Source organism: Pseudarthrobacter sp. NBSH8, from assembly GCF_014217545.1.
GTDB lineage: Bacteria > Actinomycetota > Actinomycetes > Actinomycetales > Micrococcaceae > Arthrobacter.
Map to the genome: position 1 here is coordinate 2,403,624 of NZ_CP043178.1, position 111,459 is coordinate 2,515,082.

Sequence of the window (111,459 nt, forward strand, 5' to 3'; positions counted from 1 at the left end):
GTAGCGGCTGGTCGGAAGGTTACCGGCAGTCGATCCGAAGTTGTAAGTCATTGTTGTTGCTCCTGATCTAAAGGTTCTATTGCCGGGTTACTTCTCGGATGCCGACTCGCCGGAGGGCCCGTTGGCGGTTCCGCCGCCGCCGGCCACGGTGCCGGCGTGGGCAGCGATCTTGTCGAAGAAGCCGTATTCGAGGGCTTCTGAGGCGGTGAACCATTTGTCGCGGTCGTTGTCCTTGAGGATGGTTTCCACCGACTGTCCGGTCTGATCCGCGGTCAGCTCAGCCATGACCTTCTTCATGTGCAGGATGAGCTCGGCCTGGATCTTGATGTCCGACGCCGTGCCGCCGATACCGCCGGAGGGCTGGTGCATCAGGACGCGGGCGTTGGGGGTGGCGTAGCGCTTGCCCTTGGTGCCGGAGGAGAGCAGGAACTGGCCCATGGAGGCTGCCAGTCCGGTGGCGACGGTGACGACGTCGTTCGGGATGAACTGCATGGTGTCATAGATGGCCATGCCCGCGGTCACGGAGCCACCGGGAGAGTTGATGTAGAGGTAGATGTCCTTTTCCGGGTTCTCGGCGGACAGGAGCAGCAACTGCGAGCAGATGGCGTTGGCGTTGTCGTCACGCACCTCGGAGCCCAGCCAGATGATGCGCTCTTTCAGGAGGCGGTTGTAGATGTAGTTGTCCTGGCCGGCCGGATCTACAGTCGCCATCCGGGGGGCCTCTGCGTGCTGTGACATATGTACTTACCTCTCGCTGGTGACGGTGACATCACTGAACTTCACTACTTGGACACTAACCGGTTTGGTGGCCGATTTGTTCGCCGGAATCGCGCTGTTCGCTGACGGCGCACGATCCCTGCAACTGCCCGTAAACCACGGCAGCCCCCGGACCAGTAGGTCCGGGGGCTGCCTTCAGTCGCACTGCCAGGGGCGTGCTAGAACTTCACTGCTGCCGGGTCGTCACTCGGGGTGGCGTCGGTCTCGGCGTTGGTGTCTTCAGTGGCCTCAGCCTCAACGGCGGGAGCCTCGTCTTCGCCGCCGGGGCGGACGAAGTCACTGAGGTCAACAGACTTGCCGTCGGTGTCGGTTACGGCGGCCTGGCCCAGGACTACGGCCAGTGCCTTCCGGCGACGGACCTCTGAAACCATCATGGGAACCTGGCCGCTCTGATCGATGATCTGGGCGAACTGGTTCGGGTCCATGCCGTACTGGCTGGCGGCGCTGACGATGTAGTCGATCAGCTCAGCCTGGCTGACGTTGACTTCTTCCTTTTCGGCAATGGCGTCGAGGATGACTTCGTTCTGGAAGGCGCGGGCGGTGTTGGCCTTGACCTCTTCGCGGTGCTCCTCGGTGTCGTGCTCGCCTTCACCGTGGCCGTTGCCCTCCTTGAAGTGGGCGTCGACCTGCTCTTCGACCACGGAGTCCGGAACCGGAACCTGGACGAGTTCAACGAGCTTGTCCAAGACCTTGTCGCGGGCCTCTACGCCCTGCTCAACAACCTTGGACTCGGCAGCCTGCTTGGCCAGGTCCTCGCGGAGTTCAGCCAGGGTGTCGAACTCGGAGGCCAGCTGGGCGAAGTCGTCGTTGGCTTCCGGAAGCTCGCGCTCCTTGACGGCCTTGACAACAACCTTCACCTGGGCGGACTCGCCGGCGTGGTCACCGCCCACAAGGGTGGTTTCGAAGATGGCGTCTTCGTCAACGCTGAGTCCGGTGACGGCCTCGTCCAGGCCCTCGAGCATGGTTTCGGCGCCCACCTGGTAAGACAGACCGGACGCGGAATCAACGTCCGCACCGTCAATGGTGGCGGTGATATCGATGGTCAGGAAGTCACCATCGGCGGCCGGGCGGTCCACGGACTTCAGCGTGCCGAAGCGGCCGCGCAGTTCATCCAGGGCCTTGTCAACGTCTTCGTCGGAGGATTCCGCTGCGGCTACCTCGACCTTGATACCGGCGTAGTCCGGGAGTTCGATCTCCGGGCGGATATCAACCTCGGCGTGGAACTTCAGTTCCCCGTCCGTGGAGCTGGGGTCCGGAACCTCGGTGATTTCCACCTCGGGACGGCTCAGGGGGCGGATGCCTGATTCCTGGACAGCAGCCTGGTACCAGCCGTTGAGGCCTTCGTTGATGGCCGTCTCCAGCACGTAGCCGCGGCCAACGCGCTGATCGATCAGCTTGGACGGGACCTTGCCCTTACGGAAGCCAGGGACCTGGATCTGCGAAGCAACAGTCTTGTATGCCTCGTCGATGCTGGGCTTCAATTCCTCAAAAGGGACCTCAACATTGAGCTTGACCCGCGTGGGGGTGAGGTTCTCGACAGCGCTCTTCACGGTCTAAGTACTCCTGGGTTTGTGGGATGGGTTTCTGCAAACGCAGTTTTCTGCCCGGGCCGTTTGCACGGCCCGAGCCGCAGAGTCGGGGTGACAGGATTTGAACCTGCGACTTCCTGCTCCCAAAGCAGGTGCTCTAGCCAAGCTGAGCTACACCCCGTAAGTGCACAGGCAAGTCTACGTTCATCCGGGCGTTCTTTGCACATTTGACACGTGGGGCATGAATTAGGTTTAGTTGTATCCGGCTTCAACAGCCAGCCCGAAGAAACGCAGTGCAGCCTGATGCAACAGCTGAGGTGTATTTTTCCGGGGACGTAGCTTAGTGGTAAAGCCTCAGTCTTCCAAACTGATGATGCGGGTTCGATTCCCGTCGTCCCCTCCGCATAGAGCAGGGCCCCTCAGTGAGGGCCCTGCTCTTTTGTGTGGGTGCCCTATGAGTCAGCTGACTATGTTGGCTATTGCTGGCAGCCGGGGCACCAGTACAGCTTGCGGCCCACCATTTCGGTGATGGCCACCGGCACGGCACAGACCCGGCAGGGCCGCCCCTCCCGCTTGTACACAAAGTGGGCGTCGCCGCCCGCGGGCGGGCCCGCCTCTGGCTCCCGGTGATCTGGTTCCCAATACACCGGCGGCGTGGTGATGATCCGCCCGTCGCGGACGCCGTCGGCCATTATTGCGGCCGTGTCGTCCCACAACAGACCGGCGGCGCTGGTGGAAAGGGCAGTGCCTGGCAGCCAGGGATCCAGGCGTTGCCGGAACAGCACTTCGGCCCTGTAGACATTCCCGACGCCGGCAATCACCTTCTGGTCCATTAGCAGCGCTGCGATGGGCGTCTTGCGGGACAAAATACCCGTCACAAATCGGGCCCTGTCCGCGGGACGGCCGTGCAGCGGATCCGGCCCCAGCCGTGCCAGGACGGCGCGCGCTTCGGCCTCGGTGATGGCCGCGCAGGTGGTGGCCCCGCGCAGGTCTGCCCAGCCATGGCGGCTGGCCAGCCGGACGCGCACGGCGCCGCGGGGCTCGGGCGGACCTGCGTACTCAACTGTCCCGGCGTCGTCGGAAATTTCGGGTTCGCCGAAAACCTCGCGCTCCCCGATCTTCCGCGGCGCGCCGATGCTGGAGGCCCCGCTGAACGTGGCGTCGCCGCCGAAGTCCCAGGCACCATAGAGTCCCAGGTGGACGTGCAGCACCACGGCGTGGTCAAAGTGCAGGAAGAGGTGCTTGCCGTGGGCGTGCGAAGCCGTGAGGACCTGGCCATCCAGCAGCGCTGCGCCGGCGGCGAACCTGCCCTGCGGGCTGCTGACGGACAGTGACTCCCCGGTAAAGACGTCCCCGAACTGTTGCGCCAGCCGGCGGACTGAATGCCCTTCGGGCACTACTCGATGACCTCGCCGGTGGTTTCGTAAGCCGCAATCTTGGCGATGCGGCGGACATGCCGTTCGTCGTTGCTGAACGGCTCAGCCAGGAAAGCCTCGATCAGTTCGGTTGCTTCTTCGACAGTGTGCTGGCGGCCGCCCACGGCCACCACGTTGGCGTCGTTGTGTTCACGCGCCAGGGTGGCGGTGGAGTGGTTCCAGGCGAGGGCCGCGCGAACCCCTTTGACCTTGTTGGCCGCAATCTGTTCGCCGTTCCCCGAGCCGCCCAGGACGATGCCGAGGGCGTGGATTCCTGCCTGCCCGTCAGCGACGACGGCGAGCGCTGCGTTGATGCAGAAGGACGGGTAATCGTCCAAGGCGTCATATTCCTTAGGGCCGTGGTCCACCACGTCGTAGCCCTTGGCCGTGAGGTGGCTGACCAGGTGGGCGCTGAGTTCCATGCCTGCGTGGTCGGTGGCGATGTGTACCCGCGGGAAGGCAGGGGAAGAAGTCACAGCAGTATCCGTTCGTTTCGGCGCCGGGAACCAGCAGCGCTGGTTCAGGCCAGGGTCAGATCATCAGGGACAAGGTTACTCGGACTCAGACTCCGGGGCACGCTCGACGGACGGACCCCCGTGCGCCCTGGCAGCCACCCGGGTAAGGACATCTGCCAGCCGGGCCGCGGATGCCGGGCTGCCGCCGCTGACCGCAAGGTTACGCCCGTCGGTTTGATGAACGACGACGGCGGGGCCGCTGCTGACCAGCATCGCGGCGGTGCCGCCGTGGTTGCGGTAGCCCCACCCGCCGTAGTCGGCGGCGCGGACGTCCGCGGCACTCGCGGTGGAAATCGCGGCTGCCGGCACATCCATGACCGGCAGCACGCCGGCCACCAGGACACGCAGGCCACGGCGGTCGGCCTTGACACGGGCACAGAGGAAAGCCGCCGCCACCACGGCGAGGCCAGCCACCAGGGCCCCGAGCCAAGGCAGCGCCACGGCGATCAGCGCGGCCGGGAACAGGCTTGCCACAGCGATCATCACAAACACGGAACTGCGGGCGTGCACCCACATCCGGAAGGTGTCTCCGGCGAGCTCCGGGTCAAGCTCGCGGGCGAGGGCCAGCTCCAGGGCCCGGTCGTCGTCAAGCGACCACTGCCGGTCAGCCTTGAACACGAAACCCATCATGACGCCCAGCGACAACGCCGCTCCGCTGCCCAATGCGAGGACCGTGAGATCCACCCGGGACTCCCGGGCGTCGGCGAGGCCGGCCTGTCCCACCAGCCCGGCCGCCAGGACACTGGTGATGAACATGCTCAGGAACAGTCCGGTCCCCATCATGATCCGACGCATAACAGCCGGCCGGGACAGCGGTGCCGCCTGGAACAGAACCAGCCAGCCTAAGGCGATGATGAGCACCGCGCCGCCGCCCGCATAGGCGCCGAACGGGGCAAAGGAGGCGCCGCCGTCGGCCGTCCAGCTGATCGCCACGGGGTCCGGAAGATCGGGCCGCAGCAAAAAGGCGCAGAACACAAAAGCCGCCGCCAAGACCACGGGAAAGCCCACTGCAAAGCGCAATGCCTTGGTATCCACCGAATCCCGGAACTTTCCCATGCATTAACGCTACCCCCGCCGGAGGCCGTGACAGAATGACTTCACTGTGCCGGTGCAGGCCACCGCCCGCCGGCAACCGCAACCCCTTCTGGAGGCCCCACTTGCCAGGTATGAACCTGACCCGCGCCGAAGCCCGCGAGCGTGCCGAACTCATCACCGTTGACTCCTACGATGTCATCCTGGACCTGACCAGGGGCGAGAAGGTCTTCGGGACCACCACCACGGTGAGGTTCACGGCAGTGCCGGGTTCCGCCACATTTATCGATGCCGTCACCCACGCCGTGCACAGCATTACGCTCAACGGGCGAGCCCTCGACCCTGCGGCACTGTCCGACGGCGTCCGGATCCAGCTCCCGGAACTGGATGGCTCCAACGAGCTCACGGTGGTGGCAGACGCGCCGTATATGAACACCGGCGAAGGCCTGCACCGCTTTGTCGATCCAGTGGACCAGGAGGCGTACCTGTACACGCAGTTCGAGGTTCCCGATTCGCGCCGCATGTTCGCGGTGTTTGAGCAGCCCGACCTCAAGGGGACCTTCAGGTTCACGGTCACGGCGCCCTCGCACTGGGATGTCATCTCCAATTCCCCCACCCCTGCCCCCGTGGAGGCCACGCCAGGGGCGGACGGCGGCGCCCGCTCGGTCTGGGCGTTCACCGCCACACCGCGGCTGTCTTCCTATGTCACCGCCCTGATCGCCGGCCCGTACCAGGCTGTCCGGTCCGAGGTCACCAGTTCCGACGGCCGCGTGATCCCGCTGGGTGTTTTTGCCCGGAAATCCCTGATGCAGTACCTCGACGCGGACAACATCTTTGACCTGACCCGCCAAGGCTTCGAATTCTTCGAGGCGCAATTCGGCTTCCCGTACCCGTTCGAGAAGTACGATCAGCTGTTCGTGCCGGAGTTCAACGCAGGCGCCATGGAGAATGCCGGCGCGGTGACCATCCTCGAAGGCTACGTTTTCCGGAGCAAGGTGACCGGGGCGCAGATCGAGCGCCGGGCCATCACCGTGCTGCACGAACTCGCGCACATGTGGTTCGGGGACCTGGTGACCATGCGCTGGTGGAACGACCTCTGGCTCAACGAATCCTTCGCCGAATACATGTCCCACCTCGCCGCCGTGGAAAACACGTCATTTACAAGCGCCTGGACCACGTTCGCCTCGGTGGAGAAGTCCTGGGCCTACCGCCAGGACCAGCTGCCCACGACGCACCCGATCTTCGCCGACATCAGCGACCTTCAGGACGTGGAGGTCAACTTCGATGGCATCACCTACGCCAAGGGCGCCTCAGTCCTGCGCCAGTTGGTGGCGTGGGTGGGGCCGGAGCAGTTCATGGCCGGGGTCCGGGAGTACTTCGCCAAGCACGCGTGGCAGAACACCGAGCTCAGCGACCTCATGGTGGAGCTGGAAAAGGCCAGCGGCCGCGACCTGGACCAGTGGGGCCGCCTCTGGCTGGAGACTGCCGGCGTCAATACGCTCAAGCCGGAGCTCGCTGTGGACGGCTCCGGGACCCTGACGTCCTTCACCATCGTGCAGTCAGCCGTCGATGACTGGCCCACCATCCGTCCGCACCGGCTTGCCGTCGGGTTCTACAACCTGAACAGCGCGGGCAAACTGGAGCGCGTGCACCGCGAGGAGCTCGACGTCGACGGCGAGCGCACCGAGGTGCCGGCGCTGGCGGGCCTGGCGCAACCTGACCTGATCCTGGTCAACGACGACGATCTCGCCTACGCGAAGGTCCGGCTGGACGAGAAGTCCCTCGCCACGGCAACGGCGCACCTGAAAGACTTCAGCGAGAGCCTGCCGCGCACCCTGGTGTGGAACGCGGCCTGGGACGCTGCCCGCGATGGCGAGTCCCCCGCGCGCCGGTACGTGGAGCTGATCCTGGCCAACGTGGCCGCGGAATCGGATTCCTCGGTGATCCTGGTCCAGCTGCGCCAGCTGGCCACCACGCTGAACTTCTATGTGGCCGAGGAACACCGCGAGGCCACCGCGGTCGCCGCCGTGGACACCCTGTGGGACCTTGCCAGCGCAGCACTTGGCGGGTCTGACGCCCAGCTGCAGTTTGTGAAGTCGATTGCCCTGCTGGCCCGCAGCTCAGGCCAGCTGGACACCGTGGCCGGGCTGCTGGACGGCACCGCGACCCTGGAGGGGCTGACCGTGGACCAGGACCTCCGCTGGGAGCTGCTGACGTCGCTGGTGGCCGGTGGCCGGCTGGGCCAGGCAGAGATCGCCGCCGAACTGGAACGCGACAACACCGCGAGTGGACAGAACGCCGCGGCCCTGGCCACGGCGGCCATCCCCACCGCCGAAGCCAAGGCCGCCGCCTGGGACTCGATAGTGGTCACGGGAGAACTCTCCAATGCGCTCCAGGGTTCAGCGGTTAATGGCTTTATGCGCGTGCTGGACCGTTCGCTGCTGGAACCGTACGCGGAAAAGTACTTCGAGGCTGTTCCCTCGATCGTGGCAAACCGCACACACGCACTCGCCCAGCAGATCGTCGTCGGGCTTTACCCTGCGCTGCTGACTACGCAGACAACGGTGGACCGGACGGATGCTTTCCTGGCAGGCTTTCAGGCCGACAGCGCCGCACTGCGGCGCATGATGCTGGAAAACCGCGACGGCGTGGCCCGGGCTCTGCGGGCACGCTCGGCCGACGTGCTGCCGGGCGAGCTGTAGGCCTGCCCCATGGGCCTGGGCGAGCACCACTATTCCCTGACGGTGCAGTGGACCGGCAACCTGGGAGTCGGCACGTCGTCGTACCGTGGCTACTCACGGGACCACGACGTCCGGATCCCCGGGCTGCCGGTCCTGCCCGGCTCGGCCGATCCTACGTTCCATGGCGACCGTGACCGCTACAACCCGGAGCAGCTGCTCCTTGCGGCGCTGGCACAGTGCCACATGCTGTCCTTCCTGCACGTGGCGGTGAAGCACGGTGTGGTGGTGACCCACTATCAGGACGACGCCACCGGTGTGATGCGCCTGAACCGCGACGGCAGCGGACAGTTTGAGTCCGTCACGCTGAACCCGCGGGTCACCGTAGTGGACGCGGCCCATGTGGATCTGGCCGAACAGCTGCACCGCGAAGCCAACGCGGTCTGTTTCATCGCCCGGAGCGTCAACTTCCCCGTCCATCATTCACCCATGACTGTGGTGGCCTGACAGGAGTTCACCGGCCGCGCCGAGTGAACGGGCCGCGTTGACCCACCGGACACCGTTTGGCGGTTCCGTCGCGGATTCGCCGGCCAGGCACGTAACTGCGTGACCTGCGGAAACGGCCTGCCGGGCGATTTCAGTCGAGCGAAAGGCGGTTCCACCCAGAATGAGGATGCGTCCGGGGCCGCGCTACGGCGCTAGGGTTGAAAGGGAATAGAGCCTATGCCGCGGGCGAACCCGTGCATCGGCCGACGTCATCCCCCGGCCATCGCCGGTGACCCCAGGAGTTTTGCCGTTATGTTCAGCACGATGTCGATTACACCCCCACCCCTCACCGCGCAGCCCAACGGCGTCAGCATCACGGGCATCGCGATCAGCCTTGGCGTCGGAATCGCCGTGTGGCTGGTGGCGACGTTCGTGATTTCGCGGATCAGCAAGCGCGTGGCCGCGGGCAGCAATTTCTTCAAAAAACCGCATTTCAAGTGGGTTGCCCCCGCACTGCGGGCACTGGACCATGAACGCCGGGTGCAGCGGGCGGAGACCATTGGTTCCCTGCTCAACAGCATCGTGGGCGTGCTGGTGGCCGTGATCACCATCATGTATGTGCTCCAGAACCTGGACATCAACATCACACCACTGTTGACCAGCGTCGGGATCCTGGGTATCGCCATCGGGTTTGGCGCACAACAGCTGATCCGTGACTTCCTCTCGGGGATCTTCATCACCATCGAAGACCAATTCGGGATCGGCGACGTCATCGAAACCAGCGAAGTGGTGGGAGTGGTCGAATCCATGGGGCTACGCATCACCCGGGTCCGCGCGGAGGACGGCGCCATCTGGTACCTCCGCAATGGCGAGATCCTTAGAGTCGGCAACCGTTCGCAGGGCAAATACGTGCCGGTGCCGGACCTGCCGGTCGCCGGGCAGGAGACTGCCCTGAGCGCGCCCGCCACCGAGGCGGAAAAAACAAAGCAACAGGCCGGAGCATAGAGACATGACCATACCCGCCGAGCCGCAGAAGCCCCGACAGCTCATGCAGAACGACCCCTTCAGCCAACCCGGCTACACGGAGAACTTCTACGATGCCGTGGGCGGACACACCACGTTCGTCAAGCTGGTCGATGTATTTTACGACGGCGTCGCCACGGACCCGCTGTTGCGCCCGATGTACCCGGAGGAGGACCTTGAGCCGGCCAAGCGGCGGTTCCTGATGTTCCTGGAGCAGTACTGGGGCGGCCCCACCACGTACGGCGAAGAACGCGGACACCCGCGCCTGAGGATGCGCCACATGCCGTTCCGGGTCACCCCCGAGGCCAAGGACCGCTGGCTGTTCCACATGCGGACGGCCGTGGACGCCCTGGAACTGCCGCCCTTGTACGAGGGAACGCTCTGGGACTACATGGACCGTGCCGCGTTGTCCATGGTGAACAGCCCCTCGGACGCCTGACGCCCACGGCCCTCCTGCGGGGCTGGAGCCTTAACGCGTACGACGACGGCTGGCGGGGTACTAAAGACCGCTGCCGGTCCGAGCCAGGACGTGGCCGCGCGGACCACTGAGGCGGAACCAGCGGCCCGCCCGGTACAGCTTCTGGTCCGCATCTGCGAGGAATCCCAAGGTGAGGGCCGCGAATGCGGCTCCTGCCGGGAGGCCGGAGTCATCAAGGGCCCGGCCCCACACAGCGGCGCGCGCGTTGTTGACGATCAGTGCCCCCGGCTGGGCGGGCATGATGCCCGCCACTTCGGTGATGCCGGCCTCAGCCGCGCGCCGGAGTTCGGCATCCGACAACACACCCACCAGCTCCCAGCCGGTGCGCGGAGCGCCGACCCCCGTCCACGATTCGGTGATCGTGGACGGCGGAATCGGCAGTTCGACGTCGTCCTCTCCTGCCCTGGCAAGCCGGTCCAGGACGGCTGAGAGCGGCACCGTCACGTCAATCGCTGAGGGTTCCGCTAGCGCCATGGTGCGCAGGCCCAGGATGGTGGGGGTGGATTCGCCCAGCAGGCGGGGCCGCAGAACGCACACGTAGGCTGCCAGAACGGAACCAGCAGCCTGAAGCCGGATGGCGCCGTCGTCCACGGCCTTGGCACGGGTGGTGAAGGTGCGCAGATCCGCGAGATCACGCGGGTCGGCGAACCGGAAGGACTTCGTTAGTAGGTCAGACACACTAAGAACACTACCGGCTGAAGCTTGGTTGAGCAGCGGCAGGGGCGGCGTCTAGAGTCAATTCATGACTGAAGCCGAAACCGGACTGCTGGCGCCACCCAGCGGCGACCCCACCGAAACGCTCATCCAACTCCTTGACCTTGGTGAGCTTGAAGGCGCCCGGACCGATGAGGACATCTTCCTTGGCCCATCGCAGCAGCAACCCCGGCAGCGCGTGTTCGGCGGCCAGGTGCTGGCCCAGTCGCTGGTCGCTTCCATGAGGACGGTGGACCCGGAACGGTTTGTCCATTCCATGCACGGCTATTTCCTCCGGCCCGGGGACGCCAACAAGCCCATCACGTTTGGTGTCCAGCGACTGCGTGACGGCCGGTCCTTTTCGGCCAGGCGTGTCCATGCCTATCAGGAAGGTGTGCCCATCCTATCGATGATCGCCTCCTTCCAGGATCTGGACGGAGGGCTCGACCACGAATCCAAGATGCCCGCCAACATCCCCGATCCTGAGTCGCTGCCGAGCACGGCCGATCTGCTGGGTAAGTTCGACCACCCGATCGCCCAGCACTGGGCCTATGAGCGGCCCTTTGATATCAGACACGTTGACCCGCCGCTGTACGTCTCGGCCAAGGGCAAGAAGGAGGCCAGGAACGCTGTCTGGATGAAGACGTTCGGGCCCATGCCCGATGATTCAAACCTGCACCGGGCTGCCCTGGCCTACGCCAGCGACTACACGCTGCTGGAATCCATCCTGCGCCGCCACGGGCTGAGCTGGATCACGCCCGGTATGAGTGTCGCCAGCCTGGACCATGCCATGTGGTGGCATCGCCCCGCCCGGGTGGACGAATGGCTGCTCTACGTCCAGGAATCGCCCAGCGCCCAGGGAGCCCGCGGCCTCGCCACGGGCAAGATCTTCAACCGGGCCGGGCAGCACGTTGCCTCGGTGGCACAGGAGGGCATGGTCCGGGTGCCCACGGACCTGAAGAACAAAGTAGTTGGCGCCCTACAATCCAAAGTCCTGGAGCACCAGATCCGCAAGGCCGGGCGAGGCTGAGGCCGGGGCTGGGCTGGCTGAGCGGGCTGACTGAGGAGGGCTGGCTGGCTTTCGGCAGGCCGACGTCTGGCGGGCAGCAGGAAGGCCGGCACCCTTGATGGGGTGCCGGCCTTCCTTTGAGATCAGTCGCGGGTGAGGCGGCGGTGCGTAACGCGGTGCGGCTTGGCCGCATCAGGTCCGAGCCGCTCTACCTTGTTCTCCTCGTAGGATTCGAAGTTTCCCTCGAACCAGTACCACTTGGCGGGGTTTTCCTCGTCACCTTCGTAGGCCAGGATGTGCGTGGCCACCCGGTCCAGGAACCAGCGGTCGTGCGATACCACTACGGCGCAGCCGGGGAACTCCAGCAGCGCGTTTTCAAGGCTGCTGAGGGTCTCGACGTCGAGGTCGTTAGTGGGTTCGTCAAGGAGCAGCAGGTTACCGCCCTGCTTGAGGGTCAGGGCCAGGTTGAGGCGGTTGCGCTCACCACCGGAGAGCACCCCGGCCTTCTTCTGCTGGTCCGGGCCTTTGAAGCCGAAAGCGGCAACGTAGGCGCGGGACGGCATTTCGACCTGACCCACCTGGATGTAATCCAGTCCGTCGGAAACAACTTCCCACAGGGTCTTATTCGGGTCGATGCCGCCGCGGCTCTGGTCCGCGTAGGAGATCTTGACCGAATCGCCGATCTTGAGCTCGCCGCCGTCGAGCGGCTCCAGGCCAATGATGGTTTTGAACAGCGTGGACTTGCCCACACCGTTGGGGCCGATGACGCCGACGATGCCGTTGCGCGGAAGCGTGAAGGACAGACCGTCGATCAGGGTGCGGTCGTCGAAGCCCTTCTGCAGGTTCCTGGCTTCCAGGACCAGCCCGCCCAGGCGCGGGCCCGGCGGAATCTGGATCTCTTCGAAGTCAAGCTTGCGGGTACGGTCAGCCTCGGCTGCCATTTCCTCGTAGCGGGCCAGACGGGCCTTGGACTTGGTCTGGCGGCCCTTGGCGTTGGAGCGAACCCATTCAAGTTCCTCGGTGAGGCGCTTAGCCTGCTTGGCGTCCTTCTTGCCCTGGACTTCCAGGCGGGCACGCTTCTTCTCCAGGTACGTGGAGTAGTTGCCTTCGTAGGGGTACAGGTGGCCGCGGTCAATCTCTGCGATCCATTCCGCGACGTGGTCGAGGAAATAGCGGTCGTGGGTGACGGCCAGGACTGCGCCGGCGTAGCTGGAGAGGTGCTGTTCCAGCCACAGCACGCTCTCAGCGTCCAGGTGGTTGGTGGGCTCGTCCAGGAGCAGGAGGTCGGGCTTCTGCAGCAGGAGCTTACAGAGGGCCACGCGGCGGCGCTCACCGCCGGAGAGCAGTGTCACGTCCGCGTCCGCGGGCGGGCAGCGGAGGGCGTCCATGGCCTGCTCAAGCTGGGAGTCGAGATCCCAAGCCTCCGCGGCGTCAATGGCCTCCTGCAACTGACCCATTTCTTCGAGCAGCACGTCGAAGTCAGCGTCGGGGCTGGCCATTTCCTCGGAGATCTCGTTGAAGCGCTGGATCTTGCCGTAGATCTCGCCAACACCTTCCTGGACGTTGCCCAGGACAGTCTTTTCCTCGTTCAGTGGCGGTTCCTGCAACAGGATCCCCACGGTGTAGCCGGGGCTGAGCCTGGCCTCACCGTTGGAGGGGATGTCCAGTCCGGCCATGATCTTCAGGATGGTGGACTTACCGGCACCGTTCGGGCCAACAACACCGATTTTGGCGCCCGGGAAGAACGACATGCTTACGTTGTCAAGAATGAGTTTTTCGCCAACTGCCTTGCGGGCGTTGGTCATTGTGTAGATAAATTCCGCCATGGATCCAAATCTAGTGGGTTGGCAGGCTTAACTCACATTCGAGGCGTCAGGCAGCCGTACCCACGAAGCACTTGCCGCTGGCCAGGACCGGCAGAACGATGACGGTGACGCTGCCGTCACGGACCTGACCCACCACGCATTTGGTGCCCTGTAGCACTGCGGCTTCAATGGCGTCCGCTTCCAGCCCGGTGGGCGTCCGGCTGGCCGACACTTCAAGGGACGCGAAAGCAATCCCGGCGCCGGTGAGGGCATCGGTCATTTGGGCTGTGGCTGGCTTTGGTGTCCCCGCCGCCAGCCTCTCCAGCGCATCCGTTACTGTCTGTTTCATGACCGCGATGGCCGGATCCTCCGCCGGGGACGTGGCGGCCTGCCGGGTTCCGGTGGTGGCCGGGTCCGAAGGGGTGGTGACTTCGCTGGGAGCAGCAATGCCCTGACCGGCCCCCGTTGGACCGGACCCTGCTGGGGAGCCGCCAGTGCAGGCTGCGAGCGCGAGAATCATCAGGAGGCTTCCGGCGAGCGCCACGGGCGCCCGTCCGGCACGTGGCGCACGCCGCAGGGAACGGGTGATCCGGCTGGTGATTGGGGTTGCCTGCCGGTTGTCCGTCGCGCGATTCATGCCGCCATTCTGTCACGCGGCCAAGCATGGGACGGAACCTTCGAGGCGCGGGCGGACTGCCGGAACCGGATCCGCCCGTGTCCCGTGCAGTATCCAACGCCAGCACTTTCAGACGACGGCTCCGGCGAGCTCGCCTGTTTCAGCGTCCACCGGAATGTGGTTGCCGTCTGCGTCCTCGTGGAAGACTCCCAAGGCCGCCGCGTCGTCGTCCGCGTGCTCCCCTTCCTCCGGGTCTCCTCCGTCGTCCTCAGGATCAGCGGGGCCGATGGCGCCGCCCTCCGCTGCGGTCTCCTGGCCTGCCGCGCCGTTGTCTGAGACGAGCTGCACTCCGGTGTCGCTGGTACGGATGTAGTTGGCCGAACCACGCTTGAGGTCGTGCCCCACGGAATCGGCATCTATTTCGGCCGAATGGTAGACCCGGCCGTCTTTCTCCCAGCTGCGCAGCTTGAGCCGGCCAACGACGATGACGCACTGTCCCTTTTTGATGCTGCAGGCCATGTTCCCGGCGAGCTGACGGTATCCTTGGACGTTGAACCAGTTGGTGTGGCTGTCCACCCAGGTACTGGTGGCGCGATCAAAACGCCGCGCGGTTGAACCGAGGCGGAACGAGGCTGTGCCCACCCCGCCCGGAGTTGTGGAGGTCTTGACATCCGTGGCAACGAAGCCCCGGAACGTTTGGTAGTCAGTCATCATGTTGTCCTGTCTCGAAAGGTGGTGCCTTACCGGCAGAACCAGCTTCGCGCGGACTGCACCGGGCCGCGAGGGACAACTTCGCGTATGTGCACAACCCTTCCCGAAACTTCCTTGTTGAGGACAAGTACCGGCAGCGCGCCGAGGTGAAGCGGCCGCACCGTGGGGCCATGTAAACTTTTGATGCGCCGGATCTCTGGTCATGGCGCCACGTGCCCCAGTAGCTCAGGGGATAGAGCAGCGGCCTTCTAATCCGCCGGTCGGGGGTTCGATTCCCTCCTGGGGCACAAAAGATGAGTTGGCATGTCCTGACGGATGCGCCGGTCAGCAAAAAACACCCCGGTCAGCAGACCGGGGTGTTTTTCATTATGTGGCTGGCGTCAAATTGCCGTTACTCAGGCGTAGGGCAGGACAAGTTCCGCGTAGCGCTCCTTGACCGTGGAAAGGACGATATTGCCATCCGTGTCCCAGATCTCCTGATTGAAGATTTCAACTTCGATGTCGCCGGTGTACCCGGCATCGCGGACCCAGGTGCCGATGGTGGCGAAGTCAATAACGCCGTCGCCCATGTATCCGCGCGACAGCAGCGGATCCGCGGCGATGGGCATGTTGAAGTCGCACACCTGGTAGGAGGCGATGCGTCCTTCCCCGCCGGCGCGTTCAATCTGGGCTTTCAGTTCCGGATCCCACCAGACGTGGAAGGTGTCGACGGCGACGCCAACATCCTTCGCGTCGAACGGGGCCGCGAGGTCCAAAGCCTGTCCCAGGGTGGAGATCAGGGCACGGTCAGCGGCGTACATCGGGTGCAGGGGTTCGAGCACCAGCCGGATCCCGTTTTCGGCGGCGAACGGAACAAGGTCGGCGAGGCGGTCGACGACCCGCTGGCGGGCAGCCACCAGGTCCTTCTCCCCCGGCGCCAGTCCGCCGACAACCAGGAAGAGTTCCCGGGTGTCCAGCGCCGCGGCTTCGAGGATCGCCGCGCGGTTGTCCGCCAGCGCGGCGGCCTGGCCTTTGGCGTCGGCCGCTGTCAGGAAACCGCCGCGGCAGAGCGAGGAGACGCGGAGGCCGGCGTCCTTGATCAGCTTGGCGGCCTTGTCCAGCCCTGCCTCTTCAACGCGGTCACGCCATGGGCCGATCGACGGGATGCCGGCGTTCACGCAGCCGTCGACGACCTGTGCTAGAGTCCACTTCTTGGTGGTGACGCTGTTGATCGCAAGGCGCGAAAAATCGCTCATACTCCCACTCCGTTGATGCGCAGGTAGTCGGACATCCGGAACGCGGCGAGCGCCGGATCCTTCAGCAACCCAGCTTTGTCGGCCAGTTCAAAGGTCTTGGCCAGGTGGCAGACGGAGCGGCCCGAGTGCAGGCCGCCCACCATCTGGAAGCCGGGCTGCTTGCCGTTAAGCCAGGACATAAAGGCGATCCCGGTCTTGTAGTAGAACGTCGGGGCGCTGAAGATGTGATTGCCGAGCTCCCGCGTGGAATCGAGGATGGCTCGCGCTTCCGCAGCCTTGCCGGCGTCGTAGTTCTGCAGCGCAACCGAAGCCGCCGGGTAGATCGCTGCAAAGATGCCCAGCAGCGCATCCGAGTGGTGGCTGCCGTCGCCGTCGATCAGTTCCGGGTAGTTGAAGTCGTCGCCGGTGTAGAGGCGGACGCCTTCCGGAAGGGCTGACCGCAGGGCAATCTCGTGCGAAGCGTCCAGCAGCGAGACCTTCACGCCATCCACCTTGTCCGCGTGCTCGCGGACAAGGGACAGGAACGTCTCGGTCGCGGCAGCGACGTCGGCCGAACCCCAGTATCCTGCCAGCGCGGGATCGAACATGGTCCCGAGCCAGTGCAGGATGACGGGCTGGTCCACTTCCTGCAGCAACGTGGAGTAAACGTGCAAGTAGTCATCCGGACCGGCAGCCACTCGGGCCAGCGCCCGGGAAGCCATCAGAATGATCTTGGGTCCGGCTTCACTGACGACGGCGATCTGCTCGCGGTATGCATCCAGGACGGCGGCAAGTCCGGCCTCGCCTGTGGGCAGGGTGGCGATATCCAGCTGGTCCGTTCCGGCGCCGCAGGAGACGAGGTCGCGGACAGTTTTGCCGGCGGTGGCGGCATTTCCGGCGGAGACCACCGAAGCCGCCTCCACACCCGTGCGTTTGATGAGCTGCTGGGTTGCGGCCCAGTCAAGTCCCATTCCGCGCTGGGCAGTGTCCATGGCGTCCGCAACGCCCAGGCCATAGGACCAGAGTTCATGCCGGTATGCCATGGTGGCGTCCCAGTCGAGGCTGGCAGGGGCGCCGGGGGTGTTGTCCGCCAGGACGTCGGGAATGACGTGGGCTGCGGCGTACGCGCGACGTGACGTGAGCGGCGCGGTGGGGCGGGCCCACGACACGCCGCCCTGCAGGCGGTACTCGCGGGTGCCGCCGTCGTGCGTGGGAAGGATCAGGGAAGTCATTGGAGCGTGATCTCCGGGATGTCGATGGTGCGGCGTTCGTCGTTGGACTGCAGGCCAAGCTCGGCGAGCTGGACGCCGCGGGCGGCGGACAGCAGGCCGAAGCGGTGCTCGCGGCCGGCCACAACATCGCGCAGGAACTCTTCCCACTGCAGCTTGAAGCCGTTGTCCAGCTCGGCGTTGGCAGGGACTTCCTGCCACTGGCTGCGGAAGGACTCGGTGACAGGCAGGTCCGGGTTCCAGACTGGCTTGGGGGTGTGGGCACGCTGCTGGGCAACGCACTTGTTGAGGCCGGCAACGGCCGAACCGTGCGTGCCGTCGATCTGGAATTCCACGAGTTCGTCGCGGTAGACGCGGACGGCCCAGGAGGAGTTGATCTGCCCGATGACCGGCTCACCGCCCGGAGTTTCGAGTTCAAAGATGCCGTAGGAAGCGTCGTCGGCGGTGGCCTTGTACTCCTTGCCTGCCTCGTCCCAGCGGGCCGGAATGTGGGTGGCGGTCTTGGCGCTGACGCTCTTGACCTTGCCGATGATGCCTTCGAGGACGTAGTTCCAGTGGCAGAACATGTCCGTGGTCATGCCGCCGCCGTCTTCCTTGCGGTAGTTCCAGGACGGCCGCTGGGCTGCCTGCACGTCGCCTTCGAAGACCCAGTAGCCGAATTCGCCGCGGATGGACAGGATGCGGCCGAAGAAGCCTTCGTCCACGAGGCGGCGGAGCTTGACCAGGCCCGGGAGATACAGCTTGTCGTGCACAACACCGGCAGTGACGCCGGCTTCCTTGCCGATGCGGGCCAGTTCGATGGCTTCTTCCAGGGATTCCGCCGTGGGCTTTTCGGTGAAGATGTGTTTGCCGGCCAGCATGGCCTTCTTCAGGGTGGCGGCACGCAGGCTCGTCATCGAGGCATCGAAGATGATATCCACCGAGGGATCGTTGATCACGGAATCCAGGTCCGTGGTCCACTCGGCCACCTTGTGCAGCTCGGCCAGCTCGCGGATCTTGGCTTCATTGCGGCCTACCAGGATCGGCTCCACCTGGACCTTGGTGCCGTCCTCCAGCGTGAATCCCCCGGCGTCGCGGATGGGGAGGATGGAACGCAGCAGGTGCTGGCGGTAACCCATCCGGCCCGTAATACCGTTCATGGCGATACGGATCGTCTTTGTTTCGAAGCCCATGTGTCCTCCACTGTGAGTGAGCAGTGTTACTCAAGATGTCTCGGGAAAGCGCATTCCCACTGCATCCATCATGCACCGGTCACCGCGTCTTGGCAAGCGCTTTCCCTGACTATCTCCAAACTGCCATACTGAAGTCGGCGCCTATAGCGCTGACAGTCCGTACGAACAGGAGAAGCTGTGGCTGCTAGTACCCTCACCGAGGTGGCCCGCTTGGCGGGCGTTTCGCCTGCCACGGCCTCCCGCGTGCTGAACGGCTCCGCCCGGATACCCGGCAAGGATATTGCCGACCGCGTGCGCCAGGCCGCCGAATCCCTCGGCTACATTCCCAATGCGCAGGCCCAGGGGCTGGCGAAGTCCAGCTCCGGACTGATCGGGCTGATCGTGCACGACATCGCCGATCCCTACTTTGCCGCCATAGCCCGCGGCGTCCAGGAAGCCGCGAGGGAACAGCACAAGATGGTGCTGCTGGCCACCACCGAAGGCGCACCGGAAAGCGAGAAGGAAGCCGTGGGTGCCTTCGCGGCCCGCCGCGCCGATTCCATCGTGATCGCAGGATCGCGGACTTCCCGCGTCGAGGACCGGGACGGCAACGCGGAACTGGCCGCGGAACTGGACCGTTACTGCCGCAATGGCGGCCATGTGGGCGTGATCGGCCACGGGATTGTGGGCGCCACGGCAGCAGACGGCTACCACGTGGTGAGTGTGCCCAATGAGGAGTTGGCCGCGCAGCTCGCCACCGAACTGGCGGCGTCGCGGGAAGACTTCGTCATCATCGGGGGCCCGGAAGGGCTGTTGACGTCCGACGACCGGATCCGAGGGTTCCAGCGTGGCCTTGCCGTCGCAGGCCTGCCAGCCGCGGACGTCATCCGCACGGACTTCAACCGTGCCGGCGGTTTCGATGCCGGCCTGGCCCTGGCTGCCCGGATCACAGCATCCCGGTCCGGGGGCAATGCACCAGGGCTCTGCATCTTTGCCGTCAACGATGTTATGGCTATCGGGACCGCCGCTGCGCTGCGTTCCCGGGGACTGCGGATCCCGCTGGACGCCGCCGTCGCCGGTTTCGACGATATTGAGACCCTGCGAGATTTCCGCCCTGCCCTCTCCACAGTGCACCTTCCCCTGGAGGAAATTGGCCGGCAGGCCGCCAGCAGCGCCGCGGGAATGGGCGACGGCGAGGCCGGATCTTCGCCGATAACCGGCCAGGTCACTCTGCGGCGCAGCACCGAAGTGGTCCAACCCAGCAGCGCAGAGTCAGTGGCCTGAGGATGCCCCCGGTCTCAATGACTGCCGTGCCTGCCCGCGGCAGCGCAGGTCCGCGTCCAGCGGTTCTGGTCCTTCCCGGTGGCGGGTATGCAGGACAGGCCGACCACGAGTCAGAGCCGGTTGCCGAGTGGCTCTCCGCGCTGGGGATCCATACCTACGTGCTGCGCTACAGGGTTGCCCCGCACCGCCATCCGGCGCCGCTGGAGGACGGCAAGGAGGCCCTTCTGGCGATCCGCGAAGGCGCCCTTGGACTGGCGGTGGACAGGACGCGGGTGGGCGTCCTGGGCTTCTCGGCCGGCGGCCACCTTGCGGCAACGCTGTCCACGGCGGTCTCCACCGGAAACGCCTCGCTGGACGTCGGGGCTGCCGTTCCGGACCTTTCGGTTCTGTGCTATCCGGTCGTATCCTTCACGGAAGCGGTCCATCAGGGGTCAGTGGACAACTTAGCGGGCGGGTCGCCGTCGGACGATCTGCTCCGGGCACTGTCTCCAGATCTCCAGGTCTCGGCCACCACCCCGCCGGCGTTTGTGTGGCACACCGCCGATGATGCGGCGGTACCCGTCCGCCACAGCCTCTCTTACGCCGGGGCGTTGATCCGCGCCGGCGTGCCGGCGGAACTCCACGTTTTTCCGCAGGGCCGCCATGGCCTCGGGCTGGCCCGGGAGCTGCCGGGACCGGATCAATGGACATCGCTGTGTGCGGCCTGGCTGGACAGGATGGGATGGACCGCTGCCGGCTGAACTGTCTGCCTAAGCCATCGGCAGTCACGGAAGCGTGAGGATCACCGGGCCATCAGCAGTGATGGCCACCGTGTGCTCGCTGTGTGCAGCCCGGCGGCCATTTGCTGACCGCAGCGTCCATTCGTCGTCGTCGTGGTAGTAGTCGTCCTTGCGGCCCAGGATCAGCATGGGCTCGATGGCGATGACCAGCCCCTCGGTGAGCTTGATCCCCCGCCCCGGCCTGCCGTCGTTGGGCACAGGCGGTTCGGCGTGCATGGTGCGGCCGATGCCATGGCCGCCGTGATCAGCCAGCAGACCGTAGCCCGCCCGCCGCGCGGCGCCGCCGATCGCGTAGGCAAGATCGCCCATTTTGTTGCCGATCCGGGCGGCCTCAATCCCGCGCGCCAGGGCGGCGTCCGTGGCATCGATGAGGGCCTGGTCCACGGGGTCGGGTGTTCCCACGATGAAGCTGATGGCCGCATCGCCGCACCAGCCCTGCAGGAATGCCCCGCAATCCACGCTGAGCAAATCACCGTCCCGGAGTGTGTACCCGCCGGGGATCCCGTGAACCACGGCGTCATTCACGCTGGTACAGATCACTCCGGGAAACGGGACTGAGGCCCAGCGCGGGTGGTAGTTCAGGAAGGCCGGCGTGGCTCCCGCCGTGGCTATGGTGTCTGCGGCCAGGGTATCGAGCTCGCGCAGGGTGACACCCACTCCGGCTGCCTCACGGACGGCCGCGAGAGTGTTTGCCACCACGCGTCCGGCGTCGCGCATCAGGGCAATCTGCTCGGGAGTCTTGATCATGGACATGCAGGGAACCTCCGACGTCGGGTGGCACGGCCCAAGGGAACGTGCATATGTCTGGTCCCACTCTAAAGCCGTCCCACAGCGGATGGACCGGCCGGCATGTCACTGGCGCCTCGCTACAGTTGCACCATGGACGGATCATCGCCGCATGAGGAAACGCTGGGCAAGGATCCTTCGGACATGGAGGCTCGGGCCACGGAGACTCCGAACCGCGCGTTGCTGGACACCGTACGTGCGGCGCTGCGGGAGCTGACCGACCCGGAGCGGGCCGCCGGAGCGCAGGCTTACACGGTCACTGCGCGTCAGGGTCCCGGAGGTCAGGCGCCTGGTGAAGGCCACTGCCGCCGCCCATCCCTTTACCTCGGCGGGCGAGCTGAGGGCAACGGTGCTGGAGCTGTGGCGCGGCTCCACGGTGCGCGAGGAGCGCTATGCGGCCATTGACCTGACCGGCCTGCGGTTGGTGGCTCGTGACCAGCTGATGCTCCCTGTCTACGAGGAGATCATCCGCACCGGTAAGTGGTGGGACTTCGTGGACGGGGTATCGGATCGTATCGGCGGGCTTCTTCAGGCACACCGGCCAATGATGACCGAATTGCTGCTGGCCTGGAGCACCGACCAGGACTTCTGGATCAGGCGGTCGGCCATCACCTCGCAGTTGTGGGTATGCAATTTCGTCATGATAAAGGGAACCCAATTGAGTCCGCTGTCCCGGCAGGAAGCAATGCGGCACCTGGAAGAGGGCACGACGCCGGGAGTCACCGGCTCCGGATAACGGTGCCTGCGGAGACTAAATGACGGGGCGTTCGGTCACCGGCTCGGCCGACTTCCGGAAAAGCCGTTTGGTGTCCGGATCCATGAAGATCAGGTACATGGCAAAGAGCAGGCCCGTTATCGCGGCCGCGAAGCGGGCCAGGACGAGGGCCAGTCCCAGATCCTCCGTCTGGAGGTAGGGAAATACCTCCAGCTGGTCGGAAATGGCGTAGATCATGAAGAACGACACGATGAAGTACAAGGCCTTGACCTGCCAGTCATTGCGGATGCCTGTCACCGCAAACAGCGGGATGAGCCACACCACGTACCAGGCCTGGATCATCGGGGCCAGCACCACAATGGCCGCAAAGCCCAAAGTGAGGCGGCGGATCAGGCGGTTATGCTCACCCTTGAAGATCTGGAAGGCGACGACGCCTACGGCAAGTAATTTGCCGGCGTCGAACACCCAGTCTGCGAGCGTCCACCCGTCGAGGCCGAAGGCATTCGAAACCGAAGCGACCATGAGCCCCACCAACCCCACCGGCGCGTACCAGATAAAGAGGCTGCCTGGGGCCGACAGCCCGTTGATCCAGCCGAAACCGAACCCATTGACCAGGCTCAGGCCATACAGAATGGCAAGGCTCAGCCCTCCTGTCAGTCCCCAGAACATGAATTTCCGCGGCCAGCCGGCGTTCTTGCCTGCCCAGATCAGGCCGATGAACGGCAGGAAAACGATGGTGATGGGCTTGACGGCGATGGAAAGGGTGACCAGGACTATACCCAGCACCACGCGCCTGGTGGCCGCGTAATACAGTCCGGCGAGGGCCAACCCGATCATGAGGGCATCGTTGTGGACGCTGGCGATGAAGTTGGTGAGGAACAGCGGGTTGGCGGCGGTGAGCCACACTGCGCGGTGTGGGTTGACGCCGTGAAGCTCGGCCAGCTTGGGCACATAGATAACGCAGAGGACCACGCCGAACAGCGCAACGAGCCTGAAAAGCATCACGCTGGCCTCGGGCTGGACGTTGGTGGACCAGACCACAAACTGCTCAATCCACAGAAACAGCTGGCCGTACGGCACGGGAGCTTCAGTCCACTGTTTGTCGGCGCCAAGCTGGAAATAGTTGGACAGCGCCGAGATGCCGTTTTCGTAGGGGTTGAATCCCTCCACCATCAGCCTGCCCTGACCAATGTAGGCATACACGTCGCGGCTGAAAAGCGGGACGGTGAACATCAACGGCAGGCCCCATGCTGCGATGGCCTGCAGCGTTGCCTTTCGCGCGGCCGGCCCCCACACGCGGATCCGTTGGCCGAGCCTTAACCAGGAGCGGACCAGGAGCATGCCGCCCACCGCGACCAGCACGATGGCCAGGGCAACACCGATGGCCTCCGTGCGCATCCAGATAAAGATCGGTACCCGGCGGAGTTCGGAAACGGGAGCCAGCCAGCCGACGCCGAGGGATCCGAGCACCATCAGGACCGAGCCGACAAGACCGGCAAGAATGGGGGACCTTGCGTTATCCACTTCTGCCTCTGCAGGCTCCAGGATCACGCTGGCGGCCATCTCCCCCGTTGCAGGCACAGGCGCCGTCATCTCAGGATCGTCCAATCTCTTTACACTCGGCGCTCCAACCCCGCGGGGCGGCAGTGGCAGCCCGGGTCGCGCAGGCACATCACAGCGGCAAAATCCTCGCCCCCATGTACCCGAAATCCTAGCATCGGACGGTTGCGCCGGAGCTAAACGGTAGGCTGGTCCGGTGCCTATATCTAACGAACGCATCGTCTGGATCGACTGCGAAATGACCGGCCTGGACATCAAGAACGACGCTTTGATCGAGGTGGCGGCGCTGGTGACGGACTCAGAGCTCAACATTCTCGGGGACGGTGTGGACGTGGTGATCAAGCCCGAGGACGCTGCCCTCGCCCAGATGAACGACTTCGTCAGGGATATGCACACCCGGTCCGGGCTGCTCAAGGAACTGCCGCACGGCAAGACCATGGCCGAGGCCGAAGCCGCCGTGATGGAGTACATCGAAAAGTGGGTGCCGGACCCGCGCAAGGCACCGCTGGGCGGCAACTCCGTGGGGACAGACCGCGTCTTCCTCTCCCGCGACATGCCGGCCGTTGTGGAGCACCTCCACTACCGCGTGATCGATGTGAGCACCATCAAGGAACTCTCCCGCCGCTGGTTCGCCCGGGCTTACTTCCAGTCCCCCGCCAAGAGGGGCGGGCACCGCGCCCTGGGGGACATCCAGGATTCCATCGACGAGCTCCGCTACTACCGCGAGTCGGTTTTTGTTCCGGCTCCCGGACCTGACAGCGCCACTGCCCGCAAAGTCGCCCAGCGCATCACTGCCACGCCTGGCACAGGTACCCCAGAAGAGTAATCTGCACCACATTTGGTGGAATTTTTCGCAAAAACCCTAAAAGTGGCACAAGCAGCCTTCGCCAGCAGGTAAGCTATTTGAGTTGCCTTTCCAGAGCACCGGATGTCCGGGAATCTGTGGGCACATGGTGGGCTTAGCTCAGTTGGCAGAGCGCCTGGTTGTGGTCCAGGAGGTCGCGGGTTCAACCCCCGTAGCTCACCCTCATAGGGCGGCAGTAAATGCTGTTCAGTTGGAGGCCGTACCGGATATCCGGTACGGCCTCCATTTTTTTGCATAAACGCCGGCGTCACGCCGCACGCACGAAGGGCCGCCTGAGATGACAGTTCTGCCAATCACCGTCTGGGGAGAACCGGTGCTGCACCGCCGCGCCGCTGAGGTGGAGGTGTTCGACGACGGGCTGCGCACCCTGATCGCGGACATGCTTGAAACCAACGATGCTGCCAACGGCGTCGGCCTGGCCGCGCCGCAGGTTGGAGTTGGCAAGAGAATTTTCGTTTACAAGTACGCCAATGACGACGGCGCCCCGCCCATCGGAGTCCTGGTTAACCCGGTGCTGACCCTGTCCAAGATCTCTGGCGCACTGCCGGACCCCGAAGAAGAGGAAGAGGGCTGCCTCTCCTTCCCCGGCGGCGCCTACCCGCTCAAGCGTGCAGAGTGGGCGAGGGTGGAAGGCTTTGACGGCTACGGGCAGCCCGTTGAGTTCGAAGCGACGGGATGGTTCGCCCGGGTGATCCAGCACGAGTACGACCACCTGGACGGAAAGCTTTACGTCAACCGGCTGATGGACCGCTATGCACGGAAGGCCATGAAACTGGCCAGGAAGAGCGGCTGGGGCGTGCCCGGGCTGACCTGGATGCCCGGCGTGGATCCGGACCCGTTCGGCCACTGAGCCGACGCATTAACGGGCGCTGATGGTTGGCTGGTCCGGGCAGGAGTCCAGGACGCGCTTCATCGCGTCCTTCTCCGGCTGCGTGACCCACAGTTCATAGGACGCCTTCACCGAGATCTGGCGGGCAACATAGTGGCAGCGGAAGTTCTTGTTCTTCGGCAGCCAGGTAGCAGCGTCGCTTGCGCTCTTCTGCTGGTTGGCGGGACCGTCCGCGGCGATGAGGTTCAGCGGATCGTTGGCCAGGCTCTGGCGCTGCTGCGAATTCAGCCCCTGTGCGCCTTTCTGCCACGCGTCTCCGAGCGCCACAACGTGGTCGATCTGGATTTCCTTGCTGCTTTCCGCACCGCGCCGGAACTCCACGGCTTTCCCCGTGTACGGCTCCTGGATGGCACCCGACGCTACCCTGCATTTGGACCCCTCCGTGAAGCCCACGGCGGTCAGGTCCCTGCGAAGGATGTCGTTGCGGGTGTCGCAGCCGTTCCGGTCCACGTCCAGCCAGGCCTGCCCGAAGGCCTCCCGCTGGTAGTTGTCCTTGGGAGCCCTGCCCTTGACGGGCAGCCCCTCAAGGGCGTCCAGGGCACTCCCCTGCGGCACAGTGTGGACCGGCACCACGGGCTTCATCCAGGTCCCGTCGAAAACGGGCGCCTCACTGGGCCCTGCGATGGCTGGTTCCGCCGCTGCGAACTGGCCCGCAGTGAAAAACCATCCCGCGGAGCCGGCTGCAGCCAGGGTCAGCACGGCCAGCAGGACCCAGGCCTGCCTCGAGCGGCGGCGGGCGCTGCGGTAGGCACGCCAGCTGACGGTCATGGGTAATCAGCTCTTCCGGAAATGTAACGCACCAAAAGAGCCTAGGTCACCCCACCGACACCCAAGCGGTTATCCACAACGGGGAGGACAAGTGGACCGGGCATCCCGCCCACTGCTGAGGCCGGCTATTGCTCCCGGGCTACACGGCGCAGGTCTTCTTCGGCAACCTGGAGGAGCCCTTCGAGCTGCCGCACCCGGTCGTCACCGACATCGCCGGAAGCCCGGGACCCGCGCGCCTGGTCCAGGAGCCGGATCGCTTCTTTGTGGTTGGCCTTGGCGACGTCGAGGGCGTGTTCAAGGGTGGTCTCGTGGAGAGTTTCGTTATCCATGCCACCAGTGTGATCCCGATTCCCGGCTGATTCCAGCAAATCAGCCGGGAATGTCGGGCGGCCAGCCCGGCAAACGGCCTAGACAGCGATTGCTGCCAACGCCGCAGCGGCTTCCTTGGCGGGGAACGCCGGCGGGTTGACTCCGGCCATCTCTTCCATAACCCGGACTACCTGGCAGCTGTAACCGAATTCATTGTCGTACCAGACGTAAAGAATCAGGTTCTTGCCGTTGGAGATGGTGGCGAGGCCGTCCACGATGCCGGCACGGCGTGAGCCAACAAAGTCCGTGGAAACAACCTCGGGCGAATCGATGTAGTCAATCTGCTTGCGGAGGTCCGAATGCAGGGACATCTGGCGCAGATAGTCGTTCACCTCATCCTTGGTGGTTCCGCTCTCCAGGCTGAGGTTCAGAATGGCCAGCGAAACGTCCGGCGTGGGGACGCGGATTGAGCTGCCGGTGAGCTTTCCCAGCAGCTCGGGCAGCGCCTTCGCCACAGCAGTGGCCGCTCCGGTTTCGGTGATAACCATGTTCAGCGCGGCGGAGCGGCCGCGGCGGTCGCCCTTGTGGAAGTTGTCGATCAGGTTCTGGTCGTTGGTGAAGGAGTGGACGGTTTCAACGTGCCCGTGGATCACGCCGAACTTGTCGTTGATGGCCTTCAGGACCGGGGTGATGGCGTTCGTGGTGCAGGACGCTGCGGACACGATCTGGTCCGTGTCCTCGATGCTGCGGTGGTTAATACCGTGCACGATGTTCTTCAGGTCGCCCTTGCCCGGCGCCGTCAGGAGAACCCGCGCAACACCCTTGCTCTGCAGGTGCTGGGACAGGCCTTCGGCGTCACGCCAGCGGCCAGTGTTGTCCACCACCAGGGCGTTGTGGATGCCGTAGGCGGTGTAGTCGATCGTGGCAGGATTGTCCGAGTAGATGACCTGGACCTGTACACCGTTCGCCGTAATGGTGTTGGCAGCCTCATCCACCCGGATGGTTCCCTCGAAGGAACCGTGGACCGAGTCGCGGCGCAGGAGGCTGGCGCGCTTGGTGAGGTCCTTGTCCGAGCCGCGGCGCACCACGATGGCGCGCAGGCGCAGGCCGTGGCCGCCACCGGCCTTTTCGATCAGGAGGCGCGCCAGCAGGCGGCCGATCCGGCCAAAACCGTACAGCACAACGTCGGTGCTGGTGCGGTCATCGCGACCGCGCCTGCCAACGACCTCGGCAAGTTCGGCGCGGAGGAACTCTTCCAGGGTGGCGCCGTCGCCTTCTGCCTTGAACTTCTCCGCCAGTCGGGCGACGTCGATGGCCGCCGCACCCAGCTCCAGCTGAGCCAGGATGTTCAGCAGCGGTGCGGTCTCTTCGAGCAGGAGCTCGGTGTTGCTCATGCGGCGGGCGAACCGGTGCGCCTTGAGGATGTTCATGGTGGATTTGTTGATCAGGCTCCGGCCATGAATGCTGGTCACCACGTTGTTTTCGCGGTACAGCCGGCCAATCACCGGAATCATGGCCTCGGCGAGAGCCTCCCGGCCCATCCACGTATCAAGACAAGAATCTGACGTCTGGCTCACAGAACTACCTTCCTCGGTTCAGCCGCATACGTCGTCGTACGCGGTTGGCGGCCACCTGATGATGTCCAGGGGCTCTGGCACCGGCAGGATGCGGTCCATCCCGGGTGCCGTGGAGAAGCGCAAAGAAAAGCCACCGGCTGCGAACGCAGACCCGGCGGCAGAACTCCTACGTTCGCTCTCCATTCTAGGCTGGAGCAGACCCGCGGACCGCCGCCACCAGCGTGAAATCACTCACATACGGGGCGGGTCCGTGCCCGGCGGGAGGTGTTGGATGGGTTGACCGATACGCCGGGTTCTGTGCTCCCGTACCGTTACCAGCGCGGGAGTAGCGGCCATCCATCTACGGACGCCGTTGCCGACGCCCTCCAGCGGCCTACCCGGACACTCGGGCGGGCAGCCCTCAAACGTGTCCTGTCTGGCCTTGCTCCGGGTGGGGTTTACCTAGCCTTCCCGGTCACCCGGGAAGCTGGTGGTCTCTTACACCACCGTTTCACCCTTACCTGCTGAGCTTCCGTTGCCGGAAGACGCAGGCGGTCTGTTCTCTGTGGCACTGGCCTGCGGGTTACCCCGAGTGGGCGTTACCCACCACCCTGCCCTGCGGAGCCCGGACGTTCCTCGAGCCACTTGCGTGACGCGCGGCCGCCTGGTCAACCCATCCGCAGCCCAGTCTACCGCCGGCAGGAGGCCACGCCGTCGCCGGTAAGATCGTACGGTGCTGATTCTGCTTCCCCCCTCCGAAGGCAAGACCCCCGCAGTCCGCGGATCCGCCGTCGACTGGCCGTCACTGAGCTTTCCCGAACTCAACACCTATCGGGCCAAAGTCCTGGAGGCGCTGGGGACGGTCAGCGCACATGAGGATGCCCTCGCGCTGCTGGGCGTCGGCGCATCGCTGCAGGACGACGTCGAACGCAACACCCGGCTCCACGCCGAACCGGCCGCCCCGGCACACCAGATCTATTCCGGCGTTCTGTACGACGCCCTCGGCTACAAAACCCTGACGCCGGCGCAGCGGCGGAAGGCCGATGTATCCGTGCTGGTGATCTCGGCGCTATGGGGCGCCATCCGCTTCGCGGACAGTGTGCCCGCCTACCGGCTGTCGATGGGAACGGCACTGCCCGACGTCGGCCGCCTCGCCTCGTTCTGGAAGCCTCAGATTTCGGCGGCCCTCGCGGAGTCGGCGTCCGGGCATCTGCTCGTGGACTGCCGCTCCAGCACCTATGCCGCCGCCTGGACACCGCCGCCGGCTCAGACGGTGGCCGTCAATGTTTTTACTGAGGTCAATGGCGTGCGCAAGGTGGTCAGCCACTTCGCCAAGCACACCCGCGGCGAGCTGGCGCGGCACCTGCTGGCCCGGCGCGGCAATGCCCCGCTGACTCCGGGGCAGCTACTGAAGGCCACGCGCGAAAAATGGGACGCCGAGCTGGTGGATGGTTCAGTGCGGAAACCGCATGCCCTGAACATCATCCTGCCCAACCCGGTAGCACAAACAGTCGCTCTGAGCGTTCACAACGGCAGTTAGAGCGCCCCATATGGGCTGTTAGTTAGCTGGGGCGGGAGTGTTCCACTCAGCGGAGCGCACCAGGATGGCACCCGAATCCGGGCAGAACACAATGTCGTCTTCGGAGGCGGCCTTGATCTCGGCGAGGTCCCCGGGACTCAGCTTCATTCCGGAGGCCTCAGAGGTGCCGTGGAACAACCGGGCGGCGCCCACGCCCCGCTTTGCCAGCGTCTTTTCGTAGATAGCCAGCATCCCGGCATCGAGTCCTTCAGCGAACGCGGCGCGCTTGCCGCGGACAATGGTCGCTTCAGCAGCCACTTCGGCCAGGGCTTCATCGAGTTCGGCGCGGATGCCGCCGAAGGAGCCCTGGACGTTATCCACGATGAGCTGCTGGGCAGCCTGACGCTCGCGCAGCGAATCCAGGCGTTCCAGGACTTCCAGCTCCACGTCTTCAAGGTCGGAGCGGCGCTTGTTGAGGGACGCGATGTCCTTCTGCAGGGCCACCAGGTCCTTTGACAGCCCCGTCCCGCTGTTGAGCCGCGCTTCGTCGCGTTCGATGCGGGAGGCGACCTGCTCGACGTCGGCCTCGGCGCGCTTCAGCTCGGCTTCGGCGTCGTGGACGGCCATCTTGGCAGCGCCGAGTTCGCCGTTGGCGACGGACAGGGCCGATTGCAGGTCCTCGATCCGGGGATCGGTTTCCAGGGCGCGGCGGCGGTTGGACAGGGACCTGAGCTTTGCGTCCAGCCCCTGCAGTTCGAGCAACTTCAACTGTTCCGCCGGTGCTGCCTTGGCCACTATTTACCTCCGCTAAATCCAATCCGGCCGAAGCCGGGCACCGTATCGGCGCTTTATAGACTCTAGCGCCTGGCGTGCTCCCCTGCCTCGCTAGCTCGCCTGGGGCCCCTCGCCCGCACGGCTTAGCCCGGAGTCAGAATGAAGTCCCACGGATCGCTGTTGGTGGTGCTTACCTGGATCTCGACGTCGTGGCCCTGATCGGCTAGCACATTGCCCAGCGCCGACGCCGCAGCAGGCAGCCACAGCCATTCGCTGGCAAAGTGCGAAACGTCAATCAGGTAGGGCCGGCCGTTCACTGCCGCTTCACGGGCTTCGGACGCCGGATGATGGCGGAGGTCGGCGGTGACATAGACGTCGGCGTTGTTGGCCCGCACCTCATTGAACAGCGAATCCCCCGCGCCCCCGCACACCGCAATGCGCCGCACCAGCCCGTCCTTGTCCCCGGACACACGGACTCCGCCGGCCACCGACGGCAGGATGCCGAACACCCGGGCAGCGAAATCGCCCAGGCTCATCACGTCCGCCAGATCACCCACACGTCCGATGCCTTCCTCGGGCAGTCCGTTCGCGGCCACCGTCAGCGGGACAACGCCCTCAAGTCCCAGCGCATCGGCCAGGACGTCGGAAACGCCCCCGACGGCGGAATCACCGTTGGTATGGACGGTCAACAGTGCGGTTCCGGACTCGATAAGGCGGTGGATAGCCTGCCCTTTGGCAGTGGTGGCCGCCACGGACGTGACGCCTTTGAGGAGCAACGGGTGATGGGTAATCAGGAGCTCGGCACCCCATTCCACGGCTTCCTCGATCACCGTAAGCGTCGGATCAACGGCGAACATCACCCTTGTCACGGGCGCTGACGGGTGCCCGGCCACCAGCCCCACTTCGTCCCAGTTTTCGGCCAGCGACTCGGGCCAGAGTTCCTCAACCGCCAGCAGCACCTGCCCCAGCGTGGGAGCAGCCGGACCAGCCGCTGCAGCGTCCGCCCCGGTAAGGGTGCCGTCGTCGTGCTTGTCCGCATCTCTGACGCCGATGTCTGCAGGTTCCATAGTCTCAGTTTTACCCCATCGGTCCGTTTGCCCCGCATATTTCAAACTCTCGTAGGGTGGTCAGGGAATCATCTGGCGCGCTCAACCATTGAAGAGGTCATGAAAACTTTTGTTCTTGGCGGGGGCTGCTTCTGGTGCCTCGACGCCGTCTACCAAATAACCAAAGGGGTCACGTCGGTGATTTCCGGGTACACGGGCGGCCATGACCCTCAGCCGGACTACTACTCCGTCTGTGGCGGAACCACTGGCCACGCTGAAGTCGTGGCGGTCACTTTCGACGAATCCGTCATCCCGGCTGAGGTCATCCTGGACATGTTCTTCGCGCTGCACGATCCCACCACGCTCAATCGCCAGGGGTACGACGTGGGCACGCAGTACCGGTCGTCAATGTTCTATGAGACCACCGAAGAGAAGATCCTGTTCGAGGAGGCGATCGACCGGAACCAGGCTCTCTGGTCCCATCCGATCGTTACGGAGGTCAGCCGGCTCCCCCGCTTCCATGTCGCGGAGGACTTTCACCAGGACTACTACGCCAAGTATCCCGAGCAGGGATACTGCCAGGTGATCATCAATCCCAAGCTCGCCAAGGCCAGGAAATATTACTCTGCGTGGCTTAATGCTTAGCAGCGCCCGCTCAGCCATCGTTAGGCTGACCTCAGCATTCACACTTGAGAGATAGGCATATCTACATGGCACGGATCTATGACGATGTAACGCAGTTGGTCGGCGGCACTCCGCTGGTCCGCCTGAACCGGTTAACCGAGGGCCTGGGCGCGACTGTGGCGGTCAAGCTTGAGTTCTACAACCCGGCCAACAGCGTCAAGGACCGCATCGGAGTGGCCATCGTTGACGCCGCCGAGAAGTCGGGCGCCCTCAAGCCCGGCGGCACCATCGTTGAAGGCACCTCCGGCAACACCGGCATCGCCCTTGCCATGGTGGGTGCGGCCCGCGGTTACAAGGTCATCCTGACCATGCCCGAGACCATGTCCACGGAACGCCGCGTTATGCTGCGGGCGTTCGGCGCCGAGATTGTCCTGACCCCGGGTTCCGAGGGCATGCGCGGCGCCGTGGAAAAGGCCCAGGAAATCGTGGCCAACACGGAAAACTCCATCTGGGCCCAGCAGTTCGCCAACGAGGCCAACCCTGAGATCCACCGCACCACCACCGCCGAGGAAATCTGGTCCGACACCGACGGCAAGGTGGACATCTTCGTCGCCGGCATCGGCACCGGCGGAACCGTCACCGGCGTCGGCCAGGTTCTGAAGGAGCGCAATCCTGAGGTCCAGATTGTCGCCATCGAACCGAAGGACTCCGCCATCCTGAACGGCGGCGCTCCCGGGCCGCACAAGATCCAGGGCATCGGCGCGAACTTCATCCCGGAAATCCTGGACACCAACGTCTACGACGAAGTCCTGGATGCCACCTTGGAGGACTCCGTCCGGGTCGCCCGTGAACTCGGCGTCAAAGAAGGCATCCTCGGCGGCATCTCCTCCGGTGCCATCGTCTGGGGGGCCCTGGAACTGGCCAAGCGTCCGGAGAATGCCGGCAAGCTGATCGTCGCGGTTGTCTGCGACTTCGGTGAGCGTTACATCTCCACCGTGCTCTATGACGACATCCGCGGCTGATCAGCCCGTTGTCGCCCCGTTTCCTGTAGAAAGAACTTTGTGGGCTTTTTCGCAAGACTGAAGGAAGATCTCGACGCCGCCCGGTCACACGACCCGGCGGCTCGAGGTTCTTTTGAGAACTTTTTCGCCTATTCCGGGCTGCATGCCATCTGGATCCACCGGCTGACGCACCATATGTGGCAAACCCCGGGACTGCGGTTCCCGGCGCGGCTGGTGTCGCAGCTGGGCCGCTTCCTGACCGGAATCGAGATCCATCCCGGCGCCACGATCGGCCGGCGTTTCTTCATCGACCACGGCATGGGTGTGGTCATCGGCGAAACCGCGGAAATCGGCGAAGACGTGATGATTTATCACGGCGTCACGCTGGGCGGCCGCTCGCTGGCCAAGGTCAAGCGCCATCCCACCATCGAGGACCGGGTCACCATCGGCGCCGGAGCCAAGGTCCTGGGACCCATCACCATCGGCCGGGACAGCGCCGTGGGCGCCAACGCCGTGGTGGTCAAGGACGCGCCACCGGAATCGATTGTGACCGGCGTGCCGGCCAAGTGGCGCCACCGTGATGCCCAGCGCGAAACCAAGCCCGCCGTGGATCCGGCCGAGTACGACATCGAATACCGGATCTGATCCGTCACTGCAGCCCTACCCGGCGACACGCTTCAGGACTGCCGTGACCACTGCATCATAGAGCCGGTCCGGCAGGACGCGCCGAAGGCCAAGAATGGCCGCCGCTCCCCTGCCCACCGGGTACCGGGTGCGGGGACGGGCGGCCGTGGCCGCGTGCAGGACAGCGGCCGCAATCACCGCCGGCTGCGTTGACGTTTCAGGCCTGTCCGTGGACGCCAGGACGTGCGCCATGTGCCGTGCCTGTGCGGCATACGGCCCCTCGCCGCTGCTGGCCAGCAGCCCGTCAGCGGAAATCCGGCCCCACTCACTGAGCGTACTTGCCGGTTCGATGATGGCTACCTCGACGCCGTGCGGTTTGAGTTCCAGCCGCAGTGCATCGCTCATGCCCTCAACGGCGAATTTCGTGGCATGGTACCAGGCGCCGAGGGGTTCGTAGAATTTTCCGCCGATGGACGAAATGTTGATGATTCTGCCCCGTCCCGCACTCCGCATGGCCGGCAGGACCAGCTGCGTCATCCTGGCGAGGCCAAAGACGTTCACCTCAAATTGGCGCCGGCCCTCGGCCAGGTCCACCTGTTCCAGCGCCCCGTAAGACCCGTATCCGGCGTTGTTGACCAGGACATCAATCCGCCCGCGCTCTTCCAGGACACGGCCGACGGCGGCACGCATCGAATCGTCGTCCGTCACGTCCAGCGCCAGGACCTGGACGCCCAGCACCTTCAGCGGCTCCATCCTGTCCACCCGGCGGGCGCCGGCATAGACGATGAAACCGTGGCTGCTGAGCTTCTTCGCCGCCTCGAAGCCGATACCCGTGGATGCTCCCGTAACTAATGCGACTGGCTTGGGCATTCTGACTCCTTGGATGGACGGACACCACAACTGCCGGAAACGCCAACGGCCGGCAGCTCCCAGAATATCCGGGAACTGCCGGCCGCAGGGTTTGCAGCTTGATGCAATCAGAGCGTGGTGACTAGTGCGTGTCCACTGCTTCGATTTCGGACTTGTCCTCGCCCCACAGGGTGTGGAACGTGCCCTCGGCGTCGACTCGGCCGTAGGTGTGCGCGCCGAAAAGGTCGCGCTGGCCCTGGATCACTGCGGCCGGCAGGCGCTTGCGGCGCAGTCCGTCGTAGTAGGCCAGTGACGAGGAGAAGACCGGCACGGGGATGCCGAGCTGGACGGCGGTGGAGACCACACGGCGCCATGCCGGCAGGACATCGGCGATGGCCTTGGTGAACGCCGGGGCGAACAGCAGATTGGCCGGCTTGTCTTCTGCGGCGTAGGCCTTGGTGATCTCCTTGAGCAGTTCTGCACGGATGATGCAGCCGCCGCGCCACAGCGAAGCGATCTCGTCCAGCTTGAGGTCCCAGCCGTATTCCTTGGCTGCTGAGGTCAGCATGTCCAGGCCCTGGGCGTAGGAAACCAGCTTGGACGCGTAGAGCGCCTGGCGGACGTCCTCAACAAAGGTGTCCGGAACGTCGACGGCGATTTCCTCGCCGGCGAGGAGTTCCTGGGCGATCTTGCGCTGCTCGGTCTGCGATGACAGGGCACGGGCGAAGACCGACTCGGCGATGCCCGACGTCGGGGACCCCAGCTCCAGCGCGGAGATGACCGTCCAGCGTCCGGTGCCCTTCTGGCCGGCGGCATCCACCACAACGTCCACAAACGGCTTGCCGGTTCGGGTGTCAACGTGGCCCAGGACCTCGGCGGAGATTTCGATCAGGAAGGAGGCGAGTTCGCCCCTGTTCCATTCTTCGAAGATCTTGGCCTGGTCGGCGGGCTCGATGCCGGCGCCGGAGCGGAGGAGGTCGAAGGCTTCGCCGATGACCTGCATGTCGGCGTATTCGATGCCGTTGTGGACCATCTTGACGAAGTGGCCGGCGCCGTCGGTGCCGATCCACGCGCAGCAGGGCTTGCCATCCACGTGCGCGGCGATCTTTTCGAGCAGCGGACCGAGGGCGTCGTAGGACTCCTTGGAACCACCGGGCATGATGGACGGGCCGTTCAGGGCTCCTTCCTCACCGCCGGAGACGCCGATGCCGACGAAGTGCAGGTCCTTCTTCGCCAGCGCGGCTTCGCGGCGGCGGGTGTCCTCGTAGTGGGAGTTTCCGGCGTCGATGATGATGTCGCCAGCTTCCAGGAGAGGTTCAAGCTGCTCGATGACCGAGTCAACCGGCTTGCCGGCCTTGACCATGATCAGGACGCGGCGGGGCTTCTCCAGGGAGTCAACAAGCTCCTGCAACGTTTCGGTGCGGACGAAGTCGCCGTCCGTGCCGTGCTTTGCAAGTAAAGCGTCAGTCTTTTCGACCGACCTGTTGTGCAGGGCAACGGTGAAGCCGTTGCGGGCCAGGTTGCGGGCCAGGTTGGCGCCCATCACCGCAAGGCCGGTGACACCGATGTGTGCAGACATCAAAACTCCAATTTCGTTGTGCAATGGATGTGCAGATGGCTCCGCGTTCGCTGCGAAGCACGCTGTCACGAACCGATGGATCCTAATAAAGCATATATATTCAATCGGCTTGAGGGAAGCGGTGCCCACTTTGTGGAACGTGGCCAGTCAATCCCAGTTTAGGCTTGAGTCCATGTCGACCAGCCTGCACCACCGTGCCATTGAGAACCTTGGCACCCGGATCATCACGGGCGAGCTGCCTACCGGACACGTCATGCTGGCCGAGCACCTTGAGGAAGAGCTGAAGGTTTCGCGGTCCGTGGTCCGCGAGGCCGTGCGGGTTCTGCAGTCCCTGGGCCTCGTGGAAACCACCAAGCGGGTAGGTATCCGCGTGCTGCCGCCGAGCCGCTGGAACCCCTTCGACTCCCAGGTCATCCGCTGGCGGCTGTCCAGCGACGCCCGCGGCGCCCAGCTGCGGTCACTGATCGAACTGCGTTCCGCCGTCGAGCCCGCCGCGGCCGAGCTGGCAGCGAACAATGCCCCGGCGCAGCTGCGGCGGGAACTGGTGGACATCGCCCACGCGCTGCGCGACGCCGGCCACTCCGGGGACGCGCAGAAGTTCCTGGAGCTGGATATCGCTTTTCATTCGGTCCTGCTTTCCGGCTCGGGCAACGAAATGTTTGCCAACCTGATGGGGCAGGTGGCAGAGACCCTGACGGGACGCACGGTCCACGGACTGATGCCGGACCACCCCCACGAGGGGGCGCTCCAGTGGCACGTCGATCTGGCCGAAGCGGTCGCCGCCGGGGACGCCGCCACGGCCCGGGACGCGTCCGAACAGATCATGCGCCGCACCACCTCCCGGCTGTCCGGAACCTGGACGGACCAGCCCCGGGTGTTTATCCCGGTCCGCCGGAACTGACCTCACCCGGAACCGGCCCCGAGACCAGCACTTCCTATATCGCGTTATTCGGGTTGGAAGTTGAGGAGGACTTTTCCTGATGCGGCGGAGTTCCTGGCGGTTTCGAAGGCTTCGAGTCCGTGGTTGAGGGGGTATTCGTGGGTGATGACGGAGTTGATGTGGAGGGTGCCGTCGGCGAGGGCGGTGATGACGTCGTCGATCTCGTTGGTGAAGCGGAAGGATCCGCGCAGGTCCAGTTCCCGGGTGATGGCCAGGGAAATCAGCACCGGCTGGGGTCCGGTGGGCAGCAGCCCGACCATGACCACGGTCCCGCCGCGCCCCGCGCCCTGGATGGCTGAGGCCAGGCCGTGGTGGCTGCCCGAGGACTCAATCACCACATCGGCCTGCACCGCGGCGATCGCGTCCGTGTCCCCGGCCTGCAGGGTCTGATCCGCGCCGACCACGGCGGCGATCTCCAACGGTTTGGTATGGACGTCGACGGCGGTGATCCGTCCCGCGCCGGCACGTTTCAGGACCGCGACGGCCAGCGTCCCGATCGGGCCGCACCCGATCACCAGCACACTCTTGCCCGCGACGTCCCCGGCCCTCGCGACGGCGTGCCAGGCCACGGCGGCCGGCTCGATCAGGGCCGCGGTCCGCAGGTCCACGCCCGCCGGGAGCGCCCGCAGCATCCGGGACGGCAGGTTCACATACCGGGCGAACGCACCGTCGGTGTGCGGAAACCGCGCCGCACTGCCCAAATACGTACACCCCGGGGACAAGTTGGGCCGGCCCGCCGGCCACCGCACATCCCCCGCACCGGGTCCCGGGGTGGCCGGGTGGACCGCGACCGCGGTCCCCACACCCGGGCCGGTCCCGTCCGCCGCGGCCGCTACCACGGTCCCGGAAATCTCATGCCCGAGCACCATCGGCGCCTTCAGGACCGACTCCCCCGCCGCGCCATGGAGCCAGTAATGCAGGTCCGACCCGCAGATCCCGCCATACGCAACCTCCACCACGGCCTCGCCCGGGCCAGGCACACCCAACGGGACCTCCTCGACCCGCAGGTCCCCGGCTGCGTACGCCACCACCGCCGGACCCGACACCGGCAGCACTGTTGCTTCGGTCCCCTGAGCCACTATTCCTGTGCCCATCAGACCACCACCGTCATTCCGCCGTCGATGAAGATCGTCTGCCCGTTCACAAAGTCCGACCCGTCCGAGGCCAGCCACACCGCAGGGCCCGCCAGGTCCTGGACCGTGCCCCACCGATGCGCCGGGGTCCGGCCCAGGATCCAGGCATTGAACTGCTCATCGTTTACCAGGTTCTGCGTCATCTCGGTATGGATGTAACCCGGGGCGATCCCGTTGATCTGCAGCCCCGAGCCCGCCCACTCCGCCGTCATCGCCCGGGTCAGGTTCCGCAACCCGCCCTTCGCCGCCACATACGGGGCGATCGTGGGCCGGGCCAGGTCCGTCTGCACCGAACAGATATTGATGATCTTGCCCCTCCCGCGCGGGATCATGTGCCGCGCGGCCTCACGCCCCACCAGGAACGCGCTCGTCAGATCCGTCCTGATCACCCGCTCCCAATCCGCGACATCAAGCTCCAGCATCGGCACCCGATGCTGGACCCCGGCATTATTCACCAGGATCTGCAACGGCCCCACATGCTCCTCCACCCACAAAATACCCCGCGCAGCCTCGGCATCACTCGTAACATCAAACGCGACACTATGCACCCGCCCCGGGGCAAAATCCGCGGCCATCACCACCTCCGCCGCCTTCAACCGCTCCGCATTAATCCCGTTCAGCACCACCGTCGCCCCGGCCCCAGCCAACGCCCGCGCCAACGCATTACCAATCCCCCGACTCGAACCCGTCACCAAGGCAACCCGCCCCGTCAAATCAAAAAGAGTACTCATGGTGCAGCTGTCCCTTTCGTTGCGGTCTCCGCAGGTTCCGCGATATTGGTGTTGTCGCTCAGATTCGAAATGGCCTGGCGGACCACGGCAAGGTCCTGATCGCCAAGGCCCTGGCGCTTGAGTTCGGCGTAAAGTTCGACGCCGGCAGTCGCCATCGGCACGGCAGCGCCGGACGCCCGGGCTGATTCGAGCACAAAGGACAGGTCCTTATGCATGAACTTCGCCGGACCTGTGGGTGTGTAGTCCTTCCGAACCAAACGCGGTCCCACGTTCTCCAGTACGCGGCTGCCCGCAAGGCCACCGGACAGGACGTCGAAAAGCGCTGCCGGATCCATCCCGGAGCGCTCGGCGAGCTCGGCCGCTTCGGCTAGTGCCGCCGTCGTGGTTCCTACAATGAGCTGGTTGCAAGCCTTGGCGAGCGACCCTGCGCCCAGCGGGCCCATGCGCCTGACGGTGGTTCCCATCGCGTTGAAGAAGGGCTCGAGCTGCCGGAACTCGTCCGCGTCACAGCCGGCCATGATCGCCAGTGTCCCGTCGGTCGCGCCCTTGGTGCCGCCACTGACCGGGGCGTCCACCACGGTGGCGCGTCCCTGGCTTGCCTCGCGTACGCGGCGCCCGAAGGCCTGGACCTTTGCCGGTGAGACTGAGCTTGTGACCACCACGGCAGTGCGGGGCTGCGGCGGATTTTCGTCCCAGCTCGTCAGCAGCCCCGCCGATGCCTCTTCGATGAAGGAAAGGTCCGGGAGCATAAAGGCGATGATTGGCAGGTCCCGCAGGGATGCTACGTCCGGCGCGGAGCAGCCACCCTGCGCCACAAACTCCTGCAGGGGTCCCTCGGACCGGTTCCAGGCGGTAACCGCCCAGCCGGCCCGGACCAGATTGGTCGCCATCGGCAGGCCCATCAGCCCCAGGCCTACAAAGCCCGCTGTTCTGTCTTCCATAAATAGGCCTCGACTCACATCGTTGTGTGGTTAATTAAGGGAAATCTGTCCAATATCCTAGCCGCTATTCAGTATGATGAACACTATGACGACTCTAAACACCGTCGCGATCGCCGTCCCGCTCGAAGCAGAGCTGGTGGAGCGCATCCGCGCCGTAGACCCCTCCGTAACCGTCCTCTATGAGCCGGAGCTGCTTCCGCCCGAGCGTTTTCCGGCCGACCACTCCGGGGATCCGGACTTCGAACGCACGCCTGCGCAGGAGGAGCAGTACTGGGCCATGCTCAACAAGGCGCAGGTTCTGTACGGCTTGCCCAACGAAAGCCCTGCGGGCCTGGCCCGCATCGCGCTCGAGAATCCTCGGCTCCAGTGGGTCCATGCCATGGCCGCCGGCGCCGGCGGTGCCGTTAAGGCCTCCGGGCTGGACCAGGAAACCCTCCTCAAATTCAAGGTGACAACCTCAGCCGGCGTCCACGCCCTGCCGCTGGCAGAATTTGCTGCCCTGGGGATCCTCAACGGCTTCAAGCGCAGCGCCGAGCTGGCCCAGGACCAGGCCGCCAAGGTGTGGCCCGAGCTTCGGACCCCTACCCGCCTGGTCAGCGGTTCCACACTGGTAGTGACCGGCCTGGGCGAAATCGGGCTGGAGACAGCCCGGATCGCACGCGCCCTGGGCATGACGGTCAGCGGCACCAAACGAAACGTTGAGCCGATCGAAGGAATCGAGCAGGTCGCCGGCAACAACGGTCTCCCCGGGCTGCTCGCCACGGCAGACGCCGTCGTCAACACCCTGCCCGGCACGCCGTACACGGAAAAGCTGTTCAACCGTGAGGTGTTTGCCGCCATGAAGCCGGGAACGGTGTTTGTGAACGTGGGCCGCGGCACCGTGGTGGACGAGGACGCCCTGTTGGAGGCCCTGGACAACGGCCAGGTCTCCTACGCCTGCCTCGATGTCTTCGCCGTGGAACCGCTCCCCCGGGACAGCCCGCTCTGGAACCACCCCAAAGTTATGGTGTCGCCGCATACCTCGGCGCTCAGCGCCGCGGAGAACCGGCTGATCGCGGACCGCTTCTGCAGCAACCTGCGAACGTTCCTCAATGGCGGCGACCTGCCTCACCTCGTAGACCCGGTCCACTTCTACTGAGGGACAGCCGCCGGCCTGAACCACAGAGCCCCTTGCCGTGGATCCTGGAAAAGGGAATCCACGGCAGGGGCTCTTTTGTGTCGGCGGTTATCTGGGCAACCAGCAGGGGAACAACCAGCCGGCCGGCACCGGGAAGGCGCACCCGGAGTGCGCGTTAAAGCAGGAAGGCGGCCTCCCCATGCATGGGAGGCCGCCTTTTGCGTCAGTGGAGTGCCTAGCCGGCATCCTCCACCAGGAGCAGGTCCCGGCCGTTGGTTTCGGGGGCGAAGAAGGTGGTGCCGAAGGAGATCAGCGCCAGGACCAGGGAGTAGATCGCGGGAACGAGCCAGGAGTGGCCGGTCGCAGCCAGCAGCGCTACACCGATCATGGGCGCGAATCCGCCTGCCAGGACGGCAGAGAGTTCACGGCTCAGCGCTACACCCGTGAAGCGGTGCTGGGAGCCGAAGAGTTCCGGGAGCATGGCACACTGAGGGCCCAGCATTGACTGCACGCCGAGAGAAATGCCCAGCACCATGACCACCCAGACGAGGGTGACATTGCCGAGCGTGACCAGGTAGAAGGCCGGCAGGGCGATGACGGCCTGGAAGAGGGCGCCGCAGCGGTACACCGGTACGCGGCCGAAGCGGTCGGACAGGGCGCCGAACGTGACCACCATGACCGCTGCGAATCCGGCGGCGATGAGGAGGCCGGTGGGGCCGATGAACTTGTCGCCGGCGAAGACTCCGGCGGGCAGGCTGATGAAGGACACCAGGAGGGCGGAGTAGATGGAGGAGTTTCCGTTTTCTCCCATGCGCAGGCCGATGCCGATGAGCACGTTCTTCTTTGAGTGCTTCCAGATCTGCACCACAGGGTTCTTTACCACGGCCTTGTGCTTTTCCAGTTCCTGGAAGACCGGCGTTTCCTTAAGCCGGAGCCGAATAAAGACCGCGATGGCGATCAGGATGACGCTGGCCAGGAACGGAACGCGCCACAGCCAGCCCTGCAGCACCTCTTTGTCAGCCAGTGCCATCAATGCGAAGGTGCCTGCGCCGAGCAGGGTGCCCAGCTGGATGCCGACGAATGGCAGTGCGGCAAAGAAACCACGACGCCGGCGCGGGGCCACTTCTGAAATCAGGGTGGTGGCGCCTGCCTGCTCGGCACCGGCACCCAGGCCCTGGAGGATTCGAAGGGCCACCAGGAGCACCGCGCCGACCATGCCGGCCTGTTCAAAGGTGGGCAGGAGCCCGATGGCGAAACTGGCCATGCCCATCAGGCCGATGGTCAGGACCAGGACCATCTTCCGGCCGAACCGGTCGCCGATGTAGCCGAAGACGACGCCGCCGAACGGCCGGGCGGCGAAGCCCACACCGTAGGTGGCGAACGAGGCGATCACGGCGCCGCTTTCCCCCAGCGGTGAGAAGAAGAGCGGTCCAAAGATCAATGCCGAGGCAAGGCCGTAGATGTAGAAGTCGTAGTACTCCAGTGCGGAGCCTACAGAACTGGCAAGAGTTGCCCTTCGCAGCTGGTCCGGATCGACGGCGGCGCCGTCCATGTCAGTCTGCGGTGATTTAGTACGAGTTGTCACAAGAACTCCCTCAAAAACACTCCAGGCCCCCGTTGGCCTGGTGGGATAGCGAGGACACCCCATGGCGTCGATCACTATATTGAACAGAGTACAGCAAGCTGAACACAGAGCAAGTGGTTGACAGTTTTTGTTCACAACCGGCGCTATGAACGTTAAGTAGCCCCGTCAGGGCAGAGTACTTAGCCCATGGGGTTGCCCAGCGACCGCGCCAGCTCGTTCAGTTCCTTGATCATCCGGGCACCCTGCTCCGCGGAATATGTGGCTTTAAGGGCCGTGACTGACAATCCAAGGCTCGGGCCGTGGGCGCCGCGCGTAGGCACCGATACAGCCAGGCAGACTACTCCCGTAGTAGATTCCTCGTCCTCGAACGCGTAGCCCTGTTCCCGGATGGTGGTCAGCTGGGCCTTCAGTTCCGCTCCGGTGCGGAGGGACTTCGGGGTCAGGACCGGAAGTTCGGCGTCATCGGAAAACATGGCGTCGACGTCATGGTCGTGAAGGCGGGCAATCAGGGCCTTGCCAACGGCACATAGGGACACCGGCATCTTGTCGCCGATGTTGGACGTCAGGCGGACCGCCGGATGGCCCTCGTAGCGGGCCAGATAGATGACGTTGGTTCCGTCCAGCATGGCGATGCGTACCGTCTCCCCGGAAAGGGTCGGCGCCTGTTCGCAGAACCGGTAGAACTCCTGCACTTCGTCAAGCCGGCTCAGATATGCCGCGCCGAGTTCCACGAGCTTGCGGCCCAGCGTGAATTCGGCGCCCTGGCGGCTGATCAGCCTGGCTTCTTCCAACGCCAGCAACAGGTTTGAGGTGGACGACTTGGGGATTCCCAGCTCGCGGGCCAGGTCGCTCAGCGTCAGCCTTCCGGTAGCAGAGGCTGCCAACGCGTCCATGACGGCGGCGGCACGAGTGACCGCCGGCGCGGGCGACGTGCTCCCCAAACCCTCGGAGGAGCGGGGGGTGCGGGAATCGGCCATGATTCTCCTTCGATCGGCACGCCAGGGCGCGTCGCATAGATACGTTCATTCTGCTGAACAGTAACCATCATAATGGCTTGGCGGCGCTTCAGGGCCCGGACAAAAGGCTACGTCCGCCGCGCCAGGAACCACGTTTCGCGTGGCATTTGTTTGTTTCAGGAAGTTCACGGTATATTCATTCCAGACCCTCCACCGCGGCATCCCCCAATAGTCGCGGTGGAGGGTTTTCCAATGCCCAAATGTTCTCTCGGCATCTGCCGCCGGATTCAGGCGACGTCCACCACGGCTTCCCTGAGCCTCCAGCCGCCACCGAGTCCGTCGCGCTCCAGCACCATGGTGGTCAGCGCGGAATGCGGATTGTGACCCAGCCGCACTTGGACCTGCAACACCTCAACATCCACACGGCCCAGCCCCTTGGGCATACGGCGCTGCGCCTCCCACCAGCTCACACGCTCAAACCATCTCACTGCATCGGCGCCGACGGCCCATTCCCTGCCGTTGCTGACTACCGCCGTCGGGCTGCCGTCCTGGGCCGTCTTCACCACCACGTATTCCATAGCACGAACAGTAGGGACAGCCACCGACAATTAAAGCGCCCTGGCCGAACTGAGCCAGCAGGGCACGGACTGTTAACCTCTTGGCCGCCTGCGGAGCCCAGTACGGAAGACGGTGCAGGGCAACAAAAACCCCGCCGTTCCCAGCCAATCTGGCCAGGAACAACGGGGTTTGATGGTGGGTCCTACCGGGATCGAACCGATGACATCCACGGTGTAAACGTGGCGCTCTACCAGCTGAGCTAAAGACCCGAACGGCCGGTTTTTCTCGCCTCAGCGCGTCAACCAACGAACATAAACTCTACCTGACGGGCGGGAAGAAAAGCCAATCGACGCCTTCGTCCCCGTCATGGGTCAAGATCGGGGAGTTCGGCGGCGAGCCAGGTCAGCGCCTCGCTGACGCCTGCGTGGAGCTTGATGGTGGCGTATTGATCGCCCCGTGTATCGCCCCTGTTGATGATCACTACCGGCTTGCCGTCCTTCGCCGCGTGGCGGACGAACCGCAGTCCGCTCATCACGGTCAGCGATGATCCGGCAACAAGTAATGCCCCTGCGGCGTCCACCATCGCGTACGCGGCTTCCGCGCGGTCCTTGGGCACGTTCTCGCCGAAGTAGACAAAGTCAGGCTTGAGCATTCCGCCACAGGCGGGGCAGGCAGCGACCACAAAACTGCTGATCAGCGCCGAGTCCTCAACTGTGGCGTCGGCGTCGGGCGCCATTTCCGCCAGGCCGGACGTGGTGGCGCGTGCCAGGAAGCCGGGATTCAGTTCTTCGAGGACCCCCGCCAGCAGGTGGCGCGTGTATGTGTGCTGGCAAGCCAGACAAACCACCCGGTCATAACGTCCGTGGAGGTCAATGACATTCCGGCTGCCGGCATCTTCATGGAGCCGGTCCACGTTCTGCGTGATCAATCCGGTGAGCAGGCCCCGCCGCTCCAGTTCTGCGGCCGCACGATGCCCGGGGTTTGGATCCGCGTGCCACAACCTGGACCAGCCGATGTGGTTCCGTGCCCAGTAGCGCTGGCGGTTGGCGCCCTCGCGTACAAATTCCTGGTATGTCATGGGCGAACGTGGTACGGCGTTCGGCCCCCGGTAATCCGGAATGCCCGAATCGGTGCTCAGCCCGGCGCCCGTGAGCAGCGCCAGCCGTTTGCGGGACAACAGCTCCCGGACGCGCTCCAGTCCTTGAAGATCCGCACTGGCCAGCGCAGCAGGGTCAGCGGCCGGCAGGCTGGCGAAGCCCGTCAGGCCGATGCCGTGCCGCTGCTGGTCCATGCGGCGTCAGCTCTGTTCCAGGCCTGCCAGAGCATCCTGGTAGTCTGCGAGCTCGCGGGCCTGGCCGCGCGGATTCACCACAACGTAGCGGATTGTTCCGGCTGCATCGATGATGAACGTCCCGCGCCCCGCCATGCCGCTCTCCGGGTCGAAGACACCATAGGCGGAGGCGACGGCGCCGTGCGGCCAGAAGTCGGCCAGAAGATCAAAGCCGTAGCTTTCCTTCTCGGCATAGGCCCGCAGGCTGAACTTGCTGTCCACGGACACTGCCAGGACCGTGGCCCTGGCATCCTCGAACGCTGTCAGGTTGTCACGGATTTCACAGAGTTCACCGGTGCAGACACCCGAAAATGCAAACGGATAAAACACCAGCACAACGTTCTGCCCGCGTAAAGAGGACAACCGGACAGGTTCTCCGAACTGGTTCACCAGCTCAAAGTCCGGGGCAAGTTCCCCCACCGCCGGAACAGTCTGGCCGACTACGGCGAGAGCTGAGGTCACTTGTTCTTCCTGCTGACCAGGCGGGTGGCGCTCCAGTCCTTCGACACACCTGCGGAGGTGGTGAGGTGCAGGCCCGCGGTGGGTGCCGCTTCCTGGATCTCCGCCGGCGACACATACCCGGTGCGCCCGGACTTTGGCGTCAACACCCAGACAACCCCGTTTTCACTCAGGGTGGTCAGGGAATCCATGAGGGTATCGATCAGATCCCCGTCGCCGTCCCGCCACCAAAAAATGACGGCGTCAACAACGTCGTGGTCGTCCTCGTCCAGGAGTTCGGACCCTGTCAGGTCCTCAATATCGTCACGTAAGTCGAAATCGACGTCGTCGTCGTAACCGAACTCCTGAATCAGATCCCCATTTTTGAAACCCAATTTTTCCGCCACATTTACCGAAGTGGCGGCGTCGGCCTCGCTCACGTGTTCCTCCAATGCCTAATACATGCAATGCGCATAGTGATTTCCATTACTCCCAGCCAACACCCTTTGTGCCCGCGCTTCAAGCTGCCACCACCGAGATCCGCCATATTCTGCATCACATCCGGCGCAGTCAGCCTGCGTTGCAGCGGCTTTCGTCACACAACCAGTATGACGGCGAAATACAACGGGGACGCCACAGACGCGGCTACGCATCGCGCTGGAGTCACAGCTAGAGTGGCTGGTGACAACTATGCCTGCGGGGCGACCGCCTGGAACTCAATGGCAGACATAGGCGTGCTAGGACCCTGCCCGGCGCACATGACCGGGCTGTTGTAACCGATACGTCGCACACGTCGCATTCATGCCGGACAGTCACCCTGCCCGGCATGTGGGCGCCGATGCATGCGCGCAAAGAGAGGTTGGACGTGGCTGCAGGAGAAGAGACCTCCCATATCCTCAGCGGGTTGACAAACCAGCTGCCTGATCGTGATCCGGAAGAGACCGCCGAATGGGTTGAGTCCCTGGATGCGCTGATCAGGGAACAGGGCACGGAACGTGCCCAATACATCATGCGCAGCCTGCTGCAGCGCGCCGGCGCCCAGAGCGTGGGCGTGCCGATGGTGACCACCACGGACTACGTGAACACCATCCCGGCGGACCAGGAAACGGCGTTCCCCGGCAACGAGGAATTCGAGCGCCGGTACCGGGCGTACATGCGCTGGAATGCCGCCATCATGGTGCACCGGGCGCAGCGGCCGAACATCGGGGTAGGCGGACACATCTCCACCTACGCCGGCGCCGCCACCCTGTACGAAGTAGGGTTCAACCACTTCTTCCGTGGCAAGGACCACCCCGGCGGCGGTGACCAGGTTTTCTTCCAGGGCCACGCCTCCCCCGGCATGTACGCCCGCGCCTTTATGGAAGGCCGGCTCTCCGAAGAGGACATGGACGGATTCCGGCAGGAAAAATCCAAAGAAGGCCACGCGCTCTCCTCCTACCCGCACCCGCGCCTCATGCCGGAGTTCTGGGAATTCCCCACCGTGTCCATGGGCATCGGCCCGATGAACGCGATCTACCAGGCCCAGTCCAACCGGTACCTGCACAACCGCGGCCTCAAAGACACCTCGGACCAGCAGGTCTGGGCATTCCTGGGCGACGGCGAAATGGACGAGCCCGAGTCCCGCGGCCTGCTCCAGCTCGCCGCGAACGAGAACCTCGACAACCTGAACTTTGTGATCAACTGCAACCTCCAGCGCCTCGACGGACCCGTCCGCGGCAACGGCAAGATCATGCAGGAACTCGAAGCGTTCTTCCGCGGCGCGGGCTGGAACGTCATCAAGGTCGTCTGGGGCCGGGAGTGGGATGACCTGCTCACCAAGGACTCCGACGGCTCCCTGGTAAAGATCATGAACGAAACCCCGGACGGGGACTACCAGACCTACAAGGCAGAATCCGGCGGGTTCGTCCGCGAGCACTTCTTCGGCAAGACCCCGCAGACCAAGGACATGGTCGCGGACCTCTCCGATGACGAAATCTGGAACCTCAAGCGCGGCGGCCACGACTACCACAAGGTCTACGCCGCATATAAGGCAGCCACCGAATTCAAGGGCAAACCCACCGTCATCCTGGCCAAAACGGTCAAGGGCTACGGACTCGGACCCCACTTCGAGGGCCGCAACGCGACCCACCAGATGAAAAAGCTCACCCTCGATGACCTGAAGAAGTTCCGCGATCACCTGCGGATTCCGGTTACCGACGAGCAGTTGGAGAAGGACCCGTACCAGCCCCCGTACTTCCACCCGGGCACCGATGCGCCCGAGATCCAGTACATGATGGAACGCCGCGCCAAGCTTGGTGGTTCTGTTCCTGAGCGCCGCTCCAAGCACCAGGAGATCGCCCTCCCCGAAGCAAAAACCTACGAGGTTGCCAAGCGCGGTTCCGGCAAGCAGCAGGCCGCCACCACCATGGCGTTTGTCCGGCTCCTCAAAGACCTCATGCGGGACAAGAACTTCGGCAAGCACATCGCGCCGATCATCCCCGATGAGGCCCGCACATTCGGCATGGACGCGTTCTTCCCCACGGCCAAGATCTACAACCCCAAGGGCCAGAACTACCTGTCCGTGGACCGGGACCTGGTCCTGGCCTACAAGGAATCCGCCCAGGGCCAGCTGATCCACCCCGGCATCAACGAAGCCGGCGCGGTCGCAGCCTTCACGGCCGCCGGCACCGCCTACGCCACCCACGGCGTCCCGCTGATCCCGGTCTACGTGTTCTACTCCATGTTCGGCTTCCAGCGCACCGGTGACGCGTTCTGGGCCGCCGGGGACCAGATGGCCCGCGGCTTCATCATCGGCGCCACCGCCGGCCGGACCACCCTGACCGGTGAAGGCCTTCAGCACGCCGACGGCCACTCGCCGTTGCTGGCCTCCACGAACCCGGCAGTGGTCACCTACGACCCGGCCTACGGGTACGAGATGGGCCACATCATCCGGGACGGCATTGAGCGCATGTACGGGCCCGATTCCGCTGACCGGAACCTCATGTACTACATCACGGTCTACAACGAGCCCATCACGCAGCCCGCGGAACCGGAGGAGCTCGACGTGGAAGGTGTCCTTAAGGGCATCTACCTCGCGGCTCCGGCGAAGATCGACGGTCCCCGGACCCAGATCCTGGCCTCCGGCGTCTCGGTTCCCTGGGCCATTGAAGCCCAGCGGCTGCTCGCCGAGGACTGGGGTGTCTCTGCCGACGTCTGGTCCGTGACGTCCTGGAACGAACTGCGCCGCGACGGCATGGCCGCCGAGGAAGAGGCGTTCCTGAACCCGGGCAAGCCCGCCCGCGTCCCATTCGTCACGCAGCAGCTTGCCGGTGCCACAGGGCCAGTGGTGGCGGTCTCGGACTATATGAAGGCCGTTCCGGACCAGATCCGCCAGTTTGTACCGAACGAGTTCGCCACGCTGGGTGCGGATGGCTTCGGCTTCTCCGACACCCGTGCAGCTGCCCGTCGCTTCTTCAAGAACGACATCCACTCCATCGTGGTCCGTTCCCTGGAACTGCTGGCCCGCCGTGGCGAAGTTGATGCCCAGGCCCCGGCCCAGGCAATCGAGAAGTACAAGCTGCACAACGTCAATGCCGGGTCCACCGGCAACGCGGGCGGCGAGTCCTGATCAACTCCTGCTGACAGCGGAAATGAACGACGACGGCGACCCTCACCGAAAGGCGAGGGTCGCCGTCGTCGTTCCCTGGGTTCCTGTACGGGAGACCCCCTGTGATGCAGGTCCAACAAGGTTGTAGCCTTCGCACAAATGGAGCTTGCCGGGCAGGCACCGTATGCTCGAAGGATGCCAGAGCCAACCACCCCGCCCGTGAAGCGCAAGCCGTCCTCGCGCAGCATGACACCGGAGAAATCCGAAACCCTGAAAAAGCTCCGGGCAAGTGTGGGCCAACTCTCCACCACCACCCTTCGCCAGCTGGAGAAGTCGCTGCCGTGGTATTCCCGGCTCAGCTCCGATGAGCGCTCGGCGCTGGGAATGGTGGCGCAGAACGGCATCGCAGCGTTTGTCACCTGGTATGAGCGGCCCAGCTCGCCATCGTGGATCCTCTCCGACGTTTTTGGGACGGCCCCCACGGAGCTGACGCGTTCCATCAGCCTCCAGAAGGCGCTCCAGCTCATCCGGATCGTGGTTGAAGTGGTGGAAGACCAGGTGCCGGTGATCGCCCCCGAAGCTGACCAGCCCTCCCTCCGCGAGGCGGTACTGCGGTACTCACGGGAAGTGGCCTTCGCGGCGGCGGACGTGTACGCGAGGGCAGCAGAATCCCGCGGTTCCTGGGATACGCGGCTGGAAGCGCTGATCGTGGACGCCATCCTCCGTGGCGAAAACACGGACGCGCTGCGTTCCCGGATCGCCGCCCTGGGTTGGAAGGCACAGGAGAGGTTCACCGTAATGGTGGGCAATTCGCCGTCTGAACCGAGTGCCAGCTATGTCAGCGAGCTACGTCGACTGGCGGGCCGCTACGCCGAGGATGCGCTGGTGGGTATCCAGGGCGACCGGCTGATTCTGATCCTTGGCGGCGTCCAGGACCGGGAGACCGCGTACCTGAAACTCAGCGAAATGTTCGCCCCCGGCCCGGTGGTCTACGGCCCGGAAGCCGGTTCCCTGCTGGAGGCCAGCGGATCAGCGCAGTCGGCCTTTGCCGGCCTGACCGCCGCGAGGGCGTGGCCCGCCGCTCCCCGGCCCGTGGCCGCCGATGACCTGTTGCCCGAACGCGTCATCTCGGGTGACGAAGCTGCGCGCCGATCCCTGGTGAAGAACATCTACCGTCCGCTGGTCGCGGCCTCCAACGGGCTGGTCGAGACTCTGGGCACCTACCTCGAGTTGGGTCATTCCCTCGAGGCAACTGCCCGTGAATTGTTTGTCCACGCCAACACCGTCAGGTACCGGCTCAAGCGCGTCTGCGACGTCACGGGCTGGGATCCGCTTCTTCCCCGGGAGGCGTTTGTCCTGCAGGCGGCGTTGGTTGTCGGCCGGCTTTCGGCACCGCCAAAAGCCCCGACAGAGCGTCATCCGGCGCGGAATCAGTCTTGAGTCGTTGTAGACTTCCTACAATCTGACCCCTTGAGCTTGGTGCAGACAAACACCCCTGGATGACCCCGTAATTTGGAAAGCTGGATACGTGCTTGCAATAGTCTGCCCTGGACAGGGCTCACAGACCCCGGGTTTTCTGACCCCCTGGCTGGAACTGCCTTCGGTAGCAGGCTATTTGGCCTCCCTCAGTGAGATCGCAGGCATCGACCTGACTGCCCACGGGACCACCTCTGACGAGGACACCATCAAGGACACCGCCGTTGCGCAACCCCTGATTGTTGCCGCCGGGCTGGTCGCCGCAAACTCGCTGTTCGACGTCGAGCTCGGCACGCTTCCGGTGATCCTTGCCGGTCACTCCGTTGGTGAAATCACCGCTTCGGCACTCGCCGGCGTGCTCACAGAGCAGGAAGCCATGACGTTTGTCCGTGAACGCGCCAACAGCATGGCTTCCGCCGCTGCCGTCACCCCCACCGGCATGAGTGCCGTGGTGGGCGGGGACCCGGCCGAGGTCCTGGCCGCAATCGAGGCTACCGGCGCGACACCGGCCAATGTCAATGGCGCGGGCCAGACCGTGGCTGCCGGAACCTTCGAACAACTCAAGGCCTTGGCGGACAACCCGCCGGCCAAGGCACGCGTCATCCCGCTGAAGGTGGCCGGAGCGTTCCACACCTCACACATGTCCCCCGCCGTGAGCGCCCTTGAGGCGCTCAAGCCGGGCCTCAAGCCGCAGAAGCCTCAGGTGCCCCTGCTGTCCAACTTTGACGGCCGGGAAGTGACCGACGGCGGCGCCGCCGTCGAGAGCCTCATCGCGCAGGTCTCCCGGCCGGTCCGCTGGGACCTCTGCATGGAAACCCTTGTGCAGCGCGGCGTGACCGGTGTCATTGAGCTGGCCCCGGCCGGTACGCTGGCTGGGCTCGCAAAGCGCGGCATGCCCGGCGTCAAGACCGTTGCAGTCAAAACCCCGGACGACCTCACGGCCGCACTGGCACTCTTCGCAGAACTGGAGGGAAATGCATGAGCGTTCCCACGCTGAAACAGGTTCCCGTCAACGAATACAGCCGCATCATCGGCCTCGGGGCATTCCGGCCTGACGTCATCGTCACCAACGATGACGTTTGCCAGTGGATTGATTCCTCAGACGAATGGATTCGCCAGCGGACCGGCATCGTGACCCGACACCGGGCCGCTGCCGACGTCAGCGTCGTCGACATGGCAGAGGGCGCCGCCCGGGAGGCCCTGCAGCAGGCAGGCATCGAAGCGTCCCAGCTTGGTGCTGTCATCGTTTCCACCGTCACCCACCCGTACGCCACGCCGTCGGCTGCCGCCGCCCTGGCAGACCGCATCGGTGCGACGCCGGCGCCGGCCTTCGATATCTCGGCCGCCTGCGCCGGATACTGCTACGGCATCGCCCAGGCTGATGCCCTGGTCCGTTCCGGCACCGCCACCTACGTGCTGGTGGTTGGCGCGGAGAAGCTTTCCGACGTCATCGACAACCGGGAACGCACCATCTCCTTCCTGCTGGGCGACGGCGCGGGTGCTGTTGTCATCGGGCCCTCGGACACCCCCGGAATCGGACCCTCGGTGTGGGGTTCGGACGGCAGCAAGTGGGACGCGATCGGCATGACGCGTTCCATCCTCGATGTCCGCGACCTCAGCATGGCGGCCCGCCAGTCCGACGAGCCGGGTGACTTTGCCCTCCTCGAAGAGGCACAGGAACTCTATCCCACACTCCGCCAGGACGGGCAGACGGTCTTCCGCTGGGCGGTCTGGGAAATGGCAAAGATGGCCCAGCAGGCCTTGGAGGCCGCTGGCGTCAAGGCTGAAGACCTCGTTGCTTTTATCCCGCACCAGGCAAACATGCGGATCATCGACGAGATGGTCAAGAAACTGAAACTTCCCGAATCCGTCACTGTGGCCCGGGACATCGCAGATGCCGGAAACACCTCCGCGGCCTCCATTCCCCTGGCCACCCACCGCCTGCTCAAGGAAAACCCTGAGCTCAGCGGCGGCCTCGCGCTCCAGATCGGCTTCGGCGCCGGGCTGGTCTTCGGTGCCCAGGTAATCGTCCTTCCTTAGGAACGTCCCACACAGGCCGCATCCGCGGACTGCACCGTTTCCGGCACCCACTGCCGGCAATAACAAGAAAAGGAGCCATCAATGGCTAGCAACGAAGAGATCCTGGCCGGCTTGGCTGAAATCGTCAACGAAGAAACCGGCCTTGCCCCCGAGGCTGTGGAACTGGACAAGTCCTTCACCGAGGACCTGGACATCGACTCCATCTCCATGATGACCATCGTGGTCAACGCCGAAGAGAAGTTCGGCGTGCGTATCCCGGATGAAGAGGTCAAGAACCTCAAGACCGTCGGCGACGCTGTCAGCTTCATCGCCGGCGCGCAGGCCTAGCCAAGGATTCAGCCCCTTATGGCTGACGGGGCTGCCGGTCCGTGCTCAGGCCGGACCGGCAGCCCACCACATTTTTCGGCAGCAAACTGCCCCACACGCGGGACCCCGCCGGACAACCGGATACGGCCTGCCCACCGACAGAGAGTGATCCAATGACACGCAAAGTAGTCATTACCGGTCTGGGTGCAACCACGCCCATCGGCGGCGACGTACCCACCATGTGGAACAACGCGCTGAAGGGGGTCTCCGGTGCCCGCACGCTGGAAGACGAATGGGTCGCCAAATACGAACTGCCCGTTCACTTCGCTGCGCGCTGCTCCACTCCCGCCCTGGAGGTCCTGAGCCGCGTGGAGGCCAAGCGGATGGACCCCTCCACCCAGTTCGGTGTCATCGCCTCGCGTGAAGCCTGGGCAGATTCCGGCATCACCGAGATTGACCCCGACCGCCTTGCGGTCGCTTTCGCCACCGGCATCGGCGGCGTCTGGACCCTGCTGGACGCGTGGGACACGCTGAAGGAAAAAGGCCCGCGCCGCGTCCTGCCCATGACGGTGCCCATGCTGATGCCCAACGGCGTTGCAGCAGCCGTCAGCCTCGACCTTGGCGCCCGTGCCGGCGCCCACACCCCGGTTTCGGCCTGCGCGTCGGGCACGGAGGCCCTTCACTTGGGCCTGGAGCTGATCCGCTCCGGCAAGGCCGACGTAGTAATGTGCGGCGGCGCCGAGGCAGCCATCCACCCCATGCCCCTGGCCGCGTTCTCGTCCATGCAGGCGCTCTCCCGCCGCAACGACGACCCCCAGGGCGCCTCACGCCCTTACGATATGGGCCGCGACGGTTTCGTGATGGGCGAAGGCGCCGGCGCGCTGGTGCTCGAAGCTGAAGAACACGCCATTGCCCGCGGCGCCCGCATCTATGGTGAACTGGCCGGCACCTCTGTTACCGCCGACGCCTACCACATCACCGCCCCGGACCCCCAGGGCCTGGGCGCCACCCGCGCGCTGAAGGCGGCCATGTTCGACGGCCGGATCCAGGCCGAGGACGTTGTCCACGTCAACGCGCACGCTACCTCCACTCCCGTAGGTGACAAGCCGGAGTACACGGCCCTCCGCGCGTCGCTGGGGAACCACCTGGACAACGTCGCGGTGTCCGCCACCAAGTCACAGATGGGCCACCTCCTGGGCGCCTCAGGTGCCGTGGAGGCAGTACTCACTGTGCTGGCCGTGTACCACCGCAAGGCCCCGGTCACCATCAACCTTGAGAACCAGGACCCGGAGATCCCGCTCGACGTCGTCACGTCTGCGCGGGATCTGCCGGCGGGTGACATCGTGGCGCTGAGCAACTCGTTCGGCTTCGGCGGCCACAACGCCGTGATCGCCGTCCGCAGCATCTAGCAGCAGCGCGGGAACAGCAAGTACCGCAGACAAAGCAGAGGCCCCGCCATGTGGCGGGGCCTCTGCTTATGCTATGGAGCACCGCATTCCGATCCGGCACGCGCTATGCCGGGACATCGGACCGGAGCACGACGCCGGGATGTCCGACGGCGGTCAACCCACCTGGTGCAGCCAGCGGACCGGTGCGCCCTCGGCTGCGTGCCGGAACGGCTCGAGTTCCTCGTCCCACGCCTCGCCTAAGGCCAGGGAAAGCTCGTGATACACGGCAGAGGGATCTCCGGCGCCCGATTCGTAGGCGTAGCGGATGCGGTCCTCTGAGACCATGATGTTGCCGTGGACATCCGTGGTGGCGTGGAATATCCCCAACTCGGGGGTATGCGACCAGCGGCCGCCGTCTACGCCCTGGCTCGGCTCTTCAGTGACCTCGTAGCGCAGATGGGCCCAGCCGCGAAGTGAGGAAGCCAGCAGCGATCCGGTACCCGGAGTTCCCGTCCAGGAGAGCTCGGCGCGGAACATTCCGGGCGCGGCAGGTTGAGGGGTCCACTCAAGATCCGTCCGCTTATCCACGACGGATCCAATGGCCCACTCAACGTGCGGGCACAGTGCTGTAGGGGCTGAGTGAACAAACAGGACACCGCGGGTCATTGCAACAGACATTCCATCCTCCATAGCTGTAGGTACGTCTTCCCCAACGACCTCTGCCTGGATGAAACTGCCCGGTGCTGTACGTGCCAGCGGCGGCGTTCCCTGCCTGATTATTAAGCTGTGTCCGGACTTGCGGGTGACGCGCGAAGCGAAAGAGCTTCAAGCGAAACTTGAAAGTTGCCGGACGTGACTCTTATTGTGCCGTACGCCGCGTAATTACGCCAGTGCGATTCGCCACAGGTGACATGGGGCTGGATTTGCCGGTCCCGGGCGGGAATCCGCCGGCGCTCAGGCCCGGGGATGTGCCTGCTGGTAGCTGCTCCGGAGCCGCTCTACGGACACATGGGTGTAGATCTGCGTGGTGGCGAGGCTGCTGTGGCCCAGGATTTCCTGGACCGCACGAAGATCCGCCCCGCCATCGAGCAGGTGCGTTGCCGCAGTATGCCGCAGCGCGTGCGGACCGGTTGCTGAGGTGTCGCCCAAAGCTTCGAAGAGGGCATTCACCACGGTCCTGACCTGACGCTGGTCAACACGGTTCCCTCTGGTGCCCAGGAATAGCGCCGGCCCGCTGTGCCCCGTGGCCAGGAGCGGCCTGGCCCTGCGCAGCCAGTCGTCGACGGCCACGGCGGCCGGGACGCCATAGGGCACCGTCCTTTCCTTGTTGCCCTTGCCGACCACCCGCAGGGTCCGGCGGTCCGGGTTGAGGTCGTCCACATCCAAGGCGGCCAGCTCCCCCACCCGCAGGCCCGTGGCGTATAGAAGCTCCACCATGGCCCGGTTGCGCACCGGCACCGGTGACCCGTCAGCCGCGGCCTCCGCCAGACTGTTCAGCAGCCTGAGGAGTTGTTGGGACTGCAGCACCCCGGGCAGTGACTTTTCCGCTTTGGGAGCCCTGAGACGGAGGGCAGGATCGGCCGCGATAAGCTCTTCCCGCATGGCCCACGTGGTGAAGGAACGCGCTGTGGCCGATCTCCGCGCAAGGGTGGCCCGGGATATTCCGGCCTGGCTCTGCGCCCCGAGCCAGCGTCGGAGGGTGCCCAGCTCCAGGCCTGCTAGATCCGTGACACCCTCGGAGGCGGCGTATTCCAGGAGGCTTCGAAGGTCGGACAAGTATGCCCGAAGGGTATGCCCGGACCGGGCCCGCTCTGCGGTCAGGTATCTGCCGAAGTCTACAAGTGCCTGCTCAAACTCCAGGGACAGTTCCTGATTCTCCACTGTTCCACTGTCCCAGAAGTCCGCGGGCAATGCCGTGCCGGACACAGGCAACTACACGGATTCCTTGGCCCGTTTCCAGCCGCCCCTTTCTGAAGCTGCGAGCCCCAGCAGGCCTAGCCTGCCTAACCCGGCCCGCACGGAGTCCGCGCTGAGGCCGGCAACTGCGCAAAGCTTGTCCACGGACGTGGTGGACCGCAGCGGCAGGGCGTCAAGAAGGATCAGGTCCTCCAAAGTCAGTCCGTCATGGTCGGCCGCATGCGCGGACCCGGGCTCCGCAAGCCCCAGGCCGCTTGGGGAGGCCAACTCGGCGATCTCCGCGGCGTCAGTCACGCAGACAGCGCCGCCATCCCGGAGCAGCCGGTGGCAGCCGGCGGAGTTGGCGCTGTGCACCGACCCCGGCACAGCTCCCACCGCCCGTCCAAGGCTCTCCGCGTGGTGCGCCGTATTCAGCGCACCGGACCGCCAGCGGGCTTCCACCACAACCGTCACGGCGGCCAGGGCCGCGATCAGCCTGTTCCGCTGGAGAAAGCGGTAGCGGGTGGGCGCCGAGCCCGGCGGCACCTCGGCGAGAACCGCTCCCTGGTTGCAGACCGCCCGCAGAAGATCCTCGTTTCCGGACGGGTAGAACCGGTCCACACCACCAGCCATCACCGCGATGGTAGGTACCGCCGCTGATCCCCCGGCCAGTGCTGCACGGTGCGCGTGGGCGTCGATGCCGTACGCGCCCCCGGAAACCACGGTGAAGCCCCGCTGAGCCAGGGAGTAGGCCAGGTCCCCGGTCACCGACGCGCCGTAGCTGGTGCTGTCGCGGGACCCCACCAGCGCCACGCTCCGGGCGGGACCGGGAAGCTCCTGTTCCAGGCCCCGCCACCACAGACAGAGAGGTTCCTGCATCCCAAGGTCGCCGAGCTGGGCAGGCCAGAGGTCGTCCGCCGGGACAAGCAGCCGGCCGCCAAGGCGTGCCATGGTGGCCAGGTCACGCTCGGGCGCCAGATCCGGAATGCGGGGCGCCCAGCGTCTGAGGCAGGCAGCCATCCCGGCCCAGCTGGTTCCGGCACCGTTGTCCGCCAGCAATCCGCTGATCTCCCGTTCCAGTGCCGGGCCGGCGGCCGCCTGTCCGGTGGCGATTTTCAAGGCGTCGAGTGCACCGGTGGCCTGCACGAGGGCCAGTCCGGCAGCGTCCTGCGGTTCCATAAGCCGCGACAAGGCGGCCCGGGCGATCCGTTCGTTGTCCATGTGGTTCTCTTCCTTCACACAGCTGCCGAGGCAGCCTGCCGGAGGCCAAGGGCCTGGCCGATGTCGTTGGTGTCGGGCATATCGCGGTGCGACAGGTCCGCCAGTGTCCAGGCCAGCCGCAGAACCCTGTCATAGCCCCTGGCGGTCAGCACGCCCCGCTCCAGTGAGTGGTCCAGGATCCGGGTGGCGCCGGCCGGCAACCGCAGGGCCCCACGGAGAATCCGGCCGGGCACCTGCGAGTTCGTATCCATCCCGAGCGGCTGCAGCCGTTCGGCCTGCCGTCGGCGTGCGTCACCGACCCGCCGGGCCACGGCGGCTGTATCTTCTTCGGCGCCCGCCTGGCCGAAGTCGGCCAGCGACACGCGCTCCACCTGCAGCTGGATATCAACCCGGTCCAGCAGCGGACCGGACATCCTGGCCACGTAGCGTCGCCGCATCATCGGCGTGCACGTGCAGTCCAGGCCCTTCCCCGAAGCCTTGCCGCAGGGACACGGGTTGGCGGCAAGCACCAGCTGGAACCGTGCAGGATAGGCCGCCGTTCCGGCCGAGCGGTGTATGACCAGCTCCCCGCTCTCCAGGGGCTGGCGAAGGGCGTCCAGGACTCGCCGTTCGTATTCCGGGGCTTCGTCCAGGAACAGGACTCCGCGGTGGGCGCGTGATGCCGCACCCGGCCGGGGCAACCCCGATCCTCCGCCGATAATGGCGGCCGCTGTGGCCGAATGATGCGGATTTTCGAACGGCGGCCGCCGCACAAGCTGAACGGCGGATGAGGGAAGACCGCAGAGCGAGTGGATGGCGGTGACTTCCATGGCCTCGTTGTCAGCAAGGTCCGGCAGGAGACCGGGAAGTCTTTCGGCCAGCATGGTCTTGCCCGCTCCCGGAGGTCCGGTCAGGAGCAGATGGTGTGCCCCGGCCGCGGCCACCTCGAGTGCACGTCTGGCTTCACCCTGGCCGGAGACGTCTGCCATGTCAGGTACGGTCTGAGCCCCCGGTTCGGAATAACAGTGTGCGGCCTCGTCCTCCGGTTCGAAGTCCAGTGCGAGCTCCTGCGGGTCGGCACCGAAATCGAGCGCAAGCCGTGCCAGCGTCCGGTATCCGCGGACGTTGGCTCCGGGAACCAGTGACGCCTCGCCGAGGTTGGCGTGTGCCACCACCACGTCCGGATAGCCGGCCTGGACCGATGCCATCACTGCCGGCAGTATCCCGCGCACCGGCCGCAGCCGGCCATCCAACCCGAGTTCGGCAATGAAGACGGTCTGTCCAGTGGGCTTGATGTCATTTGCGGCCCTCAGGACCGCCATGGTCACGGCAAGGTCAAAGCCGGAACCACGTTTGGGCAGCGACGCCGGGATGAGGTTGGCCGTGATCTTCCGCCGGCTTAACGGAATTCCGGAATTTTTGGCCGCGGAACGTATCCGCTCCTTGGCCTCGTTGAGCGCGGCATCCGGCAGGCCCAGGATCACAAATGCCGGCAAAGTCTGGCCGATGTCGGCTTCCACCTCGACGATGTACCCGTTCAAACCCACCAGCGCCACGGAGTAGGCCCGGCCCAGCGCCATCTACCCCACCCCCTTGAGGTGTTCCACCAGGGGTTCGCCGGCGCCGTCGTCCACCACGGCAATGACGTCCACGCGCCGTAGCGGCATCCGCAGCTCCCGGTCCCGGCACCACGCCGAACCAAGCCGATGCAGCCGGGCGAGTTTGTCCGGCCCCACGGCTTCGAACGGGTGCCCGTAGTCCAGGGAACGGCGGGTCTTCACCTCAGCAATCACCAGGGAGTCCCCGTCGAGGGCCACAATGTCTATTTCACCTTCGGTGCAGCGCCAGTTGCGTTCCACCACCAGCATGCCGAGCGATTCAAGATAGCCGGCGGCGAGCTCCTCGCCGCGCCGGCCCAACAGGTCTTTGGATTTCATTTCTACCTCCGCAACCAGCCTGCAGTGGCAGGACAGCGGAGGACAGGAAGCTACTGGTGTATGTGAGTAACCCCGGAAAATCGCCCGAATACAGCGGCGCTGTGGAGGAACAGTGCGCCGGCGTCAGTTGCCGAGGTCAACATCCTTCGGCAGGGCGAGTTCCTCGTTACGGGGCAGTTCTTCGACGTTGACATCCTTGAACGTCAGGACGCGGACAGTCTTGACGAACCGTGCCGAGCGGTACACATCCCACACCCAGGCATCCTGCAACGTCAGGTCGAAGTAGACCTCGCCGTCGGCGCTTCGGGCCTGCAGGTCAACGTGGTTTGCGAGGTAAAAGCGGCGTTCAGTCTCGACAACGTAGCTGAAGAGCCCGACAACATCGCGGTATTCACGGTAGAGCTGCAGCTCCATGTCGGTTTCATAGTTTTCAAGATCCTCAGCACTCATGCTTCCATCTTGCACCATCCGGGGCGCCGCACTCGCAGCGTCCGCGCCGCATGAGCCCTACACCAGTGCGGCAGGCACCAGTACGGCAAGGAATCAGAGTTCGCCGCCCAGAAGGTTCCAGCTCACCCGGTGGTATGGCGTGGCTCCAGCGGCGCGGAGCGCGTCCCGGTGAATTGCGGTGGCGTAGCCCTTGTTGACGTCCCAGCCAAACTCGGGGTATTCACTGTGCAGGCCGCGCATTTGCTCGTCGCGTTCCACCTTCGCAATCACGCTGGCGGCGGCCACGCTCAGGCACTGCATGTCCGCCTTGATCTTGGTGTGGACGGGGGCCGTGCATGCGAAGTCCACCGGTGGCTCGTCAAACAGGGAAGGCTGCCCGGCGGGCGAGAGCCAGTTGTGACTGCCATCGAGGAGCACCACATCCGGGCTGATGCCAGCCGCAAGGATGTCCTGCCAGGCGCGCGTACCGGCCAGCCGCAGCGCAGCAATGATGCCCAATGCATCGATCTCGCGCGCGGAAGCGTGCCCGACGGCGGACGCAACACTCCAGCGTCGGACCAGGGGTTCCAGCCTCTCCCGTTCGGCGGGGCTGAGCAGCTTGCTGTCCCGCACACCGGCCAAGGGCTTCTGGGTGTGGAGGTCCACGACGGCGATCCCGACGCTCACAGGTCCTGCCAGCGCTCCGCGGCCCACTTCGTCCACGCCCGCCAGGTAGCGGGCACCTTGCGCTTTGAAGGTCCGCTCGTGCCGCAGCGTCGGTGCTTTGGAGCGGACCCTGGACGTAAGGCGGGCCGGAGCCGTGGCTGAGACCGTGGCCGGAGCCGGAGTGGCCGGCATCACTGCGGACACTGCTAGCCTCCCGCAGGCACGTTCCGGAAGACGGCCGGATAGTTGTCAAGGACCGTGATCCGGTTCAGCGGCCACGCGATGACGGCGGCTTTGCCTTCCACGTCCACGAGGTCGACGAATCCGCCATCGGACTCCATGTGCGAGCGGGAATCCGCGGAGTGGTTCCGGTTATCGCCCATGACCCAGACCTTTCCTTCCGGAACAACGACGTCGAAGGCACGGATCTGCGGTTCTTCAGCCCCGTTGACATAGGTTTCATCAATAGGGGATCCGTTGACGGTCAGTCTACCGCCGTCGTCGCAGCAGATCACCTCGTCACCGGGCAGCCCGATGACGCGTTTGACGAGGTGCTGCTCGGAGTTGTCCGGGAGCAGTCCCACAAATGTCAGGCCGTCCTGGACCCAGGTGAACGGTCCCTTCGCTTCATCCGGCACGGTGCTCAGCCAACCCTTGGTGTCACGGAACACCACAACGTCGCCCCGAGAGAGGGAAAACGGCTCCGGAACAAGCAGGTTTACGAAGATGCGGTCGTTGACGTCCAGGGTGCTGACCATGGATTCTGACGGAATATAGAACGCGCGGAACAGGAAGGTCTTGATCAGGAAGGACAGCACCACGGCGATCACCACCACCGTGGCAACCTCCTTCAGCCAGACAAAGAGCTGGCTGGGCGCGGCGGGCGCTGTAGGCGGAGCCGCGGATCGCCTGCCGGACGGCGGCGCCGACGGGCTGCCGACCGCCACGTCGTCTGAGTCGCCGCGGTTGGCAGTAACGTCTTCGGCAATCACATCGTCGGAGGTCCTGCCGCCGGAAATCGTATTGGCGGACATGCCGTCGGCGTCGGCACCGGGGGCGCCGTCGCGAGGCGGCTCGGGTGTCCGGGCATTGTTCTCGGGCATTTACTGTCCGTCCTCTGTTGTTGATCCTGCCGCTGACGGCCGTAGTACTGCAGCAAATCTATCAAGTGGCCAGACGATCTGGACCGGCCTGCCGATGACACGATCCATCGGCACCATGCCACCGCCGGGCGCACCGAGCAGGCTGCGCGAATCAGCAGACGCCGAGCGATGGTCACCGAGCAGCCACAGTCTCCCGTCGGGCACCACCGCGCTGAAGATCTGCTTGCTTGGGCTGTCTCCGTCGAACAGGTACGGCTCATCTAGTGCCTGACCGTTGACGGTGATCTTTCCGTCTGCATCGCAGCAGACCACGGTCTCCCCCGGCAGGCCAATAACTCGCTTCACGTATGTGGTGTCACTGCCGGCCAAGCCTAGCCACTGACCCGCCGCGGCCACGGAATCCAGAAGGGGGCCCTTCCCACTGTTCAGGGGAGCGAACGATCCCCTGCCATCGAAAACCACAATGTCGCCTCGCCGGATGGGTTCGGTATGGAAGTCTGTCCTCGAGACCAGGATACGGTCCCCGTTAGCAAGGATCGGCTCCATGGACTCGGACGGAATGTAGTAGACATCCAGCAACAGGGAACGAACCAGGCCGCTGACAGCCACGGCCAGGAGAACCGCCAGGAACACAAAACGCCAGCCCATTCTTCTGGGCTGGCGTTTTGTGTGGTCCATGATCCGTATTCCTGGGGCGCTGTTGCGAAGGGCTCCGGCGCTGGCCTGGTCCGGCTGGGGCCTGCTTTGTAGGTCCCTGAGGACTTACTTCTTGGGCTGGAAGTCGCGCTTTTCCTTGATCTTTGCAGCCTTGCCGCGCAGGTCGCGCATGTAGTACAGCTTTGCGCGACGCACGTCACCCTTGGAGACGACCTCGATCTTGTCGATGATCGGGGAGTGTACCGGGAAGGTACGCTCCACACCGACGCCGAAGGAGACCTTGCGGATGGTGAAGGTTTCGCGCAGACCGTCGCCGTGGCGGCCCAGGACGAAGCCCTGGAATACCTGGACACGGGAGTTCTTGCCTTCGATGATGTTCACGTGAACCTTGAGGGTGTCACCCGCGCGGAAGACGGGAACATCGGTGCGCAGCGAGGCTGCATCTACGGAATCGAGAATATGCATGATTGCACTCCTGGTGAACGCCACTGGTCATTCACTTTGGGTCACGGCGGGCAAGCCCGGAAGCACCGGGAATTACCGCCGAAAGTTAAGTGGGTCCGGTTCCTTCACTGATTGAAGGTCCCGGGGTGTCCAGCTGTTGGTGGCGCTCCCCCTGTGGCAGGTGCGGACCCAGCAGACACAAAGACTAATTTTGCCACACTCACAGGCCTACAGCCAATCGCCGCAGACCGCTGCCGCGCCGTTTCAGGCTGAGGGGTCGGTTCCGGCGTCGTGGTTGGTCCCAGCCTGCCGCCGCGCCCGGAGGTGACCGTCGACGACGTCGTACCCGAGGTCGCCAAAAGCCGTCCGGTCCGCACGTGGCAGCTTCCCGGCGTCGAACGTTTCCAGCAGGTCCGGGCGGCGTTTCGCCGTCCGCCCAAATTGCTCGTGGCGGCGCCACTGCGCGATCTTCCCGTGGTTGCCGCTCAGCAGCACGGCGGGGACCTCCCTGCCCCGCCAGCTGGAGGGCTTGGTGTATACGGGATATTCCAGCAGCCCGTCCGAATGTGACTCCTCCACCAACGAATCAGGGTTGCCCACCACGCCGGGCAGCAGCCTGCCGATGGCTTCGACCATCGCCAGAACGGCCACTTCGCCGCCGTTCAGGACATAGTCGCCAAGGCTCATGGGGCGAACCGTGAAGTGCTCTTCCGCCCACTCAATGACTCGCTCGTCGATGCCCTCATAACGACCGCAGGCGAAAACCAGCTGGTCCTCTTCGGCGAGCTCATAGGCCAGGGCCTGGCTGAAACGCTCCCCGGCCGGCGAAGGGACGATCAGCACCGGCCTGGCGGCCATGCCCCCCGCGGCCTCGGCGCCTGCTTCGGCTTGACCGGCGCCGGCGACAGCAGCCAACGCCTGCGCCCACGGCTCGGGCTTCATCACCATGCCGGCACCGCCGCCGTACGGGGTGTCGTCCACTGATCGATGCTTGTCCGTGGTGAAATCACGCAGATCATGGACGCGCAGGTCCAGCAGGCCGTCCTGGCGGGCCTTGCCGATGAGCGAGAGTTCCAGGGGCGCCAGGTACTCCGGGAAGATACTGACGACGTCGATTCTCATCTACGCGTTTTCCTCCGGGTCGCCGGTAGCGGCTTCGCCATCGTTGACCTCAAAAAGCCCGTCCGGCGGCGTCAGCAGGACAAAACCGCCGGCCACATTGACCTCCGGAACGATCTGCTCCACGAACGGGACCAGGATTTCCTTGCCGTCCGGCGTTTCAACCACGAGCAGGTCCTGGACAGGCAACGTGTGCAGGGCGGCGACCTTGCCGACTACCCGCGAACCCACGCGGGCTTCGAGCCCCACGAGTTCGTGCTCGTACCAGCCTTCGTCGTCGTCCTCGTCCAGCTCTTCGGTTTCGATGAAGAGCTTGGCGCCACGCAGGGTCTCGGCTTGGTTGCGGGTTTCGATTCCCTCGAACGCGAGCAGCAGGATGTCCTTGTTCCACCGCGCACTCTCAACAATAAGGGCGCCGGCGGATGCAGGCTCCACCACAAACTCCGTACCGGGAACGAACCGGTCCCCGGGAGCATCGGTCAGCACCTGGACCGTCACTTCGCCGCGAATTCCATGCGGTTTGCCGATTCGTGCCACCTGAAGCTGCATCTGTTCCTCTGTCTGTGATCGTGCCCGAATTAGGCGATGTGGTGAAAGCACTCCGGCCCCTCCACCGTTGCTGGTGGAAGGGCCGGAGCAAAAACTGATGTTGCTGAGCGCTTAGCGGCGGCGGTCGGTGTCAACGACGTCGACCCTGACCGGTTCGCCGTCTGCCAGTGCTGCCACAACGGTGCGCAATGCCCGTGCGGTGCGGCCCTGGCGGCCGATCACCCGTCCCAGGTCATCCTGATGAACACGAACCTCAAGGGTGTCCCCGCGGCGGTTGTTCTTCGAGCTGACCTTGACATCGTCAGGCGAATCAACGATTCCCCGGACGAGGTGTTCGAGCGCTTCTGCCAGCAATCTACTCAGCCTCGGTGGTCTCTGCTTCGGCCGGGGCCTCGGCTGCGTCAGACTGCTTTGACTTCTTGGTGATGGCTTCCGGGATAATCACGGAACCCTTCTCCGGGGCAACAAAGGCAACCTTCGGAGCTTTGGTCTTCAGGGTGCCTTCCTGGCCCGGGAGGCCCTTGAACTTCTGCCAGTCACCGGTGATCTTGAGGATCGCGGCAACCTGCTCGGACGGCTGTGCGCCGACGCCGAGCCAGTACTGGGCACGGTCCGTGTCAACCTCGATGTATGAGGGCTCTTCGGTGGGGTGGTACTTGCCGATCTCTTCGATGGCACGGCCGTCACGCTTGGAGCGTGCGTCCATAACGACGATGCGGTAGTACGGTGCGCGCATCTTGCCAAAGCGCTTAAGGCGAATCTTTACGGCCACTTTTGTGGTCACTCCTGTTTCAGAAAAGGGGTAAACCGACGTTCTGCACCCGTGGGGCGGGCCATACTTGAGGGTTCAAAGGACAGGATCCAAACGCGGAGAGAGGGGCCACGCAGATCGAGTACCTGTTTATTGTGCCAGATCAGCGTCCGGATTTCGACTTGACACGGACGAATGGAGCAGCGGGGCGGACCGGCACGCCACAGCCAGCCTAGGACGACCAGACGTAGACACCGGTGCGCGCGGCGTCATCGATCGAGTTCGCCAGCTCGGCGACCTTCTGGACATACGTCCGGGCCTCGGCCACGCCGAAGGGCATGTCATCCTGGGCGGCCCACTTTTCAGCGACGTCATCCAGGACATTACCGTCCCCCTCAGTCTCATAACTGAGCAGGTCCGCCAGCGCACGCACCATGGCCGACGGAACCCCGAGGAGCGAATCGCTGGCCACATCAACCATGGCCAGTTCGTAGTCCGCGCCACCGGCGTGCACCGCAGCACCGGCAAGATCGCCAAGCTGTTCGATTTCGAAATCGCTGATTCCGGGAATCCGCAGGCCCTGGCCCGCCGGGGAGCCGCCCGCATCCAGGACGACCGCCCGCTTCAGCGCGGCATCGTGAGTGGAAACAAAAATTTCAGTGAAGCCCATGGGAACAGCCCTCATTCCGTCGACGGTGCGGCCCGGAAGGGCTGCATCAAGTGCCGCCCCGGCCGTTCAGAATCAGCCTAGTACAACGCGCCCCGCACCTTTGGCATCCGCACTCAGCGGACGGCGACACGGATCCTGTTGCGCCACGGATCCTCGAAGCGAAGCTCGGCGCCCGTGTGGTGCGAGGCCACGCCGGCGACCTTCAGGCGGTCGGCGAGCGCACCGACGTCGTCCCCGGAAGTGACCTCGATGAGCACTTCACCCAGGCCCAGGGTGTCCTTGCGGGGACCGGCGCCGCGGCTGTTCCAGACGTTCATGGCCATGTGGTGGTGATACCGGCCGGCCGAGACAAACAGCGCCTGCCCGTGCCAGCCTGCGGTCTTTTCGAAGCCCAGCGTGCCCACGTAGAAATGGTGCGCCGACTGGACGTCACCCACCTGGAGGTGGATGTGGCCCACCCCGGCTTCAGCGGCCTGCTGGCCGGCCACGGATTCCTGGGTCAGGTGCTGCTCAAGGTAGCGCTGCGGTGGCAGTGCCAGGCTGTCCATCACCACATCCTTCCCGTTCCAGGACCAGTTTTCGCGGGGCCTGTCCCAGTACAGTTCGATGCCATTGCCTTCGGGGTCGTTGAAGTAGAAGGCCTCGCTGACGAGGTGGTCGGCGCTGCCCGTGAAGGATCGGGGTTCGTATTGCGCTGCAGAGGCCACCGTGGCAGCCAGTGACGCCTGGTTGTCAAAGAGCAGTGCGGTGTGGAACAGCCCGGCCTCTCCCCTGCCAGGCAGGTTCAGGGAAGGGGCGGCCGCGAGATGGACGAGCGGGCGTTGAAGGCGGCCAAGGTAGACGCCGCCGTCCTCTTCCGCCACAACCTCCAGGCCGAGTGCGCGCTGGTAGTAGTCGGTCATCAGCTTCACGTCGCCCACCTTGAGCATCACGGTGCCCATGGAGAGGTCGGCAGGAAGGAGATCCCGGCTGGTGGCTTCTGCAGTCATTGAACGCTCCCGGTCCGTTGGCCTTCGGGGCCGAAGGCGGCTATACCTTCAATTTACTTGAAGCTTCAATTTAATTCAAGTGGCTGAACGCACAGATTGCAACTCCGGTCCCGTGAGTGCTGTCACCGGGCCGCCCTCTGCCTGTGGTAGCTTCGACTTGACCACACGGGAGCCCTTGCAGGGGCTGAGATCGGGCTGACGCAGCCTGCGACCGTTGAACCTGTCCGGGTAATGCCGGCGAAGGAAGTGAGTATTCATTGAATACACAAGAAACACAGCTGATCCCTGCCCACATTGAAGCCGACCAGGATCAAACGCTCCAGCCTGACACTCAGTCACTGAAGTCCCACTCGCTGGCGTTCATCACTGATGACGCCACCGGGATCCGGGTTCCCGTGACCGAGATCGCGCTGGAACCGTCGCCGAACGGCGCAGCGAACGGGCCTTTTCGGACCTACCGCACGGCCGGGCCGGGCAGCGATCCGGTGGTGGGCCTCAACCCGTTCCGCTCGGAGTGGATCGCCGCCCGCGGCGACACCGAGCCCTACAGCGGACGGGAACGGAACCTGCTCGACGACGGTAAGTCGGCCGTGCGGCGCGGCGCAGCCTCTGCGGAGTGGAAGGGGGCACGGCCGGTGCCCCGCCGCGCCGTCGACGGCCGGACCGTCACGCAGATGCACTACGCACGGCAGGGTGTGGTGACCACCGAGATGCAGTTCGTTGCCCTCCGCGAGAACTGTGACGTGGAACTGGTCCGCAGCGAAGTCGCTGCCGGCCGCGCCATCATCCCCAACAACATCAACCACCCGGAATCCGAACCGATGATTATCGGCAAGGCATTCCTGGTCAAGATCAACGCCAATATCGGCAACTCCGCGGTGACCAGCTCCATCGCCGAGGAAGTGGACAAACTCCAATGGGCCACCCAGTGGGGCGCCGACACGGTGATGGACCTTTCCACCGGAGATGACATCCACACCACGCGGGAATGGCTCATCCGCAACTCCCCCGTGCCCATTGGCACGGTGCCGATCTACCAGGCCCTGGAGAAGGTCAATGGCGAGGCCAACGCACTGACGTGGGAAATCTTCCGGGACACCGTCATTGAGCAGTGCGAGCAGGGCGTGGACTACATGACCATCCACGCCGGTGTGCTGCTGCGTTACGTGCCGCTGACGGCCAACCGCGTCACCGGCATCGTCTCCCGGGGCGGTGCGATCATGGCGGGCTGGTGCCTGGCCCACCACCAGGAAAACTTCCTTTACACGCACTTCGACGAGCTGTGCGAGATCTTCGCCAAGTACGACGTCGCGTTCTCCCTGGGCGACGGACTGCGCCCGGGAGCCACTGCGGACGCCAACGACGCCGCCCAGTTCGCGGAGCTGGACACGCTCGCGGAGCTTACGCAGCGGGCGTGGGAATTCGATGTGCAGGTCATGGTGGAGGGTCCTGGGCACGTCCCGTTCCACCTGGTGCGGGAGAACGTGGAACGCCAGCAGGAACTCTGCAAGGGCGCCCCGTTCTACACACTGGGGCCCCTGGTCACGGACATTGCCCCGGGCTATGACCACATCACGTCCGCCATCGGCGCCACCGAAATCGCCCGGTACGGCACAGCCATGCTTTGTTACGTCACGCCCAAGGAGCACCTTGGCCTGCCGAACAAGGACGACGTGAAGACCGGGGTGATCACCTACAAGATCGCCGCCCACGCAGCCGACCTTGCCAAGGGCCACCCCGGCGCCCATGAACGGGACGACGCCCTGTCAAAGGCCCGGTTCGAGTTCCGCTGGCGCGACCAGTTCGCGCTGTCCCTTGACCCGGTTACAGCCGAGGCCTTCCATGACGAGACGTTGCCGGCCGAACCGGCGAAAACGGCGCACTTCTGCTCCATGTGCGGCCCGAAGTTCTGCTCCATGAAGATCAGCCAGGACATCAGGGACGAATACGGCTCCGCAGATTCGCAGGCGGCCATAGCCGAGGCCTACAGCGGGATGCGCGAAAAGAGTGCGGAGTTCCTGGCCGCCGGCGGGAAGGTCTACCTCCCGGAGCTTCGGATTCCGGCCGGGAGCTGACGGCTCAGGAAGCCCGAACCGAGCGTGACCTGCCGACGGCGGCGATGAAGGACCGGATGGCACGGTCACCTTCGGCAGAGTCCTGGGGCCGGTGTCCTCCCGCAGCAATGCGGTGCAGGGCACCGGTTTCCTGCAGATATCCGGCGATCTCCTCGTAGAGCGGTTCCCAGCCGCCAGTCAGGACCATGGTGGGGACGCCCGGAACGATGTGCAGCGGGGCGTCCCAGGACGGCGCCTGCAACCGGAGCCGGCGAGCTGACCGTTTTTCTTCCGTGGTGGCGGGCTCCTGGAGGTCCGCCGCGAACATTCTCCGCACGAACTCACGCTGGAAGTCGTCATCACTGAGTTGGTGCCGGATATCGAACAGCGGTTGCATCAGCGCCCTGTGGGCAGACGTGGCCGGCAGTTCGACGGTCAGGGACAAGCACGCCGGTTCAACCAGCGTGAGGGAAAACACCAGGTCAGGGCGATCGACGGCGGCCATCATGGCCGCAATGGCGCCCTCGGCGTGGGCCACAACATGGCCGCCGGCGGCACCGCGGCCATCATCGGCCAGTGAGCGCAGGATGATGGCGGTGTCTTCGGCGAACGAGGACTCCAAGGGCTCAGCAACCGGGTCAAAGCCGTGCCGCCGCAGGAACAGGGCGTCGTACATCAGCGCCATTCCGTGCTGGCGGGTCCACGCCGCCGCACCGAAAGGTCCGGCGCCGTGCACGTACACTACCCGCTGTTTGAACATGACCCAACCCTATTCCACGGCGCCGACATCCCGGTTGGGCAGCAGTAAGTGTGGGCCTGCGTGCTCAACACAACACCTGCTGCTACCCGGCCGGGAGGGGTGGTTACTTGCCGAGGAACTTGTCGAATCCCTTGGGCAGGTTCAGCTGCGAAGGGTCGAAGTCGCCGCCCTGCCGGCCGAATGACGCCCCCGTGGGAAGAGCTTTCGCCGCGCCGGCCCGACGGGCTTCGGCGTCCTTGAGCTCCTGGGCAGCCTTGGCAGGGTTGCCTGAGCGGGCCTTCTTCTTCGGGGCGTTCTTGCCGCCCTTCCGCGCACTGCCGGGGCCGCCCATGCCGGGCATCCCCGGCATTCCGGGCATGCCGCCGCCCTGCGCCATCTTCTTCATCATCTTCTGGGCCTGGCCGAAGCGCTCCAGCAGGCCGTTGACCTCGGACACGTGCACGCCTGAACCGCGGGCGATGCGTGCCCTGCGGGAGCCGTTGATGATCTTCGGGGCGACGCGTTCGTGCGGCGTCATGGACCGCACGATCGCTTCGACCCGGTCAATCTCGCGCTCGTCAAAGTTCTCCAGCTGCTCGCGGATGTTCTGCGCACCGGGCATCATCATGAGCATCTTCTTCATGGAGCCCATGTTGCGGATCTGCTGCATCTGGGAGAGAAAGTCGTCCAGGGTGAAGTCTTCCTGGTCGGCGAATTTCTTCGCCATCCGGGCGGCTTCGTCCTTGTCCCAGTTCTTCTCGGCCTGCTCAATCAGGGTGAGGACGTCACCCATGTCCAGGATGCGGGAGGCCATGCGGTCCGGGTGGAACAGCTCAAAGTCATCCACGCCTTCGCCGGTGGAGGCGAACATGACCGGCTTACCGGTGACCGACGCAACCGACAGTGCGGCACCACCGCGGGCGTCGCCGTCGAGCTTTGACAGCACGATTCCGGTGAAGTTCACACCCTCGTCAAACGCGACGGCCGTGTTCACGGCGTCCTGTCCGATCATGGCGTCAATCACAAACAGCACTTCATTGGGGACAATGGCGCGGCGGATCTGGCTCGCCTGCTCCATCATCTCGGCGTCAACGCCAAGGCGCCCGGCGGTATCAACGATCACGACGTCGTGCAGCTTCTGGCGCGCTTCCTCGACGCCGGCGCGGGCGACGGCGACCGGGTCACCGGCAGGGTGCTCCAGTTCCGAGGTGGCTCCGGGGTGCGGCGCGAAAACGGGCACGCCGGCACGCTGACCCACAACCTGGAGCTGAGTGACGGCATTGGGCCGCTGAAGATCACATGCCACCAGGAGGGGGCTGTGACCTTGAGCCTTGAGCCACTTGGAGAGCTTGCCGGCGAGGGTGGTCTTACCGGCACCCTGGAGGCCAGCCAGCATGATGATGGTGGGGCCGGACTTGGCCAGGCGGATGCGGCGGGTCTCGCCGCCGAGGATCTCAACGAGCTCCTCATTGACGATCTTGACGATCTGCTGGCTCGGGTTCAGCGCCCCCGAAACCTCTGCCCCGAGGGCACGCTCGCGGACGCGGGCCGTAAATTCACGCACCACGGAAACGGCGACGTCGGCATCCAGGAGGGCGCGGCGGATCTCCCGGACTGTGGCATCAACGTCGGCCTCAGTGAGGCGGCCCTTGCCACGGAGATTCTTGAAGGTTGCTGTCAACCGGTCAGAGAGTGAATTGAACACGCGCCGCGCACTTCTTTCAGTGGATTTACAGGGGGGACTCGACTATCTAGGGTACCAAGCCGGGCTTGCCGGATGGCATGCTGGCAGGGTGACGAGCCAAACAAATGTAAAAACCCTGCTCATTCTCGGCGCCTCAGGCGATCTGACAGGCCGCCTCCTGCTGCCGGGACTGGCCCGGCTGGTGGCTACCGGCCGGACAGATGGCCTGACCCTGGTGGGCGCCGGATCCGACGCCTGGACGCCGGAACAGTGGCATACCCGGGTCCACGAGGCCTTCGCCCCCGCTGCGGAGGCCGCCAACACGGTTGGAAAAAAGGCCCTCACCGCCTTGGCTAAGGCCACCGCTTACCACCAGCTTGATGTTACGGCGGAAGGAGCCCTGGCGGGACTGTTGGCCGGGCTGGAAGGCCCCACCGCGATCTATTTTGCGTTGCCTCCCCATGTCAGCCAGCTGGCCTGCGAGTCGCTGCACCGTGACCAGGTTCCGGCCGGAACACGGCTGGTCATGGAGAAGCCTTTCGGCTCCAGTGAAGCCTCGGCCCGTTCCCTTAACCACACACTCGCCGCGCTGGTGCCGGAGGACCACATCCACCGGGTGGACCATTTCCTGGGGAAAGCGACGGTGCTGAACATCCTGGGCCTGCGCTTTGCGAATAATTTCCTGGAACCCGTGTGGAACCGCGAGCATGTGGAAAAGGTCGAGATCACCTTCGACGAGGACCTGGCGCTGGAGGGTAGGGCGCGGTACTACGACAATGCAGGAGCCCTGCGCGACATGATCCAGAGCCACTTGCTGCAGATCATGGCGCTCATGGCCATTGAGCCGCCCGCCACCCTCGGGGAGCGGGACCTCCGGGACGCCATCGCGGCCGTGCTCCGCGCCAGCAGCATCAGCGCCCCTTACGCAAAATCCACGCGCCGGGCCACGTATACGGCGGGTTCGATTGCCGGCAGGAAGGTCCCGGACTATGTCCAGGAAGAAGGCGTGGACGCATCCCGTGGGACGGAGACCCTGGCGGAAGTCCGCGTGGACATCGATAACTGGCGATGGAAGGGGGTCCCTTTCATTCTGCGTTCGGGCAAGGCCCTCGGCGTGAAACGGAAGGAGGCCGTGGTCACCTTCCGCCCCGTGCCGCACCTTCCGGCGGGCTTCACGGGCGTGGACTCCCCTAACCAGCTGCGGATCGGGTTCGGGCCGGATACCCTGGCGTTCGACGTCGACGTCAACGGTCCCGGCAGCATGTTCAGCCTGAGCCGCACAACGCTGAATGCGGAGCTGAGCGCTTCTGAGCTGCTCCCCTATGGCGAAGTGCTGGAGGGCGTCCTGAGCGGTGATCCGCTGCTCTCGGTGCGCGGTGACACAGCGGAGGACTGCTGGCGGATTCTTGAGCCGGTGCTGAAGGCCTGGCAGCGGGGCACGGTGCCGCTGGAAAAGTACGACGCCGGTTCGGCCGGTCCCGCCGGATGGCCAGGTTCCGCGGCTGCGGACTAAGTGCTGGCTGGCTGCTCGCTGGCTAAGTCCTGGCTGTAGGCGCCGGCTGCGTATGCCAGAAAATACTGAGCGGGCAGGGAACCTTGGAGGTTCCCTGCCCGCTCTTTCGTGTGGATCAATAGATTTCCGGAACAGCTAGATGGCGGCGACGCCGCGTTCGCCGGTCCGGACCCTGACGGCTTCGAAGACGTCCACGGTCCAGACCTTGCCGTCGCCCGCTCGGCCGGTGTTGGAGCTGGCGATGATGACGTCCAGGATGTCATCGGCCTGTTCGTCCGTGGCGAGGACTTCAACCCGGATCTTGGGCAGGAGGTCCACGTTGTATTCCGCTCCGCGGTAGACCTCCGTGTAGCCGCGCTGGCGGCCGTAGCCGCTGGCCGCGCTGACCGTCAGCCCCTGGACACCGTATGACTCCAGGCCTTCCCGGATGGCTTCGAGCTTCTCCGGGCGGACGATGGCTGTGATCAGTTTCATGCTTCCACGCTTTCCTTGCCTGCTGCCGGATCGGACTTCTTTGCGCCGGCAACTGAGCCGTCAGCGGCCGAGCCCTTGCCCGTGATCAGTTCGTGAAACGGCTGGAAGCTCCCGCCGTGGCCGCCCACTCCGAACTCGTACGCCGTCTCGGCGTGCAGGCTGAGGTCAACGCCAACAGCTTCCTGTTCCTGGGATACCCGGAAGCCCATGGTCTTGTGGATGGCGAAGGCGATGATCGCCGTGAGGGTCGCCGAGTAGGCGATGGCGATGCCTGCCGCTGCGAGCTGGGCCCAAAGCTGGGCCGCGCCGCCGCCGTAGAAGAGGCCGCCGCCCAGACCGTCGGCGGGGAGGGCGATGAAGCCCAGGGCAACCGTTCCGATGATGCCGGAGACCAAGTGAACGCCCACAACATCCAGGGAGTCATCGAAGCCCCAGCGGAACTTGAGGCCGACGGCCAGGGCCGAGGCGACACCGGCGACGACACCGAGACCGAGCGCGCCCACCGGGCTGACGTTGGCACAGGCAGGGGTGATGGCAACCAGGCCGGCAACCACACCGGAGGCTGCACCAAGGGAGGTGGGGTGGCCGTCGCGGATGCGTTCTGTGACGAGCCAGCCGAGCATTGCCGCGGCCGGGGCTGCGAGAGTGTTGACCCAGATCAGGCCGCCCTGCTCAGCAGTGGTGGCCGCGCCGCCGTTGAAGCCGAACCAGCCGAACCACAGGATGGCTGCACCGAGCATCACGAACGGGATGTTGTGCGGGCGGTGGTTGGGGTCCTTGCCGAAGCCGCGGCGGTTGCCGATGATCAGGACGAGTACGAGGGCTGCCACACCGGCGTTGATGTGGACCACGGTGCCGCCGGCGAAGTCGATGGCCGGGCCGAGGGCCTGGCCAATGGCGCCTTCGGGGCCGAAGAGGCCGCCGCCCCAGACCATGTAGGCCAGTGGGCAGTAGACGAGGGTGACCCAGACGGGGACGAAGACGGTCCAGGCGCCGAACTTGGCGCGGTCAGCGATCGCGCCGCTGATGAGGGCGACGGTGATGATGGCGAAGGTGGCGGCGTAGCCTACCTTGATGAGCCCGTCGGGGCTGGTGATGCCTTCAAGGCCGAAGGTGGCGAACGGGTTCCCGACGATCTGCAGGAAGCCCTCGCCGGAGCTCATCGAAGCGCCCCAGAGCACCCAGACTACGCCGACCATGCCGATGGAGATGAAGCTCATCATCATCATGTTCAGTGCAGCTTTGGCGCGCGTCATGCCGCCGTAGAAAAATGCCAGACCTGGTGTCATGAACAGCACGAGTGCTGCTGCCACCATGAGCCATACGTGACCTGCGGTAAGTTCCATGGTGCACGTCCTCCCTATGATCGATGCTGCGGAATGCTCCGCCTTACTAACGCCTTTTGCGTCCTGCATCGAGTCTGTCGCTGCCGTGTTTCGCCCGCAGAGGATTTTCATTGCTGGCTTGTTACAACAACCTCCCGGAAGTAAATGGTGCATATCTGGCTTGTTACGGTTATGTTTCACCACTGTCGCCGAGCCTCGGCTGCCTACCTTGCAAGGAAACCGCCACATGTCGGCACCATCACGCGTGAGCCGCGCCACAACGCGGATTTTGTCAGTTATCCGCCCGCAGAGGCCCACGCTTCCGCGCGACATCAAGGTGATGCTCGCTGCGGCGTTCCTGATTGCCCTCGGGTTTGGGCTGGTGGCGCCGGTCCTGCCCCAGTTCGCCACCACTTTCGACGTCGGGGCGACGGCCGCCGCCGTGATCGTGAGCATCTTCGCCTTCATGCGGCTGGTGTTCGCGCCGGCGGGCGGGGCCTTGATTGCCCGTTGGGGTGAGCGGCCGATCTATGTGGCGGGGCTGCTGATTGTTGCGGTTTCAACCGCGGCGTGCGCCTTTGCCCAGGACTATTGGCAGCTCCTGGTCTTCCGGGGGCTTGGCGGTGTGGGCTCGGTGATGTTCACGGTGGCTTCCATGGCCCTTGTGGTGCGGCTGGCGCCGCCGGAAAGCCGGGGCAGGGTATCCGGCGCCTACGCGTCCGCGTTCCTGATCGGCAGCGTCCTGGGCCCGGTGGTGGGCGGGCTGCTGGCTGGATTCGGCTTGCGGGTACCGTTCCTTTGCTATGCGGCCGCGTTGATCCTTGCTGCCGCGGTGGTGCAGACCCAGCTCAGCCACGCGCCGTCGGCGGCCCGGTCCACTGTGGGCCGCGCCCCTGACATGCCGTTCACCGAGGCCTGGCGAGTTGGTGCGTACCGCTCGGCAGTGATGTCCAGCTTCGCCAACGGCTGGGCCACGTTCGGTGTGCGGATGGCCACCGTCCCGCTGTTTGCGGTTGCTGCGCTCGAGGCCGGTCCGGAGGCTGCCGGCCTGGCGCTGGCCGTTTTTGCTGCCGGAAATGCCGCAGCGCTGACATTCTCCGGCCGGCTGGCGGACAGCATGGGCAGGCGGCCGTTGATGGTCGTTGGGCTCCTGGTCGCCGGTCTCGCCACGGCCGCCATCGGCTTCACGTCCCACCTGGGTTGGTTCCTGGCCGCCTCGGTTGTGGCCGGGGCTGGGTCCGGCCTGCTGGGTCCTGCCCAGCAGGCCGCCGTCGCAGATGTCATCGGCAATGAGCGGTCCGGCGGGCGCGTCCTGGCCGTCTACCAGATGGCCTCGGACGTCGGCGCCATTGCCGGACCGGTCCTGGTGGGAGTTCTGGCAGACCGGCTGGGCTACGGCTGGGCATTCGGGGTCACCGGCGCCGTGCTGGTGCTCGCGGCTGCTTGCTGGACTGTGACGCGAGAGCCGCTTAAACGCATTGAGGGGTGAGTTCCCGCCACTAAAGCCTCGGCTTAGCTGCGGGGACTCACCCCTCGTTGTGTAAAGCCGGTGTTTGGGTAAACCCGGTTCCTAGTTCAACAGGGCGTCGACGAAGCTCTCGGCTTCGAACGGGGCCAGGTCATCGGCGCCTTCGCCGAGACCGATCAGCTTGACGGGCACGCCGAGTGATTTCTGGATGGCCACCACGATGCCGCCCTTCGCGGTCCCGTCCAGTTTGGTCAGGACAATGCCGGTGATGTTCACTACCTCGGAGAAGACGCGGGCCTGGTTCAGGCCGTTCTGGCCGGTGGTGGCGTCCAGAACCAGCAGAACCTCGTCAACCTCCGCCAGCTTTTCGATGACACGCTTGACCTTGCCAAGTTCGTCCATCAGGCCGGTCTTGTTCTGCAAGCGGCCGGCGGTGTCGATCATAACAACGTCGACTTCCTGGTCAATGCCGGCCTTAACCGCCTCATAGGCGACGGACGCTGGGTCTGCGCCGTCGACGTCGGACTTCACGGTGGGTACACCCACACGCTGGCCCCACGTGGCCAGCTGCTCGGCGGCCGCGGCGCGGAAGGTGTCCGCCGCGCCCAGCAGGACGTCCTTGTCCTCGGCAACAAGCACGCGGGCGAGCTTGCCCACGGTGGTGGTTTTGCCCACGCCGTTGACGCCGACCACCAGCACGATGGCCGGCTTGTCCGCGTGCCTGTCGGTGCGCAGTGCGCGGTCCATGGTGGGGTCCACCAGCTTGATCAGTTCCTCGCGGAGCAGAGCCTTGACCTGCTCGGGTGTCCTGGTGCCGAGTATTTTCACGCGCTCCCGGAGGGCGTCGACCAGCTGCATGGTGGGTTCGGTGCCGAGGTCGGCCAGCAGGAGGGTCTCCTCCACTTCATCCCAGACGTTCTCGTCGATCTTGTCGCTGGAGAGCAACGCAAGCAGGCTCTTGCCGAGGATGTTGTTCGACCGGACCAGACGCTCGCGGAGCCGGGTCAGGCGGCCGGCAACGGGAAGGGGGGTCTCAACCTGGATGGTTTCCAGGCCTGCCACGTCATCAGGAACGTCGGTGACTTCAAGGTCTTCGAGGTCGACGCCGGCGGGAGCGTTGCGCTCGGCCGGAACCACGGGCGCGTCCTCGAGCAGCGTTCCCCCGCCGGCGACGGGATCATTGGCGTCGCGGGTCCCGGGGTACTGGGTGATGTTCTTCCGCGTCTTCAACAGGACCGGGATCAGCCCGCCAATAACCGCCAGGGCAGCAACGATGGACAGAATAATGGGGAGGATGTCATTCACTCCCCTAGCTTCTCACAAACGTGGCAGGGGATCGGGGCGGCCACCTGCGCGGACGCTATACGTCGGCCCCCAGCCGCTGGCTGATGACGGTGGACACGCCGTCGCCGCGCATGGTGACGCCGTACAGGGCATCAGCCACTTCCATGGTCCGTTTCTGGTGCGTGATCACGATCAGCTGGCTGGACTCCCGCAGCTCTTCGAAGATGGTGATGAGCCGGCCGAGGTTGGTGTCATCCAGGGCCGCTTCAACCTCGTCCATGACATAGAACGGCGAGGGGCGGGCTTTGAAGATAGCAACCAAAAGGGCGACGGCGGTGAGGGACCGTTCTCCTCCTGACAACAGTGAGAGGCGCTTGATTTTCTTGCCGGCAGGTCGCGCTTCGACCTCGATTCCGGTGGTGAGCATGTCCGAAGGATCCGTCAGCACCAGCCGGCCTTCGCCGCCGGGAAAGAGGCGTTCAAAGACATGGACGAACTGGTCCCGGGTGTCCTCAAAGGCCTCGCTAAAGACACGCTGGACCCGATCATCCACTTCCTTGATGATGTCCAGCAGGTCCTTGCGGCTGGATTTCAGGTCCTCCAGCTGGGTGCTGAGGAACTGGTGCCGTTCCTCCAGGGCGGCGAACTCCTCGAGCGCCAGCGGGTTGACCTTGCCCAGGGCTGACAGGTCCCTTTCGGCTTTCCGGAGGCGCTTCTCCTGCTCCTCGCGGACAAAGGGCTTGCCGTCGGCGACCGGTGTGCCGTCGTCGTCCACGGGGGTCCGCAGAGCCGCCCATTTGTCGCCGCTTTCCTCTGCAGGGACGGGCACGGGAACGTCCGGGCCGAAGTCCGCCACCAGGACGTCGGGCGTAATCCCGAGTTCTTCGATGGAACGTGTTTCCAGGGCTTCAATCCGCGCCCGCTGCTGGGCGCGGGCCAGTTCGTCCCGGTGAACCGAGTCAGTCAGTTCCGCCAGTTCGCGGGCCAGGGTGTCATTGGTTGTCCGGGTCTCCAGCAGCGCACGGTCCCGTTCTTCCCGGTTCTCTTCGGCGAGGTCGCGTTCATGCCGGGCCAGCTCAACAGACACGTCGATGAACCGGATTGCCAACTCCACCGCAGCGGAGACAGCAGCCGCCCGTTGGGCCTGGATCCGACGGCGGCGCGCCCGTTCGGCGGCCTCTTCGCGTGCCCGGCGTTCGGTGGCCGCTGCCCGTTCCAGCGATAGAGCCCGGTTGCTCGTGGCGGTCAGCTGCTCTTCCGTGCTGCGCAGCGAGAGCCTCGCGTCCATCTCCGCAGACCTGGCCAACGACGCCGCCAAAGCGAGGGCATCACGTTGTTCGGTGGAGGGTTCCTCTTCAGCCGGCGCCTCCTGCGCCGCGGCAAGGCGCGCGGCAACGGCGGCGAGCGCCTGCTCCTCTGTCACAACATTGGCCTCCGCCCTGGCCAGCGAAGTGGCGAGCCTGTCGCTTTCACCGACGGCGCTGCGCAGGATGGAGTTGAGGTGGCCGAGCTTTTCGGCCACGGCCGCGAGCCGGGCGTCGGAATCGTGCAGGCGGTCCAGGGCAGCCTCCGTCCTTGTCCGGGCCTCGGCGCGCCGGGCCTCGGCGCCGGCCAGGGCGAACCGGTTCCGTTCCAGGTCCGCGGTGACAACGGCCAGCCGGGCCTCGGCGTCGTCCACGGCGGCCTGCACCTCGAGCAGGGACGGCGCCTTCGCCGAGCCGCCAGTCACCGTAAGGGCGGTAAACACGTCCCCGGCCCGGGTCACGGCTGTCAGGTCCGGGCGTTCGGCGACCAGCAGCCCCGCCCCATCCAGGTCTTCAACAACTGCCACCCCTGTCAGGAGCGCGGCCACCGCAAGGGCGGGCCCGCCCCCGGCGGATGCCAAGTCCACAGCCCATCGTGCGCCTGCCGGCAGGGGTTCACCCGTGCCGGAAGTTGCGTCCCGCATGGGAACAGCAGACGCCAGCAGCAGGGAGGCACGCCCCGCATCGTCGTCTTTAAGAAGTTGAACCACGACGGCGGCCACGTCAGGATCCCGGACCACGATCGCTTCGGAGGCCCCGCCCAGCGCCGCGGCAATCGCAGCCTCATAACCCGGCTGAATAGTGAGGTTCGAGGCAAGCGCTCCCGCAACGCCGTCCAGCCCGGAGTTGAGGGCGTGCGCTGCGCCGTCTTTTCGGTTAAGGCCGAGCTGCAGCGCGTCCCGGCGGGCCACGAGGGCGTCACGTTCGCGGACAGCTTCTCCCCCCACGGACGTCAGCTCGGCAATCTCCTGGACGACGGCGTCGAGCTCTGCGCTGGCGTCCTCGTAGTCGGCGTCGAGGCTTTCCTCCCCCTCTTCCACCCCCGCCACCTGGGTTTCCAGGGCGGTGAACTCGGACTGGGCCCGGCGGCGGCGTTCCTGTCCTGCGGCGAGTGACTCCCGCAGCCGGCCCAGCTCGGCCTGCGCGGATTCAACCCGCGATCGTGCGGCACCGACCTGTCCGGCAAGCTTCGCGAGGCCCTCGCGGCGGTCCGCTGCGGCCCGGAGGACGGCAGTCAGCCTTTTCTCCTCGGCAGACGCCTCGAGTTCGGCCGCGTTCTTCGCCGCCGTACTCGAGTCCAGCGCGCTGCGGCGGTCAAGGATGTGGCGCTCCAGCTCCATCAGCTCATCCCGGACCCGGACGGCCTGCCGTTCCAGCTGCTCAGGATCCCTGCCCGAGTACGGTTCAGCATCAACGGCACCCAGCAGCCGGCCGCGTTCCTGCGCCAGCGAGCCAAGGGAACGAAGCCGTTCCCTGGAAGCGGAGAGCCGGTACCAGTTATCCCGGGCGGCGTTGAGCTTTGGTGTGGCCTCGGCTGCGAGCTGTTCCACGGCCGCCTGTTGCCGTCGCCCCGCCTCCAGCTGCTGCTCCACCGCCGCGCGGCGGGCCTTCAGCGCCGTTTCGTCGGCCACATCCTGCTCGAGTGAATTCTGTTGGCGGACGAGGTCGTCGGCCAACAGCCGCGCCCGTGCGTCGCGCACGTCGAACTGGACCCGCTGGGCGCGGCGCGCCATATCAGCCTGCTTGCCGAGTGGCGTGAGCTGGCGCCTGATCTCCCCGGTCAGGTCGCTCAGCCGCTGCAGGTTCGCCTGCATGGCTTCAAGCTTGCGGACCGTTTTTTCCTTGCGGCGGCGGTGCTTGAGGATCCCGGCCGCCTCCTCGATGAAGCCGCGGCGGTCCTCCGGCGTGGCGTGCAGGACCTTGTCCAGCTGGCCCTGGCCCACAATGACATGCATCTCCCGCCCCATACCGGAATCCGAGAGCAGCTCCTGGATATCGAGGAGGCGGCAGCTGGCACCGTTAATGGCGTATTCGGAGCCGCCGGTGCGGAAGAGAGTCCGCGAGATGGTGACCTCGCTGTACTCGATGGGCAGAGCGCCGTCGGTGTTGTCGATGGTCAGGGAGACGTGGGCCCGGCCAAGCGGCGGGCGCCCGGAGGTCCCCGCAAAAATGACATCCTCCATTTTGCCGCCGCGGAGCGTTTTGGCTCCCTGCTCCCCCATCACCCAGGAGAGGGCGTCCACCACGTTGGACTTGCCGGAGCCGTTCGGCCCCACCACTGCCGTGATGCCAGGCTCAAAATCGAAGGTTGTTGCCGATGCGAACGACTTGAACCCACGGACGGTAAGGCTTTTGAGGTGCAAGGTGTTTCTGGTCTCCTGAGTGGCTGAAGCGGCTGCTTTGCTGCCCCAAATCTACTGCGTTATGGCGGAAACCCGCGGATTTCCGGGTGTCTGTCCCTGCACCGGACAGCGCCCGATCATGCCCGGCAGGGCGACGGCGGCCTACCAGCGTCCGTTACGCGGGCGCGGCTGACAGACCGGGCAGGAGTATGAGGAACGGTTCATGAACTGCTCGCGGCGGATCGTGGAATTCATTCCGACGGCGGCACAACGGCTGCAGGGTTTGCCTTCCCGCCCATAGGCGTTCAGGGAGCGGTCGAAATAACCAGAGGCCCCGTTGACGTTGACGTACAACGCATCGAAACTGGTGCCTCCTGCCGCCAGAGCGTCCAGCATGACCTCGCGGGAGCTGGTGATGAGCCGTTCCGCGTCGCCGTGGCGCAGCGTATCGGTGGGCCTGGCGTAGTGCAGCTTTGCCCGCCACAGGGCCTCATCGGCATAGATGTTGCCGATTCCTGAGACGAGTCCCTGGTCCAACAGCGCGCGTTTGAGGCCCGTCTTGCGCTTCCGCAGCCTGCCGTAAAAAAGCTCAAAGGAAAACGCCGGGTCCAGCGGGTCCCGGGCGATGTGGGAAGCTTCCTCAGCGATCAGCGCCACGGGAGATTCCGATTGGCCGCCAGGGCCGCCGTCGTCCGTGGGAATCATGCCGGTGACGAACAGCCCGCCGAAAATCCGCTGGTCAACAAACCTGAGTTGTTCAGGCATTCCGGCCGCGGGGCTCAGCCGCAGCCTGACCTTGAGGTGTTTCTCGTCCGGCACTTCGCCGTCCTGCAACAGGAGCTGGCCGCTCATCCCGAGGTGGGCCATCAGGGCGACAGGCGGTGCGCCAGCGGACTCCGCAGCCTCACTCAGCGGCATCCACAGGAATTTTCCGCGGCGCACAACGTCCACAACCGTGGTGCCCTGGAGGTTGCCCCTGAAGTCATCAGGGCCCATGGCATGCCGGCGGAGGGAGCGCGGGTCCAGCACGTCTACCCCTGTGATGGTTCGGCCGCGGACCCAACTCACCAGTCCGCGGCGGACCACTTCAACTTCAGGCAGTTCGGGCACGGCTCAGCCTAGGCGCTGCGGGAAGACTCTGGTGACGCGCCGTCCGCTGCAGGGGCAGCGGAGGTTCCGGCGGTTCCGGAGAGCTGACGCCAGGCGTCCGCGGCAGCTTCCTGCTCCGCTTCCTTCTTCGAGTGGCCTGATCCGTTGCCGTACGGTTTGCCACCAATATTCAGGACCGCTGTGAAGGTTCGGGCGTGGTCCGGCCCCGCCCCCTCAACGGCGTAGTAGATAGTGCCCATCTGCCTGCTGGCTGCCAGTTCCTGGATGCTGGTTTTCCAGTCGGTGCCGGCGCCGAGTGCGGCAGCATCCTTCAGGAGCGGGCCAATCAGGCGCATAACCAGCTGACGGGCAGTCTCGATGTCGTTGGACACGTAGGTGGCACCAATGAGGGCTTCCATGGTGTCCGCCAGGATGGAAGCCTTGTTCTTGCCCTCGGTGAGCTTTTCGCCCTGCCCCAGGTAGATGTAATCCCCGATGCCGAGGCTTCGGCCGATGCCGGCGAGGGCGCGCGTGCTGACCACCGCAGAGCGGCGTTTGGCAAGGTCGCCTTCCGGCAGGGTGGGGTTGTCCCGGTACAGGGCATCGGTCACGGAGAAGCCCAGGATGGAGTCGCCCAGGAATTCGAGCCGCTCGTTAGTGGGGATGCCGCCGTTTTCGTAGGCGTAGGAACGGTGTGTGAGAGCAAGACGAAGCGTCCCGGCGTCAATGGAGACACCGAGACGCTTCAGAAGCTCTTCAGTTGAAGACATCATGTCAGCCCAAGCGGCCGATTAGACGTCTGCGACCTTGCGGCCCTTGTACTCAAGGAACAACGCAGTGCCAGCCGAGTCGGTAACGACCTTCGCCTGGTGCGGCAGGCTGTAAGTAACCTGGCCGTTCTCTACGGTCTTCACCAGGTGGGGGGCAGTTGCCTTCCACTGGGAGCGGCGGGCGCGGGTATTCGAGCGAGACATTTTCCGCTTCGGGACAGCCACGGCTAACTCATTTCTCTCTAGAAAAACACTTACAAATCAGTTTTGCCGGTCAGGCTTAGCCAAGTCAGCTAGGGCAGCCCAGCGAGGATCTACGACCTCGTGGTGGTGCCCCGGCTCGTCTTCCAGGCGTACTCCGCATTCGGAGCAAAGGCCCTGGCAGTCTTCCCGGCACACCGGCTGGAACGGCAGCATGGTTACAACTGCGTCCCGCAACACCGGCTCAAGATCGATTAGATCGTACTCGATTCGATATTGCTCTTCTTCGTCTTCTCCGTCGGAGAACTGAGCGCCCTCGTAGAAGAAAAGTTCTTGCACATTGACCTCAAGGTCATACGCAAGGGGATCCAGGCATCGGCCGCATTCGCCTTTTACTTCGGCGACCGCGGTTCCTGATACCAGAATTCCTTCGTGTACGGCCTCAAGCCTCAGATCCAGCTCGATGTCCGAGCCTTCCTGAACGCCAATGAGTGCCACACCAAGGTCACTTGGTGCGGGTACATGTTCTTTCAGTGTCCGCATGCTTCCCGGGCTGCGCCCGATATCCTTGACGTCGAACGCCAAGGGCGAACTAGCATCTCGTTTAATGAGAACTCCTGTTGAACATATGACCGACGTACCATCTTAGCCTGAAGAACCGCAGGGACTCAAACCAGGCGACGGACGGCCGTCGAAGTACCGGACTAGCCTACCCTCTTGGCGGCTGATCGGACGCAGACCCGCCCGCGAGCAACCTTTTATGTACCGACCGGGGCACATAGTCGGACACGCTGCCGCCCAGACCGGCCACTTCTTTGATCAGGGTGGATGACAAATGCAGGTAGTGCGCCTCGGCCGGCAGGAACACCGTTTCGACGCCGCTGAGCTGGCGGTTCATCGTGGCCATCGGAAGTTCGTAGTCGAAGTCCGAGGACGAGCGGAGACCTTTGACGATCGCGGAGACCCCGCGCTGGCGGCAGTACTCGGCCAAAAGACCGTCGCCCACCGGTTCCACCACAATGCCTTTGAGGGACGCCAGGGTTTCACGCGCCATGTCCAGGCGGTCCCCCAGACTGAACATGTACTTCTTCGCATAATTGGTCGACACCGCCACGATCACCTCATCGAAGAGGCCCGCGGCACGGGCGATGACCTCGAGATGGCCGTTGTGAATGGGGTCAAAGGATCCGGGGCAGACAGCGCGTCTCATGCACCGAACCTACCGCATGGGACTGCCGGGATACCATGACTCCATGCATCCACCACGGGACCTTTCCATGCCCACAGTGCCTGCGCCGTGGCAGCGCGCCGCCTCAGGCGCCAACCTGCTGGGACCCGCCGGCCAACTTGGCGTCACCATCTTCGAGGAGATGACCACGCTGGCGGCGCAGACCGGCGCCATCAACCTCGGGCAGGGTTTTCCTGACGAGGACGGACCGCTGGAAATCAAGGCGGCCGCGATGGCCGCCATCGAAGCCGGAGCCAACCAGTACGCGCCCGGCAAGGGCATCCTGGAACTGCGTGAGGCCGTGTCCGCACACCAGGAGCGTTTCTACGGGCTGACCCCGGACCCGCAGACCGAGGTCATCATCAGCACCGGCGCCACCGAAGGGATCGCCGCAACGTTGCTGGCGTTCGTCGGCCCCGGTGATGAGGTGCTGACGTTTGAACCCTTTTATGACTCGTACGGCGCCGTAATCGGCCTGTCCGGCGCCACCCACGTCACGGCCCCGCTGCTGGCTCCGGACTTTTACCCGGACATGATGGCGCTGGAAGCGGCGTTCACCGACCGCACCAGGGTGGTGCTGTTGAATAATCCGCACAACCCCACCGGCGCCGTCTTCCCCCGGCATGTCCTGCAGCGCGTCGTCGAGCTTGCCACAAAGCATGATTGCCTCATCGTCACCGACGAGGTGTACGAGCACCTCACCTTCGGTGTCAGGCACATTCCCGTCGCCACCCTGCCGGGTGCAGCTGAGCGGACCATCACCATCTCGTCCGCAGGAAAGACCTTCTCCTTCACCGGCTGGAAGATCGGCTGGCTGACCGGCCCGGAACACCTGGTGGCGGCTGTCCGCACGGTCAAGCAGTTCCTGACCTACAGCTCCGGTACACCGTTCCAGTCGGCCATTGCGGCCGGCCTCGCACTGCCGGACGCGTTTTACCAGGGGGTTTCGGCCAGTCTCCAGAAGAAGCGGGACATCCTCAGCGAGGGCCTCCGCGCCGCAGGATTCGACGTTTACACGCCGCAAGGAACTTATTTCGTCAGCGTGGACACATCACCCCTTGGCATCAGCGACTCCGTGGACCTGGCCCGAAGGCTACCCGGACTGGTGGGAGTGGCCGCCATCCCCGTCCCCGTCTTCTGCCACCCGGAGGGCGCGGAACGGACACGGAGCCTGCTCAGGTTCGCGTTCTGCAAGAAAGTGGCGCTCCTCGAGGAGGCCGCCGCCAGGCTGGCGACCCTCAGCGGAAAGCTCTGATGGCGGATCCCGGCGGCACACGATCCACGCGGTTCCTGCGGACCACGGGACAGCACGCCTCCATCGAGCCCGATGCTTTCACCGAGGGCGGCTACGTGCTGAGTATCGGCGGGGCCGAGCAGTCCCACGTTAATCTGGCGCATCCTGAGGAGATCTTCTACGAGTACCTGCGACGGATCGGCCATCTGGTGGATCTCGCCGCTCCCAAAAGTCAGCCGATCAAAGCCCTGCATCTTGGGGCTGGAGCCCTGACCCTGGCCCGCTATGTGCAGGCGACGAGGCCTGGATCCGTCCAGTATGCGGTGGAGCTGGAACGCGAGCTCCTCGACTTTGTCCTGCAGCAACTCCCCCTTCCTGACGGAACCGACCTGCATTCCGTGATCGGCGATGCCCGCGACGCCCTGGCGGACCTGGACCCTGAACTTCACTTCGACGTCGTGATCCTGGACATTTTCTCTGGTCCGGAAGCCCCGGCCCACCTCGCCTGCCAGGAGTTCTACCAGGAGGTCCGTGCACGCCTCGCACCGGGAGGCTTGCTGATCGTCAACGTGGGCGACGAACCCGGACTGACCCTGGTGCGAAGTCAGGCGGCCGCCATGCGCCGCGCCATGACTGACGTTGCCGCCTTCGCCGAAACCGGGATGTTCGCGGGCCGCTACCCCGGCAACATCATCCTCGCCGGAACGCAGACCGCGTGGCCTGAAACCTGGACAGCCGAATTGACGGTACGAGGCCCACACCCTGCGAAGGTTCTTGCGGGCGTGGACCTGGATGGCCTCTCCGGCTGAGCCGTCGCTCCCTGCCTCTCCGGCATCCCGGGCCAGGCCCTAAGCCTGCTCCTGCTCTTCAAGAACAACGTCCGGCGCGATGGCGTCAGGCACAAAAGGCTCCGCAAACCAGAGCCGCGTTTCACCGTACTTCTTCTCCGCGAACCGTTCCAGGCCGGCCGGCCAGAACGGCTCCGGTGAACGCGTGGACCGCTCCACCACCACCACGGCAGCAGGGGCCAGACGATCGGCTAGTTTGCCCAACACCGCCGACAGGGCAGGATCATCCAGCGGATACGGCGGGTCCAGGAACACCAGGTCCCAGCTGGACGTCTCCACCGCGCGCTCCAGGAAGGACTCCACCTTGGACCGGTGGACCGTCACGGCCTTGCGGCCCAGTACACCGTTGATCAGGTCCGCGTTGCGCTGGCACACGGAACTGGCCTTGGCATCGAATTCCACAAGGTCAACGGTGTCAGCGCCCCTGCTGCCGCTCTCCACGCCCAACGAGCCCGACCCTGCGTACAGGTCCAGGACCCGGGCACCGGCAATGATCCCAAAGGCGTCGAGCCGGGAGAACAGCGCCTCCTTAACGCGGTCGGTGGTGGGCCTGGTCAGGGAGCCGGGGACGCTCACCAGAGGGGTCCCGCCTGCGGCGCCCGCGATGATGCGGCTCATGGCCGCCTCCTATCCGCGCTCAAGGAACGCCTCCTTCTCGGGGTTCAAGTACTCGTCGATGGCCTCCGCCAGCCGCGGATGCCGCGCCAGGGCAGGATCTGCGCCCACAATTTCCTGGGCGTCCTGGCGCGCCTGCGCAATGATGTCCTCATGCTCCAGCACGCGCAGCAGTTTCAGTGTGGAGCGGCCGCCGGACTGCGAAGCGCCCAGGATGTCGCCCTCGCGGCGCAGCTTCAAGTCCTCCTGCGACAACTCGAAGCCGTCGGTGGTTGCCGCCACGGCGTCCAGCCGGCGCCGGCTCGGGTGGCCGCGTTCCAGGGTGGTGACCAGCAGGCACGTCCCGGGAAGCCCGCCGCGGCCCACCCTGCCGCGAAGCTGGTGCAGCTGGGAAATGCCGAAGCGGTCTGCGTCGAGGATCACCATCAACGTTGCGTTATGGACGTCGACCCCCACCTCGATGACAGTTGTGGAGACCAGGAGCTTGGTCCGGTTGGCCGTAAAATCCGCCATGGCGGCGGACTTGACCGCAGTGTCCAGACGGCCGTGCATGGGCCCCAGCGGTACACCGACTAGAGCCGGCTCCTGCTGGAGATGTTCGACGACGGCGGTCACCGACGCGAGCTCGCGCACAGCGCCGTCCGCTGCCAGGTCAGCCGCGGAAGGTTCCGCTTCCCCAGGACTGAAGTCGCCGTCGTCGTCCGTTCCGATCCTGGGGCACACCACATATACCTGGTGCCCGGCGTCGATTTCCTCACGGGATCGGGACCAGATGCGGTCGGCCCAGCCGGGGTTCTCGGCCAGGCCCACCACATGCGTGGAGATCGGCGCCCGGCCTGCGGGGAGCTCGTCCAGAATGGAGGTTTCGAGGTCGCCGAAGACCGTCATGGCCACGGTGCGTGGAATGGGCGTGGCCGTCATGACCAGCAGGTGCGGCGGCTTGTTGGCCTTTGACCGCAGGACGTCCCGCTGCTCCACGCCGAACCGGTGCTGTTCGTCCACCACGATCAGGCCAAGGTCGTAGAACACGACATTGTCGCTGAGCAGCGCATGCGTGCCGATCACGATCCCGGCCGCGCCGGATGCGGCGTCCAGCATGGCCCGTTTCCGCCCGGCGGTGGGCATGGAGCCGGTGAGGAGAGTGACCTGCACGGCCCCTTCGGCCAGGCTGCCCAGCAGCCCGTCAGGGGACAGCATGGGGTCGCGGGACAGGGAGCCCAGGGTCCGCCGGATGGAATCGAAGTGCTGGGCGGCGAGGACCTCCGTTGGCGCCAGAAGCGCAGCCTGCCCGCCGGCATCCACCACCTGCAGCATGGCCCGCAGCGCGACGATGGTCTTGCCCGAGCCGACCTCACCCTGCAGCAGCCGGTTCATGGGACTGTCCTGCGCCAGTTCAGCGGCAAGCATTTTTCCGACGGTGGCCTGCCCGGCGGTGAGGCTGAAGGGAAGCTGCTTGTCGAACGCCGTCAGGAGCCCGTTGGTGGCCGGGCGCCGCGCCGTGGCTTCCTCGGCCGCAAGCTGAGCCCGGCGTCGTGCCAATGCCGCCTGCAGGACCAGGGCCTCCTGGTAGCGCAATCGCTCCTGGGCCTTCTTCCAGTCAGCGTGCGATTCCGGCTTGTGGATGAGCCGGTAGGCCTCAGCCACAGGCAGGAAGTTCTCCCGCGCGGCGACCGACTCCGGCAGCGGATCCGGCAGGGCGTCAAGATCCACGGTTTCCAGCAGGGTGGAGATGACTTTCTGAATCGACCAGCTGGTGAGCTTTGCGGTGGCCGGATACACCGGGATCGGCATGGCGGCGAGCTTTTCGGGGTCCATGGCCGGAATGTCCGGGTCCTCGTCCAGGAGGTGGAAGTCCGGGTTGGTCAGGCCCAGTGACGGGCCGTACCTGGTCACTTTTCCGGAGAACATCACGCGCCGGCCGGGCAGGAGCTGGGCTTGGGCCCGGTAGCCGCTGAAGAAGGTGATCTTGAGCGTGCCGTGCCCGCTGCCGGGGCCCACGGCGGCAAGGCGCGGACGGCCGTGGGAGGCGGCGTCGTCCGTAATCACGACGTCGGTGATGGAACCGCGGCGGGTATGCATCTTGCGGGTGCTGTTGGAGAGCACCCGCGCAATGAGGGTGACCTCCTCGTCCACGGGGAGGTCACTGATGGGTGTCAGTTCGCCGCGGTTCAGGTAGCGGCGGGGGAAGTAATTCAGCAGTCCGCCCACTGTGGCGATGCCCAGGTGCTTCTCAATAGCCGACGCTGACCGTTGTCCGATCAGGCGTTCCAGGCCCAGGTCGAGTTCAGCGCTCATGCCCACTGGAGCTCACCGGAGCTGGTTCGGGATCCCGGGCCATGGCGAGTTCGCTGACCGAAATGTCACTGGGTTCGCCGAGGGATCGGATCAGGGCGACCGCGGGTGCGGCGTCCGGGACGTGGACGTGGACCCGCCACCGGTAGCTGCCCTCAGCATCGGCCAGGCTATCCACCTGGCTCATGATGACGGACTCGCCGATTTCGTCGAGCCGCTGGCGCAGGGTGGCCGCGCTGAGCGGCGAAAGGCTGATGGTGCACATGACCTCAACGCCGTCGTCAACCGGCATGTCAGCATGGATGTGGGGGTCCTGCACGTCATAGCCATGTAGCCCGTCGAGGAGTTCGCCCTGCAGCCCTTCGCCCAGGACAGCTGAACGGAGGCAATCAAGGATGAGCAGCATGCCAACGCCCCCGGCATCGACGACATGGGCGGCTTCAAGGGCGGCCAGCTGGCTCTCGGTGCTGACTACGGCGTTCAATGCACCGTTGACGGCAGCGTCGAGGGCTTTGCCCAGGGCTTGGTTGCTGTCGTCGCCGTTGTGCCCGGCGTCCACCGCCGCAGCGGCCCGGGCGGCGGCTTCCATGACCGACAGCATGGTGCCTGCTACGGGATCGCTCAACGCGGACCAGGCCCGGATCTGGGCGCGGTTCAATGCGGCGGCAAGGAGGGTAGACGTCAGGCGGGTGTGACCGGCCAGGGGCTCAGCCGCGGCGCAGAGGAAAACCGCGAAGAGGGTTCCGGAGTTACCGCGGGCCTGCTCCATCGCGGCCCGGCCGGCGCGCGCCAGCACTGCCCCGACATCCGACTGGCCGGCGTCAGCAGGGACTGCCTCGTCCTGCCCTGCCGGATCCCTGTGCAGGGCACGGGCGGCTGCCCGCACGGTGAGGTAAAGGTTCGTGCCGGTGTCACCGTCCGCCACGGGGAAGATGTTGATGGCATTCAGACGGTCGCTGTGGTTGGCAACGGCGGTTTCAGCGTTGTCCAACCACCGCTTCATCGCTAGCGCGTTGGCGGCAACCTTAGTCTGCAAAGTGATCCCATCCCCCGGTACCAGCGGCGTGGCCCGCAATTGTGACGCCCGGAAGTGTGGTGCTGTCCAGGGCTTGTACTGAGCCTATCGCAGTGAATCCGGCAGGCAGCTGAACGCCGGCCGGGAATGTGGCCAGCAGCCCGTGGTCCTCTCCCCCGCCCAGCACCCAGGCCATGGGGTCAGCACTGAGAAGGTCCGACGCCGGACGCAGGGCTTCTGCAAGAGGTTTCAGTGCTGCGGGGTCAAGGTCAAGGACGACGCCGCTGGCGGCGGCGAGGCGGCCGCCGTCGCGCACCAGTCCGTCAGAGATGTCCAGCATGGCGGTTGCGCCGGCGGCCATGGCCAGCGGCCCGGCCGCCAGCGGCGGCCGCGGTCTGCACTGGAGTTCCACGAGCACCCGCTGCGCCGGCGGCAGTGACTGCACCGCGTTCTCCGATTCCAGGAGCGCCAGCCCGGCCGCGGCCCGGCCCACCGTCCCGGCCAGGGCCACGACGTCACCGGCACGGGCCCCCGACCGCCGAACCGCCTTGCCGCCAGCCAGTGAGCCCAGCACGGCGACCGTCACAGAGATTTCCCTGCCGCGGCCCAGATCACCCCCGGCCACCGAGCATTTGGTGGCCCCGAGTTCCCTGATACCCGCGGTCAGGCCGTCCGCCAGGTCCGCCACCCAACTGACAGGAGTTGCGGGCGGCAACGTCAGGCTCACCACGAGCGACGTGGCCACGCCGCCCATGGCGTTGATGTCGCTCAGGTTCTGGGCCGCCGCCTTCCAGCCGACGTCGAAGCCCGTGGTCCGGTACCCGTTGGGCCACTGAAGCCGGAAGTCCTGGTCCTGCACCTGCGTATCGATGCTGATTACCGTCCTGCCATCCGGAGCGGCGACAATGGCGGCATCGTCTCCAGGGCCGAGCAGGGTTGCCGAACCGTGAGTTCCACCCATTTCCAGCCGCGGAAAGATCCGGGCCAGCAATTCGGTTTCGGACAGCGCGGCGACAGTCAGCGTTTCTTCAGTCAACGGGATTTCAGGCACGCCTCTACGCTACAGCGCGGCACCGACATTGCTGATCGGCCCATCGCTGGTCAGGTGCGCTAAACGGCCGCACGGTCCATTGTGCGTCCCGCACCACACGGCAGCGACGATAGGCTGGATGGATGCGCAATCCCCGTTTTTCCCTGCCTGTCCGCGTGTCCGGAATCCTGCTGACTGCCTCCTTCGCAGGAGCCCTTCTGTCCGCCTGCGCCCCGACCGTGGATGTCACCGCCGCCGGCGATGCAGCGAACCCTGCCTGCGCTCCCATGATGGTGGCCCTTCCGGACGCCATCGGCGATGCCGCCCTGCGGAAAACCAACAGCCAGGCCACTGCAGCGTGGGGGGACCCGTCCCAGGTGATTCTGCGCTGCGGCGTCAACGTTCCAGGCCCGACAACGGACCGGTGCGTGAGTGTCAACGGCATCGACTGGGTCATCAAGGAGGGCGATCCGGTATGGACGCTGACTACCTTCGGCCGCGAACCCGCCACCGAAATCCTGATGGATCCGGGGAAGATCAGCTCCGCGACCGTCCTGGCGGATCTTTCCGCCTCAGCCGGAAAGGTCCCGGCCAGCCGGAACTGCGTGGGCCAGGAAGATCTTCAGAACCTGCCGTCCACCCGGTAGGGTACCCGTGGTGGGCCCACGCCGGCAGGGTTCCCTAGCCGAAGCGGAGCGAGGTTAGGGTGCCGGTGGGGATTACCGAAGGCCGGTCTTCCGGTTCAAGGCCAGGTAAATCAGCTCATCAATCAGGGCCGCATAGTCCAGGCCCGATGCTGCCCACATCTGCGGATACATGCTCTTGGGCGTAAACCCCGGCATGGTGTTGATCTCGTTGATAATCAGGTCACCGTCGGGCGTATAGAAGAAGTCCACGCGGCTCAGGCCCTCGGCCCCCACCGCATCAAAGGCGGCCGACGCGAGTTCCCGGACGCGCACGATGGCTTCCTCGGAAATGTCGGCGGGGCAGCTCAGCGAGGCGGCGTCGTCTTCAACATACTTGGCGTCGAAATCGTAAAATTCGTGAGTTCCGGCGGCGACGGAAATTTCACCCGGCATAGACGTCCGGGGGGAATCGGTCCCGCGTCCTTCCAGGACGGCACACTCAATTTCCCGCCCTACGATGCCGGCCTCGATGACGAGCTTGAGGTCGTGGCGTCGGGCTTCCTCGACGGCGGCGTCGAGCTCTTCGAGCGAGTCTACTTTAGAGATCCCCATGGACGAACCCGCCCTCGCCGGCTTGACGAACACGGGAAAGCCGAGTTGGTCCACCCGTTTGCGCACGGCCTCCGCGTCCTTGACCCACTGCCGGTCCGTAACGGCAATGTACGGCCCCACGTGCAGCCCGGCGGACTCGAAAACAACCTTCATGTAGTGCTTGTCCATGCCCACAGCCGACGCGAGCACGCCGGCGCCGACGTAGCGGGTGTCGGACAGTTCCAGGAGTCCTTGGATGGTGCCGTCCTCGCCAAAGGGACCGTGAAGCAGCGGAAATACCACGTCCACCGTGCCGAGTTCCTGCGGGACCTGGTTCGGCGAGGCGACGATCAGCTGGTGCTCGCCGCCGATCTCGGCCAGTGTCACGGTTTGTGACGACGGAGCGACCTCCGGCAATGCCGACGCAGACAGCGACCACTGGGTGGTATCCCCCGCGGCCAGCACCCACTGCCCCGATTTGGCGATGCCGATGGGGATGACTTCGTATTTATCTTTGTTGATGGCGCCCAGCACGCCGGCGGCGGTCACGCAGCTCACGGCATGCTCGCTGGACCGGCCACCAAAAAGCACCGCGACGCGGGGTTTGGCCCGGGGGGCTGAGTCCGCTGCGGTCAGGTTATCGTCGGACATCGTCAGTAATCGCCTTCGGGTTTCAGGTCCCGGGCCAGCAGCAGCGGCCCCAGTTGGTCAACGGACAGTTTGCCGGCCAGGACGGCTACGACGGCGGCAGTAATGGGCATTTCAACACCCAGCTTCCCGGCAAGTTCGTGGACAGCCTGGCCGGACTTGATACCTTCGGCTGTTTGGGTCATCTGCTGCGCCAACTGCTCGAGGGTAAGTCCCTGGCCCAGCATCCGGCCAGCCGTATGGTTTCGTGACAGCGGCGAGGAACACGTTGCCACCAGGTCCCCCAGACCAGCCAGCCCTGCCATGGTCCGAGCCTCGCCACCAAGGGCAAGCGCGAGCCTTGACGTTTCGGCCAAGCCCCGGGTGATCACGGAGGCCTTGGTATTGTCCCCCATCTGTTTACCTTCACAGATGCCCACGGCCAACGCGATAACGTTCTTGACGATGCCGCCGATTTCCACGCCGACCACGTCCGCCGTGGTGTAGGGACGGAAGTACGGTGCGGTGCAGCTCCTCGCGATCCAGCCTGCGGCAGCCGCGTCGGTACAGGCCACTACGGAGGCCGTGGGTTCCTCGCGGGCGATCTCCATGGCCAGGTTGGGGCCGGAAACCACGGCGATGCGGTCCGCGGGAATCCCCAGTTCTTCGCTGATAACCTCGCTCATCCGAGCGTCGGTGCCGAGTTCCAGGCCCTTCATCAGGGACACCACCATGGCGTCAGAAGCAATCAGTGGCTTCCATTCACGGAGCTGGAGGCGCAGTGACTGGGCAGGAACAGCGAGGACCACCAGGTCCGCGCCCGCCAGCACGGCACGGACGTCCGTGGACGCTGAGATGCAGGGCGGCAGTTCGGTGTCTTTCAGGTACTGGACGTTGCGGTGGGAGCTATTGATTTGTTCCACCACTTCGCTGCGCCGGCCCCAAATCCGGATGCTGCGTTCTTCCCCCGCTGCGCCGGCCGCGTCGGCGAGAATCTTGGCGAATGTGGTCCCCCAGGAACCGGCGCCCAGGACGGCGACAGAGCGGGCCGAACCCTGACGAGTTCCGTCCGCCATCAGGTGGCATCCGCAGCGTCGTCAGGATTTCCCGGCTCAACGAAGCGGCCATGCGTGGCCTGTTTGTGCTTGGACGGGTCCCAGCGTTCAGCGGGAGGCTCCTCCCCGCGGATGCCGGCCAGCAAACCGGTCACTGCGTCCATGATCGTCTCCGTAGCCGCGGTGAGCGTTGCTTTATCCAGTGGCCGGTCCGCGTACTGGCTCAGATCCACGGGCTTGCCCACCATCACCCTGGACGTCTTGCGTGGGAAAAGGTGAAACCGCTTCGCATAGCGCGGGAACACCTCATGTGCGCCCCAGTGAGCGATCGGAACCACGGGAATGCCGCCTTCCAACGCAAGACGGGCGGCACCAGTGTGACCCTTCATTGGCCACATGGCGGGATCGCGCGTGAGCGTACCTTCGGGGTAAATGATGATGGCACCGCCGTCCGCCACAATCTCCTGGGCAAGCTGCAGCGAGCGGTTCGCTCCCGCCGTCGAGCGTTCCACCGGGATTTGCCGGGTGGCACGCAGGACCGCGCCCAGCACCGGAACCTTGAAGAGTCCGGCCTTGGCCAGGAAGTGCGGGGCGCGCTTCTGGTTGTAGAGAATATGCCCCACGATCAGCGGATCGATTTCCGTGCAGTGGTTCGGCGCGGCAATAAATCCGCCGGCGGGGAGGTTCTCGAGGCCTTCCCACTTCTTGTTCATCATTGCGTTCAGCACCGTGCGCACTATGGCTGCGACCACAACGAATGTGGCCTGGCTCTTGGCCGTTTCCTTCACGTACCCACCGCTACTTTGTCGAGGTGATGTCGAAGTCGGCGCCGAGGCCGGACAGCTTTTCGGTGAAACGCTCGTAGCCGCGGTTGATGATGTCGATCCCGGTCACGCGCGACGTGCCGGAAGCGGCCAGCGCCGCGATCAGGTGGCTGAAGCCGCCGCGCAGGTCCGGTACGTCGATGTCGGTGCCCTTGAGCTGGGTGGGGCCGGAGATGACGGCGGAGTGGAGGAAGTTGCGCTGGCCGAAGCGGCACGGCACACTCCCCAGGCACTCGCGGTGAACCTGGATGCTGGCGCCCATCCGGATAAGCGCATCGGTGAAGCCAAACCTGTTTTCGTAGACGGTTTCATGGACGATTGATACGCCTTCGGCCTGGGTCAGCGCCACCACGAGCGGCTGCTGCCAGTCAGTCATAAAGCCGGGGTGCACGTCCGTTTCCAGGACCAAAGGGTTGAGCTTGCCGCCGCGGTGGTAGAAGCGGATGCCGTCCTCGCCGATGTCCATCCCGCCGCCCACCTTCCGGTAGGTGTTCAGGAACGTCATCATGTCCCGCTGCGAGGCGCCTTCAACGAAAATGTCACCGCGGGTCACCAGCGCCGCGGAGGCCCACGACGCCGATTCGTTGCGGTCCGAAAGGGCGCGGTGGTTATAGCCGCCCAGGTCACGGACGCCTTCAATGCGGATGGTCCGGTCGGTCTGGACGCTGATGATGGCGCCCATCTTCTGCAGCACGGCAATGAGGTCGATGATCTCAGGCTCGGTGGCGGCGCCGGAAAGCTCGGTGATCCCTTCGGCGCGGGTGGCGCTGAGCAGCACCTGTTCCGTGGCGCCGACCGAGGGATACGGCAGATTGATCTTGGCTCCGTGCAGGCCCTTGGGCGCGGAGATGTGAATGCCGCCTGGGCGCTTCTCCACCACGGCGCCGAACTGGCGGAGCACGTTGAGATGGTAGTCGATGGGCCGGTCACCGATCTTGCAGCCGCCAAGGTCGGGAATGAAAGCCTCACCGATCGCATGGATCAGGGGTCCGCAGAGCAGGATGGGGATCCGTGAATCACCGGCGTGGGCATCGATCGCAGTGCTCGGGGCGGTTTTTGCCCCCTTCGGATCCAGGGTGAGGTCGCCGCTGACGGGATCCTTGACCACTGTGACTCCGTGCAGCTTCAGGAGCGAGGTGACAACCTCGACATCCTTGATCTCCGGAACGTTCCGCAACACCGACGGCTCGTTGCCCAGCAATGCTGCCACCATGGCCTTCGGAACAAGGTTTTTGGCCCCCCGGACGGTGACGCGGCCTGTAAGCGGGACGCCGCCGCGGATTGTCAGAACACTACTCATAAACCGGTTTCCTTACGATTACTCGCCCCAAAATCCTTGCAAAGGCTCCAGCTAAGCATAGGAGGTTGCGTTACCGAACCGAAATACGGGCGCCGAAAGCCTCCGGCGCGGCTCCGCGTAGGCGGCTCCGTCCGGGGCGGGAAATTCCGGGCCCAGACTCAGGAAAGGCGGGCCGGAAGGGTTTTGGGCATGAAGGCCAGACGGGTGGCCTCGAAGGCGGTGATGTCCTCTTCGTGCTGGAGCGTCAGGCCAATATCGTCCAGGCCCTCCAGGAGGCGCCAGCGTGTGTAATCGTCGATTTCAAAAGGCGCCACGATACTGCCGCAGCTGACGGTCTTGGACGGCAGGTCAACGGTAACTTCGGTGCCCGGCGCGTTTTCCAGTTCCTTCCAGATCAGCTCTATATCGTCCTGGGCGAGCTCGGCGGCCAGCAGCCCCTGCTTGCCGGAGTTGCCGCGGAAAATATCGGCGAAACGGGAGGAGAGGACGGTCTTGAAGCCGTAGTCTTTCAGGGCCCAGACGGCGTGTTCACGAGACGACCCGGTGCCAAAATCCGGGCCCGCCACCAGGACGGAGCCGGCGTTGAACGGTGCCTGGTTCAGGATGAAGGCCGGGTCCTTGCGCCAGGCGGAGAACAGGGCGTCCTCGAAGCCGGTACGGGTGATCCGCTTGAGGTAGACCGCGGGGATGATCTGGTCCGTGTCAACGTTGCTCTGGCGCAGCGGGACGCCGATGCCGGTGTGGGTGGTGAACTTTTCCATGGCGGCCTCCTAGGCTGCGTTGGTGCGGATGGCGGCGGACTCGGGAGCAGGATCGAGGTCCGACGGCGAACTCAGGGTGCCACGGATGGCCGTGGCCGCTGCCACCACCGGAGAAACCAGGTGGGTGCGGCCGCCCTTGCCTTGACGGCCTTCGAAGTTGCGGTTTGAGGTCGAGGCGCAGCGCTCCCCCACCTCCAGCTGGTCCGGGTTCATGCCCAGGCACATTGAGCAGCCGGCGAAGCGCCACTCGGCGCCGAAGTCCTTAAAGACCTTGTCCAGGCCTTCGGCCTCTGCTTCGAGCCGCACGCGCGCCGAACCGGGTACCACCAGCATCCGGATGTTGGGGTCCTTCTGGCGGCCACGGATGATGTCCGCGGCGGCGCGGAGGTCCTCCATGCGTGAGTTGGTGCAGGAGCCCAGGAAGACCGTGTCCACGCGGATGTCCTTCATGGGTGTACCGGCGGTCAGTCCCATGTACTGCAGGGCGCGTTCGGCGGCAGCCTTGGCGTTTTCGTCGCCGAAGTCCTCCGGGGACGGCACCTTGGAGGACAGCGAAACGCCCTGGCCCGGGTTCGTGCCCCAGGTGACAAACGGCTCCAGCGTGTCGGCATCCAGGTCCACCTCGACATCGAACGTCGCGTCGTCGTCGGTCCTCAGCGTGTTCCAGTACGCGACGGCGGCATCCCAGTCCGCACCCTGTGGCGCATGCGGGCGGCCATCCATGTAGTCGTACGTGATCTGGTCCGGGGCCACCAGGCCGGCGCGGGCACCGGCTTCGATGGACATGTTGCAGATGGTCATCCGGGCATCCATGGACAACGCGCGGATGGCGGAACCGCGGTATTCCAGGACGTAGCCCTGGCCTCCGCCGGTACCGATCTTGGCAATCACGGCCAGGATGATGTCCTTGGCGGTGACGCCCGGGCGCAGGGTGCCTTCAACGTTGATGGCCATGGTCTTGAACGGCTTCAGGGACAGCGTCTGGGTGGCCATAACGTGCTCCACCTCGGACGTGCCGATGCCCATCGCCAGGGCACCGAACGCCCCATGGGTGGACGTGTGGGAGTCGCCGCAGACAACGGTCATGCCAGGCTGGGTGAGGCCCAGCTGCGGGCCAACAACGTGCACGATGCCCTGTTCCGCGTCGCCGAGCGAGTGCAGGCGGACGCCGAACTCCGCGCAGTTGTTGCGCAGCGTCTGAATCTGCGTGCGGCTGGTGAGATCGGCGATGGGTTTGTGGATGTCCAGCGTGGGAGTGTTGTGGTCCTCCGTGGCGATGGTGAGGTCCGGGCGGCGCAGCTTGCGGCCGGCCAGGCGCAGGCCCTCGAATGCCTGTGGAGACGTCACCTCATGGACAAGGTGAAGGTCAATGAAGAGGAGGTCCGGCTGGGCGTTTACTCCTTCGCCGTCGCCTTTGCGCACCACATGTGCGTCCCAGACTTTCTCGGCCAGTGTCTTTGCCACGGCCATCTCCCTTCACTGCTGTTTGGCTGTTTGGTTCCACTGAACCAGCAGGGCTGCAATATGTGCCAGCCCAAAGATTTGCATCTCAGATAATGAGACGGCAATATCATTACATGGACAATTCTAGTGGAGTCGGTGTCATTGATAAAGCGGCACATGTGCTTGATGCATTGGAGGCCGGACCGACCACGCTGGCACAGCTGGTGGCCGCCACAGGCCTGGCACGGCCCACTGTGCACAGGCTTGCCCTGGCCCTGATCCATCACCGGCTGGTGAGCCGCGATATCCAGGGCAGGTTTGTCCTCGGCAGCCGCCTGGTGGAGCTCGCCTCCGCCGCCGGCGAGGACCGCCTCATCGCTTCCGCAGGCCCGGTCCTGATGCAGCTGCGCGACGCCACCGGCGAAAGCTCCCAGATCTTCCGCCGCCAGGGCGAATGGCGTATTTGCGTGGCCTCCGCAGAACGGCCCATCGGCCTGCGTGACACCATCCCCGTGGGCACCAAACTTTCCATGAAGGCCGGCTCCGCCGCCCAGGTGCTGCTCGCCTGGGAAGACCACGACCGGCTCCTTGAGGGGCTGCAGGCCGCCCGTTTCACGCCCACCGTGCTGGCAGGCGTACGACGGCGGGGCTGGGGCCAGAGCCTCGGCGAACGCGAGCCCGGGGTCGCCTCAGTCTCGGCCCCCGTCCGGGGACCGTCCGGACGCGTCATCGCCGCCGTCTCGATCTCCGGCCCCATCGAGCGGCTCACCCGCCAGCCGGGCCGCCTCCACGCCGAGGTGGTCTGCAACGCCGCGCGCCTCCTCACCGAGGCCCTGCGCAAGAGCACCGACTGAAGTCCCGCCTCCGTCCAGGCGTGGCCACCCACAGCTAGGCTGTCGGCATGAACAGCTACGCAGTCTTCCTCCGCGGTATAAACGTCGGCGGGATCAACATCAAGATGGCTGACCTCAAGAACGCCCTCGCATCGCAGGGGTTCGCGGAAGTCAAGACCCTGCTGGCCAGCGGCAACGTGGTGCTTGCCAGCGACGAGGATCCTGCCGCCGTCAAACGGACATTTGAGAAGTGCCTGCGTGACACGTTCGACTACGACGCCTGGGTGGTGGTTTTGACCGCCCAGCGGCTCTCCGGGCTCGTGGCGGCCTGCCCTTACCCCGCTGACGACAAGGCAACGCACACCTACATCACACTGGCCTCAGACACCGCCATGCTCGATGAGCTGGACGCGGCCGGCACAGCCCTTGACGGGAATGAACAGAAACGCCTCGGCCCGGAGGCGCTGGCCTGGCTGGCCCCGGCTGGCCGGACCCTGGACAGCCCGTTCAGCAAGATCTCGTCCAAGGCGAAATTCAAGGCAACCACAACCACCCGGAACCTGCGGACGCTGATCAAGGTCAGTGACGCCGCAAGCGCCCTGGCGTAGAGGCCTTAGTTTCCGGCCGCAGCCTTCAGCGCCGCGTTGAAGGACGCGAGCCTGCTGACCTCAACTTCCACCGGCTCCACCACGAAGTCCCGGGCAACCTCGCCTACCGCTGCCCTCAGTCGCTTCCTGGCCCTGGCTGCACGCGCCCTCGCGGCTCCCGACCCAATGAACTTTCCGGTCAACGCCAGGAAAATCCCCAGCGCCACGCCGCCGGCAATCATCAACGTCGGCACCGGCCAGCCTTCCACCTTCGGAACCTCGGGGACGGGCAGTTGGAGATAGCCGAGCCCTCCCAGCACGCCAAGCCAGCCCAGGCCGCCCAGAACGGTCAGCAGCGCGAGCCACTGGGCCACGTTGAACACTCCCCACCACCAGGACTTCCGGGACGCCAGCACGTCTGTTCCCGCGATGGCCTGGTCCAAGGCATCCGGTAACGCCTCCCGCCCTTCCCGGGCAGCACCCCGGATTGCTGCACGCCACGGTCCGGGTGCTCCCGCACTCGCCGCGTCCGCAAACTCACGGACAGCAGCATCCGTCCGGGCTCGTTCCGGAGCCCCCGCTGCCGGGAGCGACGTCCGGTTAAGTTGGGACGGAGAAGAACTTCTCAGATTGAGCCGGCGGAGCGGATCGGGCCGGAACCGCACCAGCCACCGCGTAACCGGCCACCCCGTGCGGCGCGTCGACTCGATCCGGTAGGACCGCGCAACTGCATCCACCACCACGGGCACGTTGGCGGCCGTTGCCAGCTCATCGGTGAGGCGGGATTTCGACGCCGGCCTGACACCGGCGGCTTCCCCAGCACCGGCGGCTTCACGGAGCTGCCCGGAGGCCCGCGAAACGTCCGCGGCCAGCCGCTGCGAAAGTGCCTGGCGCTGCACCACAACACCGCGGATGGCGCCCCTGACTTTGTCCACGCCGGTGCCCTTCAGGGCGGATGCGCCCAGCACCTGAACCTTGCCCAGCCCGTCGCGGGTAAGGATCCCTTTTAACGACTCCAGCACAGGCTGCACGTCCCGTTCGGGCAAGCGGTCCACCTGATTAAGGACCACCAGGGTTACAGCTCCATGCGCGGCCAGGGGCGTGAGGAAATCATTGTGGACCGCCGCGTCGGCGTACTTTTGCGGATCCAGAACCCAGACCAGGACATCAACCAGTCCAACCATGCGCTCCACGATCGCGCGGTTCGCGGCCCTGGTGGAATCGAAGTCAGGCAGATCCAGCAGAATCAGTCCCGTGCCCTCGTCCGCGAAGCCGGCCACGGGCTCGGCATGGTAGCGGTTGCGCACCTCAAGCCAGTCCAGCAGCGGCTCGCTGCCGTCCGCGCCCCAGACACCTGCCAACGGTTCCGACGTTGTGGGCCGGCGGGCGGCCGCCGTCGCGATTTCAGCGCCGCTGACCGCGTTGAAGAGTGACGACTTGCCGCTGCCGGTGGCACCAAAGAACCCAACAACGGTGTGATCAGCCGAAAGTGACCGCCGGGAACTAGCGCGTTCGAGGAGCCGGAACACCTCCTCAAGTGCGGCATCCGGCAGGACGCCTTCGGCGAGTTCGCGGGCATCGTTGAGGGCTTGGAGCCTGCGGTCCAGCTGCGACGCTTCACGGGCGACGCTGTGGCGGCTCATGCCTGGTCCGCCAACCGGGCCAGGGCAGCGGCATGATCCGTCAGGATCCGGCCCGTGTCCGCGCCGCCCTCCGGCAGGCGTTGGAGGAACTTCTGCTGCTCTGCCTGCAGCAGCCGCTGGCAACGGGCGTGGAGGTCATCCCGCGCCGTCTGCGCGAGCCGGCGGACAGCGTCTTCACCGAATACTGCCTCCAGAAGTCGTTGGCCGACGACGGCGGTACCGCCCGCCACACCGATCTCCAGCCCGGTGAGGCCGGCGGTCATGGAAAATACCACGATCATCAGGGCGGCACCCAGCCCGTTGATCCCGAAGGAAAGCCATCTCGCCTGCGTCCGCTTGCCTTGCCCTTCCGTGCGGATCAGTTCCATTAAGCCCGCCTGCCAGGCCCGGATCTCCGCTGCGGCCACCTCGGCGAAACCTGGGCTGGTGCCGGACAGATCGTCCGTCCCCAGAAGCTCGCGGCCGGCCGGGTCCGAGCGCCAGCGCTGGTCAGTTTCCTCGCCGGCGTTGGCGGCCTCGTCGAGGATGACCGCCTGCAACCCCGTTTCGATGGCGGCCTCAACCCGGACGGCAGGCGTCGGCTCCCCCCGGAAGAAGGCCCCCACCCGGTCCCGCAGCCGTCCGATGTTCTGTTCCAGCGCCCGGAAGAATTCCCCGGTTCCAACGAAATCCTGCCAGCGCGCCAGTACTTCCCCGCGGAGGAGGGCGCCGTCCTTTGTTGCGTCCAGGATCCGGGTTCCGGCGCTGCGATAGGCAGCTTCAGCGTCTGCGCGGAGCGTGGCCGCGGCCCGCTCCTGTCCGTGGACCGCGTGCGCCACCGTGCCGACCCGCCCGGCCAACACCTTCACCGTTCCGTTGAGCGTACGGCGGGCAATGTCGGACCGCCCGGCGGCGTCGGCTGCAAGGTCCTGCAGCCAGCGCCGTAGCGGCTCCACCGCGTTCGTTGGCAGCATGCCGAGATGGTCCAGGTCCGTCTCCGGCACAATGAACAGTCCGGCATCGCCGAGCCCTTCTTTTTGCAGCAACGCACGGAGATCGGCGCTGACTTCGGCTTCCGCCTCCGCCGGCACCCGGTCCAGGACCACGGCCACCATAATGTCCCGTGAGGACGCGTCCAGGAGCAGCTTCCACGGGACCGCGTCCGCGTAGCGGTTGGCGGTGGTCACAAAAACCCAGAGGTCGGCGGCAGCCAGTAACTGTCCGGCCAGCCTGCGGTTGTCGTCGGAAATGGAGTCGACGTCGGGAGCATCAAGCAGCGCGATCCCCTGCGGAACAGCCCGGTCCGATACCAGTACCAGGGAGGAAATGGCCTCTGCATCGGGTGTTGCGCCGGCCCGGCTGGCCGGGACGGGGTCCGTGGAGACGGTGCCCCGGATCCGGTTGAGGGTGGGCAGCACGCGGTGGCCCTCGAACCAGCCAGCATCGGCCGGGTGGTGCAGCAGAATGGGCTGCCGGGTGGTGGGCCTAATGGCGCCGGATCGGGTGACCGGGTGTCCCACCAGCGCGTTCACCAGCGTTGACTTGCCGGCACCGGTGGAACCTCCAACGACGGCAAGCAGCGGTGCGTCCAGGCTGCGGTATCGCGGCAGGATGTAGTCATCCAGCTGGGCAACGGCGTTCCAAGTGTCCTGGCGTGCCTGTTCGACGTCGCCAAGGGCAAGCGGCAACAGCACCGCGGAAAGATCCTGACGCACCGCCTCGAGTAATGCTACGGCCGGATCAGGTGTCGGGTTGGGCGGGCCAGCCTGCGTTTTCGGTGCGCGCATAGGCTGCGGAGGCTGCGTGGGACGAAGCCCGTCTGAGGAAGTCACAGCATCATCATGCCAGTTGGGACAGCATTTCGACCGGGTCCCGGTTTTTGTCCTGTTACCGGCATCGCCCGGTTCCACAACGAAAAACGGCCCCGGGCTGATGCCCGGGACCGTTCCTTGGTGACCCCAGCGGGATTCGAACCCGCGTTACCGCCGTGAGAGGGCAGCGTACTAGGCCGCTATACGATGGGGCCGCGTACTTCCAGGAAGTTTTCACTTCCAACCGGCGCTTGGCCGGTCTTGCTAAGTGAGTATTTCATACACTCAGCGCCTGTTTCAAATCGGCGAACTGATCAGAAACCACTGATTTGCCGCGGTTAGCCTGCGACCAAACAGAGCTGGGATACCAGGACTCGAACCTAGAATGACGGTACCAGAAACCGTAGTGTTGCCAATTACACCATATCCCAATGATACTTTCAGGCCGGAGTTTCGTGCTTCAAGCCGCGCTCCGTGCGCCTCAGCACGAGAAATTACTTTACCCGAGACTTTGGGCTGGCACAAATCGGCACTGACGGCTTGGGTGCCGAAACCCTTGCCAGATCCCCCCGGAGTGAGTTTATGCCGCCGCGCCCATCAAGCCCGACTCCGGGCACAGCAACTCGCCATAGCTGTCCTGGCCCTATTGCTTATTGCTTTGCTTGGGTTTTACACCCTGGTCACCGGCAGGATCGCAGACGGACCGGCCAAGCTCCTGGACGGCGCTGGGCAGGCTTCAGCGGGCGCTGAACAGCTCAACGACGGCGCCGGTCAGCTGGCGGCCGGTGCGGGCATGGCAGACACCGGGGCCGGCAAGCTCTCGTCCGGTGCCGAGAAGGTCTACCTCGTCAGTGAAAAGCTGGCACCGGGCGCAGACAGGCTGGAAGCAGGTGCAGACCAGCTCGCTGCGGGCGCGGTCAAAATCGAGACCGACGTCAACAACAAACTCGCGCCGGGCGTGTACAAGGTGGACGATGGCGCCCGGAAGCTCGACGCCGGGCAACCCAGCTGCAGGCCGGCGCCGGCAGGCTCGATCAGGGGGCGTCACAATTGCACGCAGGAACAGGGCGCCTGACCGCCGGCTTCGCCACACTGGGTGAGAAGCTCAACAGCCGCGATCCCAACAGTCCTGGCGTTGCGCTCGGTACCCAAGCGCTGGCGGCCGGCGCCTCGGAACTGGCCACAGGCAACACCAAGCTGGGCCTCGGGATCGACAAAGTTCTTGTGTTCGGATCCGCAAGCATCTACGTCGTGCTGTGGAACAGGCGAAGGCTGCAGTCTGCGGAGTAAAAGGCCACTCAGCCCAGCAGCTGCGATAGCGAGGTGACCTCATGACCGGAGAAATCCGGCGCAGGCTCCCCCACCCTGTTGAGCCAGATGCCGATCAGGCCCGCCGCCGTCGAACCTTCAGCGTCCAGCAGCCTGTTGTCCCCCACATAGAGGGTCTCCGCCGGCGCGATCCCCAACAGGCGGACGCCTTCGAGGTAGATGGCTGGCTCAGGCTTGGCTACCCCTACGGTGTCGGTCCCAACGAGGCGCATGACGCGTTCCAAGCCGGCACTGTCGAGCTTGGCCCGCTGGTAGTCGTGCACGTTGTTGCTGACGGCACCATAGGGGATGCCGGCCGCGTCCAGCTGATCCAGGAGCGGCAGCACGTCCTCAAAGGCCCGCACATAGCTGGGCTGCAGCCGACTGTAGGCCGAGAGCCACCCGTGCGCTTCTTCGCCGTCGGCAAGTTCCACCCCGAAGTGCCCCAGAGCGGCGCGCCCCCGCAGGAGGCGCTGGTCATTGAAGGTCAATTCCCCCGCCAGGTACCTGTCGTAATAGTGAGTGGTCTCGTGCGTGAAGATCCTGCCGAAACGCTCCCACGAAGTCTGGTCCAGACCGGGCAGGAGGTGTTCGCTGACCTCGCGCAGGGCTGTGGTCATGGCGTATTCGAGGTCCACCAGGGTGTCGTCGATGTCGAACAGGACGCCCCGGATGGTCCCGAAGCGCGTCTTCAGGACTCCGTCAGCGGTAGTGCCGGTGGCGGACATCAGCCGCGGAAGGTGCGGAGCCGGCTCAGGGACGAGTCCTTGCCCAGGATCACCATGGATTCGAAGAGCGGCGGGGAGATTCGGCGCCCGGAGATGGCTGTGCGCACAGGACCGAAGGCCAGCCGCGGCTTCAGCCCGAGGTCCTCCACGAGCGCCTGCTTCAGGGCCGCCTGGATCTCCTCCGGGTTCCAGTCCTGAACAGGCTCAAGGGCCGCCAGTGCGGCGTCAAATACTTCGGTCAGGTTTGCGGGCAGGCCCTTGCGGGCGTCGTCTGCGACGTCAATCGCGTCGTCGGCCTTGAACAGGAAGGCGAGCATCTCCGGGGCCTCCCCCAGCAGGGTGATCCGCTCCTGGACGAGGGGCGCGGCCTCGGTGAGGATCTCTTCCTCCCGGTCGGTGAGGATCTCCCCTACCAGGTCCGCGGCCCGGAGGTACGGCACCAGGCGCGCACGGAAATCGGCGGCCTCAAGCAGCCGGACGTGCGTGCCGTTGATCGCCTCTGCCTTCTTCAGGTCAAAACGTGCCGGGTTGGCCAGCACATCGTGGATGTCGAAATGCTCCACGAGCTGCTTGACGGTGAAGACGTCCTCGTCGGCGCTCAGCGACCAGCCCAGGAGGGACAGGTAGTTCAGCAGGCCCTCGGGAATGAAGCCGCGTTCGCGGTGCAGAAACAGGCTGGATTCGGGGTCGCGCTTGGAGAGCTTCTTGTTGCCCTGGCCCATGACGTACGGAAGGTGCCCGAACTCCGGCATGTACTCCGCAACGCCAATGGCGTAGAGGGCACGGTACAGGGCGATCTGGCGCGGCGTGGAGCTGAGCAGGTCTTCGCCGCGCAGCACGTGCGTGATGCCCATCAGGGCATCGTCCACCGGGTTCACCAGCGTGTACAACGGCGCGCCGTTGGCACGGACCACCGCGAAGTCCGGCACGGAGCCTGCCTTGAACGTGATCTCGCCGCGGACGAGGTCCTTGAAGGTGAGGTCCTCGTCCGGCATCCGCAGGCGCAGCACGGCCTGGCGGCCTTCTGCCTTGTACTGGGCCAGCTGTTCCTCGGTGATGTGCCGGTCAAACCCGTCATACCCCAGCTTGGGGTCGCGGGACGCCGCACGGTGGCGGGCTTCGATTTCAGCCGGTGTGGAGTAGGACTCGTAAATGTGGCCGCCGGCCTTCAGCCGTGCGATGACATCCTGGTAGATGTCGCTGCGTTGGGACTGGCGGTACGGCTTGTGCGGGCCACCCACCTCGACTCCCTCGTCCCACGTGATGCCCAACCACTTCAGAGCGTCCAGCAGTTGGTGGTAGCTTTCCTCGCTGTCCCGCGCCGAGTCCGTGTCCTCGATGCGGAAGACCAGGGTGCCCTTGGTGTGCCGGGCATAGGCCCAGTTGAACAGCGCCGTCCGGATCAGGCCCACGTGCGGGGTGCCCGTGGGTGACGGGCAGAACCGCACACGGACCGGGGTTTCGGCGGTGACGGACGGGATGGCGGCAGGGTTCAGCTCGGAGGCAGTAGTCATAGTGGTTCCAACTTTACCCGTCAGCGGCGGACCACCGGGTTGGACAGGCGGCCGATGCCCTCGATCTCCACGTCGTACCGGTCCCCCGCGGTGACGAGGTCGACCCCGGCCGGGGTGCCGGTCATGATGACGTCCCCGGGGAGCAGCGTGAAGGCCTGGGACACGATGGAGACGATTTCCCGGACACCGCGGATCATCTGGTTGGTGCTGCCGTCCTGGCGCAGTTCGCCGTTGAGCCAGCCCTTGATGGCCAGGTCTTCGGTGTCCAGCTCGGTCTCGATCCAAGGTCCCAGGGGCGCCGAGGTGTCGAAGCCCTTGGCCCGGGCCCACTGCACGTCCGTTTTCTGGACGTCGCGGGCCGTGAGGTCGTTGCCGCAGGTGTAGCCGAAGATGACGTCGTCGACGCGGTCTTCCGGGACGTCCTTGCAGATCCGGCCGATAACCACACACAGCTCGGCTTCGAACGAAACTTCATCTGAGAATTCCGGCAGCACAATGGGGTCGCCGGGGCCGATGACGGAGGTGTTCGGCTTCAGGAACAGCAGCGGCTGCTGCGGGACTTCATTGCCCAGCTCAGCGGCGTGCTCGGCGAAGTTGCGGCCCACGCCGATCACCTTGCTGCGGGGAATGATCGGCGCCAGGAGCCGGACGTCTTCGAGCTTGTGCTTGACGTGCGTGCGCTCCACCCCGTTGAAGAAGGGATCGCCGTTGATGACAGTGATTTCCTCACTGCCGGGCTCACCTTCAACTACGCCGTAGAGGGGATCAGAATCGACTACAAACCTGGCAATACGCATGGTCTCCAGCCTACCGTCTTGAGCGGCGGCACCTGCCTTTGCGTCATGCCCTACGGTCAGGTGCCGGGCAGCCCACGGAGGTAGTCGAGCTGCGCGGCAACCGACATTTCGGCCGCCCGCCGGACGGAAGGGTCGACGTCGGCGTACACGGCGTCTGCCACGTCCGCCACCGTGGCGTCCCCGCCGAGCCGGGCCAGCGCTGCGCGGATCTGCGCCAGCCGCTCCTGCCGGTGCTCGCGGTAGGCGCGGGTGGTGGCCTCCAGGGAGGGCAGCACCGGGCCGTGGGCCGGCAGGACGGCGGCCTGGCCAAGGGCTTCGAGCCGGTCCAGGGACCGGAGGTAGTCCCCCAGCCTGCCGTCCGGGTAGTCCAGCATGGTGGTGCCGCGGCCCAAGATAGTGTCGCCGGTCAGTACTGAACCGTGCGGGCCGTCGTGGGGAAGATGGAAGCAGACGGAATCGGAGGTATGACCCGGCGTGGCCAGGACCTGGACCGTCGCTCCCGCCGCTTGGATGGTTTCACGGTCCTGAAGGGGTTCGCCGCCGCCGTGGCAGTGCCGGGGATCGGCGGCACGGACCGGGGCTCCGGTGAGCTCATGAAGCCGCAGGGAGCCCGCGGTGTGGTCGGCATGCCGGTGCGTGACAAGGATGAGTTCCACGGGGCCTGCGTCCGCGAGTCGGCGGAGGTGGCCATCGTCCGCGGGGCCCGGATCCACCACCACAGATGCGCTGGCTCCGGGGGCGGAGATGACGTACGAATTGGTGCCGTCCAGGCTCAGTGGCCCAGGGTTGGGCGCCAGGATGAAAGCCGTCAGCGGGCTGCAGGTGTGGAGGGAGCCGCTCGGGATGGAGTTCACTGCACCATCTTCGCATCCGGCCGGCACGGAATAACCGCACACCCAGGGCTGGTGAGCCCAACGACTGGGACGGACCTGCCCGCAGTTAAAGGACAACGCGGGGTCACTTAACGCCCGTCCCGATACGGTTAATGGGCGCTAAGTGACCCCGCGTTGTATTGGCCAGGGGTGTGGAGGTCAGGCCAAGCGGGTCAGCCAGCCGTGGGTATCCGGCGCGGTTCCAGTCTGGATGCCCAGGAGCTGTTCGCGGATGGCCATGGTGGTCTCCCCCGCCGTCGCGTCCTCGGAGCCGATGAATTCGGTGGTGTCCTTCAGGACACCGATCGGCGTGATCACCGCTGCGGTGCCGCAGGCAAAGACCTCGGTGATCTCGCCGGAGGCCACGCCGTCGCGCCATTCATCAAGGGTGATCTTGCGCTCCGTCACTTCACGGCCCATGTCCTTGGCCACCTGCATGACGGACATGCGGGTCACGCCTTCCAGGATGGTGCCGCTCAGCGCGGGAGTGACCAGTGAGCCGTCCTTCATCACGAAGAATACGTTCATACCGCCGAGCTCTTCCACGGCGTCATCGTTGAAGTGGTCCAGGAACAGCACCTGCTTGCAGCCGTTGGCTTCGGCTTCCTGCTGGGCGATCAGGGAGGCGGCGTAGTTGCCGCCGCACTTGGCCGCACCGGTGCCGCCGCGGCCTGCGCGGGCGTACTCGCGGGAGATCCAGATGGACACAGGCTTGAGTTCGCCGCCGAAGTAGTTGCCGGCAGGCGATGCGATCACCCGGAAGGACACCTCACGCGCTGCCCGGACACCCAGGAACGCCTCGGTGGCGATCATGAACGGGCGCAGGTACAGGGCCTCGCCCTCACCGGCGGGAACCCATTCCTTGTCCGCCTGCACAAGTTCCCGGATGGCGCCCAGGAAGTATTCCTCGGGCAGTTCCGGCAGCGCCAGGCGGCGGGCCGACTTGTTCAGGCGGGCCGCATTCGCCTCCGGACGGAAGGTCCAGATTGAGCCGTCAGCATGGCGGTATGCCTTGAGGCCTTCGAAGATCTCCTGGCCGTAGTGCAGCACCGCCGCAGAGGGATCCAGGGAGATGGGTCCGTAGGCCTCAACGCGCGCTTTGTGCCAGCCACCTTCGCCTTGCTCGTCGACGCTGTAGTCGACGACGGCGGTGTGGTCGGTGAAGTAGTTGCCAAATCCCGGGTTCGCCAGGATGGCTGCACGCTCTTCAGCTGACTTCGGGGTTGCCGAGAGTTGCTGGTTAAATTCGACGCCATGGGCGGTCTGAGTCATGGTTCCTCCACGATCGGCTGCCTTCTGGATGTGGTTCAGCACTGAACCGCAGGGCAGCATTTGGTGATTCGAAACTAGCTTACGCCGGTTAACCGAGTCTCAAGAGCACGGTCTACAGCGCTGCAGCGATGGCATCCCCCACGGCGCTGGTACTGCGGGCGCCGCCGTCGCGGGTTTCGACGTCGGCGATCACCGCAGCTTCGATCCTGCGGGCCGCGGCGGTGAAGCCAAGGTGGTCCAGCAGGAGCACCGCGGACAGGATGGCCGCAGTGGGATCGGCCTTCTGCTGGCCGGCGATATCCGGGGCCGAGCCGTGGACCGGTTCAAACATGGACGGAGCAGTACGGTCCATGTTGATGTTGCCGGACGCCGCCAGCCCGATGCCGCCGGTGATGGCTGCCGCGAGGTCAGTGAGGATATCGCCGAAGAGGTTGTCGGTGACAATGACATCGAAGCGGGAGGGGTTGGTGACCATAAAGATGGTGGCCGCATCAACATGCAGGTAATCGTGGGTGACCTCGGGGAACTCCTGGGCCACCGCCTCGACCGTGCGCTTCCACAGGTGGCCGGCGTAGACCAGGACGTTGTGCTTGTGAACAAGGGTCACATGCCTGCGTTCGCGGGCACTTGCGCGGCGGAAGGCGTCGCGGACAACGCGCTCCACGCCGTAGGCCGTGTTCAGTGAGACCTCGGTGGCCACCTCGTGGGGTGTGCCGGTGCGAAGCGAGCCGCCGTTGCCCACATATGGACCCTCGGTCCCCTCGCGGACGACGATAAAATCGATGATGCCGGGATTGGCCAGCGGGCTGCCTACGGTTCCGTACAGCCGCGACGGCCGCAGGTTGACGTAGTGGTCCAGGCTGAAGCGGAGCTTGAGCAGCATCTCCCGCTCGATGATGCCGGACGGAATCCGCGTGTCGCCGGGGGCGGCACCAACCGCACCAAAGAGGATCGCGTCCCGTGTGCGCAGGTCGGCGAGGACTTCATCCGGAAGGGTCTCGCCGGTGGCCAGCCAGTGCTCGGCGCCGAGCTTGTAGTGGGTCTGCTCCAGGACAACGCCTTCAGCAGCGACAGCCTTTTCGAGGACTTTCAGTGCCTCGGCAATGACCTCTGGGCCAATGCCGTCACCGGGAATGACAGCGAGATTGATCGTGGATGCGCTCATGCTCCAAGAATATTAAGATCATCCGCATGCCGGACAATCAGTCTCATTTGTTGAGACGAAGGAGCGGATCCTCCGGCGAGGCCACCACCACCACGTTGGTGCCCCAGAAATCATCCGTGTAACAGGAAATGAGGACCAGCCTGTTGGGTGCCACTTGCCAGATGTGGCTGTCTTTGAGCCCGGATTTTTCGTAGGTAGTTACTGAATCCACCACGTAGGCCACTTCGCCCGTGGCTGTGGCCACGGTCAGCCTGTCACCTGCCGCCGCGTGTGTACTCAGCCGGTTAAACGGCGCGTCCCTGTCCACCCAGCTATGGCCGGCAATGTAGGTGGTATTGACCGAGCCCACTCCGGGCACACCGTAGGGCGACAGCCAGTAGCCGTCCATGGT

General features: G+C 65.1%; 109 protein-coding genes, 7 tRNA genes, 1 other RNA gene, 1 pseudogene and 1 riboswitch (2 of these 119 running past the window's edge). Of the genes and pseudogenes, 35 read left to right on the forward strand and 83 right to left on the reverse strand.

From position 1 onward, the window contains the following. From FYJ92_RS10990 to FYJ92_RS11005, 4 genes are all read right to left on the reverse strand, one after another. Window positions 1-51, reverse strand: partial view of an ATP-dependent Clp protease proteolytic subunit gene (locus FYJ92_RS10990; RefSeq protein ID WP_185260774.1) — the start only. Its footprint begins 609 nt before the window's first position; only the first 51 of its 660 coding nucleotides appear in the window; the start codon lies at window positions 49-51; its stop codon lies off the left edge, out of view. Between the two features lie 36 nt (window positions 52-87). Further along, window positions 88-711, reverse strand: a complete 624-nt coding sequence (locus tag FYJ92_RS10995; RefSeq protein ID WP_185260775.1) for an ATP-dependent Clp protease proteolytic subunit — start codon at window positions 709-711, stop codon at window positions 88-90. Window positions 712-935: 224 nt separating this feature from the next. Then, window positions 936-2,327, reverse strand: coding sequence for a trigger factor (tig, locus tag FYJ92_RS11000; RefSeq protein ID WP_185260776.1), 1,392 nt, complete (start codon window positions 2,325-2,327; stop codon window positions 936-938). An 85-nt stretch (window positions 2,328-2,412) separates the two neighbouring features. After that, window positions 2,413-2,487: transfer RNA gene (locus FYJ92_RS11005), tRNA-Pro, on the reverse strand. Between the two features lie 148 nt (window positions 2,488-2,635). Here FYJ92_RS11005 and FYJ92_RS11010 point away from each other — a divergent pair. Beyond that, window positions 2,636-2,706, forward strand: a tRNA-Gly gene (locus tag FYJ92_RS11010). 76 nt (window positions 2,707-2,782) lie between these two features. Here the strand turns inward: FYJ92_RS11010 and FYJ92_RS11015 are convergent. The 3 genes from FYJ92_RS11015 to FYJ92_RS11025 all read right to left on the reverse strand — a co-directional run bounded on the left by FYJ92_RS11015 (window position 2,783) and on the right by FYJ92_RS11025 (window position 5,292). Next, complete coding sequence (locus FYJ92_RS11015) at window positions 2,783-3,703, reverse strand: Fpg/Nei family DNA glycosylase (protein ID WP_185260777.1); 921 nt, start codon at window positions 3,701-3,703, stop codon at window positions 2,783-2,785. Further along, the gene (locus FYJ92_RS11020; RefSeq protein ID WP_185260778.1) at window positions 3,703-4,197 is read right to left on the reverse strand and encodes a ribose-5-phosphate isomerase; all 495 of its coding nucleotides are present in this window, start codon (window positions 4,195-4,197) and stop codon (window positions 3,703-3,705) included. The genes FYJ92_RS11015 and FYJ92_RS11020 overlap by 1 nt, the downstream gene beginning before the upstream one ends. A 75-nt stretch (window positions 4,198-4,272) precedes the next feature. Continuing rightward, window positions 4,273-5,292, reverse strand: a complete 1,020-nt coding sequence (locus tag FYJ92_RS11025) for a hypothetical protein (protein ID WP_185260779.1) — start codon at window positions 5,290-5,292, stop codon at window positions 4,273-4,275. A 110-nt stretch (window positions 5,293-5,402) separates the two neighbouring features. Here FYJ92_RS11025 and pepN point away from each other — a divergent pair, with 110 nt between their 5' ends. Together pepN and FYJ92_RS11035 are read left to right on the forward strand one after the other, a co-directional pair. Then, window positions 5,403-7,970 (forward strand): aminopeptidase N, encoded by a 2,568-nt coding sequence (pepN, locus tag FYJ92_RS11030; RefSeq protein WP_185260780.1) that lies wholly within the window; start codon window positions 5,403-5,405, stop codon window positions 7,968-7,970. Between the two features lie 9 nt (window positions 7,971-7,979). Next, the gene (locus tag FYJ92_RS11035; RefSeq protein WP_185260781.1) at window positions 7,980-8,453 is read left to right on the forward strand and encodes an OsmC family protein; all 474 of its coding nucleotides are present in this window, start codon (window positions 7,980-7,982) and stop codon (window positions 8,451-8,453) included. Between the two features lie 12 nt (window positions 8,454-8,465). On the opposite strand, the pseudogene FYJ92_RS19060 reads toward FYJ92_RS11035, so the two are convergent. After that, window positions 8,466-8,621 (reverse strand): annotated as a pseudogene (locus tag FYJ92_RS19060) (epimerase); the annotation flags it as partial. A 123-nt stretch (window positions 8,622-8,744) separates the two neighbouring features. Between FYJ92_RS19060 and FYJ92_RS11040 the strand changes: the two are divergent. Both FYJ92_RS11040 and FYJ92_RS11045 read left to right on the forward strand, forming a co-directional pair. Further along, complete coding sequence (locus FYJ92_RS11040; protein ID WP_185260782.1) at window positions 8,745-9,437, forward strand: mechanosensitive ion channel family protein; 693 nt, start codon at window positions 8,745-8,747, stop codon at window positions 9,435-9,437. Between the two features lie 4 nt (window positions 9,438-9,441). Then, window positions 9,442-9,894 carry a globin gene (locus FYJ92_RS11045; RefSeq protein WP_304632550.1) on the forward strand — a complete coding sequence of 151 codons (453 nt, stop codon included), beginning with the start codon at window positions 9,442-9,444 and terminating at the stop codon, window positions 9,892-9,894. 60 nt (window positions 9,895-9,954) lie between these two features. Here the strand turns inward: FYJ92_RS11045 and FYJ92_RS11050 are convergent, their stop codons facing one another. After that, entirely contained in the window at window positions 9,955-10,611 is a 657-nt protein-coding gene (locus tag FYJ92_RS11050; RefSeq protein ID WP_185260783.1) for a hypothetical protein, read from the reverse strand. A gap of 64 nt (window positions 10,612-10,675) precedes the next feature. Between FYJ92_RS11050 and FYJ92_RS11055 the strand changes: the two genes are divergently transcribed. Continuing rightward, window positions 10,676-11,656 (forward strand): acyl-CoA thioesterase II, encoded by a 981-nt coding sequence (locus FYJ92_RS11055; RefSeq protein WP_185260784.1) that lies wholly within the window; start codon window positions 10,676-10,678, stop codon window positions 11,654-11,656. A gap of 122 nt (window positions 11,657-11,778) precedes the next feature. Here the strand turns inward: FYJ92_RS11055 and ettA are convergent, their stop codons facing one another. From ettA to FYJ92_RS11070, 3 genes are all read right to left on the reverse strand, one after another. Then, window positions 11,779-13,461: an energy-dependent translational throttle protein EttA gene (ettA, locus tag FYJ92_RS11060; protein WP_185260785.1), complete on the reverse strand. Its 1,683-nt coding sequence runs from the start codon at window positions 13,459-13,461 to the stop codon at window positions 11,779-11,781. 46 nt (window positions 13,462-13,507) lie between these two features. After that, window positions 13,508-14,077 (reverse strand): hypothetical protein, encoded by a 570-nt coding sequence (locus FYJ92_RS19065; RefSeq protein ID WP_255482032.1) that lies wholly within the window; start codon window positions 14,075-14,077, stop codon window positions 13,508-13,510. Between the two features lie 108 nt (window positions 14,078-14,185). Further along, window positions 14,186-14,767 carry a single-stranded DNA-binding protein gene (locus tag FYJ92_RS11070; protein ID WP_185260786.1) on the reverse strand — a complete coding sequence of 194 codons (582 nt, stop codon included), beginning with the start codon at window positions 14,765-14,767 and terminating at the stop codon, window positions 14,186-14,188. Window positions 14,768-14,981: 214 nt separating this feature from the next. On the opposite strand from FYJ92_RS11070, the gene FYJ92_RS11075 reads away from it, so the two are divergent. Beyond that, window positions 14,982-15,054, forward strand: a tRNA-Arg gene (locus tag FYJ92_RS11075). Between the two features lie 108 nt (window positions 15,055-15,162). On the opposite strand, the gene FYJ92_RS11080 is transcribed toward FYJ92_RS11075, so the two are convergent. The 3 genes from FYJ92_RS11080 to FYJ92_RS11090 are packed head-to-tail and all read right to left on the reverse strand — an operon-like array spanning window position 15,163 to window position 18,382. Next, a complete protein-coding gene (locus FYJ92_RS11080) occupies window positions 15,163-16,002 on the reverse strand; it encodes a sugar phosphate isomerase/epimerase (RefSeq protein ID WP_185260787.1) in 840 nt (279 codons plus the stop codon). Beyond that, the gene (locus FYJ92_RS11085; RefSeq protein ID WP_185260788.1) at window positions 15,999-17,213 is read right to left on the reverse strand and encodes a dihydrodipicolinate synthase family protein; all 1,215 of its coding nucleotides are present in this window, start codon (window positions 17,211-17,213) and stop codon (window positions 15,999-16,001) included. Before FYJ92_RS11085 ends, FYJ92_RS11080 begins: the two co-directional genes overlap by 4 nt. Then, window positions 17,210-18,382, reverse strand: a complete 1,173-nt coding sequence (locus FYJ92_RS11090) for a Gfo/Idh/MocA family protein (protein WP_185260789.1) — start codon at window positions 18,380-18,382, stop codon at window positions 17,210-17,212. Before FYJ92_RS11090 ends, FYJ92_RS11085 begins: the two co-directional genes overlap by 4 nt. A 177-nt stretch (window positions 18,383-18,559) precedes the next feature. On the opposite strand from FYJ92_RS11090, the gene FYJ92_RS11095 reads away from it, so the two are divergent. Together FYJ92_RS11095 and FYJ92_RS11100 are read left to right on the forward strand one after the other, a co-directional pair. Beyond that, window positions 18,560-19,645, forward strand: a complete 1,086-nt coding sequence (locus tag FYJ92_RS11095) for a LacI family DNA-binding transcriptional regulator (RefSeq protein WP_185260790.1) — start codon at window positions 18,560-18,562, stop codon at window positions 19,643-19,645. A 17-nt stretch (window positions 19,646-19,662) separates the two neighbouring features. Further along, window positions 19,663-20,385, forward strand: a complete 723-nt coding sequence (locus FYJ92_RS11100) for an alpha/beta hydrolase (RefSeq protein WP_370525936.1) — start codon at window positions 19,663-19,665, stop codon at window positions 20,383-20,385. Between the two features lie 24 nt (window positions 20,386-20,409). Here the strand turns inward: FYJ92_RS11100 and map are convergent, their stop codons facing one another. Continuing rightward, complete coding sequence (gene map, locus FYJ92_RS11105) at window positions 20,410-21,177, reverse strand: type I methionyl aminopeptidase (protein WP_185260792.1); 768 nt, start codon at window positions 21,175-21,177, stop codon at window positions 20,410-20,412. Window positions 21,178-21,502: 325 nt separating this feature from the next. Between map and FYJ92_RS11110 the strand changes: the two genes are divergently transcribed. Next, the gene (locus FYJ92_RS11110; RefSeq protein WP_370525937.1) at window positions 21,503-21,946 is read left to right on the forward strand and encodes a DNA alkylation repair protein; all 444 of its coding nucleotides are present in this window, start codon (window positions 21,503-21,505) and stop codon (window positions 21,944-21,946) included. A 15-nt stretch (window positions 21,947-21,961) separates the two neighbouring features. Here the strand turns inward: FYJ92_RS11110 and mptB are convergent, their stop codons facing one another. After that, the gene (gene mptB / locus FYJ92_RS11115; RefSeq protein WP_185260793.1) at window positions 21,962-23,518 is read right to left on the reverse strand and encodes a polyprenol phosphomannose-dependent alpha 1,6 mannosyltransferase MptB; all 1,557 of its coding nucleotides are present in this window, start codon (window positions 23,516-23,518) and stop codon (window positions 21,962-21,964) included. Between the two features lie 205 nt (window positions 23,519-23,723). On the opposite strand from mptB, the gene orn reads away from it, so the two are divergent. The 3 genes from orn to def all read left to right on the forward strand — a co-directional run bounded on the left by orn (window position 23,724) and on the right by def (window position 25,200). Next, window positions 23,724-24,311, forward strand: a complete 588-nt coding sequence (gene orn / locus FYJ92_RS11120; protein ID WP_227008171.1) for an oligoribonuclease — start codon at window positions 23,724-23,726, stop codon at window positions 24,309-24,311. Window positions 24,312-24,438: 127 nt separating this feature from the next. Beyond that, window positions 24,439-24,511: transfer RNA gene (locus FYJ92_RS11125), tRNA-His, on the forward strand. A 116-nt stretch (window positions 24,512-24,627) separates the two neighbouring features. Further along, window positions 24,628-25,200, forward strand: a complete 573-nt coding sequence (def, locus tag FYJ92_RS11130; RefSeq protein ID WP_185260795.1) for a peptide deformylase — start codon at window positions 24,628-24,630, stop codon at window positions 25,198-25,200. Between the two features lie 9 nt (window positions 25,201-25,209). On the opposite strand, the gene FYJ92_RS11135 is transcribed toward def, so the two are convergent. The 4 genes from FYJ92_RS11135 to rnpB form a co-directional block, all read right to left on the reverse strand. After that, entirely contained in the window at window positions 25,210-26,007 is a 798-nt protein-coding gene (locus tag FYJ92_RS11135) for an HNH endonuclease family protein (protein ID WP_185260796.1), read from the reverse strand. Between the two features lie 125 nt (window positions 26,008-26,132). Continuing rightward, complete coding sequence (locus FYJ92_RS11140; protein WP_185260797.1) at window positions 26,133-26,336, reverse strand: hypothetical protein; 204 nt, start codon at window positions 26,334-26,336, stop codon at window positions 26,133-26,135. Between the two features lie 78 nt (window positions 26,337-26,414). Then, on the reverse strand, window positions 26,415-27,857 hold the full coding sequence (locus FYJ92_RS11145) for a glyceraldehyde-3-phosphate dehydrogenase (RefSeq protein WP_255482035.1): 1,443 nt from the start codon (window positions 27,855-27,857) through the stop codon (window positions 26,415-26,417). A 304-nt stretch (window positions 27,858-28,161) separates the two neighbouring features. Next, window positions 28,162-28,548, reverse strand: an RNA gene (gene rnpB, locus FYJ92_RS11150) — RNase P RNA component class A. 57 nt (window positions 28,549-28,605) lie between these two features. Between rnpB and FYJ92_RS11155 the strand changes: the two genes are divergently transcribed. After that, window positions 28,606-29,412: a YaaA family protein gene (locus FYJ92_RS11155; protein WP_185260799.1), complete on the forward strand. Its 807-nt coding sequence runs from the start codon at window positions 28,606-28,608 to the stop codon at window positions 29,410-29,412. 18 nt (window positions 29,413-29,430) lie between these two features. Here FYJ92_RS11155 and FYJ92_RS11160 read toward each other — a convergent pair whose 3' ends face one another. Next, a complete protein-coding gene (locus FYJ92_RS11160) occupies window positions 29,431-30,186 on the reverse strand; it encodes a zinc ribbon domain-containing protein (protein WP_185260800.1) in 756 nt (251 codons plus the stop codon). A gap of 122 nt (window positions 30,187-30,308) precedes the next feature. Next, window positions 30,309-31,232: a Nif3-like dinuclear metal center hexameric protein gene (locus tag FYJ92_RS11165; RefSeq protein ID WP_185260801.1), complete on the reverse strand. Its 924-nt coding sequence runs from the start codon at window positions 31,230-31,232 to the stop codon at window positions 30,309-30,311. Window positions 31,233-31,331: 99 nt separating this feature from the next. Here FYJ92_RS11165 and msrA point away from each other — a divergent pair, with 99 nt between their 5' ends. From msrA to epsC, 3 genes are all read left to right on the forward strand, one after another. Further along, on the forward strand, window positions 31,332-31,856 hold the full coding sequence (gene msrA / locus FYJ92_RS11170; RefSeq protein WP_185260802.1) for a peptide-methionine (S)-S-oxide reductase MsrA: 525 nt from the start codon (window positions 31,332-31,334) through the stop codon (window positions 31,854-31,856). A 65-nt stretch (window positions 31,857-31,921) separates the two neighbouring features. After that, window positions 31,922-32,857 carry a cysteine synthase A gene (cysK, locus tag FYJ92_RS11175; protein WP_185263766.1) on the forward strand — a complete coding sequence of 312 codons (936 nt, stop codon included), beginning with the start codon at window positions 31,922-31,924 and terminating at the stop codon, window positions 32,855-32,857. 39 nt (window positions 32,858-32,896) lie between these two features. Beyond that, window positions 32,897-33,481, forward strand: a complete 585-nt coding sequence (gene epsC / locus FYJ92_RS11180; protein WP_185260803.1) for a serine O-acetyltransferase EpsC — start codon at window positions 32,897-32,899, stop codon at window positions 33,479-33,481. A 15-nt stretch (window positions 33,482-33,496) separates the two neighbouring features. On the opposite strand, the gene FYJ92_RS11185 is transcribed toward epsC, so the two are convergent. Both FYJ92_RS11185 and gndA read right to left on the reverse strand, forming a co-directional pair. Continuing rightward, window positions 33,497-34,330 (reverse strand): oxidoreductase, encoded by an 834-nt coding sequence (locus tag FYJ92_RS11185; RefSeq protein ID WP_185260804.1) that lies wholly within the window; start codon window positions 34,328-34,330, stop codon window positions 33,497-33,499. Between the two features lie 121 nt (window positions 34,331-34,451). Continuing rightward, the gene (gene gndA, locus FYJ92_RS11190) at window positions 34,452-35,888 is read right to left on the reverse strand and encodes an NADP-dependent phosphogluconate dehydrogenase (RefSeq protein WP_185260805.1); all 1,437 of its coding nucleotides are present in this window, start codon (window positions 35,886-35,888) and stop codon (window positions 34,452-34,454) included. 172 nt (window positions 35,889-36,060) lie between these two features. Between gndA and FYJ92_RS11195 the strand changes: the two genes are divergently transcribed. Continuing rightward, window positions 36,061-36,789, forward strand: coding sequence for a FadR/GntR family transcriptional regulator (locus tag FYJ92_RS11195; RefSeq protein WP_185260806.1), 729 nt, complete (start codon window positions 36,061-36,063; stop codon window positions 36,787-36,789). Window positions 36,790-36,833: 44 nt separating this feature from the next. On the opposite strand, the gene FYJ92_RS11200 is transcribed toward FYJ92_RS11195, so the two are convergent. The 3 genes from FYJ92_RS11200 to FYJ92_RS11210 are packed head-to-tail and all read right to left on the reverse strand — an operon-like array spanning window position 36,834 to window position 39,633. Further along, a complete protein-coding gene (locus tag FYJ92_RS11200) occupies window positions 36,834-37,922 on the reverse strand; it encodes an L-idonate 5-dehydrogenase (RefSeq protein WP_185260807.1) in 1,089 nt (362 codons plus the stop codon). Beyond that, window positions 37,922-38,692, reverse strand: a complete 771-nt coding sequence (locus FYJ92_RS11205; protein ID WP_185260808.1) for an SDR family oxidoreductase — start codon at window positions 38,690-38,692, stop codon at window positions 37,922-37,924. Before FYJ92_RS11205 ends, FYJ92_RS11200 begins: the two co-directional genes overlap by 1 nt. Then, the gene (locus FYJ92_RS11210; RefSeq protein ID WP_185260809.1) at window positions 38,689-39,633 is read right to left on the reverse strand and encodes an NAD(P)-dependent oxidoreductase; all 945 of its coding nucleotides are present in this window, start codon (window positions 39,631-39,633) and stop codon (window positions 38,689-38,691) included. Before FYJ92_RS11210 ends, FYJ92_RS11205 begins: the two co-directional genes overlap by 4 nt. Window positions 39,634-39,706: 73 nt before the next feature. On the opposite strand from FYJ92_RS11210, the gene FYJ92_RS11215 reads away from it, so the two are divergent. After that, a complete protein-coding gene (locus FYJ92_RS11215; protein WP_185260810.1) occupies window positions 39,707-40,771 on the forward strand; it encodes a D-2-hydroxyacid dehydrogenase in 1,065 nt (354 codons plus the stop codon). A gap of 214 nt (window positions 40,772-40,985) precedes the next feature. Here FYJ92_RS11215 and FYJ92_RS11220 read toward each other — a convergent pair whose 3' ends face one another. From FYJ92_RS11220 to FYJ92_RS11250, 7 genes are all read right to left on the reverse strand, one after another. Beyond that, a complete protein-coding gene (locus FYJ92_RS11220; protein ID WP_185263767.1) occupies window positions 40,986-42,302 on the reverse strand; it encodes an MFS transporter in 1,317 nt (438 codons plus the stop codon). A 212-nt stretch (window positions 42,303-42,514) separates the two neighbouring features. Then, window positions 42,515-43,312: an IclR family transcriptional regulator gene (locus FYJ92_RS11225; RefSeq protein WP_185260811.1), complete on the reverse strand. Its 798-nt coding sequence runs from the start codon at window positions 43,310-43,312 to the stop codon at window positions 42,515-42,517. Window positions 43,313-43,578: 266 nt separating this feature from the next. Then, on the reverse strand, window positions 43,579-43,869 hold the full coding sequence (locus FYJ92_RS11230; protein ID WP_185260812.1) for a hypothetical protein: 291 nt from the start codon (window positions 43,867-43,869) through the stop codon (window positions 43,579-43,581). A gap of 173 nt (window positions 43,870-44,042) precedes the next feature. Then, a tRNA-Val gene (locus FYJ92_RS11235) sits at window positions 44,043-44,118 on the reverse strand. A 95-nt stretch (window positions 44,119-44,213) separates the two neighbouring features. Then, a complete protein-coding gene (locus FYJ92_RS11240; protein ID WP_185260813.1) occupies window positions 44,214-45,140 on the reverse strand; it encodes an NAD-dependent protein deacetylase in 927 nt (308 codons plus the stop codon). A 6-nt stretch (window positions 45,141-45,146) separates the two neighbouring features. Next, window positions 45,147-45,641, reverse strand: a complete 495-nt coding sequence (locus FYJ92_RS11245; protein ID WP_185260814.1) for a peroxiredoxin — start codon at window positions 45,639-45,641, stop codon at window positions 45,147-45,149. After that, entirely contained in the window at window positions 45,638-46,057 is a 420-nt protein-coding gene (locus FYJ92_RS11250) for a DUF3052 domain-containing protein (protein ID WP_185260815.1), read from the reverse strand. The genes FYJ92_RS11245 and FYJ92_RS11250 overlap by 4 nt, the downstream gene beginning before the upstream one ends. 398 nt (window positions 46,058-46,455) lie before the next feature. On the opposite strand from FYJ92_RS11250, the gene aceE reads away from it, so the two are divergent. From aceE to FYJ92_RS11280, 6 genes are all read left to right on the forward strand, one after another. Continuing rightward, the gene (gene aceE / locus FYJ92_RS11255) at window positions 46,456-49,224 is read left to right on the forward strand and encodes a pyruvate dehydrogenase (acetyl-transferring), homodimeric type (protein ID WP_185263768.1); all 2,769 of its coding nucleotides are present in this window, start codon (window positions 46,456-46,458) and stop codon (window positions 49,222-49,224) included. A 174-nt stretch (window positions 49,225-49,398) separates the two neighbouring features. Continuing rightward, window positions 49,399-50,643 carry a CdaR family transcriptional regulator gene (locus FYJ92_RS11260; RefSeq protein ID WP_255482037.1) on the forward strand — a complete coding sequence of 415 codons (1,245 nt, stop codon included), beginning with the start codon at window positions 49,399-49,401 and terminating at the stop codon, window positions 50,641-50,643. Between the two features lie 88 nt (window positions 50,644-50,731). Continuing rightward, entirely contained in the window at window positions 50,732-51,661 is a 930-nt protein-coding gene (locus tag FYJ92_RS11265; protein WP_185260816.1) for an ACP S-malonyltransferase, read from the forward strand. Next, entirely contained in the window at window positions 51,658-52,719 is a 1,062-nt protein-coding gene (locus tag FYJ92_RS11270) for a beta-ketoacyl-ACP synthase III (protein WP_185260817.1), read from the forward strand. The genes FYJ92_RS11265 and FYJ92_RS11270 overlap by 4 nt, the downstream gene beginning before the upstream one ends. An 81-nt stretch (window positions 52,720-52,800) precedes the next feature. After that, window positions 52,801-53,046 carry an acyl carrier protein gene (locus FYJ92_RS11275; RefSeq protein WP_009359314.1) on the forward strand — a complete coding sequence of 82 codons (246 nt, stop codon included), beginning with the start codon at window positions 52,801-52,803 and terminating at the stop codon, window positions 53,044-53,046. A 152-nt stretch (window positions 53,047-53,198) separates the two neighbouring features. Continuing rightward, window positions 53,199-54,434, forward strand: a complete 1,236-nt coding sequence (locus FYJ92_RS11280) for a beta-ketoacyl synthase (RefSeq protein ID WP_185260818.1) — start codon at window positions 53,199-53,201, stop codon at window positions 54,432-54,434. 153 nt (window positions 54,435-54,587) lie between these two features. On the opposite strand, the gene FYJ92_RS11285 is transcribed toward FYJ92_RS11280, so the two are convergent. From FYJ92_RS11285 to FYJ92_RS11360, 16 genes are all read right to left on the reverse strand, one after another. Continuing rightward, window positions 54,588-55,091: a DUF3145 domain-containing protein gene (locus tag FYJ92_RS11285; RefSeq protein ID WP_056349065.1), complete on the reverse strand. Its 504-nt coding sequence runs from the start codon at window positions 55,089-55,091 to the stop codon at window positions 54,588-54,590. Between the two features lie 276 nt (window positions 55,092-55,367). Then, window positions 55,368-56,294 carry a tyrosine recombinase XerC gene (locus FYJ92_RS11290; protein ID WP_185260819.1) on the reverse strand — a complete coding sequence of 309 codons (927 nt, stop codon included), beginning with the start codon at window positions 56,292-56,294 and terminating at the stop codon, window positions 55,368-55,370. A gap of 51 nt (window positions 56,295-56,345) precedes the next feature. Then, window positions 56,346-57,530, reverse strand: coding sequence for a DNA-processing protein DprA (gene dprA / locus FYJ92_RS11295; protein WP_185260820.1), 1,185 nt, complete (start codon window positions 57,528-57,530; stop codon window positions 56,346-56,348). A 14-nt stretch (window positions 57,531-57,544) separates the two neighbouring features. Beyond that, a complete protein-coding gene (locus tag FYJ92_RS11300) occupies window positions 57,545-59,089 on the reverse strand; it encodes a YifB family Mg chelatase-like AAA ATPase (protein ID WP_185260821.1) in 1,545 nt (514 codons plus the stop codon). After that, window positions 59,090-59,446: a YraN family protein gene (locus FYJ92_RS11305; protein WP_185260822.1), complete on the reverse strand. Its 357-nt coding sequence runs from the start codon at window positions 59,444-59,446 to the stop codon at window positions 59,090-59,092. A gap of 123 nt (window positions 59,447-59,569) precedes the next feature. Beyond that, window positions 59,570-59,896 carry a DUF2469 domain-containing protein gene (locus FYJ92_RS11310; protein ID WP_111909356.1) on the reverse strand — a complete coding sequence of 109 codons (327 nt, stop codon included), beginning with the start codon at window positions 59,894-59,896 and terminating at the stop codon, window positions 59,570-59,572. 93 nt (window positions 59,897-59,989) lie between these two features. After that, the gene (locus tag FYJ92_RS11315; RefSeq protein ID WP_185263770.1) at window positions 59,990-60,733 is read right to left on the reverse strand and encodes a ribonuclease HII; all 744 of its coding nucleotides are present in this window, start codon (window positions 60,731-60,733) and stop codon (window positions 59,990-59,992) included. Between the two features lie 14 nt (window positions 60,734-60,747). Beyond that, window positions 60,748-61,644, reverse strand: a complete 897-nt coding sequence (gene lepB, locus FYJ92_RS11320) for a signal peptidase I (protein ID WP_185260823.1) — start codon at window positions 61,642-61,644, stop codon at window positions 60,748-60,750. Beyond that, entirely contained in the window at window positions 61,645-62,322 is a 678-nt protein-coding gene (lepB, locus tag FYJ92_RS11325) for a signal peptidase I (RefSeq protein WP_185260824.1), read from the reverse strand. An 84-nt stretch (window positions 62,323-62,406) separates the two neighbouring features. Further along, window positions 62,407-62,766, reverse strand: a complete 360-nt coding sequence (gene rplS, locus FYJ92_RS11330) for a 50S ribosomal protein L19 (protein ID WP_056349088.1) — start codon at window positions 62,764-62,766, stop codon at window positions 62,407-62,409. 243 nt (window positions 62,767-63,009) lie between these two features. Next, window positions 63,010-63,867 carry a tRNA (guanosine(37)-N1)-methyltransferase TrmD gene (trmD, locus tag FYJ92_RS11335; RefSeq protein WP_185260825.1) on the reverse strand — a complete coding sequence of 286 codons (858 nt, stop codon included), beginning with the start codon at window positions 63,865-63,867 and terminating at the stop codon, window positions 63,010-63,012. Then, window positions 63,868-64,413, reverse strand: a complete 546-nt coding sequence (gene rimM, locus FYJ92_RS11340; RefSeq protein WP_185260826.1) for a ribosome maturation factor RimM — start codon at window positions 64,411-64,413, stop codon at window positions 63,868-63,870. Window positions 64,414-64,524: 111 nt separating this feature from the next. Then, a complete protein-coding gene (locus FYJ92_RS11345; RefSeq protein ID WP_160671756.1) occupies window positions 64,525-64,767 on the reverse strand; it encodes an RNA-binding protein in 243 nt (80 codons plus the stop codon). Window position 64,768: 1 nt separating this feature from the next. Next, window positions 64,769-65,185, reverse strand: coding sequence for a 30S ribosomal protein S16 (gene rpsP / locus FYJ92_RS11350; RefSeq protein ID WP_111909386.1), 417 nt, complete (start codon window positions 65,183-65,185; stop codon window positions 64,769-64,771). A 211-nt stretch (window positions 65,186-65,396) separates the two neighbouring features. After that, the gene (locus FYJ92_RS11355; protein ID WP_185260827.1) at window positions 65,397-65,834 is read right to left on the reverse strand and encodes a hypothetical protein; all 438 of its coding nucleotides are present in this window, start codon (window positions 65,832-65,834) and stop codon (window positions 65,397-65,399) included. Window positions 65,835-65,947: 113 nt separating this feature from the next. Beyond that, a complete protein-coding gene (locus tag FYJ92_RS11360) occupies window positions 65,948-66,823 on the reverse strand; it encodes a VOC family protein (RefSeq protein ID WP_185260828.1) in 876 nt (291 codons plus the stop codon). A 155-nt stretch (window positions 66,824-66,978) separates the two neighbouring features. Continuing rightward, window positions 66,979-67,086, forward strand: a riboswitch (TPP riboswitch). Between FYJ92_RS11360 and thiC the strand changes: the two genes are divergently transcribed. After that, on the forward strand, window positions 67,081-68,898 hold the full coding sequence (thiC, locus tag FYJ92_RS11365; protein WP_185260829.1) for a phosphomethylpyrimidine synthase ThiC: 1,818 nt from the start codon (window positions 67,081-67,083) through the stop codon (window positions 68,896-68,898). Its footprint overlaps the riboswitch before it by 6 nt. A 4-nt stretch (window positions 68,899-68,902) precedes the next feature. Here thiC and FYJ92_RS11370 read toward each other — a convergent pair whose 3' ends face one another. Next, window positions 68,903-69,637, reverse strand: coding sequence for an alpha/beta hydrolase (locus FYJ92_RS11370; protein ID WP_185260830.1), 735 nt, complete (start codon window positions 69,635-69,637; stop codon window positions 68,903-68,905). A gap of 103 nt (window positions 69,638-69,740) precedes the next feature. Further along, window positions 69,741-71,321, reverse strand: coding sequence for a signal recognition particle protein (ffh, locus tag FYJ92_RS11375; protein ID WP_185260831.1), 1,581 nt, complete (start codon window positions 71,319-71,321; stop codon window positions 69,741-69,743). An 88-nt stretch (window positions 71,322-71,409) separates the two neighbouring features. Between ffh and FYJ92_RS11380 the strand changes: the two genes are divergently transcribed. Then, window positions 71,410-72,813: a glucose-6-phosphate dehydrogenase gene (locus tag FYJ92_RS11380; RefSeq protein ID WP_185260832.1), complete on the forward strand. Its 1,404-nt coding sequence runs from the start codon at window positions 71,410-71,412 to the stop codon at window positions 72,811-72,813. A gap of 135 nt (window positions 72,814-72,948) precedes the next feature. Here FYJ92_RS11380 and FYJ92_RS11385 read toward each other — a convergent pair whose 3' ends face one another. Both FYJ92_RS11385 and FYJ92_RS11390 read right to left on the reverse strand, forming a co-directional pair. Further along, window positions 72,949-73,287, reverse strand: coding sequence for a P-II family nitrogen regulator (locus FYJ92_RS11385; RefSeq protein WP_056349123.1), 339 nt, complete (start codon window positions 73,285-73,287; stop codon window positions 72,949-72,951). Next, window positions 73,284-74,633 (reverse strand): ammonium transporter, encoded by a 1,350-nt coding sequence (locus tag FYJ92_RS11390; protein ID WP_185260833.1) that lies wholly within the window; start codon window positions 74,631-74,633, stop codon window positions 73,284-73,286. Before FYJ92_RS11390 ends, FYJ92_RS11385 begins: the two co-directional genes overlap by 4 nt. 199 nt (window positions 74,634-74,832) lie before the next feature. Here FYJ92_RS11390 and FYJ92_RS11395 point away from each other — a divergent pair, with 199 nt between their 5' ends. After that, window positions 74,833-76,101, forward strand: coding sequence for an MFS transporter (locus FYJ92_RS11395; protein ID WP_370526261.1), 1,269 nt, complete (start codon window positions 74,833-74,835; stop codon window positions 76,099-76,101). A gap of 81 nt (window positions 76,102-76,182) precedes the next feature. On the opposite strand, the gene ftsY is transcribed toward FYJ92_RS11395, so the two are convergent. From ftsY to coaD, 7 genes are all read right to left on the reverse strand, one after another. After that, a complete protein-coding gene (gene ftsY, locus FYJ92_RS11400; protein WP_185260834.1) occupies window positions 76,183-77,385 on the reverse strand; it encodes a signal recognition particle-docking protein FtsY in 1,203 nt (400 codons plus the stop codon). A gap of 55 nt (window positions 77,386-77,440) precedes the next feature. Next, window positions 77,441-81,031, reverse strand: coding sequence for a chromosome segregation protein SMC (gene smc / locus FYJ92_RS11405; protein ID WP_185260835.1), 3,591 nt, complete (start codon window positions 81,029-81,031; stop codon window positions 77,441-77,443). Between the two features lie 141 nt (window positions 81,032-81,172). Then, complete coding sequence (gene mutM / locus FYJ92_RS11410) at window positions 81,173-82,120, reverse strand: bifunctional DNA-formamidopyrimidine glycosylase/DNA-(apurinic or apyrimidinic site) lyase (protein WP_185260836.1); 948 nt, start codon at window positions 82,118-82,120, stop codon at window positions 81,173-81,175. Window positions 82,121-82,128: 8 nt separating this feature from the next. Further along, entirely contained in the window at window positions 82,129-82,869 is a 741-nt protein-coding gene (rnc, locus tag FYJ92_RS11415) for a ribonuclease III (RefSeq protein ID WP_185260837.1), read from the reverse strand. Window positions 82,870-82,890: 21 nt separating this feature from the next. After that, a complete protein-coding gene (gene rpmF, locus FYJ92_RS11420) occupies window positions 82,891-83,094 on the reverse strand; it encodes a 50S ribosomal protein L32 (RefSeq protein ID WP_009356569.1) in 204 nt (67 codons plus the stop codon). A gap of 36 nt (window positions 83,095-83,130) precedes the next feature. After that, window positions 83,131-83,655 (reverse strand): DUF177 domain-containing protein, encoded by a 525-nt coding sequence (locus FYJ92_RS11425; RefSeq protein ID WP_185260838.1) that lies wholly within the window; start codon window positions 83,653-83,655, stop codon window positions 83,131-83,133. 124 nt (window positions 83,656-83,779) lie between these two features. Further along, the gene (gene coaD / locus FYJ92_RS11430) at window positions 83,780-84,280 is read right to left on the reverse strand and encodes a pantetheine-phosphate adenylyltransferase (protein WP_185260839.1); all 501 of its coding nucleotides are present in this window, start codon (window positions 84,278-84,280) and stop codon (window positions 83,780-83,782) included. A gap of 43 nt (window positions 84,281-84,323) precedes the next feature. Between coaD and FYJ92_RS11435 the strand changes: the two genes are divergently transcribed. Together FYJ92_RS11435 and FYJ92_RS11440 are read left to right on the forward strand one after the other, a co-directional pair. Continuing rightward, complete coding sequence (locus tag FYJ92_RS11435; protein WP_255482038.1) at window positions 84,324-85,553, forward strand: aminotransferase class I/II-fold pyridoxal phosphate-dependent enzyme; 1,230 nt, start codon at window positions 84,324-84,326, stop codon at window positions 85,551-85,553. Beyond that, window positions 85,553-86,341, forward strand: coding sequence for a spermidine synthase (locus tag FYJ92_RS11440; protein WP_185260841.1), 789 nt, complete (start codon window positions 85,553-85,555; stop codon window positions 86,339-86,341). The genes FYJ92_RS11435 and FYJ92_RS11440 overlap by 1 nt, the downstream gene beginning before the upstream one ends. A gap of 39 nt (window positions 86,342-86,380) precedes the next feature. Here FYJ92_RS11440 and rsmD read toward each other — a convergent pair whose 3' ends face one another. The 4 genes from rsmD to thiL are packed head-to-tail and all read right to left on the reverse strand — an operon-like array spanning window position 86,381 to window position 91,263. Further along, window positions 86,381-86,998 carry a 16S rRNA (guanine(966)-N(2))-methyltransferase RsmD gene (rsmD, locus tag FYJ92_RS11445; protein ID WP_185260842.1) on the reverse strand — a complete coding sequence of 206 codons (618 nt, stop codon included), beginning with the start codon at window positions 86,996-86,998 and terminating at the stop codon, window positions 86,381-86,383. A 9-nt stretch (window positions 86,999-87,007) separates the two neighbouring features. Beyond that, complete coding sequence (locus FYJ92_RS11450; RefSeq protein ID WP_185260843.1) at window positions 87,008-89,290, reverse strand: ATP-dependent DNA helicase RecG; 2,283 nt, start codon at window positions 89,288-89,290, stop codon at window positions 87,008-87,010. Then, window positions 89,280-90,290 (reverse strand): DAK2 domain-containing protein, encoded by a 1,011-nt coding sequence (locus FYJ92_RS11455; RefSeq protein WP_185260844.1) that lies wholly within the window; start codon window positions 90,288-90,290, stop codon window positions 89,280-89,282. The genes FYJ92_RS11450 and FYJ92_RS11455 overlap by 11 nt, the downstream gene beginning before the upstream one ends. Before the next feature lie 22 nt (window positions 90,291-90,312). Then, window positions 90,313-91,263 carry a thiamine-phosphate kinase gene (gene thiL / locus FYJ92_RS11460; RefSeq protein WP_255482407.1) on the reverse strand — a complete coding sequence of 317 codons (951 nt, stop codon included), beginning with the start codon at window positions 91,261-91,263 and terminating at the stop codon, window positions 90,313-90,315. A 212-nt stretch (window positions 91,264-91,475) separates the two neighbouring features. Between thiL and FYJ92_RS11465 the strand changes: the two genes are divergently transcribed. Then, window positions 91,476-91,979 carry a DUF3515 domain-containing protein gene (locus FYJ92_RS11465; protein WP_185260845.1) on the forward strand — a complete coding sequence of 168 codons (504 nt, stop codon included), beginning with the start codon at window positions 91,476-91,478 and terminating at the stop codon, window positions 91,977-91,979. Window positions 91,980-92,051: 72 nt separating this feature from the next. On the opposite strand, the gene FYJ92_RS11470 is transcribed toward FYJ92_RS11465, so the two are convergent. The 6 genes from FYJ92_RS11470 to leuC form a co-directional block, all read right to left on the reverse strand. After that, on the reverse strand, window positions 92,052-93,200 hold the full coding sequence (locus tag FYJ92_RS11470; protein WP_185260846.1) for a D-alanine--D-alanine ligase family protein: 1,149 nt from the start codon (window positions 93,198-93,200) through the stop codon (window positions 92,052-92,054). A 2-nt stretch (window positions 93,201-93,202) separates the two neighbouring features. Beyond that, window positions 93,203-94,252: an NAD(P)H-dependent glycerol-3-phosphate dehydrogenase gene (locus FYJ92_RS11475; protein ID WP_185260847.1), complete on the reverse strand. Its 1,050-nt coding sequence runs from the start codon at window positions 94,250-94,252 to the stop codon at window positions 93,203-93,205. Next, the gene (locus FYJ92_RS11480; protein WP_185260848.1) at window positions 94,252-95,019 is read right to left on the reverse strand and encodes a 1-acyl-sn-glycerol-3-phosphate acyltransferase; all 768 of its coding nucleotides are present in this window, start codon (window positions 95,017-95,019) and stop codon (window positions 94,252-94,254) included. Before FYJ92_RS11480 ends, FYJ92_RS11475 begins: the two co-directional genes overlap by 1 nt. A 10-nt stretch (window positions 95,020-95,029) precedes the next feature. Next, the gene (gene murA / locus FYJ92_RS11485; RefSeq protein ID WP_185260849.1) at window positions 95,030-96,355 is read right to left on the reverse strand and encodes a UDP-N-acetylglucosamine 1-carboxyvinyltransferase; all 1,326 of its coding nucleotides are present in this window, start codon (window positions 96,353-96,355) and stop codon (window positions 95,030-95,032) included. A gap of 158 nt (window positions 96,356-96,513) precedes the next feature. Further along, the gene (gene leuD / locus FYJ92_RS11490; protein ID WP_185260850.1) at window positions 96,514-97,116 is read right to left on the reverse strand and encodes a 3-isopropylmalate dehydratase small subunit; all 603 of its coding nucleotides are present in this window, start codon (window positions 97,114-97,116) and stop codon (window positions 96,514-96,516) included. A 9-nt stretch (window positions 97,117-97,125) separates the two neighbouring features. Further along, the gene (leuC, locus tag FYJ92_RS11495; RefSeq protein ID WP_185260851.1) at window positions 97,126-98,580 is read right to left on the reverse strand and encodes a 3-isopropylmalate dehydratase large subunit; all 1,455 of its coding nucleotides are present in this window, start codon (window positions 98,578-98,580) and stop codon (window positions 97,126-97,128) included. Between the two features lie 113 nt (window positions 98,581-98,693). Between leuC and FYJ92_RS11500 the strand changes: the two genes are divergently transcribed. Both FYJ92_RS11500 and FYJ92_RS11505 read left to right on the forward strand, forming a co-directional pair. Then, window positions 98,694-99,413, forward strand: coding sequence for an IclR family transcriptional regulator (locus FYJ92_RS11500; protein WP_185260852.1), 720 nt, complete (start codon window positions 98,694-98,696; stop codon window positions 99,411-99,413). A 47-nt stretch (window positions 99,414-99,460) separates the two neighbouring features. After that, the gene (locus tag FYJ92_RS11505) at window positions 99,461-100,000 is read left to right on the forward strand and encodes a DUF1697 domain-containing protein (protein WP_185260853.1); all 540 of its coding nucleotides are present in this window, start codon (window positions 99,461-99,463) and stop codon (window positions 99,998-100,000) included. Window positions 100,001-100,005: 5 nt separating this feature from the next. On the opposite strand, the gene FYJ92_RS11510 is transcribed toward FYJ92_RS11505, so the two are convergent. The 4 genes from FYJ92_RS11510 to FYJ92_RS11525 form a co-directional block, all read right to left on the reverse strand. Continuing rightward, the gene (locus tag FYJ92_RS11510; protein WP_185260854.1) at window positions 100,006-101,622 is read right to left on the reverse strand and encodes a GTPase; all 1,617 of its coding nucleotides are present in this window, start codon (window positions 101,620-101,622) and stop codon (window positions 100,006-100,008) included. Then, on the reverse strand, window positions 101,619-103,388 hold the full coding sequence (locus FYJ92_RS11515) for a dynamin family protein (protein ID WP_185260855.1): 1,770 nt from the start codon (window positions 103,386-103,388) through the stop codon (window positions 101,619-101,621). Before FYJ92_RS11515 ends, FYJ92_RS11510 begins: the two co-directional genes overlap by 4 nt. Before the next feature lie 163 nt (window positions 103,389-103,551). After that, window positions 103,552-103,627 (reverse strand) — tRNA-Glu (locus tag FYJ92_RS11520). Window positions 103,628-103,771: 144 nt separating this feature from the next. Continuing rightward, window positions 103,772-103,843: transfer RNA gene (locus FYJ92_RS11525), tRNA-Gln, on the reverse strand. 215 nt (window positions 103,844-104,058) lie between these two features. On the opposite strand from FYJ92_RS11525, the gene FYJ92_RS19070 reads away from it, so the two are divergent. Then, window positions 104,059-104,487, forward strand: coding sequence for a hypothetical protein (locus FYJ92_RS19070; RefSeq protein WP_255482039.1), 429 nt, complete (start codon window positions 104,059-104,061; stop codon window positions 104,485-104,487). Continuing rightward, window positions 104,421-104,702: a hypothetical protein gene (locus tag FYJ92_RS19075; RefSeq protein WP_255482408.1), complete on the forward strand. Its 282-nt coding sequence runs from the start codon at window positions 104,421-104,423 to the stop codon at window positions 104,700-104,702. Before FYJ92_RS19070 ends, FYJ92_RS19075 begins: the two co-directional genes overlap by 67 nt. Window positions 104,703-104,710: 8 nt before the next feature. On the opposite strand, the gene FYJ92_RS11535 is transcribed toward FYJ92_RS19075, so the two are convergent. The 7 genes from FYJ92_RS11535 to FYJ92_RS11565 all read right to left on the reverse strand — a co-directional run. Beyond that, window positions 104,711-105,448, reverse strand: coding sequence for an HAD family hydrolase (locus FYJ92_RS11535; protein WP_185260856.1), 738 nt, complete (start codon window positions 105,446-105,448; stop codon window positions 104,711-104,713). Then, a complete protein-coding gene (gene gltX, locus FYJ92_RS11540) occupies window positions 105,448-106,962 on the reverse strand; it encodes a glutamate--tRNA ligase (RefSeq protein WP_185260857.1) in 1,515 nt (504 codons plus the stop codon). Before gltX ends, FYJ92_RS11535 begins: the two co-directional genes overlap by 1 nt. Before the next feature lie 20 nt (window positions 106,963-106,982). Next, window positions 106,983-107,759 carry a fumarylacetoacetate hydrolase family protein gene (locus tag FYJ92_RS11545; RefSeq protein WP_185260858.1) on the reverse strand — a complete coding sequence of 259 codons (777 nt, stop codon included), beginning with the start codon at window positions 107,757-107,759 and terminating at the stop codon, window positions 106,983-106,985. 56 nt (window positions 107,760-107,815) lie between these two features. Next, entirely contained in the window at window positions 107,816-108,613 is a 798-nt protein-coding gene (locus FYJ92_RS11550; protein ID WP_185260859.1) for an MBL fold metallo-hydrolase, read from the reverse strand. A gap of 177 nt (window positions 108,614-108,790) precedes the next feature. Further along, a complete protein-coding gene (locus FYJ92_RS11555) occupies window positions 108,791-109,903 on the reverse strand; it encodes a branched-chain amino acid aminotransferase (protein WP_185260860.1) in 1,113 nt (370 codons plus the stop codon). A gap of 112 nt (window positions 109,904-110,015) precedes the next feature. After that, window positions 110,016-111,068 carry a 3-isopropylmalate dehydrogenase gene (locus FYJ92_RS11560; RefSeq protein ID WP_185260861.1) on the reverse strand — a complete coding sequence of 351 codons (1,053 nt, stop codon included), beginning with the start codon at window positions 111,066-111,068 and terminating at the stop codon, window positions 110,016-110,018. Between the two features lie 43 nt (window positions 111,069-111,111). Then, on the reverse strand, window positions 111,112-111,459 hold the 3' portion of the coding sequence (locus FYJ92_RS11565; protein ID WP_185260862.1) for a class F sortase. Its footprint extends 333 nt past the window's final position; 348 of the gene's 681 nt are visible here — the last part of the coding sequence; its start codon lies beyond the right edge, outside the window; it ends in the stop codon at window positions 111,112-111,114.

What these genes read in the sequence shown, in the direction of transcription:
- FYJ92_RS10995 (WP_185260775.1), bottom strand. Translation starts at nt 711, where the DNA reads ATGGCGACTGTAGATCCGGCCGGCCAGGACAACTACATCTACAACCGC.
- FYJ92_RS11025 (WP_185260779.1), bottom strand. Translation starts at nt 5,292, where the DNA reads ATGGGAAAGTTCCGGGATTCGGTGGATACCAAGGCATTGCGCTTTGCA.
- pepN (WP_185260780.1), top strand. Translation starts at nt 5,403, where the DNA reads ATGAACCTGACCCGCGCCGAAGCCCGCGAGCGTGCCGAACTCATCACC.
- FYJ92_RS11035 (WP_185260781.1), top strand. Translation starts at nt 7,980, where the DNA reads ATGGGCCTGGGCGAGCACCACTATTCCCTGACGGTGCAGTGGACCGGC.
- FYJ92_RS11040 (WP_185260782.1), top strand. Translation starts at nt 8,745, where the DNA reads ATGTTCAGCACGATGTCGATTACACCCCCACCCCTCACCGCGCAGCCC.
- FYJ92_RS11045 (WP_304632550.1), top strand. Translation starts at nt 9,442, where the DNA reads ATGACCATACCCGCCGAGCCGCAGAAGCCCCGACAGCTCATGCAGAAC.
- FYJ92_RS11055 (WP_185260784.1), top strand. Translation starts at nt 10,676, where the DNA reads ATGACTGAAGCCGAAACCGGACTGCTGGCGCCACCCAGCGGCGACCCC.
- ettA (WP_185260785.1), bottom strand. Translation starts at nt 13,461, where the DNA reads ATGGCGGAATTTATCTACACAATGACCAACGCCCGCAAGGCAGTTGGC.
- FYJ92_RS19065 (WP_255482032.1), bottom strand. Translation starts at nt 14,077, where the DNA reads ATGAATCGCGCGACGGACAACCGGCAGGCAACCCCAATCACCAGCCGG.
- FYJ92_RS11070 (WP_185260786.1), bottom strand. Translation starts at nt 14,767, where the DNA reads ATGACTGACTACCAAACGTTCCGGGGCTTCGTTGCCACGGATGTCAAG.
- FYJ92_RS11080 (WP_185260787.1), bottom strand. Translation starts at nt 16,002, where the DNA reads ATGAGCGATTTTTCGCGCCTTGCGATCAACAGCGTCACCACCAAGAAG.
- FYJ92_RS11085 (WP_185260788.1), bottom strand. Translation starts at nt 17,213, where the DNA reads ATGACTTCCCTGATCCTTCCCACGCACGACGGCGGCACCCGCGAGTAC.
- FYJ92_RS11090 (WP_185260789.1), bottom strand. Translation starts at nt 18,382, where the DNA reads ATGGGCTTCGAAACAAAGACGATCCGTATCGCCATGAACGGTATTACG.
- FYJ92_RS11100 (WP_370525936.1), top strand. Translation starts at nt 19,663, where the DNA reads ATGACTGCCGTGCCTGCCCGCGGCAGCGCAGGTCCGCGTCCAGCGGTT.
- map (WP_185260792.1), bottom strand. Translation starts at nt 21,177, where the DNA reads ATGTCCATGATCAAGACTCCCGAGCAGATTGCCCTGATGCGCGACGCC.
- mptB (WP_185260793.1), bottom strand. Translation starts at nt 23,518, where the DNA reads ATGACGGCGCCTGTGCCTGCAACGGGGGAGATGGCCGCCAGCGTGATC.
- orn (WP_227008171.1), top strand. Translation starts at nt 23,724, where the DNA reads ATGACCGGCCTGGACATCAAGAACGACGCTTTGATCGAGGTGGCGGCG.
- def (WP_185260795.1), top strand. Translation starts at nt 24,628, where the DNA reads ATGACAGTTCTGCCAATCACCGTCTGGGGAGAACCGGTGCTGCACCGC.
- FYJ92_RS11135 (WP_185260796.1), bottom strand. Translation starts at nt 26,007, where the DNA reads ATGACCGTCAGCTGGCGTGCCTACCGCAGCGCCCGCCGCCGCTCGAGG.
- FYJ92_RS11140 (WP_185260797.1), bottom strand. Translation starts at nt 26,336, where the DNA reads ATGGATAACGAAACTCTCCACGAGACCACCCTTGAACACGCCCTCGAC.
- FYJ92_RS11145 (WP_255482035.1), bottom strand. Translation starts at nt 27,857, where the DNA reads ATGGGCCGGGAGGCTCTCGCCGAGGCCATGATTCCGGTGATTGGCCGG.
- FYJ92_RS11165 (WP_185260801.1), bottom strand. Translation starts at nt 31,232, where the DNA reads ATGGAACCTGCAGACATCGGCGTCAGAGATGCGGACAAGCACGACGAC.
- msrA (WP_185260802.1), top strand. Translation starts at nt 31,332, where the DNA reads ATGAAAACTTTTGTTCTTGGCGGGGGCTGCTTCTGGTGCCTCGACGCC.
- cysK (WP_185263766.1), top strand. Translation starts at nt 31,922, where the DNA reads ATGGCACGGATCTATGACGATGTAACGCAGTTGGTCGGCGGCACTCCG.
- FYJ92_RS11185 (WP_185260804.1), bottom strand. Translation starts at nt 34,330, where the DNA reads ATGCCCAAGCCAGTCGCATTAGTTACGGGAGCATCCACGGGTATCGGC.
- gndA (WP_185260805.1), bottom strand. Translation starts at nt 35,888, where the DNA reads ATGTCTGCACACATCGGTGTCACCGGCCTTGCGGTGATGGGCGCCAAC.
- FYJ92_RS11195 (WP_185260806.1), top strand. Translation starts at nt 36,061, where the DNA reads ATGTCGACCAGCCTGCACCACCGTGCCATTGAGAACCTTGGCACCCGG.
- FYJ92_RS11200 (WP_185260807.1), bottom strand. Translation starts at nt 37,922, where the DNA reads ATGGGCACAGGAATAGTGGCTCAGGGGACCGAAGCAACAGTGCTGCCG.
- FYJ92_RS11205 (WP_185260808.1), bottom strand. Translation starts at nt 38,692, where the DNA reads ATGAGTACTCTTTTTGATTTGACGGGGCGGGTTGCCTTGGTGACGGGT.
- FYJ92_RS11210 (WP_185260809.1), bottom strand. Translation starts at nt 39,633, where the DNA reads ATGGAAGACAGAACAGCGGGCTTTGTAGGCCTGGGGCTGATGGGCCTG.
- FYJ92_RS11215 (WP_185260810.1), top strand. Translation starts at nt 39,707, where the DNA reads ATGATGAACACTATGACGACTCTAAACACCGTCGCGATCGCCGTCCCG.
- FYJ92_RS11220 (WP_185263767.1), bottom strand. Translation starts at nt 42,302, where the DNA reads ATGGACGGCGCCGCCGTCGATCCGGACCAGCTGCGAAGGGCAACTCTT.
- FYJ92_RS11225 (WP_185260811.1), bottom strand. Translation starts at nt 43,312, where the DNA reads ATGGCCGATTCCCGCACCCCCCGCTCCTCCGAGGGTTTGGGGAGCACG.
- FYJ92_RS11230 (WP_185260812.1), bottom strand. Translation starts at nt 43,869, where the DNA reads ATGGAATACGTGGTGGTGAAGACGGCCCAGGACGGCAGCCCGACGGCG.
- FYJ92_RS11240 (WP_185260813.1), bottom strand. Translation starts at nt 45,140, where the DNA reads ATGGACCAGCAGCGGCACGGCATCGGCCTGACGGGCTTCGCCAGCCTG.
- aceE (WP_185263768.1), top strand. Translation starts at nt 46,456, where the DNA reads ATGCATGCGCGCAAAGAGAGGTTGGACGTGGCTGCAGGAGAAGAGACC.
- FYJ92_RS11260 (WP_255482037.1), top strand. Translation starts at nt 49,399, where the DNA reads ATGCCAGAGCCAACCACCCCGCCCGTGAAGCGCAAGCCGTCCTCGCGC.
- FYJ92_RS11270 (WP_185260817.1), top strand. Translation starts at nt 51,658, where the DNA reads ATGAGCGTTCCCACGCTGAAACAGGTTCCCGTCAACGAATACAGCCGC.
- FYJ92_RS11275 (WP_009359314.1), top strand. Translation starts at nt 52,801, where the DNA reads ATGGCTAGCAACGAAGAGATCCTGGCCGGCTTGGCTGAAATCGTCAAC.
- FYJ92_RS11280 (WP_185260818.1), top strand. Translation starts at nt 53,199, where the DNA reads ATGACACGCAAAGTAGTCATTACCGGTCTGGGTGCAACCACGCCCATC.
- FYJ92_RS11285 (WP_056349065.1), bottom strand. Translation starts at nt 55,091, where the DNA reads ATGTCTGTTGCAATGACCCGCGGTGTCCTGTTTGTTCACTCAGCCCCT.
- dprA (WP_185260820.1), bottom strand. Translation starts at nt 57,530, where the DNA reads ATGGACAACGAACGGATCGCCCGGGCCGCCTTGTCGCGGCTTATGGAA.
- FYJ92_RS11300 (WP_185260821.1), bottom strand. Translation starts at nt 59,089, where the DNA reads ATGGCGCTGGGCCGGGCCTACTCCGTGGCGCTGGTGGGTTTGAACGGG.
- FYJ92_RS11305 (WP_185260822.1), bottom strand. Translation starts at nt 59,446, where the DNA reads ATGAAATCCAAAGACCTGTTGGGCCGGCGCGGCGAGGAGCTCGCCGCC.
- FYJ92_RS11310 (WP_111909356.1), bottom strand. Translation starts at nt 59,896, where the DNA reads ATGAGTGCTGAGGATCTTGAAAACTATGAAACCGACATGGAGCTGCAG.
- FYJ92_RS11315 (WP_185263770.1), bottom strand. Translation starts at nt 60,733, where the DNA reads ATGCCGGCCACTCCGGCTCCGGCCACGGTCTCAGCCACGGCTCCGGCC.
- lepB (WP_185260823.1), bottom strand. Translation starts at nt 61,644, where the DNA reads ATGCCCGAGAACAATGCCCGGACACCCGAGCCGCCTCGCGACGGCGCC.
- lepB (WP_185260824.1), bottom strand. Translation starts at nt 62,322, where the DNA reads ATGGACCACACAAAACGCCAGCCCAGAAGAATGGGCTGGCGTTTTGTG.
- rplS (WP_056349088.1), bottom strand. Translation starts at nt 62,766, where the DNA reads ATGCATATTCTCGATTCCGTAGATGCAGCCTCGCTGCGCACCGATGTT.
- trmD (WP_185260825.1), bottom strand. Translation starts at nt 63,867, where the DNA reads ATGAGAATCGACGTCGTCAGTATCTTCCCGGAGTACCTGGCGCCCCTG.
- rimM (WP_185260826.1), bottom strand. Translation starts at nt 64,413, where the DNA reads ATGCAGCTTCAGGTGGCACGAATCGGCAAACCGCATGGAATTCGCGGC.
- FYJ92_RS11355 (WP_185260827.1), bottom strand. Translation starts at nt 65,834, where the DNA reads ATGGGCTTCACTGAAATTTTTGTTTCCACTCACGATGCCGCGCTGAAG.
- FYJ92_RS11360 (WP_185260828.1), bottom strand. Translation starts at nt 66,823, where the DNA reads ATGACTGCAGAAGCCACCAGCCGGGATCTCCTTCCTGCCGACCTCTCC.
- FYJ92_RS11370 (WP_185260830.1), bottom strand. Translation starts at nt 69,637, where the DNA reads ATGTTCAAACAGCGGGTAGTGTACGTGCACGGCGCCGGACCTTTCGGT.
- FYJ92_RS11385 (WP_056349123.1), bottom strand. Translation starts at nt 73,287, where the DNA reads ATGAAACTGATCACAGCCATCGTCCGCCCGGAGAAGCTCGAAGCCATC.
- FYJ92_RS11390 (WP_185260833.1), bottom strand. Translation starts at nt 74,633, where the DNA reads ATGGAACTTACCGCAGGTCACGTATGGCTCATGGTGGCAGCAGCACTC.
- rnc (WP_185260837.1), bottom strand. Translation starts at nt 82,869, where the DNA reads ATGTCTTCAACTGAAGAGCTTCTGAAGCGTCTCGGTGTCTCCATTGAC.
- coaD (WP_185260839.1), bottom strand. Translation starts at nt 84,280, where the DNA reads ATGAGACGCGCTGTCTGCCCCGGATCCTTTGACCCCATTCACAACGGC.
- FYJ92_RS11435 (WP_255482038.1), top strand. Translation starts at nt 84,324, where the DNA reads ATGCATCCACCACGGGACCTTTCCATGCCCACAGTGCCTGCGCCGTGG.
- FYJ92_RS11440 (WP_185260841.1), top strand. Translation starts at nt 85,553, where the DNA reads ATGGCGGATCCCGGCGGCACACGATCCACGCGGTTCCTGCGGACCACG.
- rsmD (WP_185260842.1), bottom strand. Translation starts at nt 86,998, where the DNA reads ATGAGCCGCATCATCGCGGGCGCCGCAGGCGGGACCCCTCTGGTGAGC.
- FYJ92_RS11450 (WP_185260843.1), bottom strand. Translation starts at nt 89,290, where the DNA reads ATGAGCGCTGAACTCGACCTGGGCCTGGAACGCCTGATCGGACAACGG.
- FYJ92_RS11455 (WP_185260844.1), bottom strand. Translation starts at nt 90,290, where the DNA reads ATGAAGCGGTGGTTGGACAACGCTGAAACCGCCGTTGCCAACCACAGC.
- thiL (WP_255482407.1), bottom strand. Translation starts at nt 91,263, where the DNA reads ATGGGTGGAACTCACGGTTCGGCAACCCTGCTCGGCCCTGGAGACGAT.
- FYJ92_RS11465 (WP_185260845.1), top strand. Translation starts at nt 91,476, where the DNA reads ATGCGCAATCCCCGTTTTTCCCTGCCTGTCCGCGTGTCCGGAATCCTG.
- FYJ92_RS11470 (WP_185260846.1), bottom strand. Translation starts at nt 93,200, where the DNA reads ATGTCCGACGATAACCTGACCGCAGCGGACTCAGCCCCCCGGGCCAAA.
- FYJ92_RS11475 (WP_185260847.1), bottom strand. Translation starts at nt 94,252, where the DNA reads ATGGCGGACGGAACTCGTCAGGGTTCGGCCCGCTCTGTCGCCGTCCTG.
- murA (WP_185260849.1), bottom strand. Translation starts at nt 96,355, where the DNA reads ATGAGTAGTGTTCTGACAATCCGCGGCGGCGTCCCGCTTACAGGCCGC.
- leuD (WP_185260850.1), bottom strand. Translation starts at nt 97,116, where the DNA reads ATGGAAAAGTTCACCACCCACACCGGCATCGGCGTCCCGCTGCGCCAG.
- FYJ92_RS11500 (WP_185260852.1), top strand. Translation starts at nt 98,694, where the DNA reads ATGGACAATTCTAGTGGAGTCGGTGTCATTGATAAAGCGGCACATGTG.
- FYJ92_RS11505 (WP_185260853.1), top strand. Translation starts at nt 99,461, where the DNA reads ATGAACAGCTACGCAGTCTTCCTCCGCGGTATAAACGTCGGCGGGATC.
- FYJ92_RS11510 (WP_185260854.1), bottom strand. Translation starts at nt 101,622, where the DNA reads ATGAGCCGCCACAGCGTCGCCCGTGAAGCGTCGCAGCTGGACCGCAGG.
- FYJ92_RS11515 (WP_185260855.1), bottom strand. Translation starts at nt 103,388, where the DNA reads ATGCGCGCACCGAAAACGCAGGCTGGCCCGCCCAACCCGACACCTGAT.
- FYJ92_RS11535 (WP_185260856.1), bottom strand. Translation starts at nt 105,448, where the DNA reads ATGTCCGCCACCGGCACTACCGCTGACGGAGTCCTGAAGACGCGCTTC.
- gltX (WP_185260857.1), bottom strand. Translation starts at nt 106,962, where the DNA reads ATGACTACTGCCTCCGAGCTGAACCCTGCCGCCATCCCGTCCGTCACC.
- FYJ92_RS11545 (WP_185260858.1), bottom strand. Translation starts at nt 107,759, where the DNA reads ATGCGTATTGCCAGGTTTGTAGTCGATTCTGATCCCCTCTACGGCGTA.
- FYJ92_RS11555 (WP_185260860.1), bottom strand. Translation starts at nt 109,903, where the DNA reads ATGACTCAGACCGCCCATGGCGTCGAATTTAACCAGCAACTCTCGGCA.
- FYJ92_RS11560 (WP_185260861.1), bottom strand. Translation starts at nt 111,068, where the DNA reads ATGAGCGCATCCACGATCAATCTCGCTGTCATTCCCGGTGACGGCATT.